Source organism: Sunxiuqinia rutila, from assembly GCF_050589705.1.
Lineage (GTDB): Bacteria > Bacteroidota > Bacteroidia > Bacteroidales > Prolixibacteraceae > Sunxiuqinia > Sunxiuqinia rutila.
In genome coordinates, this window is the sequence record NZ_JBNGOT010000003.1 from 294,491 (window position 1) to 409,833 (window position 115,343).

Annotated in this window: 78 protein-coding genes (2 of these 78 running past the window's edge); 12 read left to right on the top strand and 66 right to left on the bottom strand. The window is 42.4% G+C overall.

Going from position 1 to position 115,343, the window contains the following annotated elements:
- Nucleotides 1-295: the 5' portion of a GntR family transcriptional regulator gene (locus ACRD6K_RS04890; RefSeq protein ID WP_430972297.1), read on the bottom strand. It extends 434 nt beyond the left edge of the window; the window shows 295 of its 729 coding nt (coding positions 1-295); the start codon lies at nucleotides 293-295; its stop codon lies off the left edge, out of view.
- 545 nt (nucleotides 296-840) lie between these two features.
- Between ACRD6K_RS04890 and ACRD6K_RS04895 the strand changes: the two genes are divergently transcribed.
- The 5 genes from ACRD6K_RS04895 to ACRD6K_RS04915 are packed head-to-tail and all read left to right on the top strand — an operon-like array spanning nucleotide 841 to nucleotide 9,370.
- Nucleotides 841-3,651: a M16 family metallopeptidase gene (locus ACRD6K_RS04895; protein WP_430972298.1), complete on the top strand. Its 2,811-nt coding sequence runs from the start codon at nucleotides 841-843 to the stop codon at nucleotides 3,649-3,651.
- A 55-nt stretch (nucleotides 3,652-3,706) separates the two neighbouring features.
- Nucleotides 3,707-6,718 (top strand): SusC/RagA family TonB-linked outer membrane protein, encoded by a 3,012-nt coding sequence (locus tag ACRD6K_RS04900; protein ID WP_430972299.1) that lies wholly within the window; start codon nucleotides 3,707-3,709, stop codon nucleotides 6,716-6,718.
- Nucleotides 6,719-6,727: 9 nt separating this feature from the next.
- Complete coding sequence (locus ACRD6K_RS04905) at nucleotides 6,728-8,098, top strand: RagB/SusD family nutrient uptake outer membrane protein (RefSeq protein WP_430972300.1); 1,371 nt, start codon at nucleotides 6,728-6,730, stop codon at nucleotides 8,096-8,098.
- A 6-nt stretch (nucleotides 8,099-8,104) separates the two neighbouring features.
- Nucleotides 8,105-8,605 carry a putative periplasmic lipoprotein gene (locus ACRD6K_RS04910; RefSeq protein ID WP_430972301.1) on the top strand — a complete coding sequence of 167 codons (501 nt, stop codon included), beginning with the start codon at nucleotides 8,105-8,107 and terminating at the stop codon, nucleotides 8,603-8,605.
- A 57-nt stretch (nucleotides 8,606-8,662) separates the two neighbouring features.
- Entirely contained in the window at nucleotides 8,663-9,370 is a 708-nt protein-coding gene (locus ACRD6K_RS04915) for a hypothetical protein (protein WP_430972302.1), read from the top strand.
- Nucleotides 9,371-9,670: 300 nt separating this feature from the next.
- Here the strand turns inward: ACRD6K_RS04915 and ACRD6K_RS04920 are convergent, their stop codons facing one another.
- The 7 genes from ACRD6K_RS04920 to ACRD6K_RS04950 form a co-directional block, all read right to left on the bottom strand.
- Nucleotides 9,671-11,950, bottom strand: coding sequence for a GH92 family glycosyl hydrolase (locus ACRD6K_RS04920; protein ID WP_430972303.1), 2,280 nt, complete (start codon nucleotides 11,948-11,950; stop codon nucleotides 9,671-9,673).
- Between the two features lie 184 nt (nucleotides 11,951-12,134).
- Nucleotides 12,135-14,351: a GH92 family glycosyl hydrolase gene (locus ACRD6K_RS04925; protein ID WP_430972304.1), complete on the bottom strand. Its 2,217-nt coding sequence runs from the start codon at nucleotides 14,349-14,351 to the stop codon at nucleotides 12,135-12,137.
- A gap of 134 nt (nucleotides 14,352-14,485) precedes the next feature.
- Complete coding sequence (locus ACRD6K_RS04930; RefSeq protein WP_430972305.1) at nucleotides 14,486-16,186, bottom strand: RagB/SusD family nutrient uptake outer membrane protein; 1,701 nt, start codon at nucleotides 16,184-16,186, stop codon at nucleotides 14,486-14,488.
- A 33-nt stretch (nucleotides 16,187-16,219) separates the two neighbouring features.
- Entirely contained in the window at nucleotides 16,220-19,402 is a 3,183-nt protein-coding gene (locus ACRD6K_RS04935; protein ID WP_430972306.1) for a SusC/RagA family TonB-linked outer membrane protein, read from the bottom strand.
- Between the two features lie 200 nt (nucleotides 19,403-19,602).
- Nucleotides 19,603-20,601, bottom strand: a complete 999-nt coding sequence (locus tag ACRD6K_RS04940) for a FecR family protein (protein ID WP_430972307.1) — start codon at nucleotides 20,599-20,601, stop codon at nucleotides 19,603-19,605.
- Between the two features lie 69 nt (nucleotides 20,602-20,670).
- Entirely contained in the window at nucleotides 20,671-21,255 is a 585-nt protein-coding gene (locus tag ACRD6K_RS04945; protein WP_430972308.1) for an RNA polymerase sigma-70 factor, read from the bottom strand.
- 134 nt (nucleotides 21,256-21,389) lie between these two features.
- Nucleotides 21,390-22,430 (bottom strand): glycoside hydrolase family 127 protein, encoded by a 1,041-nt coding sequence (locus tag ACRD6K_RS04950; protein WP_430972309.1) that lies wholly within the window; start codon nucleotides 22,428-22,430, stop codon nucleotides 21,390-21,392.
- 266 nt (nucleotides 22,431-22,696) lie between these two features.
- On the opposite strand from ACRD6K_RS04950, the gene ACRD6K_RS04955 reads away from it, so the two are divergent.
- On the top strand, nucleotides 22,697-23,071 hold the full coding sequence (locus tag ACRD6K_RS04955; protein WP_430972310.1) for a YccF domain-containing protein: 375 nt from the start codon (nucleotides 22,697-22,699) through the stop codon (nucleotides 23,069-23,071).
- 38 nt (nucleotides 23,072-23,109) lie between these two features.
- Here the strand turns inward: ACRD6K_RS04955 and ACRD6K_RS04960 are convergent, their stop codons facing one another.
- Nucleotides 23,110-23,817, bottom strand: coding sequence for a phosphoadenylyl-sulfate reductase (locus ACRD6K_RS04960; RefSeq protein WP_299582075.1), 708 nt, complete (start codon nucleotides 23,815-23,817; stop codon nucleotides 23,110-23,112).
- 351 nt (nucleotides 23,818-24,168) lie between these two features.
- Here ACRD6K_RS04960 and ACRD6K_RS04965 point away from each other — a divergent pair, with 351 nt between their 5' ends.
- Nucleotides 24,169-25,368 (top strand): saccharopine dehydrogenase family protein, encoded by a 1,200-nt coding sequence (locus tag ACRD6K_RS04965; RefSeq protein WP_430972311.1) that lies wholly within the window; start codon nucleotides 24,169-24,171, stop codon nucleotides 25,366-25,368.
- A 90-nt stretch (nucleotides 25,369-25,458) separates the two neighbouring features.
- On the opposite strand, the gene ACRD6K_RS04970 is transcribed toward ACRD6K_RS04965, so the two are convergent.
- From ACRD6K_RS04970 to ACRD6K_RS05050, 17 genes are all read right to left on the bottom strand, one after another.
- Complete coding sequence (locus ACRD6K_RS04970) at nucleotides 25,459-26,769, bottom strand: outer membrane protein assembly factor BamB family protein (protein ID WP_430972312.1); 1,311 nt, start codon at nucleotides 26,767-26,769, stop codon at nucleotides 25,459-25,461.
- Nucleotides 26,770-26,964: 195 nt separating this feature from the next.
- Nucleotides 26,965-27,516 (bottom strand): 2-oxoacid:ferredoxin oxidoreductase subunit gamma family protein, encoded by a 552-nt coding sequence (locus tag ACRD6K_RS04975; RefSeq protein ID WP_299582066.1) that lies wholly within the window; start codon nucleotides 27,514-27,516, stop codon nucleotides 26,965-26,967.
- Nucleotides 27,517-27,528: 12 nt separating this feature from the next.
- Nucleotides 27,529-28,326: a thiamine pyrophosphate-dependent enzyme gene (locus ACRD6K_RS04980; RefSeq protein ID WP_299582063.1), complete on the bottom strand. Its 798-nt coding sequence runs from the start codon at nucleotides 28,324-28,326 to the stop codon at nucleotides 27,529-27,531.
- A 4-nt stretch (nucleotides 28,327-28,330) separates the two neighbouring features.
- A complete protein-coding gene (locus ACRD6K_RS04985; RefSeq protein ID WP_430972313.1) occupies nucleotides 28,331-29,425 on the bottom strand; it encodes a 3-methyl-2-oxobutanoate dehydrogenase subunit VorB in 1,095 nt (364 codons plus the stop codon).
- Between the two features lie 29 nt (nucleotides 29,426-29,454).
- A complete protein-coding gene (locus ACRD6K_RS04990) occupies nucleotides 29,455-29,679 on the bottom strand; it encodes a 4Fe-4S binding protein (RefSeq protein ID WP_082326261.1) in 225 nt (74 codons plus the stop codon).
- Nucleotides 29,680-29,902: 223 nt separating this feature from the next.
- A complete protein-coding gene (locus ACRD6K_RS04995) occupies nucleotides 29,903-30,469 on the bottom strand; it encodes a Crp/Fnr family transcriptional regulator (RefSeq protein WP_299582053.1) in 567 nt (188 codons plus the stop codon).
- Between the two features lie 14 nt (nucleotides 30,470-30,483).
- Nucleotides 30,484-31,800, bottom strand: coding sequence for an aminotransferase class I/II-fold pyridoxal phosphate-dependent enzyme (locus ACRD6K_RS05000; protein WP_430972314.1), 1,317 nt, complete (start codon nucleotides 31,798-31,800; stop codon nucleotides 30,484-30,486).
- Between the two features lie 304 nt (nucleotides 31,801-32,104).
- Nucleotides 32,105-32,629 carry a flavodoxin gene (locus ACRD6K_RS05005; protein ID WP_430972315.1) on the bottom strand — a complete coding sequence of 175 codons (525 nt, stop codon included), beginning with the start codon at nucleotides 32,627-32,629 and terminating at the stop codon, nucleotides 32,105-32,107.
- 15 nt (nucleotides 32,630-32,644) lie between these two features.
- Nucleotides 32,645-33,484, bottom strand: coding sequence for a prephenate dehydratase (locus ACRD6K_RS05010; protein WP_430972316.1), 840 nt, complete (start codon nucleotides 33,482-33,484; stop codon nucleotides 32,645-32,647).
- Nucleotides 33,485-33,665: 181 nt separating this feature from the next.
- Entirely contained in the window at nucleotides 33,666-33,809 is a 144-nt protein-coding gene (locus ACRD6K_RS05015; protein ID WP_430972317.1) for a hypothetical protein, read from the bottom strand.
- 13 nt (nucleotides 33,810-33,822) lie between these two features.
- Nucleotides 33,823-34,251: an acetolactate synthase gene (locus ACRD6K_RS05020; protein ID WP_299582036.1), complete on the bottom strand. Its 429-nt coding sequence runs from the start codon at nucleotides 34,249-34,251 to the stop codon at nucleotides 33,823-33,825.
- Between the two features lie 9 nt (nucleotides 34,252-34,260).
- Nucleotides 34,261-35,559, bottom strand: a complete 1,299-nt coding sequence (locus tag ACRD6K_RS05025) for a phenylacetate--CoA ligase family protein (RefSeq protein ID WP_430972318.1) — start codon at nucleotides 35,557-35,559, stop codon at nucleotides 34,261-34,263.
- A gap of 13 nt (nucleotides 35,560-35,572) precedes the next feature.
- Nucleotides 35,573-37,159 carry a sodium:solute symporter family protein gene (locus ACRD6K_RS05030; protein ID WP_430972319.1) on the bottom strand — a complete coding sequence of 529 codons (1,587 nt, stop codon included), beginning with the start codon at nucleotides 37,157-37,159 and terminating at the stop codon, nucleotides 35,573-35,575.
- A gap of 10 nt (nucleotides 37,160-37,169) precedes the next feature.
- Nucleotides 37,170-37,349 (bottom strand): symporter small accessory protein, encoded by a 180-nt coding sequence (locus ACRD6K_RS05035; RefSeq protein WP_299582026.1) that lies wholly within the window; start codon nucleotides 37,347-37,349, stop codon nucleotides 37,170-37,172.
- 20 nt (nucleotides 37,350-37,369) lie between these two features.
- A complete protein-coding gene (locus tag ACRD6K_RS05040; RefSeq protein WP_430972320.1) occupies nucleotides 37,370-37,801 on the bottom strand; it encodes a hypothetical protein in 432 nt (143 codons plus the stop codon).
- A 5-nt stretch (nucleotides 37,802-37,806) separates the two neighbouring features.
- Complete coding sequence (locus ACRD6K_RS05045) at nucleotides 37,807-39,120, bottom strand: phenylacetate--CoA ligase family protein (RefSeq protein ID WP_430972321.1); 1,314 nt, start codon at nucleotides 39,118-39,120, stop codon at nucleotides 37,807-37,809.
- Between the two features lie 19 nt (nucleotides 39,121-39,139).
- Entirely contained in the window at nucleotides 39,140-40,411 is a 1,272-nt protein-coding gene (locus tag ACRD6K_RS05050; protein ID WP_430972322.1) for a hypothetical protein, read from the bottom strand.
- 1,225 nt (nucleotides 40,412-41,636) lie between these two features.
- On the opposite strand from ACRD6K_RS05050, the gene ACRD6K_RS05055 reads away from it, so the two are divergent.
- Entirely contained in the window at nucleotides 41,637-41,960 is a 324-nt protein-coding gene (locus tag ACRD6K_RS05055) for a hypothetical protein (RefSeq protein ID WP_430972323.1), read from the top strand.
- A gap of 590 nt (nucleotides 41,961-42,550) precedes the next feature.
- Here ACRD6K_RS05055 and ACRD6K_RS05060 read toward each other — a convergent pair.
- The 40 genes from ACRD6K_RS05060 to ACRD6K_RS05255 all read right to left on the bottom strand — a co-directional run bounded on the left by ACRD6K_RS05060 (nucleotide 42,551) and on the right by ACRD6K_RS05255 (nucleotide 112,725).
- On the bottom strand, nucleotides 42,551-44,152 hold the full coding sequence (locus ACRD6K_RS05060) for an alpha-L-fucosidase (protein ID WP_430972324.1): 1,602 nt from the start codon (nucleotides 44,150-44,152) through the stop codon (nucleotides 42,551-42,553).
- A gap of 13 nt (nucleotides 44,153-44,165) precedes the next feature.
- On the bottom strand, nucleotides 44,166-45,929 hold the full coding sequence (locus tag ACRD6K_RS05065; protein WP_430972325.1) for a RagB/SusD family nutrient uptake outer membrane protein: 1,764 nt from the start codon (nucleotides 45,927-45,929) through the stop codon (nucleotides 44,166-44,168).
- Nucleotides 45,930-45,948: 19 nt separating this feature from the next.
- Nucleotides 45,949-49,383, bottom strand: a complete 3,435-nt coding sequence (locus ACRD6K_RS05070) for a TonB-dependent receptor (RefSeq protein ID WP_430972326.1) — start codon at nucleotides 49,381-49,383, stop codon at nucleotides 45,949-45,951.
- 81 nt (nucleotides 49,384-49,464) lie between these two features.
- Nucleotides 49,465-50,490 (bottom strand): FecR family protein, encoded by a 1,026-nt coding sequence (locus ACRD6K_RS05075; protein ID WP_430972327.1) that lies wholly within the window; start codon nucleotides 50,488-50,490, stop codon nucleotides 49,465-49,467.
- Between the two features lie 70 nt (nucleotides 50,491-50,560).
- Nucleotides 50,561-51,145, bottom strand: coding sequence for an RNA polymerase sigma-70 factor (locus ACRD6K_RS05080; protein WP_430972328.1), 585 nt, complete (start codon nucleotides 51,143-51,145; stop codon nucleotides 50,561-50,563).
- A gap of 284 nt (nucleotides 51,146-51,429) precedes the next feature.
- Nucleotides 51,430-52,875, bottom strand: a complete 1,446-nt coding sequence (locus tag ACRD6K_RS05085) for an alpha-L-fucosidase (RefSeq protein WP_430972329.1) — start codon at nucleotides 52,873-52,875, stop codon at nucleotides 51,430-51,432.
- Nucleotides 52,876-53,093: 218 nt separating this feature from the next.
- A complete protein-coding gene (locus ACRD6K_RS05090) occupies nucleotides 53,094-54,296 on the bottom strand; it encodes a glycoside hydrolase family 88 protein (RefSeq protein WP_430972330.1) in 1,203 nt (400 codons plus the stop codon).
- A 99-nt stretch (nucleotides 54,297-54,395) separates the two neighbouring features.
- Nucleotides 54,396-55,817 (bottom strand): sulfatase family protein, encoded by a 1,422-nt coding sequence (locus ACRD6K_RS05095; RefSeq protein WP_430972331.1) that lies wholly within the window; start codon nucleotides 55,815-55,817, stop codon nucleotides 54,396-54,398.
- An 87-nt stretch (nucleotides 55,818-55,904) separates the two neighbouring features.
- Entirely contained in the window at nucleotides 55,905-57,839 is a 1,935-nt protein-coding gene (locus ACRD6K_RS05100) for a heparinase II/III domain-containing protein (RefSeq protein ID WP_430972332.1), read from the bottom strand.
- A gap of 18 nt (nucleotides 57,840-57,857) precedes the next feature.
- Nucleotides 57,858-59,423, bottom strand: a complete 1,566-nt coding sequence (locus ACRD6K_RS05105; protein ID WP_430972333.1) for a beta-N-acetylhexosaminidase — start codon at nucleotides 59,421-59,423, stop codon at nucleotides 57,858-57,860.
- Between the two features lie 221 nt (nucleotides 59,424-59,644).
- Nucleotides 59,645-62,341 carry a glycoside hydrolase family 2 TIM barrel-domain containing protein gene (locus ACRD6K_RS05110; RefSeq protein ID WP_430972334.1) on the bottom strand — a complete coding sequence of 899 codons (2,697 nt, stop codon included), beginning with the start codon at nucleotides 62,339-62,341 and terminating at the stop codon, nucleotides 59,645-59,647.
- A gap of 200 nt (nucleotides 62,342-62,541) precedes the next feature.
- On the bottom strand, nucleotides 62,542-65,271 hold the full coding sequence (locus ACRD6K_RS05115) for a sugar-binding domain-containing protein (protein WP_430972335.1): 2,730 nt from the start codon (nucleotides 65,269-65,271) through the stop codon (nucleotides 62,542-62,544).
- Nucleotides 65,272-65,463: 192 nt separating this feature from the next.
- Nucleotides 65,464-67,041 carry a glycoside hydrolase family 31 protein gene (locus ACRD6K_RS05120; protein WP_430972336.1) on the bottom strand — a complete coding sequence of 526 codons (1,578 nt, stop codon included), beginning with the start codon at nucleotides 67,039-67,041 and terminating at the stop codon, nucleotides 65,464-65,466.
- Nucleotides 67,042-67,320: 279 nt separating this feature from the next.
- Nucleotides 67,321-68,931 carry a RagB/SusD family nutrient uptake outer membrane protein gene (locus tag ACRD6K_RS05125; RefSeq protein WP_430972337.1) on the bottom strand — a complete coding sequence of 537 codons (1,611 nt, stop codon included), beginning with the start codon at nucleotides 68,929-68,931 and terminating at the stop codon, nucleotides 67,321-67,323.
- A gap of 28 nt (nucleotides 68,932-68,959) precedes the next feature.
- Nucleotides 68,960-72,265: a TonB-dependent receptor gene (locus ACRD6K_RS05130; RefSeq protein WP_430972338.1), complete on the bottom strand. Its 3,306-nt coding sequence runs from the start codon at nucleotides 72,263-72,265 to the stop codon at nucleotides 68,960-68,962.
- 170 nt (nucleotides 72,266-72,435) lie between these two features.
- Nucleotides 72,436-73,407 (bottom strand): FecR family protein, encoded by a 972-nt coding sequence (locus tag ACRD6K_RS05135; protein ID WP_430972339.1) that lies wholly within the window; start codon nucleotides 73,405-73,407, stop codon nucleotides 72,436-72,438.
- A 131-nt stretch (nucleotides 73,408-73,538) separates the two neighbouring features.
- Nucleotides 73,539-74,132 carry an RNA polymerase sigma factor gene (locus ACRD6K_RS05140; protein WP_430972340.1) on the bottom strand — a complete coding sequence of 198 codons (594 nt, stop codon included), beginning with the start codon at nucleotides 74,130-74,132 and terminating at the stop codon, nucleotides 73,539-73,541.
- A gap of 369 nt (nucleotides 74,133-74,501) precedes the next feature.
- On the bottom strand, nucleotides 74,502-75,791 hold the full coding sequence (locus ACRD6K_RS05145; protein WP_430972341.1) for a Gfo/Idh/MocA family protein: 1,290 nt from the start codon (nucleotides 75,789-75,791) through the stop codon (nucleotides 74,502-74,504).
- Between the two features lie 10 nt (nucleotides 75,792-75,801).
- The gene (locus tag ACRD6K_RS05150) at nucleotides 75,802-76,503 is read right to left on the bottom strand and encodes a 3-keto-disaccharide hydrolase (protein WP_430972342.1); all 702 of its coding nucleotides are present in this window, start codon (nucleotides 76,501-76,503) and stop codon (nucleotides 75,802-75,804) included.
- Between the two features lie 538 nt (nucleotides 76,504-77,041).
- On the bottom strand, nucleotides 77,042-78,622 hold the full coding sequence (locus ACRD6K_RS05155; protein WP_430972343.1) for a RagB/SusD family nutrient uptake outer membrane protein: 1,581 nt from the start codon (nucleotides 78,620-78,622) through the stop codon (nucleotides 77,042-77,044).
- 13 nt (nucleotides 78,623-78,635) lie between these two features.
- Nucleotides 78,636-81,968 carry a TonB-dependent receptor gene (locus ACRD6K_RS05160; protein WP_430972344.1) on the bottom strand — a complete coding sequence of 1,111 codons (3,333 nt, stop codon included), beginning with the start codon at nucleotides 81,966-81,968 and terminating at the stop codon, nucleotides 78,636-78,638.
- A 98-nt stretch (nucleotides 81,969-82,066) separates the two neighbouring features.
- Nucleotides 82,067-83,053, bottom strand: coding sequence for a FecR family protein (locus ACRD6K_RS05165; RefSeq protein ID WP_430972345.1), 987 nt, complete (start codon nucleotides 83,051-83,053; stop codon nucleotides 82,067-82,069).
- A 52-nt stretch (nucleotides 83,054-83,105) separates the two neighbouring features.
- A complete protein-coding gene (locus ACRD6K_RS05170; RefSeq protein ID WP_430972346.1) occupies nucleotides 83,106-83,711 on the bottom strand; it encodes an RNA polymerase sigma-70 factor in 606 nt (201 codons plus the stop codon).
- A gap of 142 nt (nucleotides 83,712-83,853) precedes the next feature.
- Complete coding sequence (locus ACRD6K_RS05175; protein ID WP_430972347.1) at nucleotides 83,854-85,077, bottom strand: glycoside hydrolase family 27 protein; 1,224 nt, start codon at nucleotides 85,075-85,077, stop codon at nucleotides 83,854-83,856.
- Nucleotides 85,078-85,179: 102 nt separating this feature from the next.
- Nucleotides 85,180-86,655, bottom strand: coding sequence for a RagB/SusD family nutrient uptake outer membrane protein (locus tag ACRD6K_RS05180; protein WP_430972348.1), 1,476 nt, complete (start codon nucleotides 86,653-86,655; stop codon nucleotides 85,180-85,182).
- An 18-nt stretch (nucleotides 86,656-86,673) separates the two neighbouring features.
- Nucleotides 86,674-90,048, bottom strand: coding sequence for a TonB-dependent receptor (locus ACRD6K_RS05185; RefSeq protein ID WP_430972349.1), 3,375 nt, complete (start codon nucleotides 90,046-90,048; stop codon nucleotides 86,674-86,676).
- 168 nt (nucleotides 90,049-90,216) lie between these two features.
- The gene (locus ACRD6K_RS05190) at nucleotides 90,217-91,257 is read right to left on the bottom strand and encodes a FecR family protein (RefSeq protein WP_430972350.1); all 1,041 of its coding nucleotides are present in this window, start codon (nucleotides 91,255-91,257) and stop codon (nucleotides 90,217-90,219) included.
- Nucleotides 91,258-91,333: 76 nt separating this feature from the next.
- Nucleotides 91,334-91,921 (bottom strand): RNA polymerase sigma-70 factor, encoded by a 588-nt coding sequence (locus tag ACRD6K_RS05195; RefSeq protein WP_430972351.1) that lies wholly within the window; start codon nucleotides 91,919-91,921, stop codon nucleotides 91,334-91,336.
- 100 nt (nucleotides 91,922-92,021) lie between these two features.
- On the bottom strand, nucleotides 92,022-93,515 hold the full coding sequence (locus ACRD6K_RS05200) for a sulfatase (RefSeq protein WP_430972352.1): 1,494 nt from the start codon (nucleotides 93,513-93,515) through the stop codon (nucleotides 92,022-92,024).
- 234 nt (nucleotides 93,516-93,749) lie between these two features.
- Entirely contained in the window at nucleotides 93,750-94,433 is a 684-nt protein-coding gene (locus ACRD6K_RS05205) for a DUF2490 domain-containing protein (protein ID WP_430972353.1), read from the bottom strand.
- Nucleotides 94,434-94,644: 211 nt separating this feature from the next.
- Nucleotides 94,645-97,440, bottom strand: coding sequence for an NPCBM/NEW2 domain-containing protein (locus ACRD6K_RS05210; protein WP_430972354.1), 2,796 nt, complete (start codon nucleotides 97,438-97,440; stop codon nucleotides 94,645-94,647).
- Nucleotides 97,441-97,835: 395 nt separating this feature from the next.
- Nucleotides 97,836-100,094 (bottom strand): beta-glucosidase BglX, encoded by a 2,259-nt coding sequence (gene bglX, locus ACRD6K_RS05215; protein WP_430972355.1) that lies wholly within the window; start codon nucleotides 100,092-100,094, stop codon nucleotides 97,836-97,838.
- Nucleotides 100,095-100,180: 86 nt separating this feature from the next.
- On the bottom strand, nucleotides 100,181-101,656 hold the full coding sequence (locus tag ACRD6K_RS05220) for a glycoside hydrolase family 28 protein (RefSeq protein WP_430972356.1): 1,476 nt from the start codon (nucleotides 101,654-101,656) through the stop codon (nucleotides 100,181-100,183).
- Between the two features lie 11 nt (nucleotides 101,657-101,667).
- The gene (locus ACRD6K_RS05225) at nucleotides 101,668-103,443 is read right to left on the bottom strand and encodes a glycoside hydrolase family 31 protein (protein WP_430972357.1); all 1,776 of its coding nucleotides are present in this window, start codon (nucleotides 103,441-103,443) and stop codon (nucleotides 101,668-101,670) included.
- Between the two features lie 112 nt (nucleotides 103,444-103,555).
- Nucleotides 103,556-105,157, bottom strand: coding sequence for an SGNH/GDSL hydrolase family protein (locus ACRD6K_RS05230; protein ID WP_430972359.1), 1,602 nt, complete (start codon nucleotides 105,155-105,157; stop codon nucleotides 103,556-103,558).
- Nucleotides 105,158-105,190: 33 nt separating this feature from the next.
- Entirely contained in the window at nucleotides 105,191-106,018 is an 828-nt protein-coding gene (locus ACRD6K_RS05235; RefSeq protein WP_430972360.1) for a glycoside hydrolase family 16 protein, read from the bottom strand.
- 88 nt (nucleotides 106,019-106,106) lie between these two features.
- Nucleotides 106,107-107,651, bottom strand: coding sequence for a RagB/SusD family nutrient uptake outer membrane protein (locus ACRD6K_RS05240; protein ID WP_430972361.1), 1,545 nt, complete (start codon nucleotides 107,649-107,651; stop codon nucleotides 106,107-106,109).
- Nucleotides 107,652-107,662: 11 nt separating this feature from the next.
- Nucleotides 107,663-110,968: a TonB-dependent receptor gene (locus ACRD6K_RS05245; RefSeq protein ID WP_430972362.1), complete on the bottom strand. Its 3,306-nt coding sequence runs from the start codon at nucleotides 110,966-110,968 to the stop codon at nucleotides 107,663-107,665.
- 152 nt (nucleotides 110,969-111,120) lie between these two features.
- Complete coding sequence (locus ACRD6K_RS05250) at nucleotides 111,121-112,107, bottom strand: FecR family protein (RefSeq protein ID WP_430972363.1); 987 nt, start codon at nucleotides 112,105-112,107, stop codon at nucleotides 111,121-111,123.
- A gap of 60 nt (nucleotides 112,108-112,167) precedes the next feature.
- Nucleotides 112,168-112,725: an RNA polymerase sigma-70 factor gene (locus tag ACRD6K_RS05255; protein WP_430972364.1), complete on the bottom strand. Its 558-nt coding sequence runs from the start codon at nucleotides 112,723-112,725 to the stop codon at nucleotides 112,168-112,170.
- 329 nt (nucleotides 112,726-113,054) lie between these two features.
- Here ACRD6K_RS05255 and ACRD6K_RS05260 point away from each other — a divergent pair, with 329 nt between their 5' ends.
- The 4 genes from ACRD6K_RS05260 to hydF form a co-directional block, all read left to right on the top strand.
- Complete coding sequence (locus ACRD6K_RS05260; protein WP_430972365.1) at nucleotides 113,055-113,312, top strand: TM1266 family iron-only hydrogenase system putative regulator; 258 nt, start codon at nucleotides 113,055-113,057, stop codon at nucleotides 113,310-113,312.
- Between the two features lies 1 nt (nucleotide 113,313).
- Nucleotides 113,314-114,711 (top strand): [FeFe] hydrogenase H-cluster radical SAM maturase HydG, encoded by a 1,398-nt coding sequence (gene hydG, locus ACRD6K_RS05265; RefSeq protein WP_430972366.1) that lies wholly within the window; start codon nucleotides 113,314-113,316, stop codon nucleotides 114,709-114,711.
- Between the two features lie 149 nt (nucleotides 114,712-114,860).
- Complete coding sequence (locus ACRD6K_RS05270) at nucleotides 114,861-115,085, top strand: conotoxin (RefSeq protein ID WP_430972367.1); 225 nt, start codon at nucleotides 114,861-114,863, stop codon at nucleotides 115,083-115,085.
- Nucleotides 115,086-115,293: 208 nt separating this feature from the next.
- Nucleotides 115,294-115,343: the beginning of a [FeFe] hydrogenase H-cluster maturation GTPase HydF gene (hydF, locus tag ACRD6K_RS05275; RefSeq protein WP_430972368.1), read on the top strand. 1,183 nt of this gene lie beyond the right edge of the window; only the first 50 of its 1,233 coding nucleotides appear in the window; its start codon is at nucleotides 115,294-115,296; its stop codon lies beyond the right edge, outside the window.

Here is a 115,343-nt window from a genome sequence, read left to right on the forward strand (position 1 = left end):
CTTGGGCACTCATTTCATTGGTAAAGCTATGCCAATTATCAAGTTGCGTTGTCACCGTTTTTTCAGCCACTCGAGTTCCCACTCCCTTTTTTCTTACCAGCAGGCCCTCGTACTCCAATTTATTGGTAGCCTGTCGCAAGGTATTTCTCGAAATTCCCAATTGCTTGGCCAAATCAACTTCCTTGGGGAGCAAGCCCCCATTCTTATATTCTGGCAGCTCAATCAATTTGCGTAATAATGTTTCGACCTGGGCGTGCAAAGGCAGCGCACTGGAATGATCTATCTTGAATTTCATTCGTTTATAATTGTTTATTTTTTAGAGTAACTCATGTAATGTCATTCTCCCGACAAGTGCATGTTCATATGTTTGAACATACAAATGTAGACTTTTAAAAATCATAGAAAAACTTTAAGGTGAAAAATTAACTAAATTGCTTTATCCCAGTATCCTTTTTACACATTTATTGGAAAATTAAAAAGCAATCATATTATTTACTATGCATTCTTATCGCTCTAAAAACACCCCCCTCAAATCACTAAAAAACAGCCTAAAAAAACGAGTGCATTATATGGTTTTTCAATGTTATTGCGCAAAAGAAAAATGCCCCAGTAATTTCCATTCATAGCGCCTATAGACGAATCATAATTTTCATATGATCAACTACATTCGACATTTTGCCATTTCCAAAATTTTCTTGCTATTCCCTTTGTTTTTGATATCTTTGCCGCCAATTTTGTAGAAAATTCGGCTTTTCCCGAAGAAGAAAAGAGGAAGATATTCTGCAATCGCACTAACATTTCCTTCGCCTCAACTACCATCAATCTAATAAACAACAAAGTATGAAGTATCGTTTCATTACATACCTTCTTGTGGGTGCTTTTGCCCTATTTTTTACGAATAAGGGATATTCGCAATTAACCGATCAATCCCCTATTCCCTTAAACCCCAAAGTCGTTAAAAGGACATTAGCCAATGGGTTTACCTATTATCTGCAGCACAATGCGATTCCAGAAAAACAGGTACAGTTTCAGATGATTATCAAAGCCGGATCGATACTTGAAACGGAAGAGCAGCGTGGTTTTGCCCACTTTCTGGAACACATGGTATTTAACGGAAGTAAGCATTTTCCCAACAACACACTGATTGACTATTTGCAGTCGATTGGAGTTGAATTTGGAGCCGACATCAATGCCTATACCGGCTATGACGAAACAATTTACATGCTTCCGCTTCCAAATTCCAATGAACAAACGCTAAATAAGGCCTTCCACTTTTTTGGTGATATTCTTTCGGGCCTGACACTTAGCACCGAAGCGATTGACAAGGAGCGCGGGATTATTCTAGAGGAATGGCGCACAACGATTGGCTTGGACAACCGCTTAAAAGATGAAATGTACCCCATGTTGTACCACAATGCCCGGTACCTTCATCGCCGTCCTATTGGATTGATGGAAGTGGTTACTAAGGAAGGGAATGACGAAGAACTGAGAAAGTTTCATCGCGCCTGGTATCGCCCCAATTTAACAAGCTTACTGATTGTCGGTAATTTCGATCAAGAAGATATTGAACAGCGTATTGAAGCTACATTTGGAACGATTAATAACCCCGAAAATGCGCCCGAGCGTAAGTATTACACTTTGCCATCTCATGCCAACACGCTGATAAAAATCATCAAAGATCAGGAGATTACAAGCACGTCGGTAAAGATTATTCGCAAGTTTCCTCATCAAGATGAAAAGACATTGGCAGATCTCAAGCGCAGTGTAACCAATATCATCTACACTTACATGGTTAACCAGCGACTTACCGATATTGCCCAGCAAAAAGATGCTCCCTACATGTACGCGCACTCTTACGCAACAAGCGGACCTGGGCATACCGATCGCTACATGTCTTTGGCAACGGTTAAAGCCGACAAAATTATTGAAGGCACCCAAGGTTTAATGCGAGAACTGTTGCGCATCAAGAAATTCGGTTTTACGCAAGCGGAATTGGAGCGAAAAAAGGAAATCCTCTATAACGACATGGAGCGAATGGCTCATGAAGAGGACAAACAATCATCGGGACAGATCATGGATGCGATTTCCAACCACATTCTTTATGGGGAGGAAAATGCCAGCATCTCATTCAAAAAAGAGTTTGTTCAAACAACTTTGGACGAGATCACCTTGGACGACATTCAAGCTTTGGTGAATGAATACATCGATCAATCCGAAGAAAACCGGGTGATTTTTGTAACGGCACCAGAAGATACCAATACGCCGACAGAAGAAGAACTGTTAACGGCCTTGAAAGATGTAGCCAAGGAAAGCCTCTCTCCCTATGACGACCTAGCTATTGATGAGCCTTTGATGGCGGAAAAGCCAAAGGCTGGCCAGATTCGAAACGAAACATACTCCGAAGAGATGGGCATTACAACCATTGAATTTGACAATGGCGTAAGCGTTGCTTTGAAACCAACGACCTTCAAAAACGATGAAATTCGGTTCTCTTCTTTACGAGAAGGAGGCTACTCGCTGTCCACCATCGACAACTTCGACAATGCTTCGATGGCTGCCATTTTGGTTAATGGAGGTGGATTGTCAAAGTTCAATGCGCTGCAACTGGAAAGGATTCTTTCCGGTAAGCAAGTGTACATTGCACCATATATCCATCGCCACACCGAAGGAGTAAGTGGTTTTTCATCGAAAGCTGATTTCGAAACCTTACTTCAGCTGAGTTATTTAACCTACACTGCTCCGCGAAAAGATGAAGACAAGTTCGAACAATTCATCGAAAATAAGAAAGAATACAACCGAAATACGTTGAATAGCCCGGACTCCTATTTTGCGGATGAAGTCAATAAAATCATGATGCAAAATAGCCCAAGAACGGCGACTCTTTTAACTCCGGAGCAGCTTGACCAAATCAGTCTGGATAAGGCATTCGATTTTTACCAATCGCGTTTTGGGTCAGCTTATGGAACACGCTTTTTCATTGTCGGGAGTTTTGAGGTCGATTCCATCAAGCCTCTTTTAGCGCAATACCTGGGGAGTCTTCCATCAAAAGAAATAAGAACAACTTATGCTGATCATGGAATTCGCCCACCAAAGGGAGAACATCGCTATGAGTTCCCTCGCAACACGGTTGAAAAGACCAAAGTGCTGATGCGCTTTACCGGGAAGTATCCAAGTTCTCAAAAGTCGAGGATTGAGATGGCCTTGTTAAGCGACATTCTCACCATTCGATTAAATGAAAAGCTACGCGAAGAAATCGGCGGAGTGTACTCTCCTTACGCTTCTTCAACAATCTTACAACGTCCATACGACAGCTACCGAATGGATATCTATTTCACCTGTTCTCCGGCCAATGTCGATACCTTGATTCAGGCCACTTTTGGCGAAATTGAATCGATGAAAAAGCAAGTGCAAGCTGCCAACCTCGAAAAAGTCCAAAAAGCCTGGCTGAAAAACCGGGAAGGTTCTTTAGAAACCAATGGCTATTGGCGCCGGGTATTGGAAGACCAATGGACACGTGGTGAAAATGCAAAGGACTTTGAACGTTATGAGAAGCACATACAAGGTGTAACAACCAAACGATTGAGTAAACTGGCTAAAAAATACCTGGATCAGAAAAATCATCTGCAGTTTATCCTAAGCCCGGAAAAATAAAAGGAGGTTCACCCCTTCCTGACGAAAAAGAAAAATATACCTATTCGATTTAATAATGAAGTTTATACAAAAGCACTTAGTTCTTTTAATACTATTCCTGAGTTTGCTTTGCTCGTTCAATACCAATGCGCAGGAGCAAATAACGGTAGAAGGGATTATTACAGATGCACAAACAGGAGAAAGCCTGATTGGAGCAACTGTCATCATTAAAAATACCACTTCAGGAGTCATCACCAATTACGAAGGACATTATAAATTTGGAGGCCTGGTTCCTGAAACGATTTTGCAATACTCTTACATTGGTTACGAAACCCAGGAGCTAGTCGTTGGAACCAAAACCATTATTGACATCCAGCTGCAGCCTTCTTCGAAGGATTTGGAAGCGGTTGTTGTCTTTGGTGAAAACCAAAAAGATATCCGGACCATTACCGGTTCGGTTGGCAAGATCGATACTAAAGTATTCTCCGCCGGAACACCTGCGGGTTCATTTGACCAGCTATTGCAAGGGCAGGTAGCCGGTTTGGCCATCCAGTCGAGCGGAGAACCCGGAGAAAAAGCATCCATTCGGATTCGCGGGAACAACTCCCTGGGAATTCGTGCAAAAGACGATGCAGAGCTGGTCTCGGCCAACAGAGCCAACGAACCTCTTTATATTTTAAACGGCTCTCCAATTTCTTCGGATGTCTTTAACACCATTAACCCGGATGATATTGTTGACATTCGCGTACTTAAAGACGGATTATCGACGGTCGAGTACGGAACCCGGGGAGCCAATGGAGTCATCGAGATCAAGACAAAACGTGGAATTGTTGGAGAAACTCAATACAACGTTCGCTACCAACACACCGTCAAACCTATTTCTGGACTCGGTGGAATTAGCTTAATGCAATCAAGCGAGAAACTGGCATTGGAAAGGGAATTGGAGATTGTTTCTGGCTTAGGCTTTATTTATACGCCTACCCCAAGCGACTCCGAAGAAGAAGCTTTCATCAAAAACAAACGTTACCGTCAACTCGAATCAACCAGCACCAACTGGCTAAAGGAATTGTCGCGCATTGCCCAGGTAAAAGACCTGCAATTGAGCATTTCCGGAGGAGCAGACGATACGCGCTATTATTTATCAACCAGCTATTACGATGAACAAGGTGGCTTTGATAATTCATGGGCTGAGCGATTTACAACCCGCTTTAATCTGGATCATAACTTCAACGATGATGTTTCCGTTGGTTTTGATTCCTCGGTAGGACGAAGTAAACGTTCAAAATCGCACTCATCTCCTGCCAGCTTGATTTACACGCTGCAGCCCTACGAAACAGCGAACTCGGACGACTTCATCGCACGAAATCCAATCACCATTGGCGGACAGTATTTCGAAAATCCTTTTGACGAATTGAATGGCCGTTATTCTGATTATACCTCCTGGCGCGTTGATCTTAATTCGCGATTGAACTGGATTGTTTCAGAAGCTTTCAATGCGAATGCTTCATTTGGAATAACCTACAACGATAGCGAAAACAACAGTCTCACACTAGCGAACAAATTGGTCCAGGATGCAGGGATCACCAAAGGCAAAGGAGCTTTTAACAAAAACGAATCAAAATCCCTGGCCTCGCGCTTAAACCTCTCGCTTGATTTCAGAAAACGTTTTAACGATCATTCGATCTCGGTAAGTGGTGGAACGGAATACATTCACACAAAAAACTGGGGGTTTGGATTTAACAGCATTGGCATATCCGATAAGGTTGATCCGGAGATTGGAGCCAATCCCAATGCCACCATTTCAACAGCAAAATTTTACGATGCTCTTCTGGGATTCTACCTGCGCGGGAACTATAATTTTGCCTCCAAATACAATGTTACCGGATCGTTCCGCTACGATGGATCATCTATTCTTCCGGAGGACAAACGTTTTGTTCCAGCCTGGGGATTGGGTGCTTCGTGGAACATCCAAAAAGAATCATGGTTCGAACAATTCGATGTATTTGATCAGTTTAAATTACGCGCCTCCTACGGTGTAAACTACAACTCCGGCGGCATCCGCCAAACCTTGGGATTGCCATTCTATGATTTTACCAATAATGATACCTATTTAGGTGATCGCGTCATCAACTTGGTTGAGTTCTGGAACCCCGACTTGAAGTTTGAACGTGCCAGACAGTGGAGTTTAGCGCTGGACTTCGGGCTTTTCGATCATAGCATTTACGGAACCATCGAAGCCTATGTAAAAAACACCGATGACCTGCTGGCTGCGGTGGATATTCCTGCCAGCAATGGTTATTCTGATCTATTACGCAACATTGGAAAGCTGCGTAACCAGGGGATTGAATTGCAGCTGAGTGCTGTAACAATTCGTACCGACCATTTCCGTTGGACAACAAACATCAACTTTGCTTACAACGATAATGAAATCACCGACTTGTACCTGCAAGATGAAATTAAAGTAGGCAGTGAAGGCTATTTCAAAGTCGGTGAGCCGATTAACTCGGCCTATGTGAAATATTGGGCAGGCGTGAATCCTGAAAACGGCATGCCTCTTTATTACGACGAAAACATGAATCTGGTAACAGGAGGAGTTGCCCCACAAATGACTGGTTTCGGCACCTACACACATCCTGTAACCGGTGGTTTTACCAATATTTTTAACTATCACGATTTAGAAGTATCAACCTTGTTTACCTATGCTTGGGGAGGTGTTAATTACAACAACCTAAAGGCTCGAATGATTCGTAACGTGAAAAATGGCGAAGTTCCTTACGAAGGTTTTTACAATGATATTTGGCTGAAACCCGGCGATGTGAAGCCACTTCCCTACCCCAAATTCTTTTCCGACACGAGTGTAAACTCCCTGTTTGTTGAAAATGCTTCGTACCTACGCTGGAAGAATATTATTATTCGGTACAACCTTAGCGAGCAGCTTAAAATTAAAGGAATCACTGCTTTCAAAATAACGGCACAGGCAAACAACCTGCTAACCATTACCGGCTACGAAGGTATTGACCCTGAAATTACAGGAATTGGGCAACCACTACCACGATCTTTTACGCTGGGAGTCGATGTCACCTTTTAAAAATTCAAGATGAAAAAATATATTCAATCACTCAAAATAGCACTCTGTGCCCTTGTCTTTTTATCCAGCTGCGACTTGCTGGATATCACTCCAGACCATGTTGTTCCTGAGGAAGCTGCGTTTTCTGACGTGGATTCATACCAAATGGCCTTGAATAATGTGTTTCGCAAGATGACCTCATCCGTCATGAATATGCAATCGACGGATTTTGCCAGCGATGATTTTTCAAGCGTACTCCCAGGCTACGCTCCTACCAATTACTACATTTACAACTGGGACTACCAAACACAACCTCAGCCCTTTATTTGGAGTTATCAGTATCAATTGATTGCTCAGGAGAATGTGCTTATTGGGAATTACAGTATTGTTCCGGCCAATGATGAAACGGAGCAAAAAGAGATTGACCAAATTTATGCGCAAGCTTTGGGCTTACGCGCTTGGTCTTTGTTCAACCTGGTTCAATTATATGCGCCTCACTACACTGGCGAGAACGGCGCTGAAGCTGCCATTCCTCTAAAGCTAAAACTGGATTTGGAATACCTCCCCAGAGCGAGCTTAACTGAGGTGTTCCAACAAATTTATTCGGATTTAGAAAAAGCGGAGCAGCTGTTTGTTGACACAGATTACGCACCTTCATCAACTCGCAAAGCCTACCAATTTGGCTTGGATGCTGTGCGCGCACTACAAGCCCGTGTAGCCCTTTTTGCCGGCGATTTGGACAAAGCGAAAGACGCATCGGCCCATTTCATCAATACGCCACTGCTTTCCCAAGAAACTTACTGGATGCTTTGGGAAGACCAGTTTGGAACGGCTAACAAAGAAATCATCTTTATGACCCATGATTTGAGTGATACCGATGATGCAGATTTGGTGGACTATCACGAAATGTATGTGACCAATAATGTACGCTTGAGCGACGAACTGATGACCAGTTTTTCGGCAGATGATGTGCGCAAAGAAGCATCCTACATCGGGCCAAACCAAATGCCTTATAAGCATATCATTCCAGTGAATGAGCGCAACAGCCAGCCCGACCGGAACCTGCACTATAAGCATTTTCGCTTGGCCGAGCAGTACCTGATTTACGCTGAAGCCGTGCTGGAATCAGCTCCCGATGAAGCCATGCGCGTATTAAACCTGCTAAAAGAAGCACGAGGCGCCGAGCTGCTGACTCAGACTCCCACCAAATTGGATATTTTAAACGAACGCCGAAAAGAGTTGTTTGCCGAAGGACTTCGCTTTTATGATTTAAAGCGCTTATCCAGCGAATTAAATATTGTGGTGCAACGGAAAGATGGGAAAGTTCTTACTCCAAACTCTCCACTGTACATCTGGGATATTCCCAAAGAAGAAACCAACTCCAATCCATACATCAATTAGAACAGCATGAAGAATACAATTGCACTATTCCTATTGGTAATGTTATTCGCTTCGTGCGAGAATCCGTACGAACACGTTTCAGAGGATAAATACTACACCGGAAATCCGGTTGTTAGTTTAAGTTCTGAGCAAGCAGCAATCCGGTTGGGCATTAATGAAAGTACCAACCACAGCCTGCAAGCCGGCGAATTTAAAGACAGTTTAATCTTAAGCCATACCCTTGACCAAACCATTCTTGTTACCCTGGAAATTGTGAATGAAGCCACCCAAGGAACGATCGACGAGCATTTTGCATTCCAACAAACAGTTATGATTGAGGCCGGACAAAACTATGGAAGCTTTACGGTAAATGCCTTGAACATACCAGAAGACGAAGTCAGCCAATACAAATTAGCCATACGCATCAAAGAAGTTGATGACGAGCAAATCATTGCCGGTTTGTATGGTGCTAAAAAGGAAAATGAACCACGTCAAAAGCGGTTTAAAACCTATTCGTTTCAAAAATAATCGATAAACAACAATTATAAACCAACGGGAGAAATCCCAAATTTCAAAATTAGTGTGATGAAAAAGAGAAATTTATTTTTTGCCCTTTTATTAGGTGCTGTTGCGAGTTTTACGTCTTGTTCAAAAGATGATGATTTAACTCCGGAGGAAATTGAAGCAAATGAAAAACAAGAGTTAGTTGATGAGGTTACAACAAACTTCAATACGGTTACTTCCACACTGTGGACATTTAAAGAATTTCAGCCTTCTGAAGATCTTTTAGCAGCCTCTGAAACAGAAGATGGTGCTATTGCAAAAACAATCATGGTAAAAGCAGAGCATGCAAAAAACTTCAACCTGATTTTGTCATTCGTTGCTGAGGGAGATTCTTTCAACCCTAAAGTTGATGTGAATTTGTCCGATGAAGAAATTGACACACAGCTAAAAGCTTTTCAAGATGCCGTTTATCCTGAATTTGCCGAATGGGGATTCATTTTAGGAAAAGAAAGTACTTTAGCTTCTTTCAGACGTGTCATTGCAGCTCCATTTGCTGCTGATGAATTAAAAATTGATGATATCACAAATGAAGAAACTGGTCTTTGTATTTTCAGCATTGCTATGAGAGACTTCTCTGAGCTTTCTTATGAAGATGCCGTATTGGCTCAAAAGCAATTGGTTGCCGGCAACAGTGACAGAATTTATTTCAACGAGGATGGAACATTAACCGTAGAAACAACTGACGTTGAATTTGGTGTTTCTAAATTGATCCTGGAAGAGGTAAAATAAAAAAAACAATTATAGCTTATTTAAAGGTCATTCCTGCTGGAATGGCCTTTTTTATTATCCACAGCACTCGCTACGATTCCTCCTACCCAGTATTGTGATCTTCATCTTCGAGAGCAAAGCCCAGTCAATTCGAAATGCATCCCCCCCCTTGGACTTTCAGACGCTTCGTATAATTGATTAAAATAGTTTTGAGGAACGCTTGGCCCTGAAACAAAAAAAGTGAAAGATCAATAACCAAAACCGGTTTCAATGATCTTTCACTTCTTTGTAATTTAATCCTTAGTAAGAACTTAGTCGTCCTTATTTTTCGTTTGAAAATGAATAAGGAAAGTCTGACTTTTTCGTTCCACGTTTTTTATTTGGTTCTGCTCCCATCTCAAAGTTTATGGTCGCTCCCTTCATCAACTCATCGTAGTTGAAGTAGTTTTTGCTGTAGGTTTTACCATTCAGCTTAATCGATTGAATATAGCGGTTATCCTGATTGTTTTCAGGCGCATTAATCTCGATTGTTTTACCATTTTCCAAGCTCACGGTAATCTTCTTGAACAATGGCGTTCCAATCACATACTCGGGAGTAGCCGGAGCTACCGGATAAAAGCCCATCGCACTAAATACATACCAAGCCGAAGTTTGGCCGTTATCCTCGTCTCCACAGTAACCGTCGGGATTTGGAGTGTACAAACGATCCATCACCTCGCGAATCCAATACTGTGTTTTCCAAGGTTCGCCGGCATAATTATACAGGTAAATCATGTGCTGAATAGGCTGGTTGCCATGCGCATAATTTCCCATGTTCATAATCTGCATTTCGCGAATCTCATGGATTACTTGTCCGTAGTACGAATCATCGAAAATTGGAGGAACCACAAAAACAGAATCCAACATCGACACAAATTCCTTCTTACCACCCATCAGGTCAATCAATCCCTCCACATCGTGGAAAACCGACCAAGTGTAGTGCCAGCTGTTTCCTTCGGTAAATGCATCTCCCCATTTGAATGGGCTGAATGGCGACTGGAATGAACCATCTTCATTGCGTCCGCGCATCAGTTTCGATTCTTTGTCGAACACGTTCTTGTAGTTTTGAGAACGCTCTGCAAAAATGGCAATTTCACTTTCGGGTTTGCCCAATGCTTTTCCAAGCTTGTACACACAGAAATCAGCAAAAGCATACTCTAAAGTACGGGCAACATTTTCGTTGATACCAACGTCGTATGGCACATAGCCCAGTTCGTTATAATAATCCACACCATAACGTCCAACCGAATTCACGGGACCTTCATGCGTGGTATTTTTCACCACAGCATCCCAAAGTGCGTCAATATCGTATCCACGCAAACCTTTCAAATAGGCGTCAGCAACAATGGTTGCCGAGTTCGAACCAATCATACAATCGCGGTGCCCCGGACTTGCCCACTCCGGCAAAAAGCCACTTTCCTTATAGGTATTGGCCAATCCTTCCTGAATTTTCTCATTCAACTCAGGATACATCAGGTTGAAGAATGGAAATACAGCCCGGAAGGTATCCCAAAAACCATTGTCGGTGAACATATATCCTGGCAACACTTCGCCATTGTATGGGCTATAGTGAACGATGTCTCCGTTAGCGTCGTACTCGTAAAACTTGCGTGGGAACAACAAAACACGGTACAAGGCCGAGTAGAATGTCTTAATCTGATCATCCGTACCCCCTTCAACTTTAATCCGCGAAAGCTCCTTATTCCAAATCGATTCGCCTTTTGCTTTTACCTCATCAAAAGAATCTTTTCCAAGCTCGTTTAAGTTGCGCTCTGCCTGCTCAAAACTAATAAAAGAAGAAGCTACGCGAGCGTGTACTTTTTCGCCTTTCTTGGTTTTGAATTTTACAACTGCTCCGGCATGTTCATCTTCCAATTCACTTTTTCCTTCCACCACTTTGTCTTTGCTCCAAACATCGCTGGTAACAAATGGCTTGTCGAAAACCACCACAAAGTAGTTCTTGAAATTATCAGGCACTCCCCCGCTATTGCGAGTGGTATAACCAATAATTTTATTTTCTGAAGGAATGATTTTCACATACGAACCTTGGTCAAAAGCATCAACCAATACGTAGGCATCTTCGGTTTCGGGGAATGTGAAGCGGAACATAGCCGCACGCTCGGTTGGCGTGATTTCCGTAATCACATCGTAATCGGCCAGGTATACTTTATAATAATGCGGTTTGGCGATCTCAGCCTTGTGCGAGAACCAACTTCCGCGCTCGTGCTCGTCAACCACCAGGTTTCCGGTTAATGGGAAAATGGAGAATTGGCCGTAATCATTGATCCACGGACTAGGCTGGTGTGTTTGTTTAAACCCACGAATTTTATAGTGATCATAGGAATAAACCCATCCGTCGCCCATCTTATTGGTTTGGGGGGTCCAAAAGTTCATCCCCCAAGGCAAGGCAATGGCCGGGTAGGTATTTCCGTTGGATAGTACAAATTCAGAATCGGTTCCCATCAGGGTATTGACATAGTCAACAGGTTGAAATTTTTGTGCGTAAGCCTGAAAGGTTGACAGGCCCAAAAGCAAGGAACATAAAATGACTAATCTTCTCATTGTAATTCAATTTTTTAGAGATCATGTAGCGGACAACAGGCATCGTTTCCACTCATCATCTGATTTCGGTATGCCCAATAATGTTTTCAAAGGCTAGTAAAATCAGCAGGTGAAAACTACTCACCCGCTGATTCAATATTCTCAATACAAGGGATTCTGCTGAATCCTTCAAAGACCGGAAGGTTTAGTAAGCGGAAGTTGGTCTGTCCGATAAGGCAGCACCAAAATCAGGATTAGGTTCCGCTCCCATGACGAACCTCAACGTTCCGCCATTCAAGATCGTAGCATGCGAAATATACGATTTGTTGTACGCCTCGCCATTCAGCTCAACAGCCTGGATGTATATATTTTCAGAACTGTTATTTTCAGCAACAACCGTAAAGTTTTTTCCACCAGGAAGTGAAATTTCCACTTGATCAAACAGCGGGCTTCCAAATACATAGTTGCCATTTGCCGGATTGACCGGGTAAAAGCCCATGGTTGACATGATGTACCAAGCCGACATCTGTCCGCAATCTTCATTACCACTTAACCCATCAGGCTGATCGGAGTACATTTCATGGTAGATTTGACGCACTTTTTCAGCGGTTTTCCACTGCTGACCAACATAGGCATACATATACGTAATGTGGTGACTGGGCTCGTTTCCATGAGCATACTGCCCGATCAAGCCGGTAATATCGGCTGACGCACCTTCCAGTTTGATCGATTCCATAGAGAACAAGCTATCCAATTTCGTGATGAAAGCCTCCTCACTGCCAAACAAATCAACCAATCCGTTTACATCCTGAGGGACCAGCCAGGTGTACTGCCACGCATTGCCCTCACAGTAATCGTCTTCGCGGTGTTGCGAGGCAATCGGATTGAAAGGCGTTCTCCAGCTTCCATCCGCCATTTTTCCGCGCATATGCTGCGTACTTTTGTCGAAATAGTTTTCGTAGTACTTGGCTCTTTTCGAGAACAATTCAAAATCTTCCGATTTTCCCATTGCCTTAGCCATAGCTGCAATACACCAATCGTCAATGGCATACTCCAAGGCTTTTGCAACAGATTCCACTTCACTCTCGGCCGGAATGTAGCCAATTTCCTTGATGAAATCCAGACCACGTTCATCGCGCATGGCAAAAGCTTTTACTGCTTCAAAAGCCAGTTCGGCATCAAAGCCACGGAATCCTTTCAAATAGGCATCCACAATAACCGGAACGGCATGGTAGCCCACCATCGTATTGGTTTCATTGCCCATCAGGTGCCACACCGGCAATTTGCCTTGTTGCTGGTAAATAGCCAGCATGGAATTGACAAAGTCGTTTACGCGTTCGGGTTGAACGATGGTAAACAAGGGATGAGCTGCCCGGTAAGTATCCCACAGTGAAAAAGTGGTGTAGGTTTCGTAGCCCGGATTAGGATGAACTTCATGGTCCGAGCCGCGGTAGTCGCCATTGGCATCGTTAAACAGCGAAGGCGCAATCATGGTATGATAAAGCGCTGTATAAAAAATTCTTTTGTCGGTTTCGTTGGGTGTTTCCACCTTAATTTTTGCCAACTCCTTGTTCCATTTTTCCTGGGCCTTGGCCTTTACTGCTTCAAAATCCCAATGATCAATTTCCGCAGTCAGGTTGTTTTTCGCTCCTTCGGTACTCACCGGAGAAATGGCAGTCTTAGCCAGTAATTCGCCATTCCCTTCAAATTCGATTATAACCCTTGCAATCCCCTTTTCATCCGAAGCATCAAGTACTTCGAAAGCTTTTATTTTTTTTGAGAATGTGGTGTGGAAAAAGACACGCTGGTCGTTAGCCCAGCCTTTTGAAAAACGGAATCCGTTGATGCTGTTATTATCCAACTGCTCAACCGAACCTTGGGTTAGCTGGTCCCAGCCTGTTCCGTAGTTTAAATCAATGATGACCTTGGAGTTACCATCTCCATCGTATTGGTACTTATGAAAGCCTACACGTTCAGAAGTTGTCAGTTCCGCATCAACCTGATGCCGGTCAATGTAGATGCTGTAATAACCGGGTTGCACCACTTCTTTTTTGTGCGTATAACTTGCTTTCCAATCGTAAGGAATATCCGAATCGGATGACGGTGCGTAACTGCCGGCAACCGGCATAAATAGAATATCTCCCAAATCGCCAATGCCGGTACCACTCAATTGGGTATGCGCAAATCCAATCAATATCGAATCGGAATAATGATAACCAGAACACCAATCCCACCCTTGCGTTTCATTATTTGGTCCGAGTTGAACGGCACCAAAAGGAACGCTGGCTCCTACAAATACGTGCCCATGACCACCCGAACCAATATAGGGATCGACATACGAAATCAAGTCCTTATTGGGGTTATTACTTTGGGGTGGACTGCAAGCAAGTACACTTGCCAGCACCATTAATAATAAGAGCATTCTCCTACTTTCTGTTAACTTAATCATGGTTTTACCTTTTATAAAAATTTGCGCTTAAAGATATTCAAAAATAAGCACCGCCAAAAGTATTTGGCGGTGCTTTGCTCATGGTTGTTTAGTTGAAAAAAAAAGAATTAGTTGGTTTGGGTATTCCACTGATTAGGTTTTAGTAACGGATTTGCATTTAATGCTCGGCTAGGTATCGGATAAACGGTTTTATCTGACGAATCCGCTGGCTTGTCCCACCATTCATTTCCGAACCGGTTCCAGCGAACCAAGTCAGTCCGACGATGCCTTTCACCAATAAACTCACGACCTCGTTCATCTACAAATTCATCATCAGTTAACTTACTAAGATTATTTACATAGCTGTTCTCATTCCAGTCATCATCAGCAAAGTTTCTTTTCCGGACTTCATCTAGAAGAGCGGCCGCATCCTCCTTATTGCCTGAACGATATTTACACTCAGCAAGAGCATAATAAGTTTCAGCTAGGCGAATCTCGGTAGCCGAATTCATTTGGAAATAATTTTGAGACATAGGTAACCAAGGAAACTTCACAAAACGAACGCCTGTGTTTTCTTCTCCTGTACTAACATGAGAACCTTCTTGCCAACGACCATCTGGTTTTTCCGAGAATCGACCACATTGGTCTACAAAAGAAAGAGGTAAACCGGAGTACTCCTCAGTTCCGAGTACAATTTTCGTACTGTCAAAACCATAGCCTTTGTCATAATTGAATTCATACTGTTGACCGATTAAGAAAAAACCTTCTCTGTTTCCATTGGTGTCGACTACCCGGAAAGGTTGCTTCCGTTTATCGGCATCTGCAAATTTCTCATATGGATTCCCTAGTTTATAAGGATTAATTTCTCCTTCCAAGTCACGGGACGGAGACAAGGTAACTCCATTCCATCCCCCCCAGTCGTTGTCAAAAGAGTAGCGTTGCTGATAGTGCATAGTAGCATTATACATCCAACCAAATTCATAGATATTCTTTGCATGCGGAAATTCCATAATATTTTCAGGAGAACGATAACCATTAATTCCTGAGCGGAAAGGTCCGGTGTAATCCTGGTCAATGCTATAATTTCCGTAAACGCCATCAATAATTTCCTGAGCATATTTAGCACATTCATCATATTTAGCAGTTCCAGTCCATACTTCTGCATTAAGGTATAAGCGTACCAGCAATGAAGCAGCTCCACCTTGATCCCAGCGACCAGCTCGTCCATTTTTGGGTAACCCTGGCAGAGATTCCTTCAATTCCTTTTCAATAAATTCAAAAACCTCTTGAGGCGAAGATTGCCCAACAACCTCATTGACGTTTACCACGATAGGTATCTCACGGAAAAAATCAATTAAAAACAAGTAAAACCAAGCTCTTAAAGTTCTAAGCTCACCAATATGCTGAGCCTTATCAGCTTCGGTCAATCCAAACGTTGCGTAATCGAGATTTGTAAAATCTTCAATAAATTGATTACACTGAGCAATCCCTTGATATGGGCCAGTCCAGGCACCATAAACTACTCCTTCGTTGTCGGTCCACTCATGTGCGTGAAAGCGAATCCACTGTCCGCCATCCCAGCCATGCTTTCCTTTCTGAGCCCACATAAACTGGTCCGCTGAGAGTTCTTGTGCAATCCAACGATCTCCATCCCAGCCACACCAGTGTCCATGTTCATAAGGACGAACGAGAGCAGCCATGATTGAATTCTTATCCTGATAATAGATATCTGTGGTTAGGGTGTCAAATACTTCTTCCTCCAAGTTCGTACAAGAGGGAGCTGCCAAAAAAAGGATCAGCAGAAGGTATAATATTTTTTTCGTATTCATCTTTTCAATTTCTATAAGTTAAAATCAGATTACTTAAAATGACACTTGAACTCCAAAGGTGTAATTCCGTGTAATTGGATAAACATCCAAGCTCATAATTCCAGGCTCGAGACCGGAAATTCCAACAGTTGTAGGATCAAGTCCTGAAAACTTGGTTAGTGTGAAAACATTCTTCACAGTAGCATATAACCGAATATTCCGCACATGTTTGTTGAATACTTTAGGAGACCATCCTAATGTTACGTTGTCCAATTTCAGATAATCGCCATCTTCAAGGAAATAATCAGTTACAACTTTCCCGGATGTAATGTGTCCATTTTTTTCATAAGCATCTTTCAGAAGGTTGACTCCGGGTTCTGCCACAAGTCCGTAATACATTTGATAAGTATTCAATATCTGATAATCAAATCTTCCACGGAAATACAACATCAGGTCGAAATTTTTATAGGTAAAGCTATTTCCCCATGATAATTCCATCCGGGGTGCTCCATTACCTAAATAGGTTTTATCTGTTTCCTTCCCTTCTGAAGAGGCATTAACCTTCTCGGTACCAACCTGCCCGTCTCTCCAAATTAATATTTTACCATCATCATCAACGCCGGCATACTTATAACCATAGAAACTTCCAATCTCCGTATCGTCCTCTAGCCGTTGAGCATACCCTGGATTTCCGGGAGACGGTAAGGAATAGCGATCCATATACCCTTTTGTAAAAGTACCATTGGAAAATTTGTCCAATTTTGATTTGATATACGAAGCAGTGATGTTAGTAGAATATCTAAATTCATCTTTCTGAACAGCATTCCAATTCAACATGACTTCCACCCCTTTTGAACTAGTAGAGGCCACATTCGTAAAAATCTGATCGTGGAGGAATGGTGGTACCGGAGCATCATAATTTGAAATCACATCTTTCCCTTTACGAATAAATCCATCAATACTTCCTGAAAGCTGGTTCTCAAACAAAGTGAAGTCAACTCCTAAGTTATTTGAAATTTGCTTTTCCCAACGCAAGTCAGGGTTTGGGTTATTAGCCGGTCCATAAACCTGGATCCATTCTCCTTCATCGTTTTGCCATTTTCCATATCCTTGATAACGAGCTAGAGCTGCATAACGGCTAAATCCGGAACGACCAGTTTCCCCATAAGATAAACGAACTTTTAAATCGTCTACAAAGTTGACACTCTCCATCCATGACATTTTGGAAATACGCCATGCTGCCGATGCTGCAGGGAAAGTTCCCCATTTGTTTTGAGCTCCAAATTTGGTATTTCCCTCGTACCGAACAGAACCTGTAAATAGAAACTTGTCATCAAAATTATAATTCGCTCGTCCAAAAAATGCAATTGTCTTCTCTTTGCTTCTCCAGGAATCCATACCTAAACGCCCTTTTTCCAATTGCCAACTACCTGCATCCAGGTTGTTATATTTGAAAGCATCAGAAGGAAAGTCCATATTCTCAGCCCAGAAGCCATGATTATTAAATTCCTGATAAGAGTAACCTCCCATTAGTTTGATATTATGCTTATCAATGGTAGTATAGTAGTTTCCAATCCACTCAAGTGTATAATCAGCCCATTTTTGATTTTGCAAACGAGCACGCCCAGTGCGCATATTATCTACAGATTCTTTGGCCTTTGATGTATGGTACTCTCTTTTATACTCATCATGCTTTTGCCGGGCCAGCTTAAGCTCCGTATTCAAATTAGACAAAAGATTCAGTTTAATGGTGAAGTCTACAATTGAATACTCCTGATCAGCGCCATTCTCCCTTTCTTTCAGCTCTTGAACCGGATTAAAGGTTGCATAGCCATACATCCGATAGTAACCGGAAGGATCATTGGCATCATAAACCGGAATCGTCGGATTCAATTTTACTGCTTGCTGAAAGACTCCATAGTTGGTGTATTCTTCTGTTGCATCCTTAAACGATAAATTTCCGCTTAATTCAAGTAATCCGTCCAATGCTTTTTGCTGAAAGCTAGCCCGAATACCTGTTTCTTGTCGTTCTGAGGCAATATCAATGGCTGTCTTTTCCCGATAGTTGGCTGAAATACGGAAAATTGTATTTTCGCTACCACCAGAAGCTGAAATAAAGTGGTTTTGTCCAAAGTTATCATCGCGTACAAGTTCATCATACCAATTTGTTCGGGCACCTCGATCAACATCAATGTCATGAGATAAAAACTCTTCAGGAGATAAAACATCAGGTTTTTTAGCAACAACATCATGGTCAATGTAGCTGTCATAGGTCACAACAACACTTCCTGATTTTCCCCTTTTCGTTTGAACAAGTATTACACCGTTCGCTGCTCTCGAACCATAAATTGCCGCCGCAGATCCATCCTTCAAGACAGTCATTGATTCAATATCTTGTTGTGCCAAGTTGCGAAGATCTCCTCCGGGCATTCCATCAATAATAATTAAAGGTCCATTTCCTGCATCAATAGATGACGCACCACGAACCTGAATATCCGTACTTCGATTCGGGTCAGCAGCTGCTGGATTCGAAATTGAAACTCCGGCAACTTTTCCATCCAACATTTGGATTGGACTATTCACAGCCCCTTGTATCAAATCTTTACTTGATACACTTGATACTGCGCTTGTTAAATCCTTTTTCTGCATCGAGCCATACCCAACAACGACGACCTCATCAAGTCCCAGTAATTCTTGTTCTAATACAATGTTCAACACCGTGTTAGACCCAACAGTTATTTCTTTTGATTTCATTCCAACAAAGGAATATACCAGAGTCGTACCCGTACTAAGACCAGTAATTGAATAATTCCCGTCAAAATCTGTTATTGTTCCATTAGTCGTTCCCTTAACAAGAATAGCTACTCCAGGAATTGGTTCTCCATTCTCATTAGTAACTTTCCCACGAATGTCTTTCTCTTGCTTTGATTCTATTTTATTAGCCGTTAACAAAATCAGGTTATCGTCCATAACCTTATATGATATGCCTTGATTTTCAAAAAGATCTTCAAGCACTTCATCTACACTTTTATTATTCGCTTTCAGGTTCACTAAACGTTCTACATCAACCTGTTCGCGCTGATAGAAAAAACGAAAATCTGTCGTTTCTTCAATCTCCATCAGAACATCAGAAATCTTTTTTTCTTTTAAATTCAGAGTCAATTTCGTTGTTTGCGAATACACAGAGGCCGAAACCTGCATAATGCAAACCAATAGAGTAAGTAAGGTCAGCTTCATCTTTAAAAACAGATTTTGTTTTCCTTTTGGTTTTAAAAGGAAAAACGATTCATTTTTTTTCATAAATTTGGAAGTTGTTGATTAATAATTAGTAGGTGTGACAGCACCTGGTTATTAACTTACTGGCCGGTTGGATGTGACAGCATCTGCCGGCTTTTTAGTGGTTCATTAAACTTAGTTTCACATAGGCATCCTCCAGCTTATTTTTTCGTGATAATTACTTTTTGATCATTAATAACATAGTTGATTGGAAGTGTTTTTTGCAAGATGTCCAACACTTCAATGATGGTCTCATTTCTTATGGTTCCATCATAATGGTGCTTCAATAACTGCTGATCCTGAATGGTTATATCAACCCCATATTTGCGTTCCAACAGGGTGATCAGCTCTCCAAGGCTCATATTAATAAAGATCAATTTGTTGTCTTTCCATGAGGAGAACAGCTGGGATTTTACGTCTTTTACCTGAACTGTTTTTTTACTTTTATGATAGACCAACTGTTCTCCCGGAACAAGTTCAATATTGTGTTCTAATTTCAGCTTGCTGGTTGACATTACCTGAATGCTTCCTTCCTCTAGGGTAGTAACCACCTCCTGATCTTCAGGATAGGCTTTTACATTGAATTCAGTTCCCATCACTTTTACATCATATTGGTCGGTGTGTACCAGAAAAGGAATCTCTTCGGAATGTTGCACATCAAACCAGGCCTCTCCGTTCAAGTAAACTTCGCGCTTGGTTTGACTCATATCGGTGGCGTATTTTAACTCCGATCCGGAATTCAGAAAGATAATCGTCCCGTCAGGCAAAACCGATTGCGAGATCGATCCTTTGGGAGCAATGGCGGTATAGTAAGTGGTTTCACTTTTGATTTCGGGGGCTTTAAGCTGAATCAAATTCCCAATCAGCAAGCCTAGGAGCAACATCGCTGCGGCAACATACCAATGCATTCGCGGCAGTTTGCGCACCTCTTTTTTATCTTCGGACTGCTGCACCTTTTTCCACAGACGCTCAAACCGGGCCCTACTCTCCTCCTGATCCATGGCTGCATCATCCATTTTTTCAAGGAGTGAATACAACTCCTTTTTCAGACCATACTCCAACTCCCCATCATGAAACAAAGCCAACAGCTTTCTCTCATCTTCCTTGGACACCACTTCGGCCCCTAGTTTGCCCAATTTCTTATGCAACAAATCGCTCATTCCTGCTTACTATTTTTACCTGTAATACGAATAAGCTTTCCGGGATACTCACGCCCTCGAAAAAAAAAATTAAAAAAACAGGGAAATAAAAAGGACAGCCAGCACCGAGTTACGCTTCAGCTTATCTTTCAGGAAAGTGGTGGCACGATACACTTGGTTTTCAACCGTGCGTTTGGACAAGCCAAGGGTTTCTGCAATTTCATCATGGCTCAAACCTTCCTCCTTGCTCATCTTAAAAATTTTGCGCCGCTGTTCGGGCATCTGTGCCATGAGCCGGTCAATTTGTGCCATCATATCGTTGTAGACAACTTCATCCCAGGTGTGATCGGCTTCATCTGTTCTTCCGCCGGCAAACTCCTGAAAAGCCTGCTCCAGGTTTTTACGTCGAATAAAATCATAAATGCTGTTGACGGCGACTTTGTAAAGGTAAGACTTGACGTTTCCGGAATCATTCAGTAAATGGCGCTTGTCCCACAATTTCAGAAAAACATCCTGCACCAATTCTTCGGCTTCCTCTTCTGACTTTAAGTAGCCAAAAGCAAAGCGATGAATCTTTACCCCATAGCGATCATATAAGACCCGAAAAGCATCTTTCGATCCCTCTCTCAAAAACTTTGTCAAGTGCTGATCGCTTATCTCTTGAGATATTCTCACTTAGATTCAATTTGGTTGGCTACCGACAAAGATAAAATAATTTTAATGCGCACCCTGTTCTCCAAATGAACTTTACTTTCGGCATACTAATCTCGACCTCGACTAAAACACTGACATACAACCACCAACTGCAACTACTTTTTCCGTATCCAGGCTGTACGCTTCACTGAGTCGTGTTGCTGCGCCAAGAAAGGCTGCAGAACCAAGGTCGTGTCCTTTAAGCCCGAAAAGGTGAACGTGGGCATCTTTCCGGCGGGTGAAACAAAGTTCAGGAATTGAATCGGATCTCCATTCTGATACACCAGTTTCTCACTTCCAACTGCAGGATAGCTTAAAAACAACGAGCCATAGGTTAGCCCAAAAGCCGGACGATCCTGTGTCCGTTCAACAATCGAAGGGCGCATCCCAATCAGAATTTCCACTTCATCGCCATTTTTCCATTTCTTGGCAATCTCCGTAAATTCTCCAGGAACAGCTTTGTATTTTACGCCCTTGCAAATCACGCTGGCTTGCCTAGCCCATTCCGGAATCCGAAAATAGAAGTTTAAATAACGCGTGTCCTGTAGCTCCACTTTTAAATTTATCTTTCCGTCATAAGGGTAGTTGGTGGCTTGCACCAGGCGCACGCCCCCTCCAGTAGTATGCTCATATTGCAAACTTGAACTTCCGTACACATTGAAGAAAATCCGGTCGTACAGCTGCGTATAAAAAAACGACTTCACCTGTTCTTCGCTCAAAGGCATATTCCCGGCTGAATTGTAAACTACGCGCTCCAAGGCATCGGCAAATCGCACTTCTTCGGTGTATTTTAACAAACTATCATTCAGGTTCACCCAAGCTTGCAGGTCTGCATTGGGCAAGTCTTCAAAACGCAGTGAGATTTTCTGGTTTAATTCCTCCCATTCTTCCGATAAAGTGGTTCCTTGAAGCTTTTTGCGCTTGGACTTAAGCTGCTCCAGCTGCTCTCCAAGCGCATGAATCTGATCGTCAAACAAGCTTGCTGCTGAAGCATCGGAGCCAGAGGCCGGTTCATTCTGCATCAGTTCTGCAACAACGCCGCCAAGCGAAATTTGATCGGCAGATACTACCTCGGCTTTATTGATTGGATCTCTGGCCGTTTTCAAGCTACACGAAACTGTAGCTAACAGGAAAAAGAAGAGACTTAGCTTTCTCATAATTTTAACAACTTTTCTGTTGTAAGGAACAGCAAAAAGAGATTCAGGTTCAAACATAACTTTTTTCAGTGACTCAAAACCCATGTCCGCCCTTAGCTTTCGCACACCTTTTATTCAAACCAGCATATAAAAAAATAATGTCGCAACGTATTGATAAATTTACCGGGGCGCTATTTATCCGGGAATACGGCTATTTCGCCGAAAAAAAGAGGCACAACTAAATAGAAAGTCCTACTTTAGTCAGGCTAACTAAAAAGACATTACACATGAACACTTTGGGCAATATTATTTGGGTCGTTTTTGGCGGCTTCCTCATTTTTCTGGAATACCTGATTGCAGGCATCTTATTGTGCTTAACCATTGTTGGTATTCCATTCGGCTTACAAAGCATTAAAATGGCGCAAATGGCCCTTTGGCCTTTTGGTAAGCGCATTGAATACATGGACTATGCTCCGGGCTGTTTATCTACAATCATGAATATCATTTGGTTGCTGATTGGTGGCATCTGGATTGCCTTGACTCACTTGGTATTTGGACTGCTCTTTGCCATTACCATTATTGGAATCCCATTTGCCAAACAACATTTTAAACTGGTGAGTCTGGCCATTACCCCATTTGGTCGCCGGATTGTTGATCGCTAAAAAAGCAGGCTTTCAGGGCCTGCTTTCTTCCATATTTTTTAGTGTGTATGTAGGCCACACTCTTTTTTCGAGTTATCTTCCCACCACCAGCGTCCGGCGCGGAAATTTTCGCCCGGCTGAATAGCGCGGGTGCAAGGGGCACAGCCAATGCTCACAAACCCACGATCGTGCAGCACATTGTATGGCACCTGGTTTTCTTTCACATACTGACGGCAATCATCCAGGCTCCAGTCCAGCAGCGGATTGTATTTAACCACTTCAAAACCACCATCCCAAACAAAGGCATGCAAATCGTGCCGATTGTCTGACTGCGAGGCACGCAAGCCCGTGATCCAACATTCCATTCCCTTCAAGGCGCGTCCGAGTGGCTCAACTTTGCGGATATGACAGCACTTTTTTCGGTTTTCTACCGATAGGTAAAAGCTGTTGGGGCCTTTTTCAGCAACAAATTTTTCCAGCTCTTCATTTTTCGGATACAACGGTTGAATCGGCTTTTGATACTTTTCAAGCGTGCGGTTATACACCTTGTAGGTTTCTTCAAACAAACGACCGGTATCTAGTGTAACCACTTTGATGGGAATGTTATGTTTGAAAATAAAGTCGGTGATCACTTGGTCTTCAATACCAAAACTCGTAGTAAACACCACCTTGCCTTCAAATTTATCGGCCAAACCGGTTAGTGTTTCAACAATTTCTTTTTCCTTGAATTCAGCATTCAACTGCTCTGCCGTTTTTATAGTAACCATTTGATATTCCTTTCGTTTTGTTTCCGCTTATGGTTGACAAAAATAATCATTTTCAACCAAGATGCTCCATTGTGTGTTGTTTCTATATTGAAATTACCTGTATTTAACTGTACAAAGAAAAAACATTGCTTGGTTTTGAAAATACGTTTTTATGCCCTTTTTGACTTGTGCTCAGCGGCTGCGCTTTGCGCATCAACAAGGACACTGGCCTAAACGACCACAACAAACAATTCAACAACAGCAAGTTAAAAGCAAAATGAAATTTGGGCGTTCAAAAAAAAAGTGTTTTATTGATTATAAAAAATTTAGTTCCTTTGGAACAAATTACTTAATGCAAAAAAGATAGAATTAATGGGAAAAGTATTGATCATTGGCGCGGGTGGCGTGGGAACAGTTGTTGCTCACAAGATGGCTGCGCTTCCTGAGGTTTTTACTGAAATCATGCTGGCAAGCCGCACCAAAGCCAAGTGTGATGAGATTGCTGACAAAATTGGAGGTAACCGCATTCAAACCGCCCAGGTAGACGCGGAAAACGTACCTCAACTGGTGGAGTTAATTCGTAGCTTCAAACCGGACCTGGTTGTCAATGTTGCCCTTCCCTACCAGGATCTTCCGATCATGGATGCTTGTTTGGAAACTGAAGTCAGTTACCTGGACACGGCCAACTACGAACCCAAAGACGAAGCAAAATTTGAATATAAATGGCAATGGGCTTACCAAAACCGGTTTAAAGAAGCAGGCATTACTGCCATCTTAGGCTGTGGTTTTGACCCGGGAGTGACCAGCATCTTTACAGCTCATGCTGCCAAACACCATTTTGACGAGATCCAATACCTGGACATTGTCGACTGCAACGCAGGGGACCATGGTAAAGCATTTGCCACCAACTTCAACCCTGAAATTAATATTCGCGAAGTCACCCAAAAAGGAAAATACTGGAAAGATGGTCAGTGGGAAGAAACAGAGCCGCATGAAATTCACAAACCATTGAACTATCCTCATATTGGCCCTAAAGAGTCTTACTTGATTTATCATGAAGAGCTGGAGTCGTTGGTGAAGAATTTCCCAACCATCAAACAGGCACGTTTCTGGATGACCTTCGGACAGGAATACCTGACTCACCTGCGTGTGATCCAAAATATCGGTATGGCCGGAATTGAGCCAGTCATGTACGAAGGACGCGAAATTGTTCCAATTCAGTTTTTAAAAGCTGTTCTTCCTAACCCGGGAGATTTGGGTGAAAACTACAAGGGACAAACCTCGATTGGTTGCCGCATCAAAGGATTGAAAGATGGTCAGGAAAAAACCTACTACGTGTACAACAACTGCGACCACGAAGTGGCTTATGCCGAAACCGGCACGCAGGCAGTTAGCTACACTACGGGAGTTCCGGCTATGATTGGTGCCATGATGTACCTGAAAGGCTTGTGGAAAAAAGAAGGTGTATTCAACGTAGAAGAATTCGATCCGGATCCATTTATGGAAGCGTTGAACGAACATGGCCTGCCTTGGCACGAAATTCACGACACAAATCTGGAAATGGACTATTAAGCCCGACCAAAAAATAAACTAAGAAACCCGGCGATTTGCCGGGTTTTGTTTTTTTACCGAGTCTGTACATGAATTGCAATACCGCTTCCTTCAAATTTCAGCCTGGTTCTCTTCCATTATTGCGAGCTTATACAAATACTTATCGCTTCGTTGCAAAATGGCCCCTCTTAAAACAGCTGGCGTTGCTTTAAATGTTCCTTCCAGCTTATTCTTTGCCAACAGCTCAAACTCCGGCGCAGCCTTAATAACTGAGGTCTCCCCATTGGTATTGGTGAAATAAATGACACCCGCCGCATAAATTGGAGCGCAATTGAAATGTCCCTTTAGTTTTTCAGTCCAATGCACCTTGCCATTACCCGGATTCAGGCAAGTTAGTGTTCCCCGTTCATCAACCATAAACATCAAGCTATCTACAATTACCGGAGTTGAAGTTTGTGGAACATGTTCATCGGTTTGCCAAACCACATGCGACTCAGTAATGTCTCCTTTGCCAGTAGGATCAACAGCCAAAAGCCTGGCAAAATATGGCGCTCCCTGCGACAGCACCCAGCCGGAATTAACCAGCACCAGTCCGTTATAATATAGCGGCATGCTCACCGCCGAGTCTTCACCATAAAATACTCGCCAGTTCTCCTTTCCGGTGTTCGGATCGTAAGAAATGGCAAACAGCGACCGGTTGGTAATCAACTGATCCTGTCCATTAACCTGAATAATTAAGGGTGTCTGGTAGGACTTCCGGTAAACCGGAGCAACGTCATTATAAGCCTTCTGATCCGGTGTGCCCACCTGCCATACTGTTTCACCGGTATGCTTGTTCAATGCATAAATGTTCTGCACATCGGTTCCTTCCAGATGAACAATCAGCAAATCCTTGTATAGAATGATTGAAGAAGCTGCGCCTTGCAAATGCTCGCAATTCAGATCCGTCCTGCTCCAGACCACTTCAAAATTCCGGGTATCAATACACGCCGTTCCGTAGGTGCCATAGTGCACGTAAACAAAATCTTTTTCAATGCACGGCGTTGGAGTGGCATAGCTGTTGGTAGCATGCATCCGCTGAACCGTATCGGGACGGTAAAGCTCCAGCTCCTGAAGCAATTCACCGGAGTCAAAATCAAAGCAGACCACTGAGAACCAATCTCCGTCGCGGTCAGCGGTCGTCATCCAAACTTGCTGATTAAATACTACAGGCGATGACCAGCCAACTCCATTTACCGGTACTTTCCATGCAATATTTTTCGTTTCACTCCACTGAATCGGGACATTTTCCGAGTCCGATAAGCCATTCAAATTTGATCCCCGAAAGTGAGTCCAGTTTTCCGGTTGTGTGCCTGCACAAGAGAAGAGCAGCTGGGCCAGCACAAAAAGCCCCAAGGTGACAAGCTTAGTTGGTTTACGCATGATTCGTTGTTTGTTAGTTGAATGATTTGAAGCTTAAAGATCGTCACTTATTCTGTTTTTCAAAACATTGTAGTTCCCTATTTTTTTGAATTCATCACTACCCCAAACAGCAATTCAGCCTCGACTCATCAGAATTATGCCAACAAAAAAGCCATCCCTGAGGAATGGCTTTTATTCGATATATAATCAGATAGATTAAATTTCATTGACAGCTTCCAGCTTTTCCTGGCCAGCCTGAATGGCCTCGAGGTTAAGCGGAATCAACTTATGGTGACGCTCAGGAAGAGATTTCTCCAAGCCTTTGCGAATACTTTCCATGGCCACAATTGGCTTGGCCTTCAAGTAAGCGCCCAGCACCACCATGTTGAAAGTCTTCACATTTCCAAGGTCGGCAGCGATCTTTGTACCTTCAATCTTATAAATATTGATATCCTTCCGGCTTGGCGGATTTACAATCCCGTTAGGATCATACAAAAGTACACCACCTGGTTTTACGGTCTTTTCAAACTTATCCATCGACTGTTGATTCAGGATAATTGCGGTATCAAATTCATGCAGAATAGGCGAGCTAATGCGCGTATCGCTGATGATAACCGATACGTTGGCCGTACCGCCACGCATTTCGGGACCATAGGACGGAAACCAGGTCACTTCCTGATCTTGCATAACGCCTGAATAAGCCAGAATTTTCCCCATGGAAAGAACCCCTTGTCCACCAAACCCGGCAATAATTATTTCTTCAGTCATGATTTCAGTTTTTTAGTTCTTTTTAAAATAAGCATCCGGAGCATCACGCTCACCATCTTTCATATCGCCCATCGGGAAGAAGGGGAACATATTCTCTTCCATCCATTTGTTGGCATCAACCGGATTCAGACGCCAGCCTGAGTTACAGGTAGAAACCACTTCAACAAAGGAAGTTCCTTTCTTATCCAAAGCATTCTGGAAGGCTTTTTTAATGGCTTTCCGACATTTGCGGGCAGTGGCTGGTGTATGCGCTGATTGACGCGTAACATAAGCCGTTCCGGGCAATTGTGCAATCAGTTCTGTAATTTTCAACGGATAACCGTTACGATCCAAATCGCGTCCGCAAGGCGTTGTTGCCGTTACCTGTCCCAGCAGCGTGGTTGGGGCCATTTGCCCACCGGTCATTCCATAAATGGCATTGTTGATGAAAATAACCACGATGTTTTCGCCACGGTTGCAGGCATGCATAATTTCGGCTGTTCCAATTGAGGCTAAGTCGCCATCGCCCTGGTAAGTGAAAACCACTTTATCTTCGTTCACACGTGCAATTCCGGTAGCCACTGCAGGTGCCCGTCCGTGCGCAGCTTCCTGCCAGTCGATATCAATGTAATTGTAAGCGAAAACGGAACATCCAACGGGTGAAACCCCAATAGTTTTCTCCTGGATATTCAGATCTTCAATCACCTCGGCCACCAAACGGTGAACCACGCCATGCGTACAGCCCGGGCAATAGTGCATGGTTTTATCAGTCAGCAATTTGGGTTTCTCGTAAACCAGGTTTTCGGGCTTAATAATATCTTTAATATCCATCTTTTTACGCTTCAATAAGTTTTTGTTCCAATGCTTCCACAACTTCGCCCGGTGTTGGAATAATTCCGCCCATACGGCCAAAGTAATCAACAGGTACCGAACTGTTGCTGCATCCGGCAGCCAACTTCACGTCTTCCACCATTTGTCCGGCATTCATTTCTACAGTCAAAAAGCCTTTTACCTTTGTTGCCAGTTCGGCAATGGGCTTTTTCGGGAACGGATACAAGGTAATGGGTCTCAGCAAGCCCACTTTTAAACCTTTCGCACGTGCCAGGTCAACCGACTTTTGGCAGATACGGGCCGAAGAACCAAAAGCCACTAAAATGTACTCAGCATCCTCGCACTGAAACATTTCGTAACGGACTTCTTCCTCTTCCATTTGTTTGTATTTTTCCTGAAAACGACGGTTGTTGCTTTCCATTTTAGCTGAATCCATTTCCAGCGAAGTAATCACATTGTACTCGCGGTTGGTCTTTTTACCATTGGTTGCCCAACTTCCATATTTAGCATCAATTTCTTCGGCTGTCATGCGAGGTTTATAGTCGCTCAACTCCACTTTTTCCATCATCTGACCAATGGCACCATCTGTCAGAATCATCGCTGGGTTGCGGTATTTATATGCCAGTTCGAAGCCCAAATCAACAAAATCGTTCATTTCCTGAACCGAAGACGGAGCCAGCACAATAAGCCGATAGTCTCCATGTCCGCCTCCTTTGGTCGATTGAAAATAATCGGCCTGCGAGGGCTGAATGGTTCCCAATCCCGGGCCACCACGTTGCACATTCACAATTAAGCACGGCAATTCAGCTCCGGCAATGTAAGAAATACCTTCTGCCATTAAGCTGATTCCGGGACTTGAAGAAGAGGTCATCACTTTTTTTCCGGACCCCGCTGCTCCGTAAACCATATTTATGGAGGCTACTTCACTTTCGGCCTGCAAAACAACCATACCGGTTTCATCCCAGGGTTCGCGATCCATTAACGTTTCCATCACCTCAGACTGTGGGGTGATCGGGTAACCAAAGTAACCGTCGCAGCCACACCGAATGGCCGCTTCTGCAATTACTTCATTCCCTTTCATTAATCTTAATTCTCCCATCTATTGAATCTTTTTAATATTAACAGAAATTAGATCTTAACGCGGTATACCGTGATACAGGTATCCGGACAAACTACCGCGCAGTTTGAACAGCCAATACATGCTTCGGGGTTTTCCATGAAGGAATAATGATATCCCCGGCTATTTACCTGTTTATTTTGTCCTAAAACCTGCTGCGGACAAGCAACAACGCAAAGGCCGCAACCTTTACATTCCTCGGTGTCAACAACAACTGCACCTACTACTTTTGCCATGGTTCTCTTTTTTAAAATTTCTCCACTCTAAAAAACCGGCTTTCCGCATGCTGCGGCCTGTTCAAGCCGGACTTACAAATCTAAAACATCAGTACTTTTCAGCTTGCAACAAATGTTGCATATTCAGCTGTTCTGTATTTGGCACGCGTTTCTCCAACCAACCGAACAAGCTAAATCACTTGAATTCATCATTCTGCTTGTCGGATTCGTTGTTCTCATCGTTTCAAATTTTATTCAATATCCTGGTGAAGATATTGCGATGAATGCCCAGATAAGAGGCAATGTGCTGCCGCTGCACCCGGGAAACCAAATCACCGTGTTCCTTCACAAACTTTTTCACCCGTTGCGATGCCGTTAAGGATTGCAACATATGCACCCGTTTCAAGGCATTCACATAACTTTCTTCAGCCATACGCCGCACCAGGCCTTGCAACTCATTGCAACTTTCCAGCAGCTGATCAAACTCCGGTTTGGTGATGTAAATGATTTCAGAGTCTTCGTAGGCCCGAATGGCTTCCGAAGAGTTTTCGCCTGATAAAAATGAATCATGGCTACTCACAATGGCATTATCGGGCGCGTAGAAAAAACGCGAAATCCATTCCTGACCACTTTCCGCAACATAAGTTGCATACATCAAACCACGGAGCAAAATCCCCACTTTCTGGTTGGGCTCATCATAGGCTAAAAAGGAATCGCCCTTCTTCAATAAAACGGGAACTTGCTCCGAAAAGTACGATTCCAGATGAAGCAAGGTTGAATTATCCGATGTTTTTATTGAATAGGCACTCATTTCGTTTCAATTGATTAATTCACAGGGAAATCTGCGGCAAACTGCTCCAGGCGTTTGTCCAGATCTTCAAACTGATTGCGGTACACATGCGACACGCAGGCACGCAGACCTTCTTTTTCGCTACCGGTATTTTTCAGGGTAATTGCACTTACGCCATAGTACAGCAAGTTAGCCAGTAACTGCTCGCCGGTCATTCCCGGATAGCCAATGGTAAAGTAGAAACCATCCCCCACCAATTCTTCACCGTCTTTTTCATAAACGATGTAAAAACCATGTTTTTGAAAAATTTCCTTCATGATTTTCGCCTTCTCGCCGTATTCCTTGATTTGCTGTACAAAGTTGAACTGTCCGTCGCTGGCGGCTTTAAACATTGCAGCCAAAGCATACTGTGCCGAGTGGCTGGTTCCTGACGAAAGCGTATAAAGCACCCGCAACACCACGGTGTTTCCAAAAGTGTTGCTATCAAAGCGGGTTTTCAGATTGTCATAATCGCGATTAAAAAGCGCATCAGAAATAATCATCATCCCACAGCGCTGACCAGCGTAGGAGAATATTTTCGAGCTGGAAACGAATAACACAAAGTTGTCGGTGTAACGCGCAACCGTAGCCTGAAAAGGCGCTTGCCCCGGGGTGTATAAATCTTTCCGGAAGTCCATGGCAAAATAGGCCAGGTCTTCCATAACAATCACATCGTATTTATTGGCTAATTCGCCGATAATCTGTAGTTCCTCTTCAGTAAAACAAATCCAGCTTGGGTTGTTGGGGTTCGAATAAATGATGGAGTTAATGTTTCCTTTTGAAAGAAAGCTTTCCAGTTTTTCGCGCAGTTTTTGGCCCCGGTAGTTGAACACATCAAAGGTTTCGTATTTGTGTCCCATTACCAGCATTTGCTGTTTTTGAACCGGAAAGCCCGGGTCGATAAACAAGGCGGTATCTTTTTTCGGATCAAGGTTGGAAGCAACCAAAAGGGCAGCATAAGTTCCCTGCATCGAACCAACCGTTGGAATACAGCCAGCTGGGTTTACATCCACATTCATGAACGACTTAACAAAACGAGATGCTTCGTATTTCAAAGGTTTGATGCCATCCATCATCGGATACCTGGAAGCCACACCGGATTTCAGTGCTTCAATTTCGGCATCGGTTCCAACCTGTGCAGGAGGCAAGCCGGGGACACCCATTTCCATACGGACAAATTTTTCGCTGCCTTCTTCCTCAATCAAGTTTACTAAAGCTACAATTTCACGTATCGATGCCTGACCGACATTCTCAATTCGCAGCTTGGCAATATTCCGTTCAACAAGTTGTTGATCAATTGGTGTTTTTTTCATGCATTAAAATTTGCAGAACAACTTCTGTTGTCACTCCAAATCCGAAGAAGCTGGCATGATCAGGTTGCGTTGTAAGCGACCTAAAAGTCTTCGAAATTTTTCACTAACAAACAGAAATCCTCATTAAAAGAAGCAAAGTATTGCCGATTTACCAAAGAACGGTAACGTATTGCAAAACAGGTTTTACAAATCGACATCACTTGCAGATTGAAAGAATAAAATTGATATTTATTTGAAATAAATCAATCGAAATTAAAAGAAATTCAGGCCTTTTGGACGACCTGAATTTTATCATGTTTCCTGCTTAGAAACCAAAGTCATTTTTAATCGACTCGAGCCATTTGGCAATCCGCTCATCCGACAGTTCGGGTTCAAAATCTTCATCGAGTGGCAAGCCGATAAATTTGCCGTCAATCAAAGCTTCAGACTCTTCAAATTCATAACCGGCAGGATCAACCGCTCCTACAATCTTGGCATTTTGCTTGTTCAGCTCTTTAGCCAAGCGCCCCATGGCATTTACAAAATGAGCCGGATAAGTAATGTGATCACCCAAGCCAAAAATAGCAATCACTTTTCCGTCGTAGCTGGCCTTACTAACTTCAGGAAAGAACTTACTCCAGTCTGTATTGGAATATTCAGAGTCCCAAGTTTCCTTGCCAACCGTAGAAATTCCAAAAATGATTTTATCGTATTTTTCGAGATCAGCTGCCGATGCGTCGTTCACAGAAACCAGGTCTACTTTATCCGTTCCAATGGCAGCAGCCACTTTTTCAGCAGCGCGATGAACTGATCCTTTTTCAGGCCCAAAAAACAATCCTATTTTACTCATAATTCTCGTATTTTATTATTGATTTTGTATCTCCAGTTCTCCCCGGACATATTCTCCTAAAATAGACAAACTGGAGACATTTTTCAAAATTAAATGAATCGCATGTTCATAATTCCCGGTCGAATCCCACTCCACATCAACATGGATGGTATATTCATTGGGTTTACCAAGAATGGGGACCGAAAGGATTCGGTTCAGGTTGATTTCGTTCTCAGCGAAAATATTCAACACCTTGGCCAATGCACCGTAGTAGTGACCTACTTCGAAGCAAATTGAGGCTTTGTTGTTGTCCTCCGATTGGTTGGCATGTTTGGATAAAATCCAAAAACGCGTGTAATTTTTCTTATTGCTTTCAATGCCTTTATCAATCACATTTAAACCATAAATCTCAGCCGTACGCAAGTTTCCGATTGCAGCAGCGTCAGTCAGGTTCTTCTCCACCAATAATTTTCCGGAAGCAGCCGTATCCTGATTTTCGATGATTTGGGCATTAGGAAAATACTTTTCGATGTATTCCGTGCATTGACGAATCGCGATGGGATGCGAATAAATGGTTTTTACATCCTCCGGACTAGCCCCGGGAAGCATCATCAGATTCATTTGAATGTGGACATAAATTTCCCCAATAATGCGCAGGTGATAATCGCGAATGAGCGAGTAATTTTGAATAATGCTCCCGGCAATGGAGTTTTCAATAGCCATCACCGCAATATTTACCTGGTCTGAATCGATCTGCTCGCACACGCCCTGAAAGGATTTGCACTCCACCACTTCAATCTCTTCATCACCAAAATAATTCCGTGCAGCATCTTCGTGAAAGGAACCGGCGATTCCCTGTATAGCAATTTTCTTCATACCTTTTTATTATCGATTATAAAATTCCGAAGGACTAAGTCCGGGACAATTTACGTAAAAACGTTTTTATAACCCTTGGGAACAAACACCGGTCCACTAAAATTAACAAAAAAATGAATATCCAATTCCTTTAACAACACCTGTACACTTGGGCAAGGCCGGCATTTAAGTGCCAATTGTGTTACTCCTGAACCTGCTCGGTTGGCTGAGTGCCTAAGCCCTCTTTTAATCGCTTCGAAAAGTTTTTCCAGTTAAAAGCAATCGCCAACAATAAGATCAGGATAAAGCTGATCAGGAATTTTTCATTGGTGCTGAGTTTCCGCATGACCGTTTGTTCTTTAGAGTTTATACAGATCACTGGCGCGAACCAGTTCCATCTGATGATCTTGTAGCACTTTAATGCATTTCTCAATGTCAGCCGGTTTCAAAACAATATTGGCCGACTGCTTATCCATTGAGAACGCGTAAAGGTACTCAATAAAGACTTCTTCGGACGATAAAATGTTCAGGGCTTTGGCTAAAGCGCCCGGCACATTCGGACTGCTCAGGCATACCACCTCGGTTAGTTTAACCGAAAAGCTGGCTGCTTTCAGCACCTGGTATGCCTTATCCGGGTCAGACACAATCATTCGAAGAATGCCAAACTCGGAAGTGTCGGCCACACTAAAAGCTGACATGTTAATGCCGGCATCGCCCAGCAACTGAGAAACCTCATTCAGGCGTCCGCCTTTGTTTTCAAGAAAAACCGCTAGTTGTTTAATAATCATATCAACCTCCTATAATTTTCGGTTATCAATTACCCGCTTGGCCTTACCGGCCGTACGTTCGATTGTTTTGGGTTCAACCAGTTTTACATTGACTGAAATACCCAGTGTGCTTTGAATGTTATGCGTGATTTTTTTGCGCAGCACTTCCAACTGTTTCACTTCATCAGAGAAAAACTGTTCCTGAACTTCCACCATCAGTTTCAGGCTATCTAAATTACCTTCCCGCTCCACAATAAGCAAATAATGAGGCTCGGTTTCACTCATTTCCAGCAGCACACTTTCAATTTGCGATGGGAAAACATTTACCCCGCGAATGATCAGCATGTCATCACTTCTCCCCTTGCATTTTTCCATGCGCACCAGCGTTCTTCCACACGAGCATTTTTCGTAGTTCAAGCGCGTCAGATCGCGGGTACGGTAGCGGATAATCGGAATACCTTCTTTTGTTACCGTTGTAAACACCAGTTCGCCGATTTCCCCAGCAGGTAGCGGCTCCAATGTTTCCGGGTGAATTATTTCAGGAATAAAATGATCTTCGTTGACGTGCATGCCACATTGGTCTTCGCATTCGCAGGAAACACCTGGCCCAATCACTTCGCTCAAGCCATAAATATCGATGGCCTTTAAGCCTAATTTATTTTCAATTTCGCGGCGCATTTCTTCCGTCCAGGGTTCAGCACCAAAAATGCCTACCCGAAGATTCAGGTCTTCCGTTTTTATTCCGGCATCGGCCATCGCTTCAGCCAGAAAAAGCGCGTAAGAGGGCGTACAGGCAATTACGCTGGTTCCAAAGTCCTGCATCAGCTGAAGTTGCTTTTGGGTGTTTCCTCCAGAAATTGGAATAACCGAGGCTCCCAGGTTTTCACACCCATAGTGCAGGCCCAGCCCACCGGTAAACAGTCCGTACCCATAGGCAATCTGCACCATATCGTTGCGATGGACGCCCGCCATGCACAAGGTCCGGGTAACCACCTCAGCCCAGGTGTTTAAGTCTTTGCGGGTATACCCCACCACGGTTGGTTTGCCGGTTGTTCCGGAAGAAGCATGCACCCGTACAATTTCGCTCATTGGCACGGTAAACATGCCAAAGGGATAGTTGTCGCGGAGGTCCTGCTTGGTTGTAAATGGCAGCTTTGACAAATCATCAACCGAGCGGATATCATCGGGAACCAGCCCTACTTCCTGCATTTTTTTCCGGTAGCTTGGGATGTTGTGGTAAATCCGCTTGACCGTATCCACCAGACGCTCCGACTGAATCGCCTTCATCTCCTCGCGACTGGCACATTCTATCCTTTCATTCCAGATCATAACTATATCGATTTTAACGGATGCCCTTCAGACAGACATCCAAATGTTTTGGTTCTACTTTTTGTGTCATCATGCTCACCCCAATCATTACCAAGGTGGAAAGTGGCAGAGCAATCATAATCGGATCAATAATCATCCAGGGAAATTGATCGATCAAAAAATCTTTTCCGAAGATAGCCTGGCAAATTCCCAGTGGTGCCGCTTCGGACTGGTGCACCATAGCCAGCATAAAAGCGCTGCCAAGCAAACCCGCCAGCATACTCCATTGGGCTCCGGCACGTGTGGCTCCTTTCCAGTACAAACCACCAAAATAAGCCGGCAAAAAGGCAGCAGCACAAATTCCAAAGAAAATGGCTGTTCCCCGCGCCACAATTCCAATGGGCAAGTTATAGCCAATCACAATACTAACCAGGATGGCGACTACAATGCCAATGCGGGAAATCAGCATACTGTTAAGGGTCTTTCCCCGAAACAGGTTTTCAAACAGGTCCCTACCAATGGCTGTTCCCATCGTGTGGAACTGCGAACTTAGCGTGGACATACCGGCTGACAGCAAGGCCAACATAAACAGATAAACAAACCACTCGGGCATGGCTGCATTAAGATACTCGGGGATAATCAGGTCAACATTTCCCTGGCCCACTTCAATGGCCAGTTTCCCGGTTTGCTGAAAAAAGTACAAGTTTGACAAAGCGCCCACGGTATAAATAAAGCCGGTAACCACAAAAATGAATATTCCGCCAATGAGCACCGCACGATTCAATTCCCGGTTGCTTTTTACGGTCATAAACCGAACCACCAGCTGCGGCTGAGCCAACACTCCAATGCCAACTCCTAAAATGATGTTGGTCGTTAATACCCACCACCAGGCCGAGCCCATGCGGGGAAAAGCAGTCCAGCCCTGATGCCCCTTGGCCTGCAGGGTTTCTGGCACCAGGTTAGCCATATTAGTTAAAGCCTCATGCGCTCCGGACACACCACCCAGCTTAAAGTAGGTCATGGCCAACAGGAAAAACAGGCTCAAAAACATGATTCCTCCCTGAAGCGCATCAGTATACATCACCCCTTTCAGGCCTCCGGCAATAACGTAGGCGGCAATCACCAGTGAGAAAAAAGTCAGGGCAATACTAAAGTCAATTTCAAAAATACTCTCGATAAAACGGGCTCCACCAACAAGCACTACCGCTGCGTACAAAGGCATTGCAAGAAATATAATTCCCCCGCTGAACATCTGAATTTTTTTGGATTGAAAGCGGTTCCCTAAAAACTCCGGAAAAGTATGGGCATCCAGGTTGTGCCCCATCTTGCGTGTCCGCCTTCCGAAGAAAACAAAAGCAATAAAGACGCCGATAAAGATGTTCAACACCGTAAGCCAAATCAAACCCATGCCATAAACGCCTGCAACACCTCCAAATCCGATAATTGCAGAGGTTGAAATAAAGGTGGCACCATAGGAAATGGCCATCACAAAAGGGTGGATTTCCCGGCCACCCAACAAATAGTCATTGGCTGTTTTGGTATTTTTAAACCCGATGTAGCCCAGGTAGGCAATCACCAACAAGTACGTAATGACGACCAATCCAAGAGAAAACGTATTCATAAATTGTGCTTTAAAGTTGTTCTTTCAATTGTTCGTCTTTCAGCTCCCAGGCCTCATCTTCCCGAATCTCCTGCTCATCCGTCTCACGACCGTTGTTCCAGTTTTTGGCGCCATACCACACGCACAGCAGCAAGCTCAAAACGGCCAGCAGATAACCCAGATAGATTGAAGGATCGTTAATTCCCCACATAAGTTTATTCGTTTAGTTGTTTAGTTTCCATACACCACTTCATCACCAAGCGGCAAAAGGTCGTTTTGAGCAACCAGCTCCAAGGCAGCCTCATAATCCTCTACATCCACTATGAGCAAAGCTTTTTTACCATCTTCCAGAACCCGACCATAGGCATTCAGAAAGTTCAGTCCGGCCTTGGCCAGCTGCAGCAGAATTTCATCCAATCCTCCTGGATGGTCATCCATGCCAAACACCAGCACCTGGCGCAAAGCGGCCGAAAGGCCATTCTCCTGAAGCGCCTCTTTGGCCCGTTCAGGCTGATCAACCAACAGGTTTAAAATCCCCCAGCCGCTTGCAGTATGCGTAAGCGTCATGGAACGAATGTTGATTTTATTCGCTCTTAAAACACGGGTTACCCGTTCAAAGTGTCCGGTTTTGTTTTCTAAAAAAATAGAGACCTGATACGCCATAATTTCTAAATTTTTACGGTATCTAAAACTCGATTATCTCTTACCCGAACTGCTTTTCCTTCTGACTTGGGAAGCGAACCGGGTTCAACTAATTTTACGATCGGTTTGGCTAATACTTCATCCCGAATCTGCTGCGTAATCATTCGGCTCAGCCGATCCAAACGGGTAACATCGCCATTAAACCAGTCCTTCCGGACTTCCACCTCAACGATCATTTCATCCACCCCATTGACATTCTCAAGGGTAATGAGGTAATCGGAACCGACCTCCGGAATTTTCAGCAACACGCCTTCAACTTGCATGGGGAATACATTGCAGCCTTTAATGATGAACATGTCGTCGCTACGTCCTGCAATCCGGTCGATGCGGGCATGAGTCCGTCCGCAGGCACAAGGTCCCGGAATAATTCGCGTTAGATCACGCGTACGGTAACGAACAAGCGGCATTGCTTCGCGGTCAAGGGTAGTCATTACCAGCTCACCAATTTCACCATCAGGCACCGGTTCCAGAGTCTCCGGATCGAGAATTTCGACCAGGTAAGCATCTTCCCAAATGTGCAGCCCGGCTTGATGCGTGCATTCAAAAGCCACCCCGGGACCATTCATTTCCGAAAGCCCGAAGGAATTGAAGGCTTTCACACCAAACAGTTCTTCAATGCGCTGCCGTTGTTCTTCGGTATGTGGCTCGGCACCAATCACGAACAAGCGTAAATCGGTGTCTCTTCGCGGATCCAGACCTTCAGCCTGAAACACCTCATACAAACGCCCCAAATAACTCGGAATAGCATGAACCGCCGTGGTGCCATAATCCTGCATCAACTTAATCTGACGCAGGCTGTTGCCGGCCCCGGCCGGAATGCTTAAGCATCCCAATCGCTCAATACCATATTGAAAGCCCAGTCCGCCGGTAAACAAACCGTAGCCACAGATATTCTGAAAAACATCGGTGTCGCGAATACCAGCGCAAAACAGGGAACGAGCCATCAAGTTAGACCAGCTGCTAATGTCGTGCCGGTTATGAAAAATAACGGTGGGATTACCTGTTGTTCCGCTCGAGCTGTGCAAGCGAATAATCTCTTGTTTCGGCCGGCTTAAAAAGCCATACGGAAAATGATTACGCAAATCCTGTTTGGTGGTAAACGGCAATTGACGAATGTCGTCAATATGTTTCAGCTTATCGGCAGCAATTCCCTTTTGCTGATACAATTCTTTGTAAAACGGTGCATTTCCGGCATTCCGGATCGTGTTCTTCAGCCGTTCAAGCTGCAGTTTTTCCAGCTTGGCTCGCTCTAAGGTCTCAAATTCTTTTTCCCAATACATTGGTGTGCTTTTTATATCGTTAAAAGACGTAGGTCATCATCACAATAAAGCGGTGGTTGGTGGTCAGGTGCTTATCAGCATACAAACCATCCGAAAAGTCAAAATCGCCAACTCCATAATTTGCGTTGGTCATTTCGTACTCCGCAACGACTCGCAGTTTTGATACATTCAGTGCGACATGAGGAGCTACACGCGCCAGGTCCTGCACATTGGTCAGGGTACCAGCTACCACGCCTTTTCCCGATCCATCGTCATACAAAGCGGCATCCGTTCCCAGGTTTTGACCATATCCCAAAGTCATTCCAAGCTGCCATTTCTTCCCATAAACCATATTGAGCAAGGTCGTGTAGTTGGAGTAATTGGTATAGGTTTCCGCTCCTGTTGCCAAGTCGCGTGTAGCCACACCATAGCCTCCAAGCATGGTCAGGTGCGTCATATTTTGACCATAGTAGCCTTTGGCTGTAATGTGAAAACGGGAGCTTTGGTGTTTCAGGTAAGCCATAAAACCACTGCTGGTTAAAAACTCATTGGCCTTAAATGTTCCATCCGTTCCGGTTATTGTCATCCGCGGTTTAATGCGTTTAATCTGAGCTCCAGCTCCTAAGGTGAGTCCGTTGTAATTGTACTCGGCCGACCAAACCAGTTCGGGCATTACCCCATTGCGCTGCGCTTGAGTTGGCGTGCTGTAGTTACCGGCTTCAAAGCATTTCGAAGTGTATTGATTTTCATATACCGCAGCGCCTGACACAGTCCAGTAGCCTGCTTTCACATCGTAGCGAATTTGAGGAGAACGGTTAAACGCCTGGAAAGGCGAACCGGTATTCAGGCTGGCGACCGTTGGGTAAGCACCTCCGCCCCAGAAAGGGTGCCAGCTTTGACCAACCATTAAGCGTGATTTCGTCCAGTCGAAAACCACATTGGCATGACGAATACGAAACAGGGTCGGTTCTGTTTTTATAATTCCTCCAAAATCAAACTCAATGGTTCCGCTGGTTTTGGCACCAAAAATTTCAGGTCCGTTTACTTTCACCCCCAAGCGCGAAGCCAAGGCCGACAAGTTTGAGCTGGCTTGCTCGTTAATATCTTCTCCATTGGCATCCTGACCAACATAAAGCGGAACCAGGTAAAACACCTCGTGGGCAGCATCCAGCCCTTTGTATGAATCAACAAAAATCTCATTCCGAACAAACCCGTACCAATTCAATGTCAGGTCTTTTTCCTTTTTCTCTTGTGCATTCCCAAACAAAATCATTCCCATCAGGCCAAGCACGCCCAGCAATTTCTTCATCATCTTCAAATTAAAAGCAGTATGTATTTTTGGTTTTTTCAGACCAAATGGCGGGAAACTGACTTCTGCAAAATGCAAAACAGTTCGATCGAAAAGACATTTTGAGCGTTAGTTAGCGTCATTTTGGTTGATTGGGAATCAAAAATAAGAGAAAACCCAGTCCAATCAATGCCACCCAAAAGGCAATTCATTAAATACGAACCCTTTAAATTACAATCCAACAACCAAACAGGCCGATAAACAAGCAATTGTAAATTTCAACCTGCAAATTCTACCAATCTGAAGTTTTGGTAATTTATAATCGTTTTGAATAATAAATCCCTGTAAACCGACTGAAAAGCATTTCTCCACTCGCCGGAGAACCGAGCTGTTGAAGGTTGAAGCAGGATGATTGTTTCTGGTCACTACTAACCTTGAGAACCATAGGGCTCTATGTTTTCTTGAAGTAGTAAATGAGGAGAAAGAACACTTTTAAATATTTCATCGCCTTAGTAATGTGATACTCTATCATTTTAACCAAAATATTTAAATCCCGGGCAATGTCTTCTGCGGCATCTCTCGATTTTAAAAGATCGTATAAAAAGCAATACAATCGGGGGCTGCATTTAATACATAGCCCTATAAAACTCAAACACTTTCCTTCATTCAAACCTTTGATAAGTAGTATTTCAGAATCAATCATCGCAGAAGTGATTTCTTTTTTATGAAAAAATCACGTTAGATACGAAAATAGTAAAATCACTTTCAAATCCTATGCTGATACTGTAAAATACATAACAGAGCAATGATCTGTATCTACTTTGTTTATTATTACCGGAGGTTGCAGATTGGCTGCTATTAATGCTTCCTTCAGGAGAATTGACCTACCCCTTTTAACTGGATAAACTACACCCGGAAGTAGAGGAAGCTGACGAAGAATCGTGTATTTTTGGGCAATGCACACATTATGAAGCTCTATTACGGCTGCCAAATACGGGGATGCTCCAAAACAGTTTGCCCATTATGAATAATATTCATAATTTGTGAATCAGTTAAAAATAACGACACGATTACCCCCGTTTGTCGTTTCAATTTTTAACCCGCTCTGTTCACATACCACGGTTGTGGTATGTACTCCGCCTTTCATAAGACCGGTTGATAAAGAGGCCGCCCTCGGCCTTCGAAACTTCGGGCGGCCCACAGTTAACAACGAAATTCTTCGTTATTCTAATCGCCTAAATTAATCATTATGGCAACACTTAACGAAAAAGAAAGTCGTGATTTTGTTTCGCAGGTCATTGTCATGGTCGATCAAAATGCCAGCATGCTTACCGATGCCGGGTTCGATCCTACCGCTCGCTCTGCCGAGCTAAAAACAAAACTGCAAACAGCCGACGAAGCCGAGGGTGAGCAACAAAAAGCCCAGGCCATTGCGCTCGATGCCACCAAACATGCCAATGCCACACTTCGAGTGGCTTACGACGATGCATCGGCTTTCATAAACCTGATTGAAGGTTTACTGGGGAAAGACAACAGCCTGGTGCATCAATTGCGCCAGCTACGCAAAAAGTAATTTTGCAATCGTTAAAAGTTCCGCTTCCAAACTGAGGCGGAATTTTTTTTGTCCCATTCCTCCCAACTAAAACCCCTATTTTCAACACAAAAAGAAGAAAGCCATCTTCCGTCAGCGAATCGTTCTACCCCATCCGATGATGGCTATCTTATGGAAGAGGAAGGCTATCGGGTAGAAGATCAGGAAGATCTTATGGAAGATGATGGTTCTACCCCGCCCGATGGACATTCTCGGGCATAAGATGAAGACCATCTTCCATCAGCGAATCGTTCTACCCCGTCCGATGATGGCTATCTTATGGAAGAGGAAGGCTATCGGGTAGAAGATCAGGATGATCTTATGGAAGATGATGGTTCTACCCCGCCCGAAGGACATTCTCTGACATAAGATGAAGACCATCTTCCATCAGCGAATCGTTCTACCCCATCCGATGATGGCTATCTTATGGAAGAGAATGGCTCTACCCTTAATACAAAAAGCGCCCAAAGCCCTATTTTATTAGGTTTTGGGCGCTTTTGCAGTTAATATTGGGATGTTTTAATCCATCTTGCTTATAAATGAAAGCTTAGGAAGAACTGATATTTTCAAAATCATTTCATATCTGGATACTTGTACAAGCCGACTTCAGCAATTGTAGGTTGCAATCTTGACTCTAAAATTCGAATTCTAAACTCGGATGCCTGAACCGGATCAAAATGTAAAAGTCTTTTATAGCCAACTGTGGTCCCTTTAGCGGCAACCTTCCATTCCTTACCATCCCAATACTCCAATTCAAATTTTTCAATCCGCTGACCAACTCGAATATTTTCCTGAAGACATAGTACATCAACCAATTGTGGTTTTGGTAAAGTAACCTGAATTACTCCATTCTCTTGATTGGCCGACGATATCCAGTGTGTTGAATTATCCTGGTCTTTAATTTTTTCAACATTCTCTCCATCAGATTTCAAACTGGCATCGGAAATATAATTTGTTCCATAAAGTTTATCAATTCCTGCTTTTAAGCCTTGAAGTGACTTTACATCATTCTCATGAATTAGTCCTCGTCGATCTGGAGGTAAATTCAACAACAGAACACCATTACGTCCGACTGAACTAAAATAAATATCCATCAACTTTTGAGGAGATTTAACCAAGGTATCTTCTTTTTCATGGTAAAACCATCCGGGACGAATGGAGACATCAGTTTCGGCAGGGTACCAGATTAACGCTTTTGCATCGGCAATAGCTGTGCGACTCCCCAAATCCTGTTTCGTAAAATCCCCTTGAGGAACAAAATTCATATTTATTTGCGAATCAGAGGCTATCAATTCTTGGTCTTGCATATCTGCAGGAAGAACACTCCACTCAGTTTCGCGGCCATAACCGGTTTCGGTTCCAACCCAACGAACATCAGGCCCCATCACTGCAATCACCGCTTCTGGTTGGAGCTCCCGAATCAAACCATAGTATGCTTCCCAGTCATAAACCTGTCGTTTACCATTGGGGCCTTCACCACAAGCACCATCAAACCAAACCTCATCAACTTTCCCATAGTTTGTAAGTAGCTCCGTCAATTGATTCATGAAGTATTCATTATATTTAGGAGAATCGCCATAAACGGATGAGTTTCGATCCCAAGGCGACAGATAAACCCCAAAACCAAGGTCAAATTCGCGACAGGCCTCTGCAACTTCCTTAACAACGTCACCTTTCCCCTCTTTCCATGGGCTTTGCTTTACGGAATGGTCAGTGTATTGGCTTGGCCAGAGACAAAATCCGTCGTGATGCTTTGCCGTTAAGACGACTTGCTTGATTCCAGACTCTTTACATACTCTCACCCATTGCCTGGCATCAAATTCGGTTGGGGTAAAGAGCCTTGGATCCTCACTGCCATCCCCCCATTCTCTTCCTGTAAAAGTGTTGATTCCAAAGTGGAAAAAAGCAATAAACTCCAGCTCTTGCCAACGTAATTGCCTTGGCGAAGGAGTAATATTAGCTGCAACTTCAACAATATCGTCAAGAGTTGCTCCTGGTTCAATAACTTTATAATTGGATTTGACTCCATTCGTGTCTTTCTGACTGTTACAGCCAGTCATTACAGATAGTGCTAATAAAAAAATAACTAAACCTTTCATTTGTCTTTTTTTAAGGTAGAAAAATACGAAGTCTGCATTATTCTCTTTTAAGAACAATACAGACTTCGTTATCATTTACAACACAATTCTAATTCCAGCCAGGATTTTGTGTCAAATTTGGATTCAAACTTAGTTGATCTGTCGGGAGTGGATTTAGGTATAACTTGTCATCCCATGTTCGGGACGAATTCGCGTAAACCTTCAATAGTTTTTTATCGGCTCCATCCCAATCTGTGAACTCATAAAACGAGCGACCTTCGAATTGATTAGTGCCTCCAAATAGTTTTTTATAACGTTCGATAACCTCATCATTAACCGACATTCCCAACATCGTTTTAGGATTTTCAATTAATACACCCGCATTCCACCGACAAATATCATCCCAACGAAAACCTTCAAAGGCGAGTTCAATTCGACGCTCTCTTCTGATTTCATATAATAAAGGTGAAATGGCATAACCATACCTTGGTTGTCCATCAACCAAAGCAAGTGGATCTTCAGCAGGATTCAGAGATAAACGCCCCATTTCAAACACCCCAGGTTCATCAAGCCGTTCTCTTAACTTATTTATGGAAAGATCGATGTCGGGTTGAGAGATCGTGCCCAATTCTGCTTTGGCTTCAGCGTAAATCAGCAATACTTCAGCATACCGAAAAACATACCAATCATAGGTTGTCTGATTGGCTTCATTTTGTGCAGGAACGGGATCTCTAAATTTTGAAGCCAAATAACCTGTTGGACACTCATTTACTGCGACAGTTGTTGCTGGATAAGAAATTGGACGTGATCCATCCAAATAATATGGTAAATTCTTATTATCAACCATATTTCTTAAACGAGGATCTCGATTGGTCATTTCCAATTGTAACGAATCATCTCCTTGGTAAAGTGGACTCAGTGCGATTGGAAGCCCATCAACACATACAAACGATTCGATAAAATCCTTACTAATCCCCCATCCTGTCTGGTTCACTTGCCTGGACAAACCATGCATCAATTTATCTTTTACATAGATCCTGGGAAGTACACATTCTTGATTACTGGTCAGGTCTTCCTGAATGAATTGTTGGCGATAAAACAATGGATAATCCTCAAACGTGAAAGGTGCATTCCCCTTTACAATAGCATAATTCCCCTCATCCATAATCTGTTTCGAGGCAGTAGCAGCCTTTTCCAGATAAGACTCCCAACCACTTAAGTTCCGGTATTTCATCCAGGTACCTTCAAACAAACAAACACGAGCTAAAAGCTGAAGTGCAGCAAACTTATGAAGACGTCCATTTTCAACATCTTGCGGAAGTTTTAGATTTAAAGCAGCAAACTCTAAATCTTCGATTACTTTGTCTATAACAAACTTTCGTGGATCCCGAGCATTAAAAAGAAGCTCGTCGTCTGTCGTGATAAGGTCCTTATCTAACCAAGGAACATCTCCAAAGGCTTTCACCTTATTAAAATATTCATGGGCTCTGAAAAAACGAATTTCCCCTACATAGTGAGCGATCTCTTGTTCATCACCTTCCACCGTCTGATAATGAGATAAAAAATAGTTGACATTACGGATATTACTCCAATTGCTAATTGCCCATCCACCTCCACTTCCGGGAACGGTGATGTTGTTAAACAGACGGTTATCTGGAGAGTTCGTAACACAATTATCGCTCGTATTATCAAGCCATTGACTTGGAGAGGAAAGTGTTGTATAAAAGTTATTAGCATACAACTTCAGATCATCGGTCTTCTTCCAAAAATTGAGATCTGTGATTGCATCTTCAGGAACTGTATCTGTTACATCACACGCTCCCAAGGCCAACACAAACCCTATAAGAATAATTATAAATTTATATCGTTTCATATTTTACTAGTTTAGCATTTTAAAAAGTAAGATTTAAACCAAAAGAATAAGATTTTGGGACTGGATAGCTCATTAAATCAGTATTCTCGGGATCATAAAGATCAGATAGCTTCGTAATTGTAAAGATATTTTGCCCTGTAAAGTAGAAACGAACTTTATCAATAGGGCTTCTATAAATCCACCTTTCAGGAAGTGTATATCCTAAAGTTAATTGCTTCAATCTTATATAAGAAGCATCTTGAAGATACAAAGTTGAAGCCTGTCGGTTTCCATGTCCTCCATTGATGTAGGGACGAGGTAGTCTGGCATCTTTGTTATCCTCTGACCAATAATCCAACGTTTCTTTCATTGGAACATCCCATTGACTTCCGATTCCAAAGAAACGGTTGCTTCCTGTCCATAAATCACGTTTTCCAACACCCTGAAAGAAAAGGTTTAAATCAATTCCTTTCCAGGAAGAGTTTATTTGCATTCCGTACTGGTAGCGAGGAGTACTATTACCAATAATAAGTTTATCCCCATGATCAGATAAAGTATTGCTGCCCCATGAAATTTCATCGTCGTCATTCTGATTAACATACTTAACATCTCCAGTATTCCATTGTCCTCCGTATAATTTAGATTGATCTACATGGTTGGCGATTTCTTCCTCAGTTTGAAATAAGCCACTTGCTTCATAACCCCATATTTCATTAATTTTTTGTCCAACATAGTAGTTCCCTAAATCTCCGGTAGGGTTGTCAAACTTCGTAATTTCAGACTGGTAATCGGCTATATTAAATGATACATTATAGGAAAAATCTTTGATTCGATCTTTCCATGTAGCTGTAAATTCCCATCCATAGGTCTTCATATCAGCCGCATTTTCCCTAGGGACACCGGTGCCTAATACTGCAGGTAAAGGCTTGCCTGATGTTAACATTCCAATCGTATTGCGTTGATAAACATCCACTGTTGCTAAAAGCTTGTTTTCCCAAAGCCCTACGTCTACACCAATATTCCATTGATTTACCTCTTCCCATGTAAAAGAAGGACTAACTAACGATCCCGGCGATACACTAACTGGTAAAATACCACCTAACATATAAGAAGTGGCCGTATTAATTCCATAATTTGAGATATAAGGGAAATCGCTACTGCTTACAACTTGGTTTCCTAAAGAACCATAAGAAGCTCTCAACTTTGCTTCGCTAACAACATGCTTCAAACCGTCCCAAAAGCCTTCTTCAGAAAAACGCCAGGCAGCTGAAACAGAAGGGAAAAATTCAGCACGGTCTCCTTTCGGAAACTTTGAAGAACTATCGTACCGTCCATTAGCTTCCAGGAAATATTTCTCAGCATAATTGTAATTAAATCTGAAAAATGCTCCTTGCACCGCCCAAGAAGAAGCACTACCATTCACGTAATCTTCTCCGGTAGCCCGGTTTATTGCCGGGAGATCATTATCAATCAGGTTTTCGCGTTTCGCATAAAACCATTTCAGATCTTTGGTCTCCTGGTTGTACCCCACAAGAACTTTAAAATTATGGTCTTCAAGCGATTTCGTGTAATCGGCATAAGCATTCAAAGCCTTGTAGTAATCATTGCTATTCTCTAATGCTACTGAGTTGGGATTTACCCAAGGATAAATGTTTGATTTACCAGGTTCTGCCCAATATTCAGAAAATAGTCTTGAGGTACGCTCTTTATTCCATGAATATGGATTAAAGGTGTAATCAACATTTACTTTTACATCTTTTATCGGTCGGATTTCAACAGCTCCAGTTAACCAGAGATCGTTTACTTTGCGCTGATCATAGCCTCCTTCTGCTCCAACAGCAAAGGGATTGGTAAAAGATCCTTGTCCTGCCCAATTACCATCAGGATGTCTTACCGGCATCAAAGGGCGAAGATCGTTTTTTAGTTGTCCTGAATATTCTGATATTCCTGACCAGCCATTGCTACCTCCTGAAGGGTGATCTTCAAAAGAATAAGTATACTTGGCACGCCCTGAAACGGATATCCATTCTAATACATCAACATTTAGATTCAAGTTTATATTATGACGTCGGTAAGTATCATCATATGATCTTAAAAAACCATTTTGATCTAAATATCCATACGACATAAAATATTGGATCTTTTCAGTTCCTCCCGAAAGACTGGCATTTACTTGTTTCAGAATTCCATTTTGATAAAGTTCACTTGCCCAATCGGTATTTCCTGCATAATTATATTTTCCATTCGTGTCTATTTCCGGATCATAATAAACTGGGGAGTTATTAACTGGATCTTCGTAATATTTCAATGCATGATCCATTAACCTTTGATCAAAGTAATTGCTTCCTCCTGCATTTATACTAGCCGTATTCATATATGTGATATACTCCCAGCTATCAGCATACTTAGGAATATTGGTCGCTGAGGTTACCGTATACGAACTCGAAACATTCAGTTTAGGAGCTTGTTCCCGCTTGCCCTTTTTTGTTGTTATTAAAATCACCCCATAAGCTGCTCTCGCTCCATAAATGGCAGCAGATGCAGCATCCTTCAAAACAGAGACACTTTCTACATCATCCGGGTTAAGAAGATTGGGATCTTGAACAACACCATCAACTAAAACTAAAGGACTTCCTCCATTTAAAGAAGTTGTTCCTCGAATATTGAACGTTGCGCCTTGCCCAGGAGCATAATTCTGAGAAACTTGCAGATTGGGAATTGTTCCCTGTAGTCCTTGCCCGAGGTTCGTTATTGGTCTATCCTCCAACACATCACTGGAAACAGAACTTACTGCACCCGAAAGATTTACTCTTTTTTGTGTTCCATAGCCAATAGCCACTACTTCTTCCAAACCAATGGCATCTTCAACAAGTGTAACATTAATTGTTGTTTGATTACCAACTCCAATTTCCTGAGTCCGCATCCCAACAAAAGAAAAGACCAAAATAGCATCTGCCGGAACGTTTTCAATGATATAGTTACCATCAAAATCTGAAATTGCACCTTGGGTTGTCCCTTTTATGATTACAGTAACTCCAGGCAAAGGTTGTCCAGATGAATCAGTTACTCTTCCGGTCATCTGCTTTTGCTGCCCTGCATTTGATGTTTCTCCAGTCAAAATAATCTGGCGATTATTTATGGTATAGCTGACATCTGAGTTTTCAAATAAGACATCCAAAACTTCTGTAATCGACTTTTCATTCAGGTTGAGCGAAACCTTTTTGTCAAGTGAGACCCCTTGACTATTGTAAAAAAAGAAGTAGTCCGTTTCATCTTCAATGATTGCCAGCACCCTCGTGATGGATACATTGGCAACATTCAGGTTTAGTCTCTGAGCTTGAGCAAAGTTGTCAACTGCAAATAGTTGCAAACTTGTCAAAATCATCAAAAAGATTGTTAATCTCATAATTTTTAGCAGTTTACTAACACTGGCATGAAAATACCAGTGGTCCTTTAGGAACCATTTTTTTTTCATAAATTTGATTTTTCATTGAGTTAATTATATACCTATGATTAATTCTCAAAGGACAGTGTTCGCACCACTGTCCTTTTTTTATTATTCAGCCCATATTGTCACATTTCGGTTTATTTGTTTAGTTTTCAAAGGCGTTGACAGTTCAATCATTTTCAAGACTTCACCCAACGTTTCATCTTGTATGGTTGCTTTAAAACTATATTCAGAGGTAGACACTCCTTCTTGCAATTCAATTTCACAGTTATACCATCGTTCCAATTGTTGAATAACTTCAGGTAAGGCAGTATCGTCAAAAATAAGCTGCCCGTCTTTCCAGGAAGTTATAAGCCGGGTATTTACCTTTTCAATGCTAAACTGATGGGTTGATTTATTTAAGCTTGCCTGCTGCCCCGGTACGAGCTGCGCTATTTCCTTTCCACTCGGAGTCAGCAGGGCAATTTTCCCCTCTTCAAGCGTTGCATTAAATTGAAGATCATTCGCATAATTCGACACATCAAACGATGTGCCCAGCACCTGAATATTTAACTCGCCGGTTTCCACAACAAATGGACGGTTTTTATCTGATGCTACTTTAAAGTAACCTTGCCCCGATAACTTTACGATCCGCTTCTTTTGCTCTCCAATGGCAACCGGGAACTCAAGTTTACTGGCCGAATTAAGCCATACTTCGGTTTTGTCCGGCAATGTAAAATGCACCCTTGATCCCGGAGTCGCTATTACTTCCTGCATCACAACTTGTCCGGAACCTGATTGATTTTGTTGAAATACGGTATAAAGCAAGAAAGAAGAAACAAGCAGTAAGGGAATAAATAATACAGCAGCAATCCGCATCAAATTCGTTTTCCAATTCGTGAGCCAGCGGTTTGACCTGGATTGATCTTTGGCAATAAAAGAAAGCAGCTTGGTCTGAATCAAGCTTAAATCTGCACCTTCTGCCTGCTCCATTTGGCTCATCGAATCCCAATGCCGCTGCATGAGCTCATTCAATTGCTCATCCTTGTAGGTTGCTTTAATGCAAGCTCTTAACACCTCCTTTTCTGACTCACTAATCTTCCCATACTGAAGTTTGTTAAGCCATTCTCTGCTATTAAATTGAGTTATTGCCATCTTTTTTTGTGTGCTTTTCATTCAGCTATACACACAAACATGTACTTCCCCCTATCGAAGAATGCTATTTTTATAAAAAAAGTTCGAAGAAAATGATTCCGGAGAATCCGTAAGAAAGCAACTCCTTTTTGATATCGCTAAATGCTGAGGTTATTTGATTCTCTACTGTTTTTACAGAAATACCCAGTTCTTGAGCAATTTCAGCATGTGTCAGGTTCCTCTCCCTGCTCAACCGAAAAACTTCCTGGCGTCGTGGTGGAAGCTTTTCAATAGCCCGCCGAAAAGCCTGATCCAGCTCTTTAAAATCCAGTTCTTCTTCTAAAAGAATATTCTTACCGGGATGAAGTTTGACATATTCCAAATAGGCTTTCTGATAGCCCGATTTCCGAATGGTATTCAAAATTGCATTTTTGGCGATGGTAAATAAATAGGATTCAAACGATCGCTCAGCCATTAATTCTTCCCGAACCTTCCAAACATTAAAGAAAACCTCTTGAACAATCTCTTCTGCTTCTTGCCTGTTTTTCAAGTAGCTTAAGGAAAAATGAAAAATTCGTTGACTGTACTTTTCAAACAAAATCTGAAAAGCACGTGACGAACCAGACTTTAATTCAACAACCAAGTCCTTATCCTGATATAATTTTACCTTATCCAAGTGGGGCCAAATTATTAGGTTAGAAAATCAAAATTAGGGAATCTAATGAAACCACCAATTATGAAATATATTAAAACACTCCACACAAAACCTCTTCAATCAAACATAAAAACCTCATTTACTTCAAACTAAAGCCATAATGTGTGAGTGAAATTTTAGATATTCAATCACAAGTACTAAAAAAACCAGACTGAAGCTAATCTCCAGTCTGGTTAATCATTCTACCCTAATGAGGTTGATATGTCCTTATCGCACATTTAGCGACAGCCGGCATTAATTACCGATCAGATTTTGGGTTCCTGAAAATTGTCTGAATCTGATTCGTCCTCTCCTTTGTATTCCAAAACAAATACCGCAATCGAATCCGTATTCTTTTCATTCAGGCGAATAAAATAATCATACTTGCCTGTTTTTTCCAACTTCAGTGATTGATTGGGCAAAGCAAGTGGGTAAACCTTCGCGATTTCCTTGTCTTTAGGAACCTTAACAGTTAAACCACCTGTAACCGGGACATTCGTAACCAACAGGTAAGTTTTGCCATTGGTTCTGCTTTTAGTAAAGTATCCCCAATTCTGTTCATCCAGGCCAGCATAACCACAATCGTGGATTGCCTCCCCGTTTTTCTTCATCCATTTGCCAATATCGGCAGCACGCTCAGTTTCTTCCGGCCGAATGTTGCCAAGTCCATCGGGGCCAAAATTTATTACGAAGTTTCCATCCATTGATACGCAGCGAATAAGCATTTCCAACAACTCATTGCTACTTTTCACATGTCCTTTCCAGTTCGAATTATAGCCCCATTGGTTTTCCGGAATAGTCATGACACAATCCCAGTCATTACCGTTCAAAACATCAATATTTGCGGGGATTTTACGCTCCCATCCTTGCTCATAATCTCCCATCATGTCGCCATTGGCATCAAAGTGGCGATTGCCTTTTTCATCAGCCCGAAAGCGACTTCCGATAATCAAGCCGGGAATCATTGAGCGCAGTTCTTTTCCAAGCTCATCAGCAAATTCAGCTTGTTCAACCCAGGCTTTATCCCAGGTACCGTCAAACCACAAACCTTTTGTTTCGGGATACAAATCAAGCAATTCCACCAATTGGTTGCGGGTAAACTGCTTGAACTCTTCGTAAGCCGGACGTTCGTCATCACTTTTAATTTTGCTGCGATAGCCCGGATGATTCCAGTCGATAATCGAAAAGTACAAATAGACATCAATTCCTTCGGCGGTATAGGCTTTTACTAAATCACCTACAATATCTTCTTTATAAGGTGAATTTTCAATGGTATAATCGGTGTATTTACTTGGCCACAAACAGAAACCATCGTGATGTTTTGTGGTGATAAGCATGTATTTGGCTCCCATCTCTTTGGCTTGACGGGCCCATTTCTTTGCATCAAAATCTTTGGGATTGAACTGTTTGTATAACTGATCGTACTCATCTCGCGGCATCTCATTCCACGCACGAATCCACTCTGCCGCACCCGGATAAGCTTTTCCGTTCCAGTATCCTCCGGGAATGGCATAAACGCCCCAGTGGATAAACTGCCCCAACCCATAGTTACGCCAAGTCTCCATCATCGCATCGGTGCGTCGCCCCAACCGGTGTGCGCCATGCTCCAAGGCAACAGAAGCTCTTTTGGGTTTTTCATAGAATTGAGCATGGCCCGGAGCACTTAATCCAATTAGAAAGATTACTAAACAAAGAATCACGTTTTTTCTCATAACTAAAATTTCACAAGTGATCTATTTATTTGATTATTTCTTCAAGGTTGTCGGCCATCTTCTGATGTCATTCAGGCTTTTGTTCAACCTGGTTTTCATTTCAGGAGATCAAGCCAAATCAATTGTTAGGTTATTAGCAAACGAAGCAATTTCGAGGAGTTCAATACAGGCTCAAAATTGCTTCGTTTGTGTTATTCATGATGAAGTAAGGAATTGAGTTACTTCTCCAATTTAATTTTGCGGTTCAAAGCTTCCAGAAAGTAGTAATCAGCGTAGTTCAACGGAACATCAATCTCAACGCCGTGAGGAATACTTCCAACCGAATGCATTAAAATGAAATTTCCGTTTTCGCCCAGCGGTGCACGATAGGCATCGCTTCCTAAACTATGCATAATTTTATCAGCCCAACCTTTGTAAAAATCATAGTCGGCATAACCAGCCATTTCGTACAAAGCCGATGCCATAATAGTTGCGGCAGATGCATCACGCGGCGCATTTGGAATTTCCGGCACATCAAAATCCCAATAAGGAACGAAGTCTGCCGGGAAGTTTTTATGGTTGATTACGAAGTTGAAAGCTTTCTGTGCGTGCTCCAGGTATTTAGGATCTTTTGTTTCACGGTAGCAAACAGTGAAACCATAAATTCCCCAGGCTTGTCCGCGCGCCCAGGCTGACTCATGAGCATACCCTTGAGCGGTTTCCCGGGCACGTACCGAACCATCTTCCAAACTGTAATCCACGACGTGATAACAGCTATAATCCGGACGGTAGTGGTTTTTGATGGTGTTGTCGGCATGTTCTACGGCCAATTGGTAGAAACTTGAATCGCCACTCAACTTGGTTGCATTAAACAGCAGTTCCAGGTTCATCATGTTGTCAATAATCACAGGGCACTCCCAGCCTCTTTTTGACATCCAGCCTCCGGTAACGTTCCACGATTGAATGACTCCTGCTGTTGGACGGAAACGTGTTGCCAATGATTTTGCAGCCTGAACAATTACGTCAGCATATTTCGGGTTTTTAGTCAAGCGATAACCGCTTCCGAAGCTACATTCAATCATAAAACCAACATCATGGTGCCAGGTCAAGTATTTAACTGAGTCCAACGCTTCGGTATATTTCTGTGCATAAAGCAACCAATAATCATCGCCGGTTAACTCATACGTTTGCCACATGGAGCCGGGGAAAAAGCCGCTGGTCCAATCTTCCCGGCGGATGTAACGAATCTTGCCATCATCCACCGTTCTTGGGTTCAGCACTTTGCCTGACGCTTCAATTTTTTCCACCTGTAATTTCTGTTGAGCAGCAGCAAACTCAATATTTTCATTGATAAAGTTCGACTCTTCACCTTTCTGCGGTTGACATGCAACGATGGCAGTTCCAAGCAGTAAGGCAGCAATACTGTTTTTCAATTTCTTCATTTGTTCGTATTTATATATTTCAGTAATAAAAAAATCCTGAGTTTTAATCGCTCCGGTTGATCTTCCGAAGCATCAAAACTCAGGAAAATATTTTTGTTGTTATTCTTCTACTCGTCCAGGCTGACGTCTGCCCGTTCCTTCTGAGTTGGTTAAATCATCGCCCAAGTCTTTTCTGGCTTCAACAGCCAATGCTTCCAGTTCTGCAAGCTTTTCCGGATAAAATTCCATGACATTGTAGCGTTCACCCGGATCGCGACGTAGGTCATACAAGCCTTTTTCAATCAAGGCATTTTCAGGTGTTTTCCCGGGTTGTCCGTCACGCCCTGGGGTATTGTTCTCATAAGTACGTCCGTGGTGCTCAAACACGAGTTTCCAGTCGCCTTTACGAACAGCTTCCAGGTTATTTCTTCGGTAATAGTACAAGAAGCTTGTTCTTGGTTTAGTGCTAAAATCACCTTGAATTAACTGGCTTAAATTAACTCCATCAATCTTTTTCTCAGGCATTGGGCTTTCCGCCAATGTTGCGATGGTCGGTAAAATATCAATTCCCGAAGTCAGGTAATTGCATACCGCCCCTTCTGGAGTTACGCCTTTCCATTTCATTACACAAGGTACGCGCTGGCCTCCTTCAAAAGTAGTTCCTTTACCTTCGCGCAAACCACCAGAGCTTCCGGCATGGTTTCCATAGGTCATCCACGGTCCATTGTCCGAAATCACAATGACCAAGGTATTTTCGGCTAAATTAAGCTGCTCCAAGGTCTGGTTAATTTGACCAATACTCCAATCAATTTCCATGATCACATCGCCAAATAAGCCTTGCTCTGATTTCCCTTTGAACATGTCTGAAACAAAAAGCGGAACGTGTGGCATGGGATGTGCCAGATACACAAAGAATGGATTTTCTTTATTCTTTTGAATGAAGTCAATCGTTCTTTTGGTAAAGTTCTGAGTAAACTGCGATTGATCCGGATTTTCCTGAATCACTTCATTTCCTTCAAACAAAGGAAGTGGCGGATAATAGTTCTTATTAACCGGATGATTTGGCCACATATCGTTGGAGTACGGAATGCCAAAAAACTCGTCAAATCCATGCTGAAGTGGCAAAAACTTTTCGCGGTGTCCCAAGTGCCATTTCCCAAAAGCAGCTGTCGCATAGCCTTTTTCTTTTAGTAACTCAGGAATGGTTTGTTCATCTGGATTTATGCCGATCGTAGCGCTGTGATCCAGAGCACCATGAAACCCAACACGGTTCGGATAACAGCCGGTTAAAAGTCCTGCCCGCGATGCGCTACAAACAGCCTGCGGAGAATAGAAATGTGTAAAAACAATCCCCTCGCCTGCCATTTTATCAATGTTTGGAGTCGTAAAACCGGTAGCTCCATTCAAGGAGACATCTCCATAGCCCATATCGTCCATGTTGATAAGGACAATATTGGGTAGACGATCGTTTTTCGGTTTTTCGGTAGTTGCACAAGAAGCCAAGCCTGCAATGGCCACGCAACCAGTAATAACTGCTCTCATTCGTTTATTTTTTGTATGATATTTAGATACTGACATTCAAATTTTAGCTATTCGGATATTCCGATTTTTTTGATCTTCTTAGCAAACTTACTCAGGTTGAACAACAAAAGAGTAAGTTCCTTTTGAACGAAGTTCTGTTGCCGTAAAAGTTAATCGATAAAGACAATCGCCCCATACGTTCGACAATCTTGGATCATCCAGCGAAATCCGTTCAATAGTAGGCTTAAAGCCTACTGCATCATATCTCAAACTCACGTTTCCTCCTTTTGCATGAATCAGGACAAGGCCCGACTCATCAATCTGAGGTTTTTCGCGTGTTAAAAAGTTCACTTGGTTATGCGCTTTAGCTTCGTTCAATTCAAAACGATCGGTAATTGAAAAGCGCTCTTTGCCTTTGAACGCATAAGCCCGTTTCCAACTTTTCACAGCAGCTTCTTCCGGATAAGCTTGTTCCAGGTTGGCTGAAAACTGTCGTTTCCCAGCATCAAACTTAACTGAGCTTGCTTTATAGTTGCTTCCGTACTTCTGTGGCACACCATTGATCATTGGCAAATTGTGGTAGTTGCTTTGCATGGTCCAAATAGAGTACCGCTCGCTGCTAAACGTTTGGCGGGTGTATGTTCCAACTCCGGCATCAACCAGCACCGGCTCGTTATTGTAATACAAAATGAATGTTCCGGCATCGTTGTGGTTGTGGCTTTCATTATTGAAACCGCCTTTCCCTGCAAAAAAGAAACCGTTACTTTGGCGCATGTAGCAAAACTCCGTTTGCGGATACCATACCGAAGCTTCAGTGTCTAAGGAGGGGGTTGTTTCTTTCAATTCCTGAAAAATGGTTAAGTTTTCCAAGGTGCGAAAAACATCACGTCCGTGAGACAGCCCGGAAGGATTATTTTCCCGCTGATAAAGATAAGCGGCAAACTGTTTCAGCAAATCGCTGTCAACGGCTTGTCCGTAACGGAAAATGGTTCCCATAGGACCTCCACCTTTGGCTGATGCATCTGCAAAGTTGACTACCCAGCCGTTGCCAATATAGGATTTTGCAATGTACTCACCCATATTGCGGATTTCAGGCTCATCAAAAAGTGTTACCTCTCCTCCGGTTGCTGTGGTCAGCAAGTCGAGGTAGTCGAATAGTTTCCCGGCTGCGTGTCCCCAGTACGAAGGGCCTTCCTCGCAAGCACCGTCAGCATTGACATAGTTGATGAATTTATCGACAGAAACCATGGTCCGGTGAACAGCTTCAGCTAATTTCTGTTGATCATCTTCGATCAGCAAAAAAGCAGCCAACACATTTGAATTACACCATGGATTCCAATTGTTTACCATCGTTTTTGGAGTGGCATGAAACGCTTGCCACCAATAGTTATCGCGCTCCATGTATGGAACCATAATTCGCTCACGAAGGTTGTCAACCAAACGCTGATCAACCAATGGGTTCACTTTATCCAACTCATCTTTTAAGAAATAATGCACCCAGGCCAACATTGAGGCAACATCGCCAGCGGTCAGGTCAATCACCTCTTCCTTATGAGCGGGCAAAGGTGTTCTTACCGTTTGAGCCCTTGAAATATGAGCCGAAAGTGCCCAGGATGTCATTTCGCACGAAAGCCAAACGCCATTGACAATCTGATCAATAAAACGACCTTCTCCTTCAGCAAGTTCAGCCAGGAAAAGAGCTGCCAAGGCATTGTTGTTTTCGCCAAAGGGTTTTTGCATAATATTGCGGTTACCACTTCTCTCAAATTCGAGGTAAGCTGTGGCCGGAACGACGTTCCACTCATAATCAAGGTAAGTCTTACCTTGGCGAATTAATTCGTCTTTCAGACCAGCTGTTAGCTTGTCCCAAGCGGCACGATCCGCGTAATCGGGATAAGTCACCCACTTCTGAGCAGGGATCAAGCTTTGCTTTAGTTGGCTCAGACTTGCTTCCTTTTGCAAGAGGTCTTTCTGCTCCCAGGCTCCGGCAGAAAAAACCGAGAAAAAGGTAATTAGTAGTAATAAAGTTGTAGTAGTTTTCATATGTAGTTTGATTGAATATTATTTTTTCATCACAGGTTCGGGGTGCTCATTAATGTCAAACGGATTGAAATAATATAATCCAGCTTCTTTGTACTGTTTGAGGTGCGGCTTCAAACGTTCCAGAAAGTCAGCATAGTCTTTCTGACCTTTATCGGACCATACCGATTCGGCCATTGCGGCCAAACGAGGAAACAACAGGAAATCAAACCGTTCAACGGAATCCACCGTTTCGGTCCAAAGGTTAGCTTGAAACCCAAGGACCAAATCGTGATCTTTTGCAGCAACCGGAAGCTGGTCAATCGAAAAGCTATAAACGCTTTCCAACTGGTTAAAACCACCAGCCCAGCGGCGTCCAACTTGATGTTCGGGGTGTTGTACAAAATCGAAATAGAGCGGAAGACGAGGACAGATAACTGTTTTATGTCCGTTTTTCAAGCCCAATTCAAATTGCTTGGGTTGGTCGTGCCGCCACCAGAAAATAATGCTGTTATCCTTAGGCAACCCAGCATTGGCCATCTCATCCCAAACCAATACCTGGTTATTCATATTTAAAATCGAATCGGACATCCGGCGCATGAATAGGTTTTCAACGGCCTTCAAATCTGTTAATTTTTCGGCTTTCATCAATTGCTGAACAGCAGCGTCAGTTTTCCATTGATGGTTTCCAAAACTGACTTCATCGCCACCAACATGAATCATTTGCGACGGGAAAAGAGCATCCACCTCGCGCAAAATATTGGTTAGGTATTGGTAAGTACCTTCTTTGGCCGGATGGAATGTAAACTCAGGGTATTTTACGGAGCCGCCACCACTAAATTCCGGGTAAGCCCGATTCGCCGCAGTAGCATGTCCGGGCATATCAATCTCTGGAATGATCACAATGTGACGTTCGGCTGCATAAGCAACAATCTCTTTAATATCTTCCTGCGAATAGTATTGGCAAGCTGCTTTTTTGTCTGAATGATTACCTATTCCTCCAACTTCGGCTAGTTTCGAATAATTCAAAATCTCGATCCGCCAACCTGGTTCGTCTGTTAAGTGCCAGTGAAAACGGTTTAGTTTATAATAGGCCATCCAGTCGAGCAAGGATTTAACTTTTTCCTTGCCAAAAAAGTGCCGGGATTCATCCAACATAACACCGCGCCAACCATAAGCTGGAGTGTCTGAAACACTCACACAAGCAATTGAATTATTTTGACTATTGTTTGCCAATTGCAGTAATGAGATTATGCCGTAAAAGGCACCTTCTTTTGTTTCTGCCTGAATCGTTATCTGGTTGGGAGTAATGGCTAACTTGTACAACTGACCATTATTCAATTTCGTTTTTTCCAGAACAATTTCTGCATCCCGATTATTCTCAACGATTGTGCTCGAAAGCTTGTGGTACCGAAGGAATTCTTTTTGTAAGAAGTAGATCTCATCGGCGAAATCCGTTGAACTCAGAATACGTAAGCCCGCATGCAATTTAAACTGGCCTTCCCCTACAGTTGATGAAGTAGGTGCAGGAATTACACTTGCATTTATTTGGGCCCAAAGAGGCTGAATGACAATTGATAAAAGCAAACTAAGAAGTAGGTTTTTCATTGGTATTGTGTTTAGTCGTTCAAACAAGCAAAAGAGCATGGATAGCTCCCCTAAAATCATAATCAATTATTTACTTTTTCTTGACTGTTCGAAGATAATTAAAAGAAGTGAAATCGATTGCACAAATTTTATTCAAACCCAATTTTATACATTTTTTTTTGAGCCATTTTTGGGGAGAAAAGAACATCTCCTCTCCCCAAAGCCATTCCTATCGTACAATTCTAGTTGAGTCCTTCAAACTCTTCTTGCTGACGTTCAATCTCTTTTAGCTTTAACTGATTCAATTCACGTTGCGTTTGCTCCAATTTCTTCTTCAACTCGTTAACTTCCATGGATCCCGAACTTTTCTCGCCATCTTGTATCGCTTGTCCAAAGCCAGCAACAGGCTCTTCCTTATATATAAACGGTATCTTCGTAGGAATACTTTCAATAACCAACTCTCCTTTCTCAAGACCATTAATTCCTTCAAACGCAGGCTTTGCAACAACGGTTATTTTCCCTGGGGTAGTCGTTGAACGAATCAATGCGGGAGCGGTTCCCCATTCAACTTGGCGTGGATTGGCTCCAATAGTCGCATCACCAACCAGGCTACCTTCCCCGCTAACTTCAAAATAGATCTCATCTTCGCATAAACGCTTGACATTACCTCGATCGTCCACAACAAAAGCAACGACTGTGAGCAGGTCAGATCCATCAGCTTGCAAAGGCGCTCCAGCATGATCAGCCTTTAACACAATACGTGTTTTTCGCCGGGCTGGCATACGGGTACTGGTTGTTACCACCTTTCCATCTACAATCCCTTCAGCGACAACGGTTGCCTGGTCAAACTTTCGGGCCCGATGCAGTTTCTTCTCTTCCATGAAATCGAACGCATCCTCAAAAACAACGATTGGGTGTTTAATACCAGGTTCATCATTTCGTGCTTCTTTCGTTCCAACCTCTTTTCCAAACACGGTTAACCGAACCTCATCACAGTTGGTATAAACTGTAATGTCTTTACTTGAAAAAGGTGAAAGCTCATTCGCAATATAAACCATGGGGCCATTAGCGACATTAGGAACTTCCAGTTGCGGATCGCGCTGACTACGAAACATATACCAAGCGTATTTTGGCTGCCGGAACGCATCCATGATCCCGCCCCAAAAAGGATCGGGATGATAACCACGCTGGTGGTCAAACGAATGCCACATGGTTCCCCCCACATGCTGACGAGGCGTTTTATACAACCGATCGATACATGAAAACGGATAATCGGGTTTGGCATAGTGATTGGCTTGGATCAACTGGGGTACTTCTCCCCAACTAAGCGGCATCCGGCTTGTTGAATTGTGTGAAGACCAGTCATCCACATTGTCGCCCCATTCGCGCGTAAAAACCGATTGCTCCATTTCATATTCATCACGCGGGTGAGCAAAAACAACATCAAATATCTCGGTTGTTTCAGGGTGCGATGGCGATAAATCGGCTGCCGTATAGGCTCCCTGGTAAGGAAATTCTTCGTGTACAATATTGTGAACTGTTTGCGCAAACTCTCTTGGATAATGTGTTTCGTTAAGAATTGGTTCCCAAAGCATAACACATGGATGGTTACGGTCACGACGGATCATATTGCAGATATCGCTGTAAACACGTTCGCTAAAGATTGGCTTTTTGTTGTAAAACTGCCAACCAGGAGTCGCGACAATAACCAGCATGCCCAACTCATCACAAGCATCCATGAAAGCAGGATCTTGTGGGTAGTGGGCAGAGCGAATCACCCGAAATCCGGCTTCACGTAATTTTTGGACATCGCGCCAGTGCATATTATTCGAGATGGCATTCCCCACATAGGCAAAATCCTGATGACGATTGCCTCCAATCAACTTATCTTCAAAAGGTTTATTATTAATATACAGGCCATCTCTTCCCCGAAATTCAATTTTTCGAATACCAATGCGAGTTCGGACAGCATCAATCTCACTTGAAGAACGCCCCAAAACTCGAGAATCCAGCTGGTATAAATTTGGATGATCGGGATGCCAAAGCTGCGGATTATCAACTGTTATTTTCTGCTTAACCGTTCGACTTTCACCAGCTTTCATTGTCAGGCTGCTTTGGGTTTTACCTACAGCTTTATCCGCTTCATCACGAATTATTGACTCCAGCTTCACGGTTTGTTTCTGTCCCGACTCATTCAAGACGTGCGTTTCAACAACAACTGTTACCTGCTTTTCAGAAAGATTTTCGTAATGCACGAAAACACCACCTCCAGCTACCACGTCCGCAAAATTGGGATTGGTGATGTGAACTGGATTTGTTTCAACCAGCCAGACATCACGGTAAATACCACCAAAGTAGGCAAAATCCATTGTCCTCTGTGGTTTACCCGGAGGGTAATCCGGATCGTCGCTGTTGTCGGCCATCACAGCAATAACATTGTCTTTTCCAAACTCAACATAATCTGTTACATCCACAATGGATGGCAAAAAACCGCCAAAGTGTGATTTCACAAGCTTTCCATTGATCCATACTTTTGACTTGCCCATAATGGCCTCAAAATGTACAAATAACTTTTTATCGGCCTGCTCTTCGGTTAGTTGAAAATGCTTCCGATACCAAGCAACGCCCTGGTAATTTATCCCACCGCTTGCCTCCTCTGGCAGCAATTCCAATCCATGTGGAACATTGACCAGTTCCCATGCTGAATCCTCAAAGCCAGCTTGCCAGGCATTTTCCACATCGCCTTTGAAAAATCGCCAACCAACATTAAAATTATATACGGTTCGCCCTTCACTTCCAGCTTTATAAAAACCTGCATGCGAATAGTCTCTGGCACGAATGTCGATTGACTCTCCCGGCCATTGAGCCGAAACTCCAACTGAAACAATGGACAGCATACATAGGGTAATCCATCTCAAAAAACATCTTGTCTGCTTCATTCTCTATACTATTATTTTTTCACCCGATATCTGACAGTCGCCAGAATCAAGTCAAGTTTCACTTTAATAAAAATTCAAATCGGCTATGGCAGCCCATTTTCGATTGTTGACTTCAGCAACCGAAACAAATTTAACAAACTTTGCCAGCAAGTATTTCCAAAATTCCCTAGCTGTTAATCTTGCTTTCTCTGGAACAACAACTATTTAAACAATGGTTTTAACTCCATCAAGTCAAGTTGTTGTGTCGGGTTAAATTTATCACTAATCATGTATTCAATTATTGAATTCCTCAATTGCCCTGCTTCTGGTCTTTCTGCTAGTTTTGTTTCGATATCTATACTACAAACCATTAATTTTCCCCCACCTACTTTACATTCAAACAATGTTGCCAATTTATGATTTCGGCCATAATGATCAATCACACGAATAATGGGGTTTACATTAATTCTAAGTGTATCCAAAATAATGGAACTCGACATTTCCTGCAAACTCCACCATTGCCAGTTGCTATGATATTCTGTAGGGAAATTCTCGAAAACAGGATGTTTTGGATCGCACATAATCCCCATGGTTGTATTTCCTCCTCTAGGTTTTGTCCAAAACCAGGTCGGACTCCAAAAAACGGTTTTCGGATTTCCCTCAAGGCTATTGCTTAGATTTTCCTTGCCGGGCAATAGTAAAACATTTTCACCATTTTCAAGCGCTTCTATTGCTTCTGTATCCAAGGTCTTTCGAATGACCAGGTTTTTTGGCCAGACCTTTGCCCCAGCCTCTGGATAACACCAAATATTCCAATCATTGAGGTATTCCGTACCTTCAATTTCAACAGATACAATAAGTTTGGCTGCCGTTTCTACAAATGACAAGTCAATATTTATATCACCTAAAGAGACACGTTCGCCTTGCGGAATATTATTCAGCCCGAAATTTCCTTGTTTAAGGATTTCACCAGCTTCATTGTGTATTTTCCAAACAGTCTTTGCCTGTTTAATGGATGTTGGTCCGTAGTTCAGAATCTCAGCTATGGCAACAAAATTTTCATTGGAAGAGTAGGTTCTTTTCTCCATTCGTAACAAAGGAGTTACAGGGCTGCAAAACTTACGAAATTCCTCCTTCGTAATTCCTCCTTTGTTAGCCCAAAATGCATCAAATAAACCAACATGTGCCGTTCCCTGACCCGGATAATCTTGCAAAGAAAGTAGTTGAAAGCCAGCATTACCTTCACTTCTCATTAAGACTTCGATCTCTTCTTTGTATAGGATTGCTGAAAATTTTGCTGTTGCACTCGTAAATTGAGATGCCAGATCAAGCATTCTTTTTTCTTCTAAATCTCTTTTTATTGCTTCCAGATTAACAGGCTTTAACACACCGGTATATTTGGGAATTTCTTGAATATTTGGATAAACGGCATGTTGACCAACTTCGTGGGTAATAGAAGCAAATCTGTAGTTGCTGTAATATTCGCTGTGGTCTTCTGCTGTTCCTGGTGTTTGAAATCCCCTTCGACCACCAACCCGGTATTCATCTACTTTTGAACGGCTTACTTTATGATCCATTCCATGTCCACCCGAAGTGGTGGAGTACAAATGACGGTTATCGTCTTCCTTTGCCTTAGCTATCATCGCCGCATTAATCCCTTCATCAGGACCTTGTTGACTTAACTCATTTCCACTGGTCATGAACATAAAAGACGGATTATTTCCATAGGCTTTATTGATACGCAATAATTCGTCCATAATGAATTTATCCCGTACCGTATCATTATACACATTGGCACGAGGAGCTTCAGCCTGAATATACATTCCCAAAATATCGGCCGCTTCGAATGCTGCTTTAGGAGGACACCACGAATGTGTACGCATGTGGTTTAGGCCATAGCTTTTCATGGTTTTCAATACATTCATCCAGCCATCAACTGTCATGGGAGGATAACCTGTTTCGGGAAAAATGCAGCATTCAAGGTTACCACGCATATAGGTGCGTTTACCGTTAATGGCGACTGTGGTATTCTCAACACCCAACTCGCGCATTCCAAATGATGTTGCTTCCACATCTTTGTATTTCCCGGCAGACAGTTCTGCTTTCAGACTGTATAGTACGGGTGAAAATTCATCCCAAAGCTGAACATCATCTCCCATATAAACAATGCCCTCAATAGTTGACACGCCTTCGTCAACCTTAAAACTAAGGGTTTGGCTTCCAGCTCTTATCCCATTTTCTTTAAGCTCAGCGCTTAATTCAATTTCTCCTTCAACAGCACCTCCGGTTTTGTTATAGACCTTACAAGTTACTTTGGCCTGTTTATTTTTGATATCAGGATAAACACGCATATCATCCATATAAACAGGATCTTTAACTTGTAATTCTATGCGACCAATAATTCCGTTCCAGTTGCTTTGGGTGTGTTCAGACACAGAAGAAGCAAACATCCCCAAGCTGAATGGATATTCATTATCGACACAAATGGTTAAGGTATGTTTTCCGGGGTTCAGAAACGGTGTGAGGTCGTATTGCTGAGCCGTACTCAAACTATTTTCAGAACCTACATATTGGTTGTTAACCCAAACCTGCGTAATCCAGTGGCAACGTTCCAAAAACAATGCAAAATGTTTGTTGCTCCAGTTTTTAGGAATTTCAATTTCACGCTTATACCAAGCTTTCCCCACATAATAGTGTGGGCGTATAAGCGCGTTATAAGGATCTTCGTATTCTTCCGGTTCTCCCAAGCCTGCTTCGTCGGTAGTTCCCGGAAGTTGTATCGTATGGCTTAGTTCTTTTCCAAACCACTTCTCTTTTAGTCCTAAGTCATTCGGATCAAGCTGCACGTTCCACTCTCCCGACAAATCAACTAAAACATTTTCATCTTTGGGACTGCAGGCAAACAGGCATCCCAGAATACAAATAACTGCCCAATAACTTACTTTTTTCATTGGCACTAATTTTTAGCAGTTCGCTCCTTATACTTCTTTACAGCCACATAATTCTGGACTTTACCTCCAAAAGGAAATCCTTCAGTATCTGTTCTGCTCTCATTAAACAGTTTTTTTACCTGTTCAACAAGTTCCGGATGCTCACTTGCCAAGTTCTTTGTTTCAAATAAAACTCTGTGATGAGTTATCTATTTATTTCAACTTAAAATACAATAGTTCATCCAAGGCAACATCAAATTCCAGGCTTTTCCCTCCTTTTACAATCTTGCCGGAGGGAGTTTCCCACTTGCCTTTTGGTAACTGAACCAAGCGTTTCCGAGCACCTTTTTTCACAACAGGAGCAACCAGGATATCTTCGCCTAACATAAATTGGTCAACAACGTTTACAAAGCCCTGATTTGGGTAGTTATATTCCATGGGGCGCATAATGGGTTCGCCTGTTTTTGCTGCTTGCCGGGCTAACGCTAGAATATAGTCTTTGTGTTGCTGGCGAATTTCAATAGATCGGCTGACGGCTTGCAAATGTTCGGCATCCAGCACGCGCCAAGGAGCGACTGAAAACTGCATCATCGGCATAAGCGCATGGCATTGAGCGGAACGAACGATTAGCTCCTGATCAATGATTGCTCCGTCAATAAAGGAAATGTATTGGCCACCGCCAATAAGGTCGGGACAAGAAAACGGATAGCCCATAATACCTTCAACCAACATTTGAGGGATCAACATATTCAGGTGTTCCCAGCTGTGATTTTTATCAAGCAAGCGTTCAGCCAGCGGTTGCCCCCCCATTTTCCACATCGCCCGGTATTCATTCAATGGAAAATCAAGACCGATTTCGCCGTACAGCTTTGAATGGTCGTTGGGTGTCAGACCGTTCAAATCCAGATCTCCATTATAAAAACGGGCATCACCCGCATCCAGTTTAAAGCCATCAACACCATATTCATCGACCAGGCGTTGTAACTCGTCGCGGAACCACTCTTTTGCACCAGGGTTTGACAGATCCAATACAGCACTAACGCCATTCCACCAGCGGATCATCGCTGTTTGTCCGGACTTATCTTTGATGAAATAGCCTTTTTTATCCAATGCACGATACACATCGCAGTCGGGACTTACAAAGGGACATACCCATAACATCACCTTGAATCCCATATCGTGTAACTCATCCATCATGGCTTTCGGATCATCAAATCGTCCTTCATGAAAGTTCCACTTGCCATAATCTTCTTGCCAGTTGTCATCAATCATCAGTACACCTGCCGGATAGTTATTGTCTTTAATGGCGTGAGCATACTTCAGAATATCTTTTTGATTCTGGTCATACATGAGCTCAATCCAAGTGTTGTATTGAGGACTTGTAAACAGAATTTCATCTGGGGTTTTGCCTGAAGGGGGAAAGTAGGTATTGCTGGCATGCAAGTAGGCTCCTTTCAGGTTTTCATGACCATCCGAGTGGATGATTTTGTCATGACTGATTACGGTTAACTGACCAGATTTGAGGATGATGTGCAGAGGAGATTCGCTCCAAATAACATCTCCTTGATCCGACAGTAACAGGGGTTGTACCTGGTTGCCAAATCCTTTTCCATAGGTGTTCACGTCAAAGTTTTTCTGCAAAGGCATCAACTGGCCAAGACCAATAATTCCGGCCCACCAGTTTCGATCATTGCTATTTTTGACAATCAGCGTATCTACTGTCTGCCCAAATGAGAAATTGTTTAGCAAAATAAGCAAGCAAATAATTGAAGTTGTTCTTAATTTGTTCATAGTAAATAGTAGTTGAAGTATTGTGCGATTAACTTAGGCCTAAAGTTAATTGGGTATTAATCACTGGAAAATTTTAATCGATTATAAATTTAAGTGATATAGTAGACCGGATAAAGACCTATCCACAAAAAAACGCTAAGCAATAGAACTCTAAACGCCCCTGGTGATTCAACTTATATTTTCTTAGGTCCATCTTCATTTCAATACATCACAAAAATTACCAAAGCCATAATTACAAAGAATTATGGCTTTGGCCTTTTATCTAGAAACTAAAAAAGATCAATCCCATCCTGGGTTTTGAGTCAGATTTTCATTTAAACCCAACTGGCTAATTGGCAATGGCCACAAGTAATGTTTTGCAGGATCGAAAGTCCTTTTACTGGCTGGTTGCGCAATAATAATGCTGTCAGCAGTCAGATTCAGTGATTCCGGATTGACGTCCTCATACTCGCCGGCAAAAAGGCGTGCACCATAAACAGTTTCCGGCATCACATCTTCAGCAATTTTCCAACGCATAATGTCATCGTAACGGAAACCTTCCATCACCAATTCACAACGACGCTCGCGTCTGATTTCTTCCAACATGTCCAAGCCATTGGTTTGAACGAAAGCATTAGTCAGATGTGGCATTTCCACACGGTCTCTCAACTTGTTAATCGAAATATTCAGATCTGCATCTGAAATTTGACCGTCCAGTTCATAAGTGGCTTCAGCGTAAACCAAAAGCACTTCGGCATAGCGAATAAACATCCAGTCGATGTAAGACTTTTGGGTTTCCCACTCTGCAGCATAGGCATATTTTTTGAACAAAACACCGGATAAGGTTGAATAAATCGATGGAGTCCAAGGATTACCCGCACCTTTCAAGTCATCTCCTCTTTTAAGGATAACAGACAACAAACGTGGATCACGGTTTTCAAATTCAGAAGCGTATTCGGTCCAACCTTGAAACAATGGTGATTTTTCGATAGGAAGACCATCTGTACACAAATAAGAGTCAAGCAATTTACGCGTAGCGCAAGCTTGTCCTTGCTCCAAGTTCCGGTTATTGAAATACGCTACCGGGTTATCGTCTCCTGTTCCGTATTCATGCGCCAAAATAGTTTCGTCGCTGCCTTCGCCATCATACAAGAAAAGGCTGTTGTAGTTGTCATAACCATTCCCTTTTGCTGTATAAAGATCGTATTCACCACTTTCAATCACCGCTTTGGCTGCAGCTTTTGCTTGCTGCAGAAGCTCTGTTTCGTAGCCGTAGTTATGGTATTTTGAACGGGTTCCTTCGTACAACGCCACACGGGCTTTAAGAGCTAAAGCTGCCCCCTTGGCTACCCGACCTTTTTGGCTCAATTCTGATTTTACAGAAAGATGAGTTGCCGCAAAGTCAAGATCTGCAATTACCTGGTCAATCACTTCTTTTCTTGGTGCACGACTACCATATAATCCTTCGCTGGTAATATCCAATACTTCCAATACCAATGGTACATCACCATAAGCTTTTACCAATTGAAAATAGGCAAGAGCCCGGAAGAAACGTGCTTCAGCTTCTAATGCATTCGAAACTCCTAAATCTACTTCTCCAAGCTTCGTAATAATATTGTTTGCTCTCCGAATTGTTGCATAAGCTCCATTCCAGGGACCAAAGCTTGAACTAGGTTGGTAGGAACCTTCACTAATACTATTGGCTGAGTTTCCTACCTGGATATCACTCATATTATCATCATCGAAGCGTCCCCACCCCGGAATTGAAGTGTACAGCGCATTTAATGCCTGAGTAAAATCGCCTTCTGTTTTCCAGAATACCGCATCCGATAAATCACCTTCCGGGTAACGGTCCAAATCACATGAAAAACTCATCAAGGCAACGAGTGAAAGAATAAGATATTTTTTCATAATGTTTGTCTTTTTCATTTCGCAATAATTAGAATGTTAGGTTTACTCCAAAAGCAAATCCTCTGGTAAATGGATAACGATAGCTACTTCCTTGTGGCATTTCCGGATCATAAATTTTGAGGGTCTTGGTTTTCTCCCAAAGGTCTTGTCCGGTGAAATAAACACGCAATTTCTCGATTCCTGCACGCATAGTGACTTTTTTAGGAATAGTATACCCTAACTGAACATTTTTCAAGCGGATATAAGCTCCATTCTGCACCCAACGATCGCTGACTTTGTAGTTGTGAAATCCACGCTCATACAAACGAGGGAAATAAGCATCCCGATTATCTGGTGTCCAATAGTCGCGGTGAATGGTATATGGATTTACCCAGCTGTAAGCAAATGGCATCAGGTCCATATTATTTACATAGAAACTACGTTTTCCAACTCCTTGGAAGAAAGCAGTGAAATCCCACCCCTTGTAAGAAGCATTGGCTGTAATACCATAGTTGTAACGAGGATTGGTATTTCCCAGGTAAACAAGGTCACCATGGTCTTCAATGGATTGACGCCCTGCATTGATTTTGTCATCGTCATTCATGTTAACATATTTGACATCACCAACACCAGTCACACTACTTTGGAAAACATGACCATCAACTTCTTCCTGAGTTTGGAAAAAACCATCTGTTTTGTAGCCGTAGATTGAATTAATTGGCATTCCCTCAATCAACTTGTTCACGCCTTCATTAATCACATCTCTTCCAAAGTATTCAACCAGTTCGTTTTCGCTGTCGCCCAAATTAAATGCTACCGAGTAAGAGAAGTCTTTAACCTTTTGTTTCCATGTTGCAGACATTTCCCATCCCCAGGTTTTCAATTCTCCTGCATTGAAAGCCGGAACACTTACACCAATCACTGATGGATAAGTTACATTAACCAACATGTCTTTGTTAAACTTCACAAAGTAGTCTCCGGTCATGGTCAGTTTATTGTCAAAGAATCCCAGATCGACACCAATGTTAGAGGTTTCAATCGTTTCCCAGCTCTTTTCAGCTGAAGCCAGACGTCCCTGGTAGATATACTGCGTTTGTGCACCATCCAAAATAAGACCTTTGCTACTATTCAACATAGCAATGTAGTCATAGTTGCCCAACACATCACCGTTTCCAAGGCGTCCCCATGAAGCACGAAGTTTAGCTTCACTCATGAAAGGAACGTTAAACCATGATTCTTGCGACATACGCCATGCCAATGAGAATGATGGGAAAATCTGGTAACGGTTTTCTTTAGCCAGTTTTGAACTTCCATCGTAGCGAACGTTAGCTTCAAAAAGGTATCGGCTGTCATAGTTGTAAGTCAAACGTCCGAATACAGCCTGGAATGCATTCGATTGCATATTGTCGCTCGCTTTATAGCTGCTGATGTCGGCCCAGTCGAAACTGTACAAATTATCATTGACCAATCCGTTGGCCTGAGCATTCCAATACGTATAGTTGTACTCTTCAAAAGAGTAACCTGCTAACCCATGAAAGTTGTGTTTTCCAAAAGATTTGTCGTAATCAACCAAAAACTGGAAGTCTTTTTTCAACACTTCTGTATTACTTCTGTAAACTTTATCATCTTTATTATCCCAACCAATAATGGTTGAACCATCAGCTCCGATAATCGGTGCTTTTTTCAAAAAACTAAATGCTCTGTTATAATCACTGCGAAGGCCACCAAGAACTGTAAATTTAAGTCCTTTTACTAAGTCGGTAACAAACAAACGGCTATTCAACTGATAGCGATCTTCTGTTACATCTGTTGTTCCCGCAGTAAGCTGAGCAGCAAAACCGGTCATGTCACCAAGCGGCGTATAAAGCGGGTACAATCCACGAATCGTGTAAATTTTATACAAGTTTGAGTAGTTTCCTTCCATGTTTCCATAAGAAGGCTGGTCGTAGCTGTTTCGGTAGAAAGAAGCATCGGTTTCCAGACGAACGTATTTGTTAATGTCTGATCCCAGGTTAATACGCATGGAATAGCGCTGGTTGTCATCATTTCCGTATTTCAATAACCCTTTCTTTTGGAAATAAGTAGTTGATATCCGGTAAGTCAATTTTTCCTGTCCTCCTGAAACCGCGATATTATGATTCTGTTGTGGCACATTCTCGTTAATCATCAGATCCACATAATTATTATCTCCAAACCACTTCCAGGCATTCGGGTTGTTTGGGTCTGTTTCGTACCAAATGTTTGGATCATTGATCTTCTCAATATCCTCAGGCTTCCAGTTGGCTGCCAAACCAGCATTCTCTCTGGACAGGTTTTGCATCAGCGCAATTTCTCCCATTGGAAGCGGTTCCGGCATACGCGCAGGTCTGTTAACCGAGTAAAGACCGCTGTAGTTTACCGTTACTTTTCCTTTGGCTCCCTTTTTAGTCGTAATCAAAATAACACCACCAGCCGAACGTGATCCGTAAATGGCGGCAGCAGCAGCATCCTTCAACACCGATATTGATTCAATATCCTCCGGTTGTACGCGATCCAAACTTCCGGATACACCATCAATCAACACTAATACAGGCTGGTTGTTGATTGAAGTTGCTCCACGAATTTGAATTTTGAAATCTTCCTGTCCAGGCAATCCGCTGCCGCGTGTTACCACTGCTCCGGGAACTGCTCCTTGAAGCGCTTCGATGGTTGTACTGGTAGGACGATTCGACAGTTCTTCTGCTTTTACAGTTGCTACTGATCCTGTCAAGTTTACTTTCTTCTGCACCCCGTATCCAACAGCCACGACTTCCTCCAGGCCAATACTTTCCTCTTCCATGCGAAGGTTAATGGTATTTTTTCCCTCAACAGCAATTTCTTCGGTTCTCATTCCCACAAAAGAGAAAACCAAAGTGCCGTTGGCTGGAATATCTCCCAAGGTATAGTTCCCGTCAAAATCGGTAATTGTACCATTGGTGGTTCCTTTCACTAAGACGGTAACGCCAGGTAGAACCAGGCCGGCCGAATCAGTAACTTTACCACTTACCGACACTTTTTGTTGCACATTGCTTGGCACCTGCTTGGCAGAAAGCAAAATCATTCGATCTTCAATGCTATAGCTAATGCCTGATCCGTCAAACAAGGCTTCCAGGGTTCCTTCAATAGTTTGCTCACGAAGTGAAATATCAACTTCCTGACTGATATCGATAAATTCGGAGCTGTAAGCAAACCGATACTTGCTTTGGCTTTCAATAGCCTGCATCACTTCCCGAACTTGTGCATTCTGAAATTCAAGGTTTAGTCTGGCATTCTGGCTGTATGAACTGGCAGATACCTGCATGAGCCCAACCAGTAGCAAGAGAAATGTTAGCCGCATAATTCTTCCCGTTTGAGATTTAACAAATGGAGATAGGTTTCCCCATATTCCTAATTTTTTTTTCATAGTTTTGAAATGAATTTAAGGTTTAAATAAATTGTCATTTACCGATGACAGGTTTAACCGCAGGAAAGTGTTACCGCACTTTCCTGTTTTTTTTGTCTCAATTTTTAATGATTCATATATTTTAGTTTGATTACTGTTCCTTCTTGTATGGCCTTAACCGGAGATACCCGCTCAATCAGCCGCAACACTTCAGATAGCGATTCTCCCTCGATGCTAAAGGTGTAAGGAATATCTTTCACGACAGGGTCGACTTCAAACTGTTGATTAAATCTTTTTTGAAGTTTTAACGCCAGTTGCTCAAGCGGTAGCTCGTAAAAATGCAGAATCCCATCTTTCCACGAAATGTAATTCTCCGGCTCAACCACCTGAGTTTCCAAAGTCTTATTTTGCTTATTGAACAGAACTAACTCATCGGGTTTTAGGCGGGTGATCAGTTTATTTTTTACTGAACGAATATTCACAGCTCCTTCTTTCAGCACCACACTTGACGTTTCAGAATCGGTGTAGTTGGATACCCCAAACTGGGTTCCGGTAACTTCCACTTTTAGCGTCCCCATATCCACAATGAAAGGACGCCTTTTATCTTTGGCCACTTCAAAATAAGCCTCACCAACAACGGCTACGTCCCGGTTTTGGGTACCATATTGATTGTTGTAACGTAACTGAGTTCCGGAGTTAATCCATACTTTAGTGCCATCCGATAAGGTCATGCTGGAAACCTGCCCCAAGTCTGTATGGAACTCGGTATATTGAAGTTCGGTATTGGAATACGTACGATACACCCAGGCAGCACCAGACAAACCCAAAAGTAATAAGGCAATGGATGCATAGCGGTAAAACGCTAAATAGCGCTTCGATTTTTGCAAGTCCTGCTTTTCATTCGATCGATTGCGCAAACGGGTTTGGCCTAAATTCAGAGAGGTCTTTTGCTGAGTAGCCTGATGTTTTTCCCACCAAGCCTTTTTAATGGAATCATATTGTGCCTGATTATTGTCTTTCCGAATCCAGCCCAACAAATCTTCCTGTTCCTCTTTCGGAAGCTTACCCTCTAAATAAAGCTGTATTTTCTTTTCCATATTCATGCCTTTCATCATCAATACACAGAAAATGAAAATCCCCTACCCCCTGTATCCTGTTTTTTTTGCATTCTTTTTTTGAATTTGAAAAGAAACGGGCTTTAATGAGCTAATAATAAACCAGAAGGAAACTATTTAAGAAGTAATAAAATAATAAAGGAAAGTTCGGGAAAGCGTTCAACAAGATTCGTACGCAGGTGCTTTTTGGCTTTCGCCAGGTTCTTTTCAACTGCCTTTACTGAAATGTCAAGCTCATCGGCCACATCTTGCTGTTTACGTCCTTCAATCTTGCATTTAACCAGCACCTGTCGCTGTCTTTCCGGCAACTGCTCAATTGCTTCCTTTAACGATTCATACAACTGCTCTTCCAGCGTTACTTCCTCGCCTCCGGTAAAGTCAATCTGATACAAATGCTGCAAATCGCTCCAGGCATATTCTTCCAGCGAAAAGGAATCCTGATGCAATTTTTGATCACGCAGGTGGTTTAAACACTGATTGCGCACAATGGTGAACAGAAGGCTTTCAACCGATTTATCCGCCTTTATTAAGTTGCGCTTCTCCCACAAGCGGACATAAGCATCCTGAACAACATCCTCAACCAAACCATGATCGTTCAAAAAGATTTTGCAGTAATTTTTTAATCGTGCTGAAGTTAATGCGTATAACTTGTCATAGCTCGAGGGATTTCCGGTTTTCAGGTCCGTATTTAGAGATCTATCAATCATTCACAAGCACTATAGGGCGCGCAATTTAGATAAAAAAATCAAATCATTCTTCCCCTCACAACGATTAACTTTTCATGCTGTAAAAGGAAATCAGACCCTTCTGATTTAAATATTGCATATGACCTTTTATGTGTCAGCTCAATAGTCTGCAATCAAGCCACACCTGCCTGAAAAAAGATACATAATTGAGTCTCTAAATTTAAATCGAGACAACTGCTTTTTTTCGCGAAATTGCCATAAGCTTCTTGCGACCAGACCAATCTCAGGTTAGGCTTCAACTAAACCCCCACTGGCTGAATTCTTTTTTCAGGGACAAAAAAAGGGCATCTAAAAAAGATGCCCAATTAGTATCGTTATAACAGCCAAGTTCTAAAACTTTCTGTATTTGAAGTCTAACAATTGATTGGCTTCGGCTTCAACAAATTTCGCTGATGCAATATCCCAATGCAACGTCTTCTTAGGAAAACGGTTGGCTATAACTCCCAACAAAATAGATTCAGTCAATCGTGCGGCATAAGAAAACGGAGCACTGCATTCATCTTTTCCTAAGCAGGCATCAACAAACTGGTGATAGTGGTCGGCTTTAGGGATGTCCGGGAAGTCGATGGGTTCGTATTTGCCATTGACAATCAATTTCGGGTAATCCCAGTGAGGCAACAGTAAGTTTCCTTTTTCACCAATAAACATGGCTCCCTGTTCGGGTAGCTTCTCTTTATTGGGTAATTTTAAGTCCCGGTGCTTTTTAGGTGCTCCAGGGCCATCGTACCACACCCACTTTAAACTCTCGGTGGTGTATTTCGTTCCCGGAAATTCATATTCAACTACGTTGTGCTCGGGATGCCCAAATCCGGTTGGCTTACGACATTTGGTTTTAATGGTTCTTGGCACATCCAGCTCAAGCGCGGTGTAAGGGGTATCAAAAATATGAACTCCCATATCGCCTAAGGTTCCGCATCCATAATCCAACAACTTGCGCCAATTACCCGGATGGTAAATTTTGTCCTTATACGGCCGCTCAGGCGAAGTTCCTAACCATAAGTTCCAATCCAGCGTGGATGGAATTGGATCGCTTCCTGTTGGAGCAGGTCCGTCGTACCCCCAGTTTTTAGGCGACCAGGCCCGTACGGTATTTACCTTCCCAATAATTCCGGATTTAATTAAAAGAGCTGCTTTTAAATACATGTCACTGGAATGGCATTGAATACCCATTTGAGTGATCAGCTTATTATCTTCGGCATATTTACGCATCGCCCTGGCCTCCGAAACATGGTGTGTCAAAGGTTTCTGACAATAAACAGGCTTGCCCATTTGCATGGCTAGCATCGATGCCGGCGCGTGCGTGTGGTCCGGTGTTGACACGATAACGGCATCAATAGCATCTCTCATCTTGTCAAACAGTACCCGGTAGTCGCTGAATGTTTTCGCATTGGGATGCATTTTTTTGGCAGCAGCCAAGCGAACAGAGTCAACATCGCAAAGGGCTGTAACTTCAACCTGCGGATGCGAAGCAATGGCTTCCAGGTCTGCATTTCCCATTCCGCCAACTCCAATGTGAGCAGTTCTTAGTTTTCCATTTTTTGCCAGTGCCCAAACCGATGAAGGCAACATGGTTATTGAGCCAAATACGGCCGCTCCTTTTAGAAAATCTCTTCTTTTCATATGGTTTGATTTATAGTTTTCTGATTTTGATGTTTCGGAACTGTGTTAAGCCACCATGATCTTGTAAACCGATATGGCCTTTTTTTGCCATTCCATAAAGTGGTTTATCCTTCCATTTGCTCTTGCTTTTTAAGGCGTTCCACTCATCAGTCCATAACTCATATTCAACCACTTTCTTGCCATTCAAAAAATGCTGTACCTGGCTTCCTTGTACAATGATACGCGTTGTGTTCCACTCATCAATAGGGTTTACTTCAGCCCCCTGGGGTGTATGCATCGCATAGTTGGCTCCGGAGTATTGGCTGTCATCCAATTTGGTTGGCCAACCTTTATCGTCAAGTAACTGGTATTCCGGCCCTGTTTCATAAATCTTTTTGGTGTCGCCTTCTTGGACACGAATAAACACACCACTGTTACTTTTGGGAGCAATTTTCCATTCCAAATACAACTCGAAATCTTTAAACTGCTTTTTGGAAATAATGTCGCCACCATGGTCACTTCCCACTCCTGAGTTATTTAAAATACCATCAATGACTTTCCATCCTTTAACGTCACCTCCTTGAAAAATTTTCCACCCGTCAAGGTTTTTTCCGTTAAAGAGTAATTCCCAGCCTGCCTTTTTTTCTTCTTTTGTTAATGTGTTTAATCCTTGCGCATTACTCAAGAATGTAACGGTTAGCAGGACTGCTACTAAAAATACTTTTTGCTTCATCTAGTTAATAATTTAGTTTTATTGATTAGAGGTTTATTGATAAAACCTGTAAAATACTTCACACCTGGCGGTGTTTAACTGCTAAAAGTATTAATCTTTTTTTTGAATCTTTAATTTTTGACAAGTTTCAGATCAAATTAAATTAGATCTAAGCAAAATTAAATGATTAAATAAAGGAGTTTGTGCTTCCCTTGAGAGCAACATAAAGCTGATCAATATGAGAGTATGGCTCATCAAACAAGCTTACTTTTATTAGTATTTAACTAGTCAAAAATTCTTTATTTGGAGCATTTCGTTTTTTACTGGTGTCACCTAATAAAATTCACCAGCAACGACAAGAAACTTTAATTATGCTCTACTAAAATATAACAGCTTCAACTTCTCCAACAATAATACAAGATTTTAATGTTACGCTTACAACTGCCGGCAAAAGATATTTTCTCAGGATTTTGGAATAAAATATTATTAAACAAAAATTCAGCCACAACTGACGATGCAGTTATGGCTGAATTCATTATAGTCTAATAATTAATATAGTTTACCATTTTGGATTTTGCTCCAGATTTTGATTTAGCTCCCTCTCTTTCTGTGGAATTGGCCACAGGTAATCACGGCTAGAATCAAAGACTCTATTATATCCGGTAATCTCAATTGTAACCAATGAACCATTTTCTTCATAGGTCATTCCATAAACAGTTTCGGGCATTACTTCATGTGCTATATTCCAGCGTCTGATATCAAAAAGGCGAGTTCCTTCAAAAGCTAACTCAATTGCTCTTTCTTTGCGAACAATTTCTCTCAATACATCCTGCGATAAATTTGTTGCAATCTCTGGCATATTAACACTAACCCTACCACGAACCTGATTAATTGCATTATAAACCGAATTATCGATTTCATTTAATTCAATTTTTGCTTCAGCATAAGTAAGGAGCACCTCCGCATACCTTAACAATATTAGGTTAATTCCCGAATTACCAGGTGTTGAGTTATCACTATCGGCAATATACTTCTTAATATTCCAACCTGTAGTCGTTGTATAAAGTGTTCCACCGACCGGATCGGTTGCATTCGGGTCGTTGGGTAGTGTATTATAAATCTTTCCATTGGGCAACTCCATGCCAGTAACAAAGATCGATTGTTTTAAACGTGGATCTCTATTCTCATAAGGATTATATGGATCAAAACCACTTTCTGAATCAGTTATAGACAACCCATTGTTCATTTCATACATATCTACCAATTTTTTGGTTGGTACATATACACTACCAACACTTCCCGGTACCAAGCTCCAAGGGCCAAGTGTATTGTAATAGTTGTTTGAAAGAACATCTTTTGCAAATTGACGATCAAGAATTATCTCATTGCAGTTCTCTCCTTCATACTGAAACAAGTCTTCATAAGAATTATAGAGGGAATATACTCCAAGATCCATCACTTGTTTTGCCGCAGCCGCAGCTTCGGCATACCGCCCTGCATAAAGCATTCCTCTGGCTTTTAAACCTAATGCAGCTCCTTTACTTACACGCCCTTTGTCATTCCCTGAGTAACTTGCTGGCAGCTCTCCTGCGGCAGTTGTTAATTCTGTAGAAATATAATCCCAGATATCCGCTGCAGGATCCCGAGTTAATACTTTTCCTTCGTCAACATTTATACTCGTTGTAATTAATGGAACATCGCCAAAAAGCATTACCAATTTAAGATAATGGTAAGCTCGAATGGTTCGCACTTCTCCCTTTAACTGACTAATAAGAGTCGTATTATCCGTCTCAACACGATCAATATTCTCAAAAAAATCATTGGCCCTTCGTATCGCAGTATAAGCTGCATCCCACTCCGAAAGGAAACGAGAGAAACTTGCATCAGCATTTCCTGCTTCAATAATTGAATTATCCTCAAAAAGGCGATTCGTATGAACTAAATCAGTAATTCCATCATAAGAAAATAAACGATTTCCGTCCAGAGTTGGATAAAGAGCATTAGCCCCTAATATGGCATCATCTTCTGTTTGCCAGAAAATTTCAGTAGAAATACGGTCATCAGGAACCGTATCCAACAAGCTTTCTTGGCAAGAAAATAGAAAGGAAACGATTGATAGTAAACCTATTATTTTTTTCATCGCATTATTTTTTTTAGAAATTCAACTTTAAACCAACCGTATATAAACTAACCTGAGGATAGTAATTTGCCCTTCCGGGTGGTGTTTCTGGATCAAGGTCCCATTCGTTCAATTTCGAAAGGGTTAAAACATTTGTTGCATTCACATAAACCTGGGCTTTGCTTATCGAAAGTTTTGACAATATAATCGCCGGCAAATTGTACGAAAGCATAATATTTTTTAACCGGAGGTAATCTGCATCAATAGTAAGTAAATCGGATGCTTGCAAGTTCCTCAAATTTGATTTAATTGGTCGCGGCCACCTTGCATCTCGGTTCTCTTCAGTCCAATAGTCTGCATGAATTTTATGGGTAAAAGCCTCGTATGTTGCTTGATGTGCTAAACCTCCCGCAACTTGAGTTGTATGACCACTAGCTCCTTGCCATTGCATGTACAATTCAAAATTGAAATAACTAAAGTTCATAGTTGCTCCATAATTGTATATTGGGAAACTGTAACCGAGAAAGCCACGGTCTTCCGGACTAATTACATCATCATTATTCAGATTCAGATATTTAACATCCCCGGGCTTCGTATTTGCCTGCAATGTTGGATAATTAGCAATTTCCTCTTCGCTTTGAAAAAAACCATCGGTTTGGTATCCCCATAAACTATTCATTGCCATTCCTTCCTGAATAATGAAGGTCTGATTTGCACCACCTCCCGAAATATAAGGGCCTGTTTCAAGCAAATCTTCTACTACATTTTTGTTACGGCTAACATTAAGCCCCAAATTATACTTTAGCTTATTACCTCCCCGGTAGTTAATACCAGTTTCCCAGCCTTTATTACTTACAACTCCAGCATTCTGGTACGATGGGTTTAATCCAATTGTGGCAGGGATTGGCAATTGCAATAAAATATCCCTGGTAAGCTTATCATAGTAATCAAGAGTGAAATTTATCCGATTATCAAGAAAGCCCAAATCAATTCCGATGTCCCATTGTTCTGTTTTTTCCCAAGTAAGATCTTTATTAACAAATTGAGTTTGAGTATAGCCTTGTGCTGGATTTTCGTTAAAAGCGTAATCCACAGTAGAAAGTGCCGGATAAAACTCATAAAGACTTATTGCCTGATTACCCGTCAACCCCCAGGACGCGCGTAGTTTAAACTCATTTACAATACCGGAATAGTCACTCCAGAAATCTTCTTGAGAGATTCTCCAAGCACCTGAGAATGATGGGAAGAAAGCATACTGCTTCGTTGAACTAAACCGTGAAGAACCATCGTAGCGGGCATTTACCTCAACAAAATATTTTTTTGCATAATTGTAATTTGCACGTCCGAAATAAGAGCGTAAACCATACTCGCTGTTACTTCCTCCATTATCTTTATTTTCTTCTGACCCGGAGCTCAAGGATTGGATATCATTATTGTAGAAATCCTGGCGAAATCCGGATAAACTATTTTGACGATTTGCAATTGTAGAATAGCCCAACAGAAAGTTTATATTATGACGCTCAAATGACTTTGAGTAATTCAATAAATGCGAAAGAGTATATTCTCTAAAATTACTTCTCGATTCCGAAAGTGAATTTAAAGGTACTTCTCGTATACGTCCGGTATATGGATCTTCATTTCTATACTTATTTTGATAAGCTGAAGTTTGTGTCGACGAATTTCTTACTCCAAGTTCAAAGGTGTATTTCAAACCACTAACAATTTCATAATTGGCCTTACCTTTCCCTATGAAATAATCGTTTTTACTTGTAGTTAACCCCGATAGCTCTGCAAATATAAGGGGATTGTTGTTTTGTGGTCCAAGACCATATTCTCCTGTTTCGTATTGTGGGACCGAAAATTTAGTTGCATGAAGCATATAATTGAACACATTATAAACACCTGCATGAGGCTGCTTGTTTTCAGATGCACGAAAATTCAAATCAAATGAAAAGTCTAATTTTTCACTTGCTTTAAAATCTGTATTCACCCTTACTTCATTTTTCTTATCACCAAAGTTGCTTACTATCCCCCCAATATCCTGGTGCCTTATACTTGCTCTTGCTTTCAAAAATTCGTTTCCTCCACTAATCGAAAGTGTATGGTTTTGCTGTGGTGCATTTTTAAGCATAACCCCCTTGTCAAACCAAGGAAAAGGTAACGGGTATTTTTCCCTGTCAGTTGCATTCACATATTCATCAATGTATTCTTCGGTATATTTTGGTTCTGCACCTGCATTCACCCGGGCAACATTTTCCAATTCGAAATAGGACCTTAAGTCAAGGTGTTCTGGAGTATTGGTGGCCTTTTGAATACCAACATATCCATGGTAAGCAATATTAACATCTCCTGTTTTTGCCCTTCGCGTGGTAATCAATACAACTCCATTGGCTGCTCTTGATCCATAAATTGCAGTTGATGAGGCATCTTTTAACACTGAAACACTTTCAATATCATCCGGATTAATATCACTCATGCGTTGCTCTATTCCATCAACAATTATTAACGGCGATTTATCACCCAATGATGTTAACCCCCTGATACGAATGTTTACATCTGAGCTACCTGGCCGTCCGCCATTATCCGTCACAATTACTCCGGGAGCCATTCCTTGCAATGATTGTCCAACATTTGCTACAGGGCGTTTAACCAAATCATCTCCTTTGATTTGTGCTACTGAATTTGTTAAACTCACCTTTTCCTGTACGGCATAACCAACAGCAATTACCTCCTCCAAACCGATAGCATCTTCTTCCAACATCACATTAATTGAAGCTTGACTTCCCACTACAATTTCTTCTGTCCGCATACCCACAAAAGAAAATATCAACGCTCCACCTGTAGGAACTTCTGAGATTGTATAGTTTCCATCAAAATCAGTCACAGTTCCCTGTGTTGTTCCTTTCACCAACACGGTTACGCCGGGAAGTGCTTCACCGGATGAATCAGTGACTTTTCCCGTAACGGTTTTAATCTGTTGACTCATCAAATCTCCATTTTCACGCTTTGGACTGATAACAATATCCTTATCCAGCACATAAAAAGAGAGATTTGTCCCTTGTAAAATCTTACTAAGGATGACTTCTACCTGCAAGTTCTTATAATCGGCAGAAACTTTACGATCAACCGGGATTTGATCCGTTTTATAAAAGAAATCGTATCCCGTTTGTTGATGAATGATGGTAAAAGCTTGCTCAAGCGATACTTCATCCAATTTCAAACTAAGTTTGGTTTGTTGTGAGTAAACCGAAGCTGAAACACGAAACACAAAAATTAGTGTAAGAAAAATCGTCAGGCGCATAATTAGCCAGGTTTTTTGAACCCTGTTCCTATCAAAAGGAAGAGTTCCGATTAACATTTTTTTCATAAATTTGAAGTGCTTAAAAATTAAGTTATTAAAATGACTTGAATTCAGGATGGTGGATGGTAGGACATTCACCGTCCTTTGTTTTTTAGATCATAGGCCTAATTTATTTTTTCGATTGTTATTTTCTCTAATTCTATTTCATACCGAATCGGGATAGAAAGTCCCAGCAAGGTCAAAAAGTGCTGAACCGAATTCGTTTTCTTGATTACCCCTGAATAGTGCATCTCTTTGAAATCCTCTTCATTGTAAACCAAGTCAACATCGTACCATCGTTCAACCACCTGAAATATGTCAACCAAATCGGCATCGACAAATTCATAGCGTCCGTCCTTCCATGAATCGAAATTGGATGAGTTAACCTTTTTAAGCGAAAGATTTCCCGTTAGTTTATTCAGTTCAGTTTGATATCCAGGCGAAAGAGTCATCGTCTCATTTTGGGTTTGAAGTTCAATCTTTCCTGTTTTCAGAGTCGTTTGAACAACTGTTGCATCGGGATAAGCACGTACGTTGAACGAAGTACCTAAAACCTCAATGGTTTGTCCTTCAACTTTTACTTTGAAGGGATGGTCTGCATCTTCAGCCACCTCAAAGAAAGCCTCTCCGCTGAGTGTTACCACGCGCTCGTCACCAGTAAAAACGGACGGTATTTCAATGGTTGATTCGGAATTGATCCAAATCCGTGATCCATCAGCCAGAAAAACTTGATTTATTTGTCCCTTGGGTACAACAACTTCTCTCAACTCTACTTTTTCAGCAAGCCTTTCGATGCTTCCGAACTGCGATTGAATCAACCAGCTAAAAACAAAGGCCAAAACAAAAACAGCAGCAATCTTGAGATATTCAGGAACAGCAATCGTTCTGGTTTTGGGTTTGACAACCCGTTTATGCAGTTTTCTAATTTCGGTTTCAGGAGAATAGTTTTTCGAGTTCGTCGCCAACGCATAAGCGTCCCAAATATCTTTCTCCTGATAAAAGGCTCTCTGCTCTTCAGGATGCTCTTTGAACCATTTGAGAAGTATCGCTTCTTCTTCATTGGTTGTTTCTCTTCGAATGTATTTTGATTTTATTTCTTCAATAGTTCCCATTTCAAACAGGTATGTTTACCTAATTGATCGGTAAGTCGGCTTCTACCCTACCTCATGAAATGAAAAAATCTTGATTTTTTTGATGCGAAAAGCAAGTGTGCACCAGATACAACAAAGGAAGATAGTCTTTTAACTCCACACGAATGATCTTTAAAGCCTTGGATATGTGTTTCTCTACCATCTTGATACTAATTCCAAGTTCGGCCGCAATTTCTTTGTGACGTTTATCGTGAAAACGGCTGAGCACAAAAACTTCACGACACTTCTCCGGCAACTGATCAATTACTTCTTGCAGTTGTTCTTGCAATTCCTGCTGAATTAAGCTAGAAGTATCCGTTGAATAAAAATGAATCTCATTTTGACTTAACTCAATACTCGCTAATTCGGCATAGCGACTTCGAACTTTTTGTTTCTCCAGATGCTGCAAGCAGATATTACGAACCATGGTAAACAAAAGGCCACTCACAGAACTTGTAACGGTTAAGCTTTTATCTTCCCACAATTTGAAAAATACATCCTGCACCACGTCTTTGGCAAGCTCTTCATCTACAAACTTCAGTGCGAAATAAAATAAGGATTCACTGTATTGAAGAAACACTTCATTGAGGTTCAAATGACCATCATCTGCATATAGGTGATTAATTCGATTAGTGTCCATTCAAAATGGTTTTGGCCGGTAAATTAAAGAAATAATTTTCAAAACGAGGGTCCTCTCATGAACAAGATTGACCAAAACAAGAGAGGCCCGGCCGAATTTCTACGACTGAGCCTCTTTCTTCTATCAAGTATTTTTTGGCAGCTTATTGCTGAAATACATTGTAAGGTATTGATGTTCCTTCCACTCTCAATGCAACCACACCATGAGCAGGTACTTTAAAGCTAATGGAATCGGCTGTCAGTTCTGTTTGGGTCGTTTTTTCCCACAAATTCCGAACCGAGTAACCATCTTTAGCTCGAATACCAATGGTTTCAAGGTTTAAGCTAATTTCGGCGGTTTCATTACTGCGGTTCAACAGTGCTACACCAACTTGTCCGCTGATGGCTGACACCAAGGGCTTTGCCCAAAGTTCCAAGTCGCCATGATCTTCTAAGCGTCTGGCCTGATAGGCAAATGGATCCTGATTCAAAGCAATAACTTCTTCATTGGTCAGGATTGACAAAGTTTCTTCCGACATGGTTGTTAAGTCATTTCCTGCCAATAGAGGAGAATTCATAATACACCACATGGTAAAATGAGTTTTGTCTTCGTCATAAGTCATCCCGCGGCCTACCTGAAGCATGTCCATGTCATTAAAATGGCCGGGGCCACTGAAACGCCAAAGGTCAGCATTCAAATCAACAATATGCATAACCGACCCAAAGGTATTGTTGATGTCACCCGAAATACGCCATGAGTCCGCTACCTGTACGGCCCATTCTCCCGGAAACTCCCAACGACAAATGTTGTAAACCACATCCGGCCTCAAGGTTCTGATGATAGAACTGATCTCGGTATAGCGGGTTTGTTCATCCAGCTGTAGCCAGTCGCCGCCACACCAATCCACTTTAATAAAGTCATAGCCCCAATCCTTCAGCATGAGCGTCAGGTCTTGCCATTCATGATTATACAAGCCCATACCAACACCAATCGTGTCTTTGTCCCAATACGAAGCACAGGTATTAATTCCGGCATCACTGTAGATCCCGGCTTTCAGGCCTTTTGAATGAATATAATCTGCCAGACTTTTCATTCCGTTCGGGAAGCGCTCTGGGTGAACCACGATGTTTCCTTCTGAATCGCGGCCTCCAAAATAGCCATCATCAACATTGAGGTAGTGATACCCGGCATCGCTTAATCCGCGATTCACCATCGCATCGGCCTGATTTCGAATAATTTCTTCATTAATATTCACCCGGTAATTATTCCAGCTGGCCCAGCCCATAATTGGCGTTTGGGGTCGCTGTGGATGAGTTTGAACTTCTGTCTCCGTGGTACAGGAAAACAATACGGCAAAAGCAAAAATGAATAGATAGTAGTGTTTCATTGTAAAATAAGATTTTGCGTCTAAGCTAAAACAAAGATTCATTTTAAAAATAAAAAAACCGACCTAATTTCATTTAGGTCGGTCAATTGTATCTATTGAATATTAATAGCCTGGATTTTGAACGACAGCTCCTTTACTCTCAGTAATGGCTGAGTTCGGAATCGGGTAAAGCACCTTATGCTCTGCTGCTCCGTTGTTAGGCTTTAGTTTGGCATACTCCACATACTTCCCGTGGCGAATCAAGTCAGTCCGGCGATGGCCTTCACAATAAAACTCATGTCCTCTTTCGAGTAAGAGTGCATCATTAAAGGCATCCTTGGAAAGACCAGCCTGCAAGTTATCCAGTCCGGCACGGTTGCGAACCATATTGATCAAGCTATATGCTTCAGCAGTTGGTCCGTTGTTGATATTATTGATGGCTTCCGCCAAACTCAAAATAATATCGGCATAGCGGAAAACGGGAACATCATTTCCGGCTTTATCACCAATATGAGAAGGATCAACCCCATATTTCAAAGGAATAGCCCCTAAATTAAGTCGGTCACCATGGTTTTCCTGGTTATACACCACACCTCCAGCTTCATACTCTCCAATAATGGTTTCCAATCGTTTATCATTGGCTTCATAGGTATTGTAAAAATCCCATTCCATTTGGTATCCACCCCATTTTGCAGCTCCTGCAATGGCATATGGATAATCAGGAAGCAAAGCATGTGCAGCCCAACCATTGGCAAAATCGGAAACGTTACATGGAATCGCCAGGATTGTTTCGTTATTGATTTCTGTTTCAACAGCAAATACAGCTTTATAGTCACTCAACAATTCGTAACCATATTCCGGCTTCATAATTTCGCGTGCAACTTCTTCCGCTTTTGCCCAGTCTTTCTCATGCATATACAGCTTAAGCAGCAAGGTCTTGGCTGCACCTTTAGTTATTCGGCCCCAGTCACTAGAAGGATAAGAAACCGGCAAATACTGAGCCGCTGAGTTTAACTTTCCTTCAATGTAGCTAACCATTTCTGCATTGGTTTTTCTGGGCAAGTAGATTTCTTCCTCAAAGTTTTCAAGGACTTCCGGATCGGCAATTGGAATACCTCCGTACAAATCAAACAGCACATAAGCCAACCATCCTTGTAAGCCTTCAATTTGTGCGATGTACCGATTTTTAATATCATCTGTTACCGGTGATTCCTTAATGTTTTTAATAATTTGCTCCCCTTTACTCAACCAGTTGTAGCGGTAGTAGCTATCACTTACCCCTTTGGTGTTTTCTGCAGTCCAGGTATGTTCATTAAAAGCAGCCCAGGTTCCACCATCGCCCCAGCGACAAGCCATAATATCAGTACTTACTTCTGTAAATATATTTACCCCAAATCTTCCGTGAGAGTAAAGACCACCACCGCCATATGAATAAATATGAAACAGACGGTACATGGCTGTCGATGCATTTTTTACATCATCTTCGTTTTGAAAAAAGTTCTCCGGATATATTTGGTTAAAATCTTCCCGTTCCAGTTCCTGGCAGCCGATTAAAGCAGCCAAAACAAATATCAATGAATATTTTAAAGTTGATTTCATTCTGTAATTTTTTCAAGTTTAAAATTTAATTTCCACACCTGCCGTGAAGGTACGTTGGTTAGGATATGCCACATTACTTCCTGTCTCCGGATCAGTTCCTGAGAATGGAGTAATAACAAATAAGTTTTGAGCATCAGCAAACACACGTACATTGTCAAAGCCGGCAGGAAGAATATGTTTAGGCAAGGTATAACCCAGCGAAATATTTTTCAGACGAATAAACCAGGCTTCTTCCTGAAAATAATCTCCAACACCATACGCTGAGTTTGCCTGGAAGATAGAAGGTAAAGTTCCTGATTGCTTATCGAAAGTCCAGCGATCTTTCACCTCGTCAATCACATTGGCTCCATTGTTTATGCGGAAAGATTCGGCTCCATAAAAATACCGGTCACCATTTACTGCCCAACGGTTAAACATAGCATGAACAAAAACATTCAAGTCGAAATTCCGGTATTTAAACGAGTTATTCAAACCAACCGGAATTGGCACATTGTAACCAATTTTAACCTGATCAGCACGATCAATCTTTCCATCCGGAGCCCCACTGTATTGTGGTTTGCCACTTTCATCCAGTACACGCCCGCCGTTTTCATCAACCAGGTATCCATTAACATCTTTGATTTTAACGGTTCCTGGAATTGCTCCCGGCATGTGCGGGATTTCTTCACCAACAGCCACTAAGCCATCAGACAAATACGTCCACATAGCGCCCCATACGGCTTGCTCTTCACTATTGATATCGGGTTTCCACGAAGCATCTCTTTTTCTCCAACGGTCGCGATAATAGGTAAAGGTAAGATCGGTTCCCCAGTAGAAGTTGTCGTTATCAAAGTTAACCGAGCTCACTTGAAGGTCAATTCCTCTTGACTGCTTTTCGGCATCCAGGTTCGATTTGATTTTGGTAATGGCCTGATAAGACAATAACGGCTTATCGCCCAACAAATCACTTACTACTCGGTCATAAACTTCAATGGTACCAGACAAGCGGTTATTCCAGAAACCAAAGTCCAATCCAATATTCAGGTCTGTTTGAGTTTCCCATTTCAAATCGGGGTTACCAATATTAGCCAGTCCGATTCCACTCTTGCTAATGCTGCCAAAGCCATAATTCCAACCCGGTGTGTAATAGGTTAATACGCCCGACAAATCATCGTTACCGGTTTGTCCGTATCCTGCACGCAATTTCAGGTTACTAATCCAACCAAGGTTTTCCATAAAAGGCTCTTGAGTCAGTCGCCAGGCGAGCGATACCCCTGGGAATACCCCCCATTGGTTATTTTCTGCAAAATTCGACGAACCATCCACCCTTAGGTTAGCAGTAAGCAAATACTTGCTTTTGTACGAATAATTCAAGCGGGTAATGTAAGAGGCAATTTCCGAAGAACCACCGTAAGAGCCAACAATGGGTTTTTCCCGTTCTCCCAAATTCAGGTTATACCATTTAATACCATCATAAGGGAAGCGTGAATTACCGGCATTAAAACCTTCCCAAATAAATTTTTGGTATTCGTAACCAGCCATTAAGTTGAAGGTATGATCTTCAGCAATTGTACGGCTGTAGTTGGTAATGAAGTTAAACAAGTAATCTTGTTTCCCGTTGTGAAAACGTGCAGCTTTACCGCCTTCGCTAGCTCCCCATAAGGTCGTCGTTGGCAAATACGTATTTCGGTAAGCCCAGTTGCGGTTAAAACCGGCTGATAATTTCAACGTCAATCCGTCCAGAGGAGTGGCTTCTAAAAATGAGTTTACAAATAAGTCTTCATTCTTTGTTACGTCATCCATCTCCAATAAGGAAACGGGGTTTGGAACAAATGACTGGCTTGGATCCAGCACATAGTTTCCATTTTCGTCTTTTACATTCAAGGTTGGGTTAAAGCCTAATGCCGAACGAATAATCCCTGAGTTTTCAAAAGTTCCTCCTCCAAGAGGCACGTTGTCTTCATTGATTGTAGAGAATGAAGTTGAAATACCCGTCTTCAACCATTTTGTCAACTCTTGATCGATATTGATACGACCGGTATAACGTCCGAACTGGTTGGTTTTAACAATACCATCCTGATCGTAAGCACTTAAAGAGATCAAGTACTTCGACGTTTTTGTGCCGGAAGTAACGGTTAAGTTATGTTGTTTGATGGCCCCTGCTTGAGACACTTCATCAAACCAGTTGGTTCCACCTGTAAAGTTGGCAATCTCGCCATCGGTGTAATAAGGTACAAAACCACCGGCAACCTCATCCCAGGCTTTCGGCCCATAGGGAGCTACCTGATTGTCCCGCATGTAAATTTCTTTTTTCACCTTATTACGCTCTAGCATAAACTCCTGAGGATTCAACACTTCAGGCATATTCACCATCTTTTGGAAAGAGTAAGATCCCCGGTAATCAACCGTTACTTTACCTTCGCTTCCTCTCTTGGTGGTAATGATAACAACGCCTCCTGCAGCTCGCGCTCCATAGATAGCTGTGGCCGAAGCATCTTTCAAAATCTCGATTGACTCAATATCGTTCGGGTTGATGGAATTCAAGGTAGTTGCCTTAGAACCGGACGTATAGCGGTTTCCACTAGCTGGTTCATCTTTACCTGTAATTGGGAAACCATCAACAATAATCAGCGGGGCACGGCCAGTAGCAGAACCGCGGATTTGCCAGGTTAAACCACCTCCAGGCTGGGCGCTGTTTTGAGAAACATTCAATCCGGCAGCTTTACCTGAAAGCGCATGAGCAACAGAAGTTACCCCAACTTTGACCAAGTCTTCTGATTTTACAGAAGTAACAGCACCAGTCAAATCACTTTTTTTAGTTACGCCATAACCAATGGCGACCACCTCTTCAATGCCCACAGCATCTTCTTCCAAAACCACATTAATGGCTGTCTGGCCTCCCACTACAGTTTCCTGAGTCTTCATTCCTACAAACGAAAACACCAGAGTCGCATTGCCAGGAACATCAGCGATGGAATAGTTTCCATCAAAGTCAGTGATTGTTCCATGACTGGTACCTTTGACCAAAACGGTAACCCCGGGAAGCGGAGCTCCGGAAATATCTACAATGTTTCCGGTTACAGTAACGTCTTGCTGCACTTCTGCGTTTTTGCCTGATGGAGACAAAACAATCTGACGGTTATAAACTTTGTAGCTTACATCCGCATTTTTAAACAAAGCCTGCAAGGTATTTTCAAGGCTTTGATTTTCTAACTTAACATTTACTTTCTTCGAAACATCAATCAAACTTCCGTTATACAGGAAGTAATAATTTGACTGATCTTCAATGGCCTTCAAGGCATTTTCAATGGTGGTGTTTTCTTCAACCAAAGTAAATCCCTTGTTTTGAGAATAAACCCCATTAGCAAAAACCTGTATGGCTGAAAGTAAAACAACCAAAAATGTAACTTTCATTTTTAAGAAAATTTTTTGACGGGGACTAATCCCCTCTTCTCTCCCACGTTGGGATTGATTTTTTTTCATAGATTTGTACCTATTAGATTAATAAAAATGATTGATCCTGTGCGACCAGGATTTGTCTGAAAGGGAAGTGTCCAGCTTCCCTTTTTTTGTTTTTTTAGATTATTTCTTACCCTTTCTAATTATTACTTTTCGTTTGGCAAACGATGAATCATCACGTTGCTGATTATTTATAATTTCATATTCGATGTCTGAGCTATAAGAAAGCAGCCGAAGAGCCTCTTCCAACGATTCGTTGGTGAATGTTGCAGTGAAAACATACTCTTCCAGGCGCTTGTCATCAATGACAACCTCGGCATTAAACCAATGTCCCAGCCGACGGGCAACATCCTTAATACTGTCTCTGCGGAACATGAGCTCTCCATTCATCCAGCTCAGGTGCTTTTCGCCATCCGCTTCGTAAGTTGCAATCTTCCCGCTGGTTTTATTAGCTACCGCTTTTTGTCCCTGCAACAATCTGCCATAGCTCCTTTCCTCTCCTTCTTCAAGGGCAACCAGCTCTACTCTTCCAGATTCCAGAAAAGTGGTGATTTCAATATCATCCGGATAGTTACTGATGTTGAAGCGGGTACCGGTGGCTTTTACCATGTAGTTGCCCACCTCAACATAAAAGGGGTTGTTTTTATCGGACTGAACCTGAAAATAAGCTTCGCCCAATAGTTTAACCACGCGCTTGTCACCGCTGAATTCTTCGGGATAAAACAACTTACTGCCCGAGTTCAGCCAAACGTGAGTTCCATCGCTCAGCTGAATTTGCGAACGTACGCCAAAGGAAGTTTCTGTTGATTTTGTGATTGTATTTCTTCGGTTCCCCAGTGGTTCGCCTACCAGTGTCCAGATACTGTAAAGCATGAGGGGAACGATGAGGAAAGCTGCTACACGCTGAAAACCGATGTAGAATTTGCGTATGAAATTCTCCTTACCGATTTTCGCCTTGACTTGCTTCAAGTCATTGGAAACATCAATCTTTTTCATGGCGCCTAACCGCTGTGAATACATCAACACTTTTCGAACTTCTTCATAGTCCGATTGGTGCTCTGAAGATTCTTCCAACCAACAATTAAGCTCTTTTTCTTGCTGTTCGTTCAACAGCTTACCACACTCCAGTTCAATTAAGCGATATATCTTGTTTCTTTCTTCCAACGAATCGTGCTTTTATCGTTAATGACGACAAGTCCTCGATTTCCCCCTACGCCTGAACAAGAAAAAACTGTTTTTTTTATTTTAAAAAGTGAAAGGTCTCAAATAGAATCAGTAATGGTAGGTAATCCTTTAGTTCTAGCTTCAGAATTTTCAACGCTTTGGTCATTTGGTTTTCAACCGTCTTCTCCGATATATCCAGTTGTTTTGCAATATCGCGGTTCTTTAATCCCTCGAAACGGCTTAGCTCAAAAACCTCCCGACACCGGGCAGGCAGCTTATCCAAACTCTCCTTAAACAGTGTTTCCAATTCCGATAAAACATAGGTATCAATAGCCTCTTCGGAAAAATCCTTCCCTTCAAACTCAACCTTCGTTCCTTGGCGTTTTTTCTTTTTCAAATAATCAAGACTCCGGTTTTTAACCGACACAAACAAATATGACCTTACCGAAGTGGTGATTACAATTTTTCGGCGATCATTCCAAAATTTCAAAAATACATCCTGAACCATGTTTTTGGTTTCTTCCTCGGGAAGTGAAAACATGTTTTGGGCATAAACACAAAGGCCCGGATAGTAATAATTGAAAAAGAAATCAAAAGCATACTCTTTGCCTTGTTTCATCTCGGCAAAAAGAAACAGTTCCTGAGTATGTTCTTTGATCTCCATTGTACAAACAAATATGGTGGCAAAAGTAGTTTTTTTTAGAGATGACGCAATTATGTACAAGGAAGAAAAATGCCATTGCTGCATCATGCAAAGCCACGAGCTACTTTTCGTACAGGCCGGTATTTCCCTTTTCCCAAACAGGCATCAGCTTTTCAATCACTTCCGGATGCTCTGCCGCAATATTTTTCGTTTCATGCGGATCCGTCAGGTGGTCATACAATTCAATAACGGGTTGCTGCTGGCGGAAATACTTCGACAGTCGATAACGATCGGTTCGAAGTGAAATCCCGTTTCTAAAATAGCCAAACGCCTCATCTTCCCACTCGGCCGGCTTGTCACCCAAAAGAGGAAGCATACTTCTTCCATCGGTCACATGCGGCATAGCAACTTCACACAGGTCCATCAGCGTAGGATAAATATCAACCGAGCTTACCACCCGGTTAACGGTTTGCCCCGTGGTCATTCCGGGCACCCGAACAATAAACGCACTTTTCAGCGCCCGCTCAAAAATGGTATGTTTTCCCCAAACCAACTGATCTCCCAAATGCCAGCCATGATCACCCCATAGCACAACAACGGTGTTTTCGGCCAGGCCTAACTCGTCCAACTCATCCAACAGTTTCCCAACTAGGGCATCAACATAGCTGATGCAAGCAAAATAAGCATGCCGGATTTTTCGGGCATAAGCATCAGAAACCGGCCCTTCCAGTGAGGCCTGTTCGTCGCCCAGCCGGTAGCCATTAAACTCACCGCTGGCGTGTAAGCTTGCTTTATGAACATTAGCCGGAATAGCTGGATTGGGAGACAAAGGAAGGTCTTCCTCCTTGTATAAATCCCAATACTTAGCCGGTGCATTAAAGGGTAAATGAGGCTTGAAAAAACCAACTCCCAGGAAAAAAGGCTGCTTCTTTTGAGCCAGTTCATTCAATTTGCTTAGCGCTAAATTGGCTGTCAATCCATCCGGATAGCCGGTGTCCTCAACATTTCCTTTTTCGTAGGGCGCAACCTGCCGGTTTCGGCTTTGCCTGTTTTCTCCGTCAGCATATCCGAAAAAAGCATTCCAACCAGTCTCCCATTTACCGGGGTCGAACAACATTTCATCCCAACTGTGTGGCAATTCCAGCTCGCTTCCTACCGAATCGGTATACCCATACAACAGGCCATCAGCATAATGACTGATTTTGCCTATGCCAACCGTGTAATAGCCGTTTCGTCGTAAATGATGAATAAACGTTTCGGGCGCTTCTGTCTCAGGCTTTCCCGATATCAGCTTGTGAATGGCTTCGTTAGACAAATGCCCCTTGGTTCGCGGATACATTCCCGTCAATAAACTGCTTCGCGAAGCACCGCAAGTTGGAATCGACACGAAATGATTAGTAAATACTGCGCCTGTTTGAGCCAGCTCATCAATATTGGGGGAATGAATATATTCACTCCCGTAGCAGCCTAACTCAGGACGCAGGTCATCCACACAGATAAATAGGATATTGGGTTGCTGACTGATTTTCCGTTCAATATTTTCAGATTCAGCGCTTTTGTTTTTACACGAAAACAAAGCCAAAATACATAAGCTGAAGTAATTTATTTTTTTCATCGTTTAGCTAGCAAAAGAAGCAGTTAGAGTTTTAGCAAAATCCCGGACTAAGTTTATCAAAAATAAAGGATTTATTCTATTTTCTTCAACCCTGATAAGTTTCGGACACATATCCCCTTCCCAACCCCGCATTCCCAAAGACATTTCCAAGCCCCATAAGAAAGAAGGATTCAGTTCTGACATGCTTCACCAAGCTGAAGCAGTCACTGCTATTCTTCCGAAAAACGCGATTTGCTACAATTCAAGCCCCAAAACAATTCCAACAATAAGACGATGTTCCCAGGAATTGATGCCCTTATCAGACTGCATGGCCACATATGCTCCGGGCTCTGTTTTGCCCTTTTTCCCCTCAACACCTGTATAGATTCGATTCCGACCATACTGCTGATGGCTAAAAAACAGTTCTTCGGTAACATAAGGATTCAGTTTCCAGGAAGTCCAGTTTATACGGGGTTTAATCTTCACATCTGTTCGGTAACGAAAATGTGATTCACCCACCTTAAACATTCGGTATTCCAGCCTGTGCCTGTTTCGCAAACTCCAAAGTCCAATTTTCTTTTTCATTACTGCCCGAAGCATGGGACGGTACTCCTGCACTCTTTGTTCGCCCAAACTATAGCTTTCATGCCGATACAATGCCTCCATTTCGAACCATGCATTCAGCTGATAAGCTAGCTTACCCTGAACGAACCAATCGTAAAAGCCATAACCGGTTCGGTAGAAATTGTTAAAAATAAGGGCTGAACCAAGCTTTTGCCCAATGTCTCGATGAATGTAAAATTCCTGCCAAAATTCTTCCACTTGCAATCGATCCGTTTCTGACTGACCTTCGGCTTTCATGAAAAGAAAAACCAATACGAGCAACAGTACAGATGCCTTTCCATACTCTAATCTAAACTTAAAAAATCTTATCCGCATTAAATTCTGTTATTTGAAATCTGCTCAGACCCAAGCGATCCGACAGAAAAAGAAAACTTATCCAGCAGTCAGCCCTTTATTTGTTCTCTTCAATATTAGAATACACCGCACAAAAAACGGCTTAGCTTAGCAATTATGGCTGCCCACTGAAAGGAGCAGCCATGATTATCTTATTCATTGGTTGAGTTACAATTTTTATCCGTTGAGAAATTTACTCAATCACTACCCAATTGTAGGAATTCGCCGGAATGTGGATGCTAAGTTTCACTTCATATTCCCGATTCAGCTTGTAGGTTTTTGCTTTTCCTTCCTGCTCACGAATCGTTGCCGTTTTGGTTAATCCGGTATAATAAAGCGGCAATGTTATTTCGCGTACTAGGTCTTCATTGGTTGGGTTAAAAAACATCGCCAGCCCTTTCTCTTTCAACTCAGGATTAACATGCAGAAAACCATCCCAGTCTTTTCCTGACGGGCGACGCAAATGCACCAGGTCACTGTTCAAAATATTGCGGTACTTTTTATACCAGTCAACGACCCGAACAACAAGCTCCTTGGTTTCCGGGGCATCGTAAAGCCGGGGTCCACGATAACAAGATTGTACGCCGGAGCCGTAGTTCTGCATCATCTGGTTTTCGTAGGCATCCAGGTGATCTTTCAAGGGTTCAATGGTAGCAGCTGCACCTCCTCCGTGGTATTGGGTCAGCGGAGTAAACGTCCAGCACATGCTTGGAATCCGATCCCATAATCCATCATAAATATTCTGACGGCCAAGCACCAACTGTCGTTCACGTGGCAACGACCAGTTCACTTCCCGGTAGCCAATCCCGGTTTTATTGGAGCCTGAGTTGACATAGAAATCAGGAATATTCATGTAAATCCCTTCACCACGCATCCATTTATACAAGCCCTGAATCTGCGCATACTGCTTCCATTGCGAGTCGCCCAAGCCATTGTGATGCGCATGGCTTGTTGAAGCACATACATTTCCGGGGTAAGAACCATCATTTTCAAAGACACTCATGCCAGTATTCTCATAAAACTTCCTGATTTTCCGAAAGTAGTTGTAGCCCCATTCGCTGCTCAGGCAAGGCGACGACCCAAAAATCATTCCGCCACGTTTTCCGGTTTTCGGGTTGATAACATCAACCTCATCGCTAATCCAGCGGCTCGAAAGCAGGCTATAGCCTCCCAGTTCAATGCCTTTGGAGTTGGCATAGTCCACCAGCTTTTTGAAATAAGCGTAGTTTTCGTCCGATTCATCTTCCATGTTTACGCCACTTCCAAAACTCAGAATCACCATTTCGTAACCAACCTCAGCACATTGATCAATGGCTTGCTTCACCACCTCTTCCTTGGAATTGGTCAGGTGCAGGAAAATTGGGTTTTCAGTAGTCCAAGGCGAGATTGTCCGATACATCTTGCGGATGAACAACCCTCTTCTTTCTTTATCGTAACTGTCCATCGGTGTTTCCCATACCCGGAAGGTACGCAGCGACTCTCCGGGACGAATAGCAGTTTCCGGACCCAATGGCGGTTTTACCTCCAACAAGCATGGGGTTTGCAAGGGATAGTTGGCCTGTGAAGTATAACGAGAATCGGGTTCCCAGTAAGTGGTCACATCCGAGTTGCGTTGCTGCATACCCCCAAAAGCATAGTCTGTTTCAATATGAATATTGGGTTTGATCCATTCTGCCGGAGTTCCCACAAGGCTCTCCCCTTCAACCATCGCCAACTGCTCCAGCTTAAACTGGTTGACCTGCACCAACAGATCGCCCTCATTGATCACTTCCACCCACTTGCTGATGGTTGGAATTCCATCGTAAAGCGCAAAGTGAACTTTAACGACAATGTCGTCTTTGGTCAGGGTAAATACCAGCTCTTTGCCGCTTGGCATTTCGGTGTTGGCTGCCCAGCGAACTTGCTTCCAATCCATTCGGTCATCCAGTTCTTTCACTTCAAACTTTTGCACCTGAAAGGCGTTGGGTAGCGCTGCCAATTGATCAACCCAACGCATTAGGGTATAAGCGTATTCTGGTTGCTGACTCAAACCGCCAATGGTATAGGTTTTCCCGTCAATGGTCAGCGTTCCCTCATTAGAAACTGCACGCAGCAAGCTTTCGCCCGTCATTTGGTTGATGTAGTCAATAGTAGCTAAATTGGGTGAAACCCGAAATACCCGGGCCACCAGGCCATTGCTTAACACCAGGTCTTTATTGTTGTTTGCCCGGTACACTCCGGCCTTGGCTTTTGAATTGTCAATCAGCCAATCGTAGTCCGGTTGGACCAGGGGATGTTCAATTTCCGGCAACGCAGCAATTAAACCATCCAATTGCTTTTTGATGGTTTCGTCCTGCTTTAGCTCAATCGCAAAATCGGGAGCAGCAATTGTCGGAGCAATTTCAAAGTATTCAAATTGTGGTTGAAGCCACACCGCATGGTCTCCACTTTCGCCATCTCCGCCATCTTCAACCACCAGTTCCAAGACTCCTCCGCGCACTTTCTCATCAATCGTTTGAGGAGCATCTCCCTGACGCATGATGCCACTGTTGAAAATCTCTTTCCCGTTATGAAGAAGCTTAAACACCACTGTTCCCTCGTCAGGTTTTCCGCCTTTTCCTTCAATTCCTGCAAATTGCTTTTGATCATCGGTTACCTGGTAATAAACCCGTTTTCCATCTGCTAACGGAATGGTCTGAATCGTTGTGCCCTCGTAATTGATTTCCGAGTCATTCACACCAACTTTAGCCGTAAAGCGGCTGCCATTGTTCATCTTTATTTTGATTACGGAGTGGGAATGAACACCAATTCCCTCACGAAATGCCTCTCCGGCAACTGACAGCTGTTCTCCGGTTACCGACTTGTTTTTCACCGGTGCACCATAAGTTTGCTGCGCCAATGAAATATCCAGGTCAGATAGTTTCAATACTTGTTGTGCTGTACCTGTTGAGCAAAATAAAACAATGCCCAATGCGCTATACAGTACTTTCTTTAAAATTGAATGTCGCATGATTTTTTTATTGAGTAGTAGTCTAAATTTCAGCTTAAAAATAATATTTACCAGTTAGATGCAAGCATCATATCACCCAATTAATACGCTTGCTCGGAAAAATTCTATGTAATTCTCAATAGCTAAACTCATTAACGACTTCAATTAGGAATCAGACTACATCCGGATACAAAAAATCTACAAACATTCGGCTTTGAACAAGAAAAATTAGTTCGAAAAAACCAATCCAGAGCTATCCCAATGCTGAATAACTTCCAAAACATGACAAAAAAAAGCAGCAAGGATTTTGTTTATCTTATCAAAATCCTTGCTGCGTGCATTAAAAAACAATACCTAAAGATTGCTTCGTTTATTTTAGTCCGGCAAACCTGAAATTAAATGCCTCAAACATTCACCTATTTCAGTTCAAACTGCCCATTAAGTCCTTCCACAGAACTAGTCCCAACCATTAAATCAAACATTCCAGGTTCTACCACAAATTCACCTTTATGATTAAAAAAACCAAGCTCTTTGTTTGTCAGCGTAAATTTCACCTGTTTGGACTCGGCAGGCTTCAGGAAAATTTTTTCAAAACCCTTCAACTCTTTAACCGGACGAACTACACTTGCTGCTTTATCGTGAAGATAGAGCTGCACGACCTCTTCTCCTTCAACCTGTCCGGTATTGGTAACATTAACCAACACCTCAACCATTTCATTACTTTTCACATTCACCTGAAGCGCATCGTACTCAAAAGTGGTGTAACTCAAACCGTAACCAAAAGGATACAACGGATCATTGGATTCATCGGAATAGTGCGACCAGAAAACCTCGGGTTTCACATCAGGACGACCAGTGCTGTAGTGATTGTAGTAGATTGGACACTGCCCAACATGACGGGGGAATGACATTGTCAGCTTACCCGATGGATTATAGTCGCCGTAGAGAACCTGTGCGATAGCGTTTCCTGATTGTGTTCCCAAGTGCCAGGCTTCCACAATAGCAGGAATGTGCTGGTCTGCCCAGGGAAGGGCCAAAGGGCGACCATTCATCAGCACCAAAACAATGTTGCGATTCACCTTATATACTTCTTCGAGCAACTCTTGCTGCAACCCTGGCAAATCAATGTTTACCCGGCTCCGTCCTTCGCCCGACAGAAGTCCGTGCTCTCCAAGCACCATAACAACAATGTCGGAACGTTTGGCCAGCTCAATCGCTTCTTTCATCCCTGAGCGGTCTGTCATATTAAACGTCAAAGGAATATGGAAAGCAACCTCACTTGTAACCAATTTAGGACCTTTTGCATATTTAAAGTCGTTTGAGTAAGCTTCCAAACCTTCCAATACTGAAACAGCAGTGTTATCGTCTGATGAAACACGCCAGCTTCCTAAAGGGGAAGTCTTGTCGGATGCTAAAGCTCCAATCAAGGCAATATTTTTTTGATTCTTAGCTAATGGCAACAAGTTGTTCTCATTTTTCAACAGTACAATCGATTTTTTAGCTACATCCAGTACGCCTTTCATATGATCCTCATGATAAAGGAGCTCTTTTTCACGTTCTGTATTGCAATATCGATAAGGATCGTCAAACAATCCGAGTTCAAACTTGAGACGAAGAATACGGCGTACGGCATCATCAACCAACTCCTCGCTTACCTTTCCTTCTCTTACAAGTTCTGCCAGATACTTCACATAGGCATAGGATTCCATGTCCATATCTGATCCTGCATTCGCCGCCAGTTCTGCAGCCTCTTTCAGATCTTTGGCATAACCATGCTTGATCATCTCACCTACGCTTCCCCAGTCGGATACAACAAATCCCTGAAAACCCCATTTGCCTTTCAGTATTTCCCGCTGTAAAAATCGGTCCCCGGTTGCTGGTATCCCATTTAGGATATTGAACGAATTCATGACTGTTTTTACGCCGGCGCTAACTGCAGCTTCAAAAGGAGGAAAAATAACATTATACAAGGTTGACGTTCCTACATCAACCGTATTGTAATCCCGTCCGGCTTCAGCAAATCCGTAGCCGGCAAAGTGTTTGGCACAAGCCGCCATGGTGTTGTTCGCACTTAAATCATCGCCTTGAAAACCTTTCACCCGGGCAACACCAATTTTCGCTCCCAGGTAGGGATCTTCTCCTGCACCTTCCATCACGCGGCCCCAACGGGCATCACGGGAAATATCCACCATCGGAGCAAAAGTCCAGTTTTGTCCGGTTGCTGTTGCCTCGATGGCCGCTATACGGGCCGATTTTTCAATAGCCTCTAAGTCCCAGCTTGCTGCTTCACCCAGTGGAATTGGCGCCAGTGTTTTTTGTCCATGGATTACATCCAATCCAAAAATAAGTGGTATTCCTAAACGCGACTCCTCTACAACAACACGCTGCATCTCAAAAACTTCCTGAGCTCCCTTGACATTAAGCACGGATCCTACCCATCCCTTTTTCAGGTGTTCATACTTATTTTTGGCATCCCCTTCAGAAGGCGCAGGGCCAGTCGCATCATAAAACCCGTTGTATTGATTCATCTGACCAACCTTTTCTTCCAAGGTCATCTGGGCCAGCAAACGTTCAACTTTTCCTTCTATGGTATCATTTCCCTTATCGTTTGCACCAGGGTTGCACCCTGCTAAAGCAAATAACAATGCAAATGCAAGTGAATTTAATCGTTTCATTTATTTTGGTATTAGGGTAAGATTATAAATTCTTACGTCATCAACTTTTAAAAAATCAGTCAACCCGAAAATCGGGTCAATCAGCCCTATTGAGTCACCCGAACATTTTCACAGTGCTGGTCTTTTACAATTATCTCTGGTTTCTCATAGTCAGAACGAACCACCGGATTGATAATTAGAGCATCGCTTACATTGTGAAAAATAAACGCCGGACGAACATTGTCGCCTTTATTGAATAGCTGAATATTATTGAACGTTATATTTCTGACATGCCGCACAAAAAAACCAGAAGCCGGCAAAATGTCGCCAAACATGTTGGGAGTTGGATAGCCCTTGTCATTTTCTTTTACCGCCATTGAAGCTTCTTCCGCTGTGCCATCACTTAAATTTGTAATCCGAATATTGTCCAGGCTGATATTTTCAGCAAAGGCCGAAGAAACTCCTGTAATACTTGATGTTAATTTAGAAGATGTAGTGGCAATAATATTCGATATATGCACATTCCTTAAAGTCCCCATTCCGGGGACTGGCGCATCGGGTGCATGTTTTCTGGCCCGGTTTCCCAAACGTACAAAAATGGGACAATCGGTTTCAGTAATGGTGATGTTACTAATATTTACTCCGTCAAGCACGCCTCCATCAACCATTTCGACAGAAATGGCAGACTGTCCCCGCAAGGTTCCATAGACCGGATCAGGATCGACTGATGGACTTACCACGCAGTTACTAAAGGTGACGTTTTTAAATCCACCGGTTGATTCAGTCCCCAGCTTCAGGGCGTTGCAGTGACTTTTAACGACACAATTGCTCACGGTAACATCCTTGCAAATTGCCGGGCTCGTGCTTTTCAAGCAAATCCCATCGTCATCGCTATCAATGATGCAATCTGAAATTACCACATTACTACAGCCATCCACATCAATCCCATCATTGTTTTTATTACAGTGGTTATAGACAGTAATTCCCAGGATTTGCAGGTTTTCACAGGCCAAATAATGCTGCATCCAGGCCCCTGAATTTCGAAGATTAACTCCTTCAATTTTTACGTTTTTGCAATTAATCATCTGAATCAAATGCGGACGAGTAATTCCGGCATCATCTCCAGGCAGAGTTGATGAAAAGGCTGCTCCCTGTCCGTCAATGATCCCCATTCCAGATATTGAAACATCATTCTGGGCTTCTGAAAAAATCAGCTGCTTTGTTGGCTGAATCGTTCGTAATGCCACAAATTCTGGCTGAATACTCAGATAGTCCTCCAACTTGGTGCTCCCCAAAAGAACAGCCCCCTTCTGAACTTCAAGGTTTACCCCGCTTTTCAAAATGATTGAACCTGTGAGAAAATGCCCGGGAGGGATTATCACTGTCCCTCCCCCTTGTTCTGAAACCTTGTCAATGGCAGTTTGCAAAATCTCAGTAACCAATGTTTTCCCATCCGGTATAGCACCTTTGTCCAGGATATTGATATTTCCGGCAAAGGAAGCATGGCTAAAAAGCATTCCCAAGAAAGCGATAACAAAATGCAGCTTAAGCTTTTTTGATACTACACATCTCTGACCAGGCATAAGTTTATCCTTTAAAAATTAAACGTTACTTTTTGAAGTTGTGTTCTCTGAGCCTCAAATACTGCGGTAGTAACCACCCCATCATTGCTCGAAAATTCCAGATTTTTTCCATCAACCAAAATATTCTTCAGCTCCTTTTGAGTATGCAAAACAAGCTTCCAGCTGCGCATTTTTGCCATCTCGTTATAAAAACCCTCGACGGCCCCAATGGTTAAGATACTTTCAACATCGCCAACCTGATATTGAATACCTGTCTTTGCAAAAACTCCTTTCAAATAATCGTTGCTGATTCCATCATCTTCAATCAGTGTGAATTCGCCGTCGGCACCATCATAAATATGCAATTCAAGCAAATCATTTGTTCCTGCTTCTACGGAACGGGCATATTCGCGTTTCGGAATAATCGCTCCTTCTTTGATAAAGACCGGAATTTGTCCCAGAGGAGCATCTATTTCCAATTCACCCTCCTGATAGTGTTTTCCATCCCAATAGCCAATCCAGCTTGCCCCTTCCGGAAGTGTCAATTTACGGGTTGTAGCACCTTGTTCATAAACAGGAGCAACAAAAATTTCTTCTCCCAATTTATATTCATACATTCGGGTAGGACGCATAACTCCAACACCATCGAGCCTGACTTTATGGGCATATGAATAAATGTATGGGAACAGTTCCATTTTCAGGTGAGCCAGTTCACGAAATATTTTATCGGCCCGTTTCGAAACCTTAAACGCAATGTTTTGTGTCGGATTTTCGGGTTGTGAAAATGGTGTTGTTATGGGCGCAAACAAAGCAAATTCAAGCCATCTGATGTATAACTCCTCATCGATTGTTCCATCTGTTGGAATCGCAAAACCTCCCATGTCGTTTGCCAAAAATGGTATTTTATGAAAATGGCGACTTGTGTCGGTATACATGGCTAGATTCTCTTTAAAAGCAACGCGCGGTAGCCAGGGCGAAAAGTCATGATTCGGATTTTCAACATTCCAGTCGGCACGGGTGTCATCGGTCCATTTCCCTGGGTATTTTTTATATTCTTCGCGCTCAACACCATGACTGTGCGAAAGAATAAAGCCTCTTCCTGCAGTTTCTTTCCCCAGTTTTTGAGTCGTTTCAAACATGGCTTTACAAACAGGAATAGCATCTGTTTTATCCAATTTTATGAAATCCATTCCCTGATCAAAAAAGTGTTTTACTTTTTCTTGGAAATAAGCTGTTGCCTCGGGATTTTCAAAATCAATATCGCCACACCAGGTTCCTTTTACTTCTTTACTACTGTCTCCAATAATTGTGGTACGCAAGCCGTTGTGCCATCCATCTGTGCGAATTTTTTCAGACTTGAAAAATCCTCTCGATTTAAAGTCTTCATATTCTGCTTCATTACCCGTTTTCATGATGGCATCCCACATCCACATCCCTGCTTTAATATCCTTTTCTTCCATGAAATCACACATGGCTTTCAAGTCAGGGTACGAAACAGTATCGCCCACAAAGTCCATATATTTTTTGGGGCCCTGTCCCTGGTTTTCCCAATCCCAAATCCACGAATCAATCCAGAAGGCATCAATGGGGTAATCGTGTTCAATAATCTGATTGACCAACTCAATACTCTGCTCCTGATTGGTATAAGCTCCATATACAATTCCAAAGGCCCAGGCCGGAGGCAATACAACGTTTGTGTCTGCCACTTCGGTAGGCGAATGGACAAACTTTTGGGGTAATTTATTGTTTTTACACCCCAAAACAACAAGCATTAAAAACAGTGATAAAGTGATATTTAACGTTTTCATATCGTCATTTATAAAGTTAAAAATGAAAGCACAAGAACCCCGTATCAAGGAAATGCTCATTTCCTTTCGGACGTTGAGTTTCCATGCTTCATGTGTTAAAAAAAGTTTGTATTTATAAGATTTCTATAATCATTTGAGCCAGTTTAAACTGAGCTGAAGAGGTTAAATGAACGCCATCAATTGTTAGTTCTTCGTCACTTTGTTTAAAAGCCTTGTTTACATTTAGGAAAATGGCATCATGCTGTTGAGCAAGCTTTTTGAACCGCATGATATGTTTATCAATTCGCTTATTTCCACCGCCATATTTTTCCTGACTGGCTATCTTTTCGTTCATTGGCGGAGGTGAAACAACCACTATTTCAGGCACAAATTGCATGTTATTTTTAAAATAATCTTCGATCAAGGCTAAAAGAGTATCCATATTATGGCGAACTTCGCCCATACGCTCTTTAAAAATCTTTTTGGCATCATTGGTCCCCAGCCCCAGTATAATATAGTCCAGCTTTTCTCCTTCAGGCAGTTCAGCCAATGCCGCGTCAAGATAGGCATCTATATTTTTCAAGGTGTTGAGTCGCGGATTATTCAGATTGTCAAATCCAATGGTATTTCCGGCAACCGACTGGTTAACGACCCGTGAATAGGGCAGTAATTTTCGTAACTGAACCGGCCATCCGTTCTTTGCTGCAGCATTCGAATCGCCAATAGCCAGTATATTGAGTTTCTTGTTGTTTTCGGTCCCATCAACCGGAAGTAAACCCAACGCCTGCGGAACAATCATTTCATGTCCCCCTTCAAAAATGGTCAGGCTTAGGTTTGGCAACTCTCTGTAAAGGTGTACGTTTCTATCTCCAATTGCCAAACCTGTATCAGGCGCTGGATTCATCCTTTTTTCCAGTAAAACCAACTTCAAACTATCCGAAACCATTTTCTGCGAATCGTTCGGAAAAAGCTGGCTTGCCAAACTATTATACATATTTATGGAATGGGTAACAGGGACTGAACCGGTATACCCATCGTGAATGCCAGTGTAAATGTGCAGCGTGGCATCTTTCCGTTTATGTTTCGGGAAATCCATCAACTGAGGAGAACGTTTTTGGGCTTCACTTACATCAAACCCGTTTCCTCCTGTGGTTACCTGTTCCAAATCACGGGCATATTTTAAGCCCCGACCGACACATTCAAAATACCAGCTTTCAAGATTTGTAACCGGAGCCCATGCATGAAAACTTTTAACCGGATAAGTCAATTTCATGAATGACATTAAGCTTGCATGCCCGCCGCCGGAAACGCCAATAATATGCACCTCGGAAGAATCAACATTCCCTTTTTTAATTGCAAAACGAATAGCATCTTCAATATCCGAAATTGCCTGTTCGCTTCCGCAGGCTTCAAATCTGTTGTTCGGGCCACGGAAGTCGGGATGGATATAATTCCACCCTCTCAGAACGATCTCGTTGGCCAACGGATCATTCTGCAGGTAGTCGCCACTCCAGGTGTGTAATGAAATGATAAGAGGCTGAGGAGTTGAAAGCGGAGATTTATAAAATACGGCCTGTTGAGTTTCACCATCAAACGATGACGCTATTTCAACCCGTTCAAAATCTTCGGGCCAGCTTTTATCAAGCGTATTATCCCATGCTGTTTTTGCCTCCTGCGACCGAAGGTGCAAAGAGCAAACAACAAAAATCAACACGTATAATAGTTTGTTCTTCATTGTCAGTTGGTTTATATTCTAAAATTCGTCGAACTATTCAGGTTGATAAACCCGAACATAATCTACAATCATCGATTGTGGAAAAATCGTATCATCAACTCCGTGTTTTCCGCCCCATACACCTCCAACGGCAAAATTCATAATCAGATAAAAAGGCTGATCAAATGGCCAGTTCTCCTCCGTTTTAACCTCAGGAGCATAAACGTTGGTAATGTTGTCAGGAGAGTCAAGGTAAAATTTGATCGAATCTTTAGTCCATATCAATCCATAATTGTGAAACTCTTCCTCGGCTGTTGCCAGTGGCGTAATTTCGTGAAACTCCGTAACCCCATGCTGGTATTGCGTATGCACATTGGAGTGTGTCGTATCAGCCTGATAACCGACATATTCCATAATATCGATTTCACCACACTTAGGCCAGCTCACCTCATCAATATTTGAACCCAACATCCACAAAGCAGGCCAGGTTCCTTTGCCATGCGAAGCAGGCATTTTGGCACGAAACTCAATTCGGCCATATTTAAATTCCTGTTTTCCTTTGCTATTCAAACGTGTCGACGTGTATCCGCCTTTTTTGTTCTCCCCGGTTTTTAGGGCTTTAATGTGCAACATACCGTCTTCAAGTTTATAGTACGCTGTGTCTTCAACATATTGCTGCCACTCGTTATTGACACGGCCAGCATCCCACAAAACAAAGTTCCAGTTGTCAAGGTTAACGGTATTCCCGTCAAACTCATCACTCCACACCAAATTCCAGCCATCCTGTACAGGTGAAGGCGGTACATTTTTATTTTCTACGGTCTTACCTTGGCAGCTGGTCAACAACAAGGCGATAAGTGAGTAAAAAACTATCTTTTTCATCCTTTCTTAGTTCTAATCAAATTTACAATGGTCTGTTTTGAAAGATAGGCTGCTAAAAAGCAACCTATCCTTGTTAAAACAACCTTTTCTATTCCCAATAAGCATTTTGTTTTAATGGCCCTATCGACAAGTCAATTTGAACTTGAGGAATGGGATAAAATACATTCTTTGGTTTCGTCCAACCTCTGCTTCCCAAGACCGTTTCTGCCTGTCCTGTGCGAACAAGATCAAAATAGCGGTCATTTTCAAAGGCCAGCTCAAAACGACGCTCATCCCAAATATCCTGTAGGGTTAAATTTCCGCTGCTAATTTCAGGTTCTCCGGCACGGCTACGTACTTTATTCAGCGAAACAGCTGCCCCAGCAACATCGTTGGTCATGAATTTAGCCTCTGCATCAATTAACAGGACATCGGCAAACCTGAAAAAGCGTTGGTTCTGTTCTGTTTGTTGCATCCACCAGTTTCCTTTAATATCCGATCGCTCGGCAAGAGGAATATATACTTTGTAGTTGTAGCGCGGCAGACCTGTTACTCCATCGATATCAGTCGCTCCTTCTACAACTCGGTCATCAACCAGTGTATCGCCATAGAAAATAACTGAATACTGGTAACGCAAATCATTTTGTTCTGCTTCCCGGGCTTTCCATGCGGCAACCAGGTCATCACTTGGAACACTGTATCCAAAGCCTCCATCGAAGCTTTTAACCCATGAATTTAACGCATAGGCCGATTGAGCAACTCCTCCGTTAGTCGAAGAAACACCAGCCTGTGATTCAAAGATTGATTCATCACAGTTTTCCTGGGCCAGCCGGAAAAGGTAAAAGAAACTGGAATCACCTTTTGCCGTGTAGAGTGAATAAATACCATTGTTGATTACATCGTTGGTCACGGTTTTTACATCTTCCCAGGTTTTCTCGCCGATCGCCTGTCCATCAGGCATAAAATTCACACCTGACGCCATATACATCAGCACTTTAGCTTCCAGTGCCCGGGCCGACCATGCCGTTACACGCCCTTTCCATTCACTGCCCCAAGGACTTTTCCGCATGTTTTCGTAGCCATATTTCAAATCACGCAAAATGAAGGCATACACCTCTTCAATGGATGATTTTTCAATGTCATAAGCGCCATTTTCGGGTAATCCGTCGTAAATGATAACCTCGCCCCAAAGCTTGGCCATTTCAAAATAAGTCCAGGCACGAATAAATTTTGCTTCTCCCAAAATTTGCTTTTTATCGGCCTCGTCCATTTCAATATCAGGCACATATTCCAAAACCTGATTACAAAGATTCACCATTGCATATCTTGATTTCCACAAATTATCAAAACGTGTAAATGATGGTGTAAAGGAATAATCGATAAACGCATTCACCTCAGACTGGCTACCAGCAGTTGATCCTTTGGCTGTGTTGTCACCCGCCATTTCTTCCGGCCCCATAACACTGTTGTCGTAATAGGCCCAGTCGGCATTAAACTGCCCATAGCATGCTGTTAGGGCCGAAATGGCATCTTCCTTAGTCTGCCAGAACTCTTCCTGAGGTAACTTATTATAATCACTGAATTCTAAATTGGATTCACAGGCAGTAAAACCAATTACTCCGGTTAGTAATGCTATTTTTAGTAAATTTCTCATTTTCATTCCAATTAAAAATTAAGATTTAAGCCAATACTGTAGACTGACGATAACGGGTAAACACCGTTGTCAACACCACTCAACAATGGATTGCCTGAAGAAACCTCCGGAGAGAATCCATTGTATTTGAAGAATGTTACAGGATTTTCGGCATTTACATAAAATCTCACACTTTGAATTCCCAGACCATCAAAAACTCTTTCCGGTAACGTATAGCCCAACTGAATATTCTTAATTCTGAAATAACTACCATCTTCTACGTAGAATGAATTTGGTGTTCGAGGGTCTCCAGCTTTTACCAACACCGAAGGGTAAGTTGTTGAAGTTCCTTCGCCATGCCATCTGTTCTCGAAGAATTCTTTGTCGAAGTTCTTCGTTGTAAACATCAACAAACGATTTTCATTGAAGATTTTGTTGCCGGCAACTCCCTGGCAAAACAGATTAAAGTCAAGTCCTTTATAATCCAGCCCAATATTAAGACCATAAATAACAGGCGGGTTTGGACTTCCAAGGGAAACCCTGTCTTTTTCATCAATAACACCATCGGAGTTAACATCTTCAAATTTCAAATGACCAGGAATGGTGTTTTGCAAGTGAGGATAGTTATCAATTTCTTCTTGATTTTGGAATACACCAATGGCGCGATATCCGAAAAACTCACCTACAGAATGGCCCACCATTGTGCGGGTTAGTGGCTTAACATTATTGGCATCGTCACCCTTGTCATAATAACTTGCTCCGGCTGCACTAATGGCTTTTACGTTGTTGTCGTTAAAGGTGAAGTTGGCATTTACCCGGTATCCCAGATCACCAACCTTATCATTCCAACCAACAGATAATTCAACCCCTTGATTCAGGATGTCGGCATAGTTGCCCCAAACTCCCCTACCATCAATACCCGTGCTGGCCAGGGCAGTTGTAGCAAAAATGGCATCTCTGGTTAATTTGTAATACAAGTCAAGCGATGTTGTCAATCGGCTATCCATCGTATGCATGTCAATTCCAATATTGGTTTCATCAACCACCTCCCACTTAAGGTCTGGGTTGAAAGACTTTTTGATGGTAACAGAAGGAGAAACAGGTCCTAATCCACTGTTTTGGTCTGGTCCAAAAATGACCGGCGTTCCGTTTGATGTTGTCAGTTGGTACAAATTAGAAGGAATGTTTGCATTCCCCAGTAATCCCCATCCTGCGCGCACTTTAAGAAAATCAATCCCCGTGTCAGCCATAAAACTTTCTTCCGAAACAACCCATCCTAAACCTACTGAAGGGAAATAGCCCCAACGGTTATTAGCCGGGAATTTGGAAGACGCATCCGCTCTCATCGTAAAGTTTGCGAGATACTTGTTCTTGTAATCATAATTTAAACGTCCCATGTAACCAATCTGAACGTTTTTACTCCCTCCATCACTTGCCACAATTGTAGAGTTGGTACTTGCTTTTCCGATAGAAAGAAAAAGGAAGCTGGAGTTGATTTCAGGCAGGTCAACGATATCTTCTGCCTTACCGTTCAAATAATCTGTTTTGTACTCACGGTAAGTATACCCCGCCATCGCTTTTATTTGGTGAACATTTTTAATGAGTTTTTCCCAAGTCAGGATATTATCCCATGAAACACTCAAATTGTTAGAGTAGTTCTTAGTCATCCAGTTGTATGGGCTCATTTGTGTTGCACTCACCTCGTATTTAGGAGTGTATGAAATCGATTTTCTAAAAGTTGGGTTGGTTCCGATCGTTGATTTGAACTCAAAATCCTTCAGGAATTTAATTTTAACGTAAGTATTGGCAAATGCATTGATTTTATTGGACCAACGGTGATTGTAAAATAATTTTGCTGCAGGGTTCGATTGGTTGTCAGGCGTAAATCCATTGATCATGGATGGATCAGTAAATTCTCCGTTTTCATTGGTTGGAGCATAAAGAGGAATTGCTCTGAACGCATCCAGTAAAAGCCCGTTAGGAGCCGGATTTGCTTGAGTTGATGAAACAACTAAACTCATTCCCATATCAATATTGTCATTGATAAAGATGTCGTAGTTTGCGCGCAAACCCAGTTTACTGTAATTATCATCTTTAATCAATCCATCTTCTTTCAAATGGTTAAGACCAATATTGAAAGCCGTTTTTTTGCCACCACCACGAATGTTGATATCTTCACTATGTGTAATTGAATTCTCCAAAACCTCGTCAAACCAGTTGGTATTGGCAGTAAATACCGACGGATCAAGTTTATCCTCGGGGCTTCCACTATATTCCATGCGTTCATTCCACATGGTAATCCACTCCCCGGTACCAACCATCTCCATCAATTGAGATGCTTTCTTAACCCCCACGTAAGAGTTGAATGATACTTCTACATCGCCGTCCCGGCTCCCTTTTTTCGTTGTAACCAAAATTACCCCGTTCGCAGCCTGAACACCATAAATCGCAGAAGCTGAAGCATCGCGAAGAACCGACATCGTCTCGATATCATTTGGTCCCAAATAGCTGATATCATTTACAATTACTCCGTCAACAACATACAAAGGGTTAGAGTTAAAAGTAGAACCTGTTCCACGAATACGAATGGATGGCGAACTACCCGGAGAACCACTATTGGTAATTTGCACACCCGCAAAACGTCCCTGAACAGATGCCATGGCACTACCAACTGTCTGGTTGGCAATCTCATCAGCACTAATTGTCGCAATGGAACTGGTAAGGTCTTTTTTCTTTTGTGTTCCATAGCCAATCGCTACAACTTCTTCAAGTCCGATGAAATTTTCTTCAAGAACAACATCAATCGTCGCCGTTTTTCCGACCACGACTTCTTCGGGTTTCATGCCTACAAACGAAAACACCAGGGTGGTTCCTTCAGTTACATCCGGAAGCATGTAATTGCCATCAAAATCAGTAATTGTTCCGGTAGTTGATCCTTTAATAAGCACAGTTACACCTGGAAGCGGAGCTCCTGAAACATCTTTTACCTTTCCGGTAATTTTCCGGGCCTGTTCTTTTAACTCTGAAAATCGGTTTTCCGGTGCCTTGTGAATAATGATTAACTTATTGTTAATCGTATAATTCAATCCCGATTCCTGCATCAAAAATTCCAGAACCTCTTCAATTGTTTGATCTTTTGAATTCAAACTAATTTCTTTCGTCAAATCAACTTCTTGATTGTTGTAGAAAAAAGAAAAATCAGTTTGATCTTCAATTTGCCCCAGCACCTTTTCAATTGACAGGTTTTGAGCTGACAAATTCAACTTTGTTTGTTGGGCATAGCTAGCTGCAGATACCTGCATAAAAGCGGCCAACAAAAACACGCACACTAATTTCATAATTCGATAGATTTGGAGAAAGTCATCCCATAAAACATACTTCCTCGCAGTTCGCCTTTTTTTCATACATTTGAAATGTTTATTAGACAATTATTTATTTGATTGTTTTAAAGACGGGATGTTGTGGCGACATCTCGTCTTTTCTTTTTAAGCTACATAGGCTTGTAAATTAATTCGAACTCTCTAAAATTCTTCTTCTCGTAATCAATCGGACTGGTCAATTTCAAGGCATCCAATACTTGCCAGATGGTTTCCTGATTTTTAAAACTTCCGGAGTAAACCATGGTCTCCAAGTCTTTTGACTGATAACTCAACCTTACATCATACCAGCGCTCCAGGCGCTTAATCAAGTCAGAAAAAGGAATTTCCTTAAAAACAAATTCCCCATTCACCCAAGCCAGCTCTGTGTCAACATTCACTTTTTCCAACACCGGCTTCATGGTTTTCTGGTCAAAACTGACCTTTTCTCCGGGCTTCAACCCAAAAACTTGCTGATTTATGGTGGAAAGCAAAACACTTCCTTCTGATAAGGTAAGGCTCACCTGTCGATCTTCGGCATGACTGCTTACATTAAACTTGGTTCCCGTAACCAACACATCAAACTTATCGGTCTGCACTGTAAAAGGATTCTTGACATCCGACTGAACCTCAAAGTAAGCTTCACCGGTCAATCGAACAAGGCGCTTTTTAGTAGAATAATCAGAACTGACTTCCAGGCGGCTGTCAGCATTGAGCTTCACTTTTGTTCCATCAGCCAGAGTCAATTCGGAACGTGATCCTTGCGGAACATAAAACGACTCAACCTGATGTTTCGCATCAGAAGTTAAATCTGAATGAAAGATCCCGCCAATCAACAGGCCTAGCAAAAGTATAGCTGCTGCAGACAAACCATACACCCAGGAGGGAATTGTTCGGGTTTGCTTTTGAGAAGCTTGTCGTTTATAAAATTTCAACAATTGCTCGGTTTCACGCGATGCCGTTTTGAGACTGGCATCCCAGGTGTCCTTGAGTTTCAGAAATTGCTTTTTGTTCTCAGGACTCTCATGAATCCACTGAAGAAGCCGGGTATTATCTTTTTCCGAAAGGTTCCCATTCAGATACCGGGCAATTAATTGTTCATGATCTGCTGTTTTGTTCATATCCAACCTCTTTTTTGGGTCTTTTACTAACAACACAACCAAGCATCATAAATTACGTCATCAATTGGAAAGTTTTTTCACCTTATTTTTCAAACAACAGAAATTGAGAAAGATATGAAACAACTTTTCAGCCAATTTTTCTCGCAAGGCAGACAAAGCACGAAACAAACGCGTTTCGACTGTACGCAAAGGAACATTTAGTACTTCTGCTATTTCCTTATTTTTCAATCCTTCAAAGCGACTAAGTTCAATAACTTCGCGGTGAATGTCGGACAACGAGTGTATTGCCTGGTAGATTCTGTCAAGGTTTTCTTTTTCTATTAGGGATTCCTCACCATCGCGATAATACAACAACTCCATTTCCTTAATTCCCTGAAATTGCTGATACTGACTAACCACTTGCTGATGTTTCAGGTAATTCAGACAAGCGTTTCGAATGGATCGAAACAGGTAAGCTTTTAGATGTTCATCATCCAGATTAAGCTTTTTCTTCTCCCAAATCAATGTAAAAACATCCTGCACCAAGTCTAAAGCCACTTCTTCATCCGCAACAAATTTGAGTGCATACACAAACAACGAATGATGATAATTCTTAAATAGTGTATCAAAGTCTGACATCCTAATCATTTTCCGGACCCAAAACTAATCAAATAAAAATAAGAGAAGGAAACATAAAATAGAACTTATGTTCCGTATGTTGATTTTAGCAGAATTCACCCCAAAAGCCGGTTTCGAAACAAAGAATCATTAAAAATAACGGAGAAGCTGCCATTCATTCTGTTTTATTTCGTCAAACAATTGTAAGTTTGCCATGCAACCTGCGGGAAGGTCAACCGACTGACTTCAAGGGAAGAATCAACTACATTTGTATTCCGCTCATTGGCTATAATGACAAGCTATTGACGAAACTGTTGCATGCTTTCCTTTTCCCGCCCAAAAACAAAAAAATGACTGCCGAAAAAAGATTGGGTTTCGTTGGAATTATCATTGAAGACCGAACGAATAGTGCCTCCCTGGTGAATGAGCTGCTGAGCAAACACGCCGACCTCATTCTGGCTCGTACCGGAATTCCCCGAGCCAAGGGGCACACCTCTGTTATTACCTTGGTGGTGGACTGCACGACCGATGAATTGGGACAACTTACCGGACGATTAGGAGCAATAAATGGAGTACAAATCAAATCAGGACTGGCAAAAAACGGATAACATGAAAACAGCAACACCAACATTCATCAACGAACAGGCAATTTATGACATTCTGGAGAAGCACAGTCAGCCTGATTTTGCGCAAGTGCGTGATGTATTGGCCAAAGCAAGCGAAATGAAAGGACTCAAGCTTGAAGAAGTGGCCATATTAAGTGGAATCAGCGATCCGACACAGCTGGAAGAATTGTTCCAGACAGCCAATCAGATCAAAGACACCATTTACGGAAAGCGCTTGGTGCTCTTTGCGCCTTTGTACATCTCCAATCTGTGCGCCAACGAATGCACCTACTGCGCCTTTCGTGCCAAAAACAAGGCCATTGTCCGCAAGGCTTTAAACCAGGAAGAAATCAGGCATGAAACCGAAGCACTCATCAAACAAGGGCACAAACGCGTTCTTTTGGTGGCTGGTGAATCCTATCCCAAGCAAGGGTTTCAGTATGTGCTGGACTCCGTTCGCTCGGTTTATGCCGCACGTCACAACGACACCGAAATACGACGCGTAAACGTGAATGTAGCCCCTTTGACCGATGAAGAGTTCAAACTATTGAAAGCTGAAAACATTGGCACCTACCAACTCTTTCAGGAAACTTATCATCGTCAGACCTATCAAAAAGTACACATCGGCGGAAAAAAAATGGATTACAACTGGCGGGTTACTGCACTTCACCGAGCCATGGAAGCGGGGATTGATGATGTAGGAATCGGTGTACTCTTTGGTCTTTACGATGCCCGTTTTGAGTTGCTGGCCATGATGCAGCACATTTTTGAGCTGGAGCGCGTCTTTGGAGTTGGCCCACATACCATCAGCGTTCCTCGCATGGAACCCGCCACCGGCTCCGATGTAGCTTCTCACCCACCCTTTCCGGTTTCCGACCTGGAGTTCCGCAAGATTGTTGCCATTTTGCGTTTAGCAGTTCCATATACGGGCATTATTATGTCGACACGCGAAACGGCCAAAATGCGTCGGGAAACTTTTGCCTTGGGCGTTTCTCAGATTTCGGCCGGCAGCCGCACCAACCCAGGAGGTTATGAAGAAGAGGTTGAAGATGAAGTTTCCGGCCAATTCAGTCTGGGCGACCATCGCCCCTTGGATGAAGTCATTCGTGACGTAGCTAAAATGGGCTACATTCCTTCATTTTGCACCGGCTGTTACCGCCTGGGACGCACCGGTCAGGATTTCATGGATTTAGCCAAGCCCGGAGCAATTAAAGCACATTGTGGTCCTAATGCCCTGTCAAGCTTTATGGAATACCTCAACAATTACGCTTCGCCACAAACCTACGAAACCGGTATTCAGTTAATTGAAAAGACCATTGCCGACATGAAAGGCTTACCCGGAGAACGTGCTCGTAAACTGGTTGATCGGGTTAAGCAAGGAGAAAAAGATATGTTCTGCTAATTATTGATTCAAGCTTGAAAACTTAGCCAAGGCGCTCAGATACAATTCGGAGGCACCAATTGATATTTTTCTAAATAAATGTTAAGGGTGTTTTTATTTAGAACTATTCTTAATAAATTGCTCTCGTTATAAACTCTAAAATAGAAATTATGAAAAAATTGGTTTTAGTATTAGCAATTGTATTCGCTTTCGGTGTAACATATGCAGGAAATGCTGTTTCTGACAAAAAGGAAACAAAAACAGAGCAAGTAAGCACTGCTGATAAAGACAAAAAAGAAAAGAAGACTGCAAAAACTGAAAAGAAAGAAGATTGTGCTACGAAGAGCGAAAAGAAATGCTGCAGCAAAAAAACAGACTGTGGCGACAAAAAATAAGTCTTCGTATTTTCATACCTATCAAAAGCCGACCTTGAGTCGGCTTTTTTCGTGCTTTATCCGGAGATAAACTCAAGCAAAGCGCTCATTATTCGTCCAAGTCGACCCCAAAAAAATGCCTCCACACAAGGCTGACCAGCGAATTATTTTGCAAAAACATTGCTAAGAAAACAGATCCTTCGTACTTTTCAGGCTTAATCGCAAACAGATGAAATCCCCCAAATCTTTTCGTTTACATATTGGCCTTTTTGGGCGTCG

Excerpts from the sequence above, each read along its gene's own strand:
- ACRD6K_RS05040 (WP_430972320.1), bottom strand. The coding sequence starts at position 37,801 with ATGGCGTATCAGGTCTCTATTTTTTTAGAAAACAAAACCGGACACTTT.
- ACRD6K_RS04965 (WP_430972311.1), top strand. The coding sequence starts at position 24,169 with ATGGGAAAAGTATTGATCATTGGCGCGGGTGGCGTGGGAACAGTTGTT.
- ACRD6K_RS04940 (WP_430972307.1), bottom strand. The coding sequence starts at position 20,601 with ATGAGCGATTTGTTGCATAAGAAATTGGGCAAACTAGGGGCCGAAGTG.
- ACRD6K_RS05150 (WP_430972342.1), bottom strand. The coding sequence starts at position 76,503 with ATGAAGCAAAAAGTATTTTTAGTAGCAGTCCTGCTAACCGTTACATTC.
- ACRD6K_RS05235 (WP_430972360.1), bottom strand. The coding sequence starts at position 106,018 with ATGAAAAAGATAGTTTTTTACTCACTTATCGCCTTGTTGTTGACCAGC.
- ACRD6K_RS05240 (WP_430972361.1), bottom strand. The coding sequence starts at position 107,651 with ATGAGAAATTTACTAAAAATAGCATTACTAACCGGAGTAATTGGTTTT.
- ACRD6K_RS05210 (WP_430972354.1), bottom strand. The coding sequence starts at position 97,440 with ATGCGACATTCAATTTTAAAGAAAGTACTGTATAGCGCATTGGGCATT.
- ACRD6K_RS05070 (WP_430972326.1), bottom strand. The coding sequence starts at position 49,383 with ATGAAAAAAAAATGGTTCCTAAAGGACCACTGGTATTTTCATGCCAGT.
- ACRD6K_RS05245 (WP_430972362.1), bottom strand. The coding sequence starts at position 110,968 with ATGAAATTAGTGTGCGTGTTTTTGTTGGCCGCTTTTATGCAGGTATCT.
- ACRD6K_RS05195 (WP_430972351.1), bottom strand. The coding sequence starts at position 91,921 with ATGGAGATCAAAGAACATACTCAGGAACTGTTTCTTTTTGCCGAGATG.
- ACRD6K_RS04980 (WP_299582063.1), bottom strand. The coding sequence starts at position 28,326 with ATGGATATTAAAGATATTATTAAGCCCGAAAACCTGGTTTACGAGAAA.
- ACRD6K_RS05020 (WP_299582036.1), bottom strand. The coding sequence starts at position 34,251 with ATGATTATTAAACAACTAGCGGTTTTTCTTGAAAACAAAGGCGGACGC.
- ACRD6K_RS05170 (WP_430972346.1), bottom strand. The coding sequence starts at position 83,711 with ATGGACACTAATCGAATTAATCACCTATATGCAGATGATGGTCATTTG.
- ACRD6K_RS05050 (WP_430972322.1), bottom strand. The coding sequence starts at position 40,411 with ATGATGAAGAAATTGCTGGGCGTGCTTGGCCTGATGGGAATGATTTTG.
- ACRD6K_RS05180 (WP_430972348.1), bottom strand. The coding sequence starts at position 86,655 with ATGAAATCAACTTTAAAATATTCATTGATATTTGTTTTGGCTGCTTTA.
- ACRD6K_RS04935 (WP_430972306.1), bottom strand. The coding sequence starts at position 19,402 with ATGAAGCTGACCTTACTTACTCTATTGGTTTGCATTATGCAGGTTTCG.
- ACRD6K_RS04910 (WP_430972301.1), top strand. The coding sequence starts at position 8,105 with ATGAAGAATACAATTGCACTATTCCTATTGGTAATGTTATTCGCTTCG.
- ACRD6K_RS05160 (WP_430972344.1), bottom strand. The coding sequence starts at position 81,968 with ATGAAAAAAATGTTAATCGGAACTCTTCCTTTTGATAGGAACAGGGTT.
- ACRD6K_RS05130 (WP_430972338.1), bottom strand. The coding sequence starts at position 72,265 with ATGCGGCTAACATTTCTCTTGCTACTGGTTGGGCTCATGCAGGTATCT.
- ACRD6K_RS05145 (WP_430972341.1), bottom strand. The coding sequence starts at position 75,791 with ATGAAAAGAAGAGATTTTCTAAAAGGAGCGGCCGTATTTGGCTCAATA.
- ACRD6K_RS05115 (WP_430972335.1), bottom strand. The coding sequence starts at position 65,271 with ATGAAAAAAGTAAGTTATTGGGCAGTTATTTGTATTCTGGGATGCCTG.
- ACRD6K_RS04950 (WP_430972309.1), bottom strand. The coding sequence starts at position 22,430 with ATGAGAAAGCTAAGTCTCTTCTTTTTCCTGTTAGCTACAGTTTCGTGT.
- ACRD6K_RS05015 (WP_430972317.1), bottom strand. The coding sequence starts at position 33,809 with ATGCGGAAACTCAGCACCAATGAAAAATTCCTGATCAGCTTTATCCTG.
- ACRD6K_RS04915 (WP_430972302.1), top strand. The coding sequence starts at position 8,663 with ATGAAAAAGAGAAATTTATTTTTTGCCCTTTTATTAGGTGCTGTTGCG.
- ACRD6K_RS05270 (WP_430972367.1), top strand. The coding sequence starts at position 114,861 with ATGAAAAAATTGGTTTTAGTATTAGCAATTGTATTCGCTTTCGGTGTA.
- ACRD6K_RS05090 (WP_430972330.1), bottom strand. The coding sequence starts at position 54,296 with ATGAAGAAATTGAAAAACAGTATTGCTGCCTTACTGCTTGGAACTGCC.
- ACRD6K_RS05185 (WP_430972349.1), bottom strand. The coding sequence starts at position 90,048 with ATGAAAGTTACATTTTTGGTTGTTTTACTTTCAGCCATACAGGTTTTT.
- ACRD6K_RS05260 (WP_430972365.1), top strand. The coding sequence starts at position 113,055 with ATGACTGCCGAAAAAAGATTGGGTTTCGTTGGAATTATCATTGAAGAC.
- ACRD6K_RS05085 (WP_430972329.1), bottom strand. The coding sequence starts at position 52,875 with ATGAGAAAAAACGTGATTCTTTGTTTAGTAATCTTTCTAATTGGATTA.
- ACRD6K_RS05255 (WP_430972364.1), bottom strand. The coding sequence starts at position 112,725 with ATGTCAGACTTTGATACACTATTTAAGAATTATCATCATTCGTTGTTT.
- ACRD6K_RS05065 (WP_430972325.1), bottom strand. The coding sequence starts at position 45,929 with ATGAAACGATATAAATTTATAATTATTCTTATAGGGTTTGTGTTGGCC.
- ACRD6K_RS05165 (WP_430972345.1), bottom strand. The coding sequence starts at position 83,053 with ATGGGAACTATTGAAGAAATAAAATCAAAATACATTCGAAGAGAAACA.
- ACRD6K_RS05000 (WP_430972314.1), bottom strand. The coding sequence starts at position 31,800 with ATGAAAAAAACACCAATTGATCAACAACTTGTTGAACGGAATATTGCC.
- ACRD6K_RS04995 (WP_299582053.1), bottom strand. The coding sequence starts at position 30,469 with ATGAGTGCCTATTCAATAAAAACATCGGATAATTCAACCTTGCTTCAT.
- ACRD6K_RS05225 (WP_430972357.1), bottom strand. The coding sequence starts at position 103,443 with ATGAAAACGTTAAATATCACTTTATCACTGTTTTTAATGCTTGTTGTT.
- ACRD6K_RS04900 (WP_430972299.1), top strand. The coding sequence starts at position 3,707 with ATGAAGTTTATACAAAAGCACTTAGTTCTTTTAATACTATTCCTGAGT.
- ACRD6K_RS05230 (WP_430972359.1), bottom strand. The coding sequence starts at position 105,157 with ATGAAGAACAAACTATTATACGTGTTGATTTTTGTTGTTTGCTCTTTG.
- ACRD6K_RS04925 (WP_430972304.1), bottom strand. The coding sequence starts at position 14,351 with ATGCTCTTATTATTAATGGTGCTGGCAAGTGTACTTGCTTGCAGTCCA.
- ACRD6K_RS05250 (WP_430972363.1), bottom strand. The coding sequence starts at position 112,107 with ATGAACAAAACAGCAGATCATGAACAATTAATTGCCCGGTATCTGAAT.
- ACRD6K_RS04990 (WP_082326261.1), bottom strand. The coding sequence starts at position 29,679 with ATGGCAAAAGTAGTAGGTGCAGTTGTTGTTGACACCGAGGAATGTAAA.
- ACRD6K_RS04955 (WP_430972310.1), top strand. The coding sequence starts at position 22,697 with ATGAACACTTTGGGCAATATTATTTGGGTCGTTTTTGGCGGCTTCCTC.
- bglX (WP_430972355.1), bottom strand. The coding sequence starts at position 100,094 with ATGAAACGATTAAATTCACTTGCATTTGCATTGTTATTTGCTTTAGCA.
- ACRD6K_RS05205 (WP_430972353.1), bottom strand. The coding sequence starts at position 94,433 with ATGCGGATAAGATTTTTTAAGTTTAGATTAGAGTATGGAAAGGCATCT.
- ACRD6K_RS05140 (WP_430972340.1), bottom strand. The coding sequence starts at position 74,132 with ATGATTGATAGATCTCTAAATACGGACCTGAAAACCGGAAATCCCTCG.
- ACRD6K_RS05005 (WP_430972315.1), bottom strand. The coding sequence starts at position 32,629 with ATGAGTAAAATAGGATTGTTTTTTGGGCCTGAAAAAGGATCAGTTCAT.
- ACRD6K_RS05025 (WP_430972318.1), bottom strand. The coding sequence starts at position 35,559 with ATGATCTGGAATGAAAGGATAGAATGTGCCAGTCGCGAGGAGATGAAG.
- ACRD6K_RS04895 (WP_430972298.1), top strand. The coding sequence starts at position 841 with ATGAAGTATCGTTTCATTACATACCTTCTTGTGGGTGCTTTTGCCCTA.
- ACRD6K_RS04905 (WP_430972300.1), top strand. The coding sequence starts at position 6,728 with ATGAAAAAATATATTCAATCACTCAAAATAGCACTCTGTGCCCTTGTC.
- ACRD6K_RS05155 (WP_430972343.1), bottom strand. The coding sequence starts at position 78,622 with ATGAAAAAAATAATAGGTTTACTATCAATCGTTTCCTTTCTATTTTCT.
- ACRD6K_RS05120 (WP_430972336.1), bottom strand. The coding sequence starts at position 67,041 with ATGAACAAATTAAGAACAACTTCAATTATTTGCTTGCTTATTTTGCTA.
- ACRD6K_RS04920 (WP_430972303.1), bottom strand. The coding sequence starts at position 11,950 with ATGAGAAGATTAGTCATTTTATGTTCCTTGCTTTTGGGCCTGTCAACC.
- ACRD6K_RS04930 (WP_430972305.1), bottom strand. The coding sequence starts at position 16,186 with ATGAATACGAAAAAAATATTATACCTTCTGCTGATCCTTTTTTTGGCA.
- ACRD6K_RS04985 (WP_430972313.1), bottom strand. The coding sequence starts at position 29,425 with ATGGGAGAATTAAGATTAATGAAAGGGAATGAAGTAATTGCAGAAGCG.
- ACRD6K_RS05060 (WP_430972324.1), bottom strand. The coding sequence starts at position 44,152 with ATGATAACGAAGTCTGTATTGTTCTTAAAAGAGAATAATGCAGACTTC.
- hydG (WP_430972366.1), top strand. The coding sequence starts at position 113,314 with ATGAAAACAGCAACACCAACATTCATCAACGAACAGGCAATTTATGAC.
- ACRD6K_RS04960 (WP_299582075.1), bottom strand. The coding sequence starts at position 23,817 with ATGGTTACTATAAAAACGGCAGAGCAGTTGAATGCTGAATTCAAGGAA.
- ACRD6K_RS05135 (WP_430972339.1), bottom strand. The coding sequence starts at position 73,407 with ATGGAAAAGAAAATACAGCTTTATTTAGAGGGTAAGCTTCCGAAAGAG.
- ACRD6K_RS05030 (WP_430972319.1), bottom strand. The coding sequence starts at position 37,159 with ATGAATACGTTTTCTCTTGGATTGGTCGTCATTACGTACTTGTTGGTG.
- ACRD6K_RS05105 (WP_430972333.1), bottom strand. The coding sequence starts at position 59,423 with ATGAAAAACCTACTTCTTAGTTTGCTTTTATCAATTGTCATTCAGCCT.
- ACRD6K_RS05220 (WP_430972356.1), bottom strand. The coding sequence starts at position 101,656 with ATGCCTGGTCAGAGATGTGTAGTATCAAAAAAGCTTAAGCTGCATTTT.
- ACRD6K_RS05035 (WP_299582026.1), bottom strand. The coding sequence starts at position 37,349 with ATGTGGGGAATTAACGATCCTTCAATCTATCTGGGTTATCTGCTGGCC.
- ACRD6K_RS04970 (WP_430972312.1), bottom strand. The coding sequence starts at position 26,769 with ATGCGTAAACCAACTAAGCTTGTCACCTTGGGGCTTTTTGTGCTGGCC.
- ACRD6K_RS05110 (WP_430972334.1), bottom strand. The coding sequence starts at position 62,341 with ATGAAGCAGACAAGATGTTTTTTGAGATGGATTACCCTATGTATGCTG.
- ACRD6K_RS05100 (WP_430972332.1), bottom strand. The coding sequence starts at position 57,839 with ATGAAAACTACTACAACTTTATTACTACTAATTACCTTTTTCTCGGTT.
- ACRD6K_RS05125 (WP_430972337.1), bottom strand. The coding sequence starts at position 68,931 with ATGAAAAAATATCTTATTCTTTCACTCGTTGCCTTGATGAGTTTTTCA.
- ACRD6K_RS04975 (WP_299582066.1), bottom strand. The coding sequence starts at position 27,516 with ATGACTGAAGAAATAATTATTGCCGGGTTTGGTGGACAAGGGGTTCTT.
- ACRD6K_RS05200 (WP_430972352.1), bottom strand. The coding sequence starts at position 93,515 with ATGAAAAAAATAAATTACTTCAGCTTATGTATTTTGGCTTTGTTTTCG.
- ACRD6K_RS05045 (WP_430972321.1), bottom strand. The coding sequence starts at position 39,120 with ATGTATTGGGAAAAAGAATTTGAGACCTTAGAGCGAGCCAAGCTGGAA.
- ACRD6K_RS05010 (WP_430972316.1), bottom strand. The coding sequence starts at position 33,484 with ATGAAGAAAATTGCTATACAGGGAATCGCCGGTTCCTTTCACGAAGAT.
- ACRD6K_RS05055 (WP_430972323.1), top strand. The coding sequence starts at position 41,637 with ATGGCAACACTTAACGAAAAAGAAAGTCGTGATTTTGTTTCGCAGGTC.
- ACRD6K_RS05095 (WP_430972331.1), bottom strand. The coding sequence starts at position 55,817 with ATGAGAGCAGTTATTACTGGTTGCGTGGCCATTGCAGGCTTGGCTTCT.
- ACRD6K_RS05175 (WP_430972347.1), bottom strand. The coding sequence starts at position 85,077 with ATGAAACACTACTATCTATTCATTTTTGCTTTTGCCGTATTGTTTTCC.
- ACRD6K_RS05075 (WP_430972327.1), bottom strand. The coding sequence starts at position 50,490 with ATGGCAATAACTCAATTTAATAGCAGAGAATGGCTTAACAAACTTCAG.